Source organism: Nonomuraea sp. NPDC049129, from assembly GCF_040648495.1.
In the GTDB taxonomy this organism is placed as follows: domain Bacteria; phylum Actinomycetota; class Actinomycetes; order Streptosporangiales; family Streptosporangiaceae; genus Nonomuraea.
This window is the reverse complement of record NZ_JBEZDU010000002.1, coordinates 745021-859887: the sequence shown is the minus strand read 5'-3', so window position 1 is coordinate 859887 and position 114867 is coordinate 745021. Positions and strand designations below refer to the sequence as shown.

General features: G+C 70.1%; 101 protein-coding genes (2 of these 101 cut by a window edge). 59 read left to right on the top strand and 42 right to left on the bottom strand.

The genetic code is table 11. The features are described from left to right. From AB0B64_RS08925 to AB0B64_RS08915, 3 genes are all read right to left on the bottom strand, one after another. Nucleotides 1-701: the 5' portion of an SDR family oxidoreductase gene (locus AB0B64_RS08925; protein ID WP_357950933.1), read on the bottom strand. It extends 148 nt beyond the left edge of the window; the window shows 701 of its 849 coding nt (coding positions 1-701); the start codon lies at nt 699-701; its stop codon lies beyond the left edge, outside the window. Between the two features lie 34 nt (nt 702-735). Further along, nucleotides 736-1641 carry an NAD-dependent epimerase/dehydratase family protein gene (locus tag AB0B64_RS08920; protein WP_357950930.1) on the bottom strand — a complete coding sequence of 302 codons (906 nt, stop codon included), beginning with the start codon at nt 1639-1641 and terminating at the stop codon, nt 736-738. A gap of 67 nt (nt 1642-1708) precedes the next feature. After that, nucleotides 1709-2599, bottom strand: coding sequence for a LysR substrate-binding domain-containing protein (locus AB0B64_RS08915; RefSeq protein ID WP_357950927.1), 891 nt, complete (start codon nt 2597-2599; stop codon nt 1709-1711). 70 nt (nt 2600-2669) lie between these two features. Here AB0B64_RS08915 and AB0B64_RS08910 point away from each other — a divergent pair, with 70 nt between their 5' ends. The 4 genes from AB0B64_RS08910 (at nt 2670) to AB0B64_RS08895 (ending at nt 8566) form a co-directional block, all read left to right on the top strand. Next, on the top strand, nt 2670-3683 hold the full coding sequence (locus tag AB0B64_RS08910; RefSeq protein ID WP_357950924.1) for a putative sulfate exporter family transporter: 1014 nt from the start codon (nt 2670-2672) through the stop codon (nt 3681-3683). Between the two features lie 100 nt (nt 3684-3783). Next, the gene (locus tag AB0B64_RS08905; RefSeq protein WP_358175846.1) at nt 3784-4710 is read left to right on the top strand and encodes a pseudouridine-5'-phosphate glycosidase; all 927 of its coding nucleotides are present in this window, start codon (nt 3784-3786) and stop codon (nt 4708-4710) included. After that, entirely contained in the window at nt 4707-5636 is a 930-nt protein-coding gene (locus tag AB0B64_RS08900; RefSeq protein ID WP_357950918.1) for a sugar kinase, read from the top strand. The genes AB0B64_RS08905 and AB0B64_RS08900 overlap by 4 nt, the downstream gene beginning before the upstream one ends. 83 nt (nt 5637-5719) lie before the next feature. After that, complete coding sequence (locus AB0B64_RS08895; protein ID WP_358175843.1) at nt 5720-8566, top strand: hypothetical protein; 2847 nt, start codon at nt 5720-5722, stop codon at nt 8564-8566. 117 nt (nt 8567-8683) lie between these two features. Here AB0B64_RS08895 and AB0B64_RS08890 read toward each other — a convergent pair whose 3' ends face one another. The 4 genes from AB0B64_RS08890 to AB0B64_RS08875 all read right to left on the bottom strand — a co-directional run bounded on the left by AB0B64_RS08890 (nt 8684) and on the right by AB0B64_RS08875 (nt 15042). Beyond that, the gene (locus AB0B64_RS08890; protein ID WP_358175840.1) at nt 8684-11665 is read right to left on the bottom strand and encodes an AAA family ATPase; all 2982 of its coding nucleotides are present in this window, start codon (nt 11663-11665) and stop codon (nt 8684-8686) included. 69 nt (nt 11666-11734) lie between these two features. Beyond that, the gene (locus tag AB0B64_RS08885; protein ID WP_358175837.1) at nt 11735-13375 is read right to left on the bottom strand and encodes a carboxylesterase family protein; all 1641 of its coding nucleotides are present in this window, start codon (nt 13373-13375) and stop codon (nt 11735-11737) included. Nucleotides 13376-13580: 205 nt separating this feature from the next. Then, nucleotides 13581-14015, bottom strand: a complete 435-nt coding sequence (locus AB0B64_RS08880) for a GNAT family N-acetyltransferase (protein ID WP_225289643.1) — start codon at nt 14013-14015, stop codon at nt 13581-13583. 109 nt (nt 14016-14124) lie between these two features. After that, on the bottom strand, nt 14125-15042 hold the full coding sequence (locus AB0B64_RS08875; RefSeq protein ID WP_358175834.1) for a hypothetical protein: 918 nt from the start codon (nt 15040-15042) through the stop codon (nt 14125-14127). A gap of 36 nt (nt 15043-15078) precedes the next feature. On the opposite strand from AB0B64_RS08875, the gene AB0B64_RS08870 reads away from it, so the two are divergent. Genes AB0B64_RS08870 through AB0B64_RS08855 form a run of 4 tightly spaced genes read left to right on the top strand, consistent with a single transcriptional unit; the run spans nt 15079 to nt 20651 of the window. Then, nucleotides 15079-16713, top strand: a complete 1635-nt coding sequence (locus AB0B64_RS08870) for a serine/threonine-protein kinase (protein WP_358175831.1) — start codon at nt 15079-15081, stop codon at nt 16711-16713. Nucleotides 16714-16717: 4 nt separating this feature from the next. Further along, complete coding sequence (locus AB0B64_RS08865) at nt 16718-18319, top strand: serine/threonine-protein kinase (protein ID WP_357950900.1); 1602 nt, start codon at nt 16718-16720, stop codon at nt 18317-18319. A gap of 2 nt (nt 18320-18321) precedes the next feature. After that, nucleotides 18322-19890 (top strand): serine/threonine-protein kinase, encoded by a 1569-nt coding sequence (locus AB0B64_RS08860; protein WP_357950897.1) that lies wholly within the window; start codon nt 18322-18324, stop codon nt 19888-19890. Next, the gene (locus AB0B64_RS08855; protein ID WP_358175829.1) at nt 19887-20651 is read left to right on the top strand and encodes a hypothetical protein; all 765 of its coding nucleotides are present in this window, start codon (nt 19887-19889) and stop codon (nt 20649-20651) included. The genes AB0B64_RS08860 and AB0B64_RS08855 overlap by 4 nt, the downstream gene beginning before the upstream one ends. A 5-nt stretch (nt 20652-20656) precedes the next feature. Here the strand turns inward: AB0B64_RS08855 and AB0B64_RS08850 are convergent, their stop codons facing one another. From AB0B64_RS08850 to AB0B64_RS08835, 4 genes are read right to left on the bottom strand one after another with little or no spacing between them, the layout of a single operon-like run. Beyond that, nucleotides 20657-21793, bottom strand: a complete 1137-nt coding sequence (locus tag AB0B64_RS08850) for an acyl-CoA dehydrogenase family protein (RefSeq protein WP_358175826.1) — start codon at nt 21791-21793, stop codon at nt 20657-20659. 6 nt (nt 21794-21799) lie between these two features. Then, nucleotides 21800-22711, bottom strand: coding sequence for a hydroxymethylglutaryl-CoA lyase (locus tag AB0B64_RS08845; protein WP_358175823.1), 912 nt, complete (start codon nt 22709-22711; stop codon nt 21800-21802). Then, the gene (locus AB0B64_RS08840) at nt 22711-24810 is read right to left on the bottom strand and encodes a biotin carboxylase N-terminal domain-containing protein (protein ID WP_358175991.1); all 2100 of its coding nucleotides are present in this window, start codon (nt 24808-24810) and stop codon (nt 22711-22713) included. The genes AB0B64_RS08845 and AB0B64_RS08840 overlap by 1 nt, the downstream gene beginning before the upstream one ends. Nucleotides 24811-24830: 20 nt before the next feature. Further along, a complete protein-coding gene (locus AB0B64_RS08835; protein WP_358175820.1) occupies nt 24831-26399 on the bottom strand; it encodes a carboxyl transferase domain-containing protein in 1569 nt (522 codons plus the stop codon). A 64-nt stretch (nt 26400-26463) separates the two neighbouring features. Here AB0B64_RS08835 and AB0B64_RS08830 point away from each other — a divergent pair, with 64 nt between their 5' ends. The 5 genes from AB0B64_RS08830 (at nt 26464) to AB0B64_RS08810 (ending at nt 30235) form a co-directional block, all read left to right on the top strand. Beyond that, nucleotides 26464-27048: a TetR/AcrR family transcriptional regulator gene (locus tag AB0B64_RS08830; protein ID WP_225289634.1), complete on the top strand. Its 585-nt coding sequence runs from the start codon at nt 26464-26466 to the stop codon at nt 27046-27048. Between the two features lie 223 nt (nt 27049-27271). Continuing rightward, nucleotides 27272-27754, top strand: coding sequence for a PadR family transcriptional regulator (locus AB0B64_RS08825; protein ID WP_357950880.1), 483 nt, complete (start codon nt 27272-27274; stop codon nt 27752-27754). Between the two features lie 3 nt (nt 27755-27757). Next, nucleotides 27758-28738 (top strand): ATP-binding cassette domain-containing protein, encoded by a 981-nt coding sequence (locus tag AB0B64_RS08820; RefSeq protein WP_357950877.1) that lies wholly within the window; start codon nt 27758-27760, stop codon nt 28736-28738. 37 nt (nt 28739-28775) lie between these two features. Next, the gene (locus AB0B64_RS08815; protein WP_358175817.1) at nt 28776-29630 is read left to right on the top strand and encodes an ABC transporter permease; all 855 of its coding nucleotides are present in this window, start codon (nt 28776-28778) and stop codon (nt 29628-29630) included. Between the two features lie 176 nt (nt 29631-29806). Then, nucleotides 29807-30235, top strand: coding sequence for a hypothetical protein (locus AB0B64_RS08810; RefSeq protein WP_357950870.1), 429 nt, complete (start codon nt 29807-29809; stop codon nt 30233-30235). 60 nt (nt 30236-30295) lie between these two features. Here the strand turns inward: AB0B64_RS08810 and AB0B64_RS08805 are convergent, their stop codons facing one another. Next, on the bottom strand, nt 30296-31645 hold the full coding sequence (locus tag AB0B64_RS08805) for a hypothetical protein (RefSeq protein WP_357950868.1): 1350 nt from the start codon (nt 31643-31645) through the stop codon (nt 30296-30298). Nucleotides 31646-31843: 198 nt separating this feature from the next. Here AB0B64_RS08805 and AB0B64_RS08800 point away from each other — a divergent pair, with 198 nt between their 5' ends. After that, on the top strand, nt 31844-34063 hold the full coding sequence (locus tag AB0B64_RS08800; RefSeq protein ID WP_357950865.1) for a thiamine pyrophosphate-dependent enzyme: 2220 nt from the start codon (nt 31844-31846) through the stop codon (nt 34061-34063). Nucleotide 34064: 1 nt separating this feature from the next. On the opposite strand, the gene AB0B64_RS08795 is transcribed toward AB0B64_RS08800, so the two are convergent. Then, nucleotides 34065-35726, bottom strand: a complete 1662-nt coding sequence (locus tag AB0B64_RS08795) for an LLM class flavin-dependent oxidoreductase (RefSeq protein WP_358175814.1) — start codon at nt 35724-35726, stop codon at nt 34065-34067. A 119-nt stretch (nt 35727-35845) separates the two neighbouring features. Here AB0B64_RS08795 and AB0B64_RS08790 point away from each other — a divergent pair, with 119 nt between their 5' ends. From AB0B64_RS08790 to AB0B64_RS08750, 9 genes are all read left to right on the top strand, one after another. After that, a complete protein-coding gene (locus AB0B64_RS08790; RefSeq protein WP_358175811.1) occupies nt 35846-37018 on the top strand; it encodes a DUF5937 family protein in 1173 nt (390 codons plus the stop codon). A 79-nt stretch (nt 37019-37097) separates the two neighbouring features. Beyond that, a complete protein-coding gene (locus AB0B64_RS08785) occupies nt 37098-37259 on the top strand; it encodes a hypothetical protein (RefSeq protein ID WP_357950853.1) in 162 nt (53 codons plus the stop codon). A 637-nt stretch (nt 37260-37896) separates the two neighbouring features. Then, complete coding sequence (locus tag AB0B64_RS08780) at nt 37897-39870, top strand: serine protease (RefSeq protein ID WP_357950850.1); 1974 nt, start codon at nt 37897-37899, stop codon at nt 39868-39870. Beyond that, complete coding sequence (locus AB0B64_RS08775) at nt 39828-40880, top strand: endonuclease/exonuclease/phosphatase family protein (RefSeq protein WP_357950848.1); 1053 nt, start codon at nt 39828-39830, stop codon at nt 40878-40880. Before AB0B64_RS08780 ends, AB0B64_RS08775 begins: the two co-directional genes overlap by 43 nt. 178 nt (nt 40881-41058) lie before the next feature. Beyond that, nucleotides 41059-41700, top strand: a complete 642-nt coding sequence (locus tag AB0B64_RS08770; protein WP_357950846.1) for an RNA polymerase sigma factor — start codon at nt 41059-41061, stop codon at nt 41698-41700. Continuing rightward, on the top strand, nt 41693-42550 hold the full coding sequence (locus tag AB0B64_RS08765; RefSeq protein ID WP_358175808.1) for a CU044_5270 family protein: 858 nt from the start codon (nt 41693-41695) through the stop codon (nt 42548-42550). The genes AB0B64_RS08770 and AB0B64_RS08765 overlap by 8 nt, the downstream gene beginning before the upstream one ends. 178 nt (nt 42551-42728) lie before the next feature. Continuing rightward, entirely contained in the window at nt 42729-44312 is a 1584-nt protein-coding gene (locus tag AB0B64_RS08760; RefSeq protein WP_358175805.1) for a heparinase II/III family protein, read from the top strand. 132 nt (nt 44313-44444) lie between these two features. After that, on the top strand, nt 44445-45236 hold the full coding sequence (locus tag AB0B64_RS08755; protein WP_358175802.1) for an SDR family NAD(P)-dependent oxidoreductase: 792 nt from the start codon (nt 44445-44447) through the stop codon (nt 45234-45236). A 5-nt stretch (nt 45237-45241) separates the two neighbouring features. Further along, the gene (locus AB0B64_RS08750) at nt 45242-46438 is read left to right on the top strand and encodes a GDSL-type esterase/lipase family protein (protein ID WP_358175799.1); all 1197 of its coding nucleotides are present in this window, start codon (nt 45242-45244) and stop codon (nt 46436-46438) included. Here the strand turns inward: AB0B64_RS08750 and AB0B64_RS08745 are convergent. From AB0B64_RS08745 to AB0B64_RS08730, 4 genes are all read right to left on the bottom strand, one after another. Then, a complete protein-coding gene (locus tag AB0B64_RS08745) occupies nt 46399-46491 on the bottom strand; it encodes a fumarylacetoacetate hydrolase family protein (protein ID WP_357950832.1) in 93 nt (30 codons plus the stop codon). The genes AB0B64_RS08750 and AB0B64_RS08745 overlap by 40 nt on opposite strands. Before the next feature lie 94 nt (nt 46492-46585). After that, nucleotides 46586-47833 (bottom strand): erythromycin esterase family protein, encoded by a 1248-nt coding sequence (locus AB0B64_RS08740; RefSeq protein ID WP_358175796.1) that lies wholly within the window; start codon nt 47831-47833, stop codon nt 46586-46588. 1 nt (nt 47834) lies between these two features. Further along, entirely contained in the window at nt 47835-48569 is a 735-nt protein-coding gene (locus tag AB0B64_RS08735; protein ID WP_357950827.1) for an ABC transporter permease, read from the bottom strand. Beyond that, nucleotides 48566-49279 (bottom strand): ATP-binding cassette domain-containing protein, encoded by a 714-nt coding sequence (locus AB0B64_RS08730; protein ID WP_357950824.1) that lies wholly within the window; start codon nt 49277-49279, stop codon nt 48566-48568. Before AB0B64_RS08730 ends, AB0B64_RS08735 begins: the two co-directional genes overlap by 4 nt. Before the next feature lie 130 nt (nt 49280-49409). On the opposite strand from AB0B64_RS08730, the gene AB0B64_RS08725 reads away from it, so the two are divergent. From AB0B64_RS08725 to AB0B64_RS08715, 3 genes are read left to right on the top strand one after another with little or no spacing between them, the layout of a single operon-like run. Further along, complete coding sequence (locus AB0B64_RS08725; RefSeq protein ID WP_357950821.1) at nt 49410-50588, top strand: histidine kinase; 1179 nt, start codon at nt 49410-49412, stop codon at nt 50586-50588. Then, entirely contained in the window at nt 50563-51210 is a 648-nt protein-coding gene (locus AB0B64_RS08720; protein WP_357950818.1) for a response regulator transcription factor, read from the top strand. Before AB0B64_RS08725 ends, AB0B64_RS08720 begins: the two co-directional genes overlap by 26 nt. 59 nt (nt 51211-51269) lie before the next feature. Next, entirely contained in the window at nt 51270-51740 is a 471-nt protein-coding gene (locus tag AB0B64_RS08715) for a nuclear transport factor 2 family protein (protein ID WP_357950815.1), read from the top strand. On the opposite strand, the gene AB0B64_RS08710 is transcribed toward AB0B64_RS08715, so the two are convergent. Then, entirely contained in the window at nt 51685-52314 is a 630-nt protein-coding gene (locus tag AB0B64_RS08710) for a MarR family transcriptional regulator (protein ID WP_358175793.1), read from the bottom strand. The genes AB0B64_RS08715 and AB0B64_RS08710 overlap by 56 nt on opposite strands. A 47-nt stretch (nt 52315-52361) precedes the next feature. Here AB0B64_RS08710 and gap point away from each other — a divergent pair, with 47 nt between their 5' ends. After that, nucleotides 52362-53357 (top strand): type I glyceraldehyde-3-phosphate dehydrogenase, encoded by a 996-nt coding sequence (gap, locus tag AB0B64_RS08705; RefSeq protein WP_357950810.1) that lies wholly within the window; start codon nt 52362-52364, stop codon nt 53355-53357. Nucleotides 53358-53612: 255 nt separating this feature from the next. Here gap and AB0B64_RS08700 read toward each other — a convergent pair whose 3' ends face one another. Further along, a complete protein-coding gene (locus AB0B64_RS08700) occupies nt 53613-54176 on the bottom strand; it encodes an ATP-binding protein (protein WP_357950807.1) in 564 nt (187 codons plus the stop codon). Between the two features lie 67 nt (nt 54177-54243). On the opposite strand from AB0B64_RS08700, the gene AB0B64_RS08695 reads away from it, so the two are divergent. From AB0B64_RS08695 to AB0B64_RS08680, 4 genes are all read left to right on the top strand, one after another. Then, entirely contained in the window at nt 54244-54375 is a 132-nt protein-coding gene (locus AB0B64_RS08695) for a hypothetical protein (protein WP_357950804.1), read from the top strand. Nucleotides 54376-54797: 422 nt separating this feature from the next. Then, nucleotides 54798-55391 carry a hypothetical protein gene (locus AB0B64_RS08690; protein WP_358175790.1) on the top strand — a complete coding sequence of 198 codons (594 nt, stop codon included), beginning with the start codon at nt 54798-54800 and terminating at the stop codon, nt 55389-55391. 10 nt (nt 55392-55401) lie between these two features. After that, on the top strand, nt 55402-56988 hold the full coding sequence (locus AB0B64_RS08685) for a hypothetical protein (protein WP_358175787.1): 1587 nt from the start codon (nt 55402-55404) through the stop codon (nt 56986-56988). 280 nt (nt 56989-57268) lie between these two features. Beyond that, nucleotides 57269-57808, top strand: coding sequence for a hypothetical protein (locus AB0B64_RS08680; RefSeq protein ID WP_358175784.1), 540 nt, complete (start codon nt 57269-57271; stop codon nt 57806-57808). Nucleotides 57809-57855: 47 nt separating this feature from the next. On the opposite strand, the gene corA is transcribed toward AB0B64_RS08680, so the two are convergent. Together corA and AB0B64_RS08670 are read right to left on the bottom strand one after the other, a co-directional pair. After that, nucleotides 57856-58977, bottom strand: a complete 1122-nt coding sequence (corA, locus tag AB0B64_RS08675; protein WP_357950795.1) for a magnesium/cobalt transporter CorA — start codon at nt 58975-58977, stop codon at nt 57856-57858. A 22-nt stretch (nt 58978-58999) separates the two neighbouring features. Beyond that, on the bottom strand, nt 59000-59476 hold the full coding sequence (locus AB0B64_RS08670) for a nuclear transport factor 2 family protein (RefSeq protein ID WP_358175781.1): 477 nt from the start codon (nt 59474-59476) through the stop codon (nt 59000-59002). A gap of 241 nt (nt 59477-59717) precedes the next feature. Between AB0B64_RS08670 and AB0B64_RS08665 the strand changes: the two genes are divergently transcribed. Both AB0B64_RS08665 and AB0B64_RS08660 read left to right on the top strand, forming a co-directional pair. Continuing rightward, nucleotides 59718-60416, top strand: coding sequence for a M50 family metallopeptidase (locus AB0B64_RS08665; RefSeq protein ID WP_357950789.1), 699 nt, complete (start codon nt 59718-59720; stop codon nt 60414-60416). Nucleotides 60417-60461: 45 nt separating this feature from the next. Beyond that, the gene (locus tag AB0B64_RS08660; RefSeq protein ID WP_358175778.1) at nt 60462-62423 is read left to right on the top strand and encodes a protein kinase; all 1962 of its coding nucleotides are present in this window, start codon (nt 60462-60464) and stop codon (nt 62421-62423) included. On the opposite strand, the gene AB0B64_RS08655 is transcribed toward AB0B64_RS08660, so the two are convergent. Next, nucleotides 62395-62601, bottom strand: a complete 207-nt coding sequence (locus AB0B64_RS08655; protein WP_357950783.1) for a hypothetical protein — start codon at nt 62599-62601, stop codon at nt 62395-62397. The two genes, AB0B64_RS08660 and AB0B64_RS08655, sit on opposite strands and share 29 nt — an antisense overlap. Before the next feature lie 52 nt (nt 62602-62653). After that, on the bottom strand, nt 62654-63217 hold the full coding sequence (locus tag AB0B64_RS08650; RefSeq protein ID WP_357950780.1) for a 3'-5' exonuclease: 564 nt from the start codon (nt 63215-63217) through the stop codon (nt 62654-62656). Between the two features lie 265 nt (nt 63218-63482). Here AB0B64_RS08650 and AB0B64_RS08645 point away from each other — a divergent pair, with 265 nt between their 5' ends. From AB0B64_RS08645 to AB0B64_RS08635, 3 genes are all read left to right on the top strand, one after another. Continuing rightward, on the top strand, nt 63483-63731 hold the full coding sequence (locus tag AB0B64_RS08645; RefSeq protein WP_357960150.1) for a hypothetical protein: 249 nt from the start codon (nt 63483-63485) through the stop codon (nt 63729-63731). A gap of 156 nt (nt 63732-63887) precedes the next feature. Next, a complete protein-coding gene (locus tag AB0B64_RS08640) occupies nt 63888-64463 on the top strand; it encodes an RNA polymerase sigma factor (protein ID WP_358175775.1) in 576 nt (191 codons plus the stop codon). Next, a complete protein-coding gene (locus AB0B64_RS08635) occupies nt 64460-65347 on the top strand; it encodes a hypothetical protein (protein ID WP_358175773.1) in 888 nt (295 codons plus the stop codon). Before AB0B64_RS08640 ends, AB0B64_RS08635 begins: the two co-directional genes overlap by 4 nt. A gap of 31 nt (nt 65348-65378) precedes the next feature. Here AB0B64_RS08635 and AB0B64_RS08630 read toward each other — a convergent pair whose 3' ends face one another. The 4 genes from AB0B64_RS08630 to AB0B64_RS08615 are packed head-to-tail and all read right to left on the bottom strand — an operon-like array spanning nt 65379 to nt 71647. Next, a complete protein-coding gene (locus AB0B64_RS08630; protein WP_358175771.1) occupies nt 65379-67427 on the bottom strand; it encodes a DUF3488 and transglutaminase-like domain-containing protein in 2049 nt (682 codons plus the stop codon). Next, on the bottom strand, nt 67424-68500 hold the full coding sequence (locus AB0B64_RS08625; protein ID WP_358175768.1) for a DUF58 domain-containing protein: 1077 nt from the start codon (nt 68498-68500) through the stop codon (nt 67424-67426). The genes AB0B64_RS08630 and AB0B64_RS08625 overlap by 4 nt, the downstream gene beginning before the upstream one ends. After that, complete coding sequence (locus AB0B64_RS08620; RefSeq protein ID WP_225289611.1) at nt 68501-69478, bottom strand: MoxR family ATPase; 978 nt, start codon at nt 69476-69478, stop codon at nt 68501-68503. A 15-nt stretch (nt 69479-69493) separates the two neighbouring features. Then, entirely contained in the window at nt 69494-71647 is a 2154-nt protein-coding gene (locus AB0B64_RS08615; RefSeq protein WP_358175765.1) for a hypothetical protein, read from the bottom strand. Nucleotides 71648-71840: 193 nt separating this feature from the next. Between AB0B64_RS08615 and AB0B64_RS08610 the strand changes: the two genes are divergently transcribed. From AB0B64_RS08610 to AB0B64_RS08600, 3 genes are all read left to right on the top strand, one after another. Beyond that, the gene (locus tag AB0B64_RS08610) at nt 71841-73040 is read left to right on the top strand and encodes a hypothetical protein (protein ID WP_357960167.1); all 1200 of its coding nucleotides are present in this window, start codon (nt 71841-71843) and stop codon (nt 73038-73040) included. A 200-nt stretch (nt 73041-73240) separates the two neighbouring features. Beyond that, entirely contained in the window at nt 73241-74731 is a 1491-nt protein-coding gene (locus AB0B64_RS08605) for a hypothetical protein (protein ID WP_358175762.1), read from the top strand. 299 nt (nt 74732-75030) lie between these two features. Continuing rightward, entirely contained in the window at nt 75031-78282 is a 3252-nt protein-coding gene (locus AB0B64_RS08600) for a chromosome partitioning protein ParA (protein ID WP_358175760.1), read from the top strand. Between the two features lie 89 nt (nt 78283-78371). On the opposite strand, the gene AB0B64_RS08595 is transcribed toward AB0B64_RS08600, so the two are convergent. Beyond that, the gene (locus AB0B64_RS08595) at nt 78372-79613 is read right to left on the bottom strand and encodes a citrate synthase (protein ID WP_358175757.1); all 1242 of its coding nucleotides are present in this window, start codon (nt 79611-79613) and stop codon (nt 78372-78374) included. A gap of 68 nt (nt 79614-79681) precedes the next feature. Between AB0B64_RS08595 and AB0B64_RS08590 the strand changes: the two genes are divergently transcribed. From AB0B64_RS08590 to AB0B64_RS08560, 7 genes are all read left to right on the top strand, one after another. Beyond that, nucleotides 79682-80896 (top strand): hypothetical protein, encoded by a 1215-nt coding sequence (locus tag AB0B64_RS08590; RefSeq protein ID WP_358175754.1) that lies wholly within the window; start codon nt 79682-79684, stop codon nt 80894-80896. Nucleotides 80897-80951: 55 nt separating this feature from the next. After that, entirely contained in the window at nt 80952-81392 is a 441-nt protein-coding gene (locus tag AB0B64_RS08585) for a GNAT family N-acetyltransferase (protein WP_358175752.1), read from the top strand. Between the two features lie 81 nt (nt 81393-81473). After that, entirely contained in the window at nt 81474-82307 is an 834-nt protein-coding gene (locus tag AB0B64_RS08580; RefSeq protein WP_358175749.1) for a TauD/TfdA family dioxygenase, read from the top strand. A gap of 53 nt (nt 82308-82360) precedes the next feature. Beyond that, a complete protein-coding gene (locus AB0B64_RS08575) occupies nt 82361-83239 on the top strand; it encodes a hypothetical protein (protein ID WP_357960188.1) in 879 nt (292 codons plus the stop codon). A 139-nt stretch (nt 83240-83378) separates the two neighbouring features. Beyond that, nucleotides 83379-84380, top strand: coding sequence for an SIS domain-containing protein (locus tag AB0B64_RS08570; protein WP_358175746.1), 1002 nt, complete (start codon nt 83379-83381; stop codon nt 84378-84380). A 348-nt stretch (nt 84381-84728) separates the two neighbouring features. Continuing rightward, nucleotides 84729-86162, top strand: a complete 1434-nt coding sequence (locus tag AB0B64_RS08565) for a vanadium-dependent haloperoxidase (protein WP_358175743.1) — start codon at nt 84729-84731, stop codon at nt 86160-86162. After that, nucleotides 86123-86311 (top strand): hypothetical protein, encoded by a 189-nt coding sequence (locus AB0B64_RS08560; RefSeq protein WP_357960199.1) that lies wholly within the window; start codon nt 86123-86125, stop codon nt 86309-86311. The genes AB0B64_RS08565 and AB0B64_RS08560 overlap by 40 nt, the downstream gene beginning before the upstream one ends. Here AB0B64_RS08560 and AB0B64_RS08555 read toward each other — a convergent pair whose 3' ends face one another. Continuing rightward, the gene (locus AB0B64_RS08555; protein ID WP_357960202.1) at nt 86312-87415 is read right to left on the bottom strand and encodes a LacI family DNA-binding transcriptional regulator; all 1104 of its coding nucleotides are present in this window, start codon (nt 87413-87415) and stop codon (nt 86312-86314) included. A gap of 161 nt (nt 87416-87576) precedes the next feature. Between AB0B64_RS08555 and AB0B64_RS08550 the strand changes: the two genes are divergently transcribed. The 6 genes from AB0B64_RS08550 to AB0B64_RS08525 all read left to right on the top strand — a co-directional run bounded on the left by AB0B64_RS08550 (nt 87577) and on the right by AB0B64_RS08525 (nt 93211). Beyond that, complete coding sequence (locus tag AB0B64_RS08550) at nt 87577-88470, top strand: PfkB family carbohydrate kinase (protein ID WP_357960204.1); 894 nt, start codon at nt 87577-87579, stop codon at nt 88468-88470. Beyond that, the gene (locus tag AB0B64_RS08545; RefSeq protein WP_358175740.1) at nt 88467-89771 is read left to right on the top strand and encodes an extracellular solute-binding protein; all 1305 of its coding nucleotides are present in this window, start codon (nt 88467-88469) and stop codon (nt 89769-89771) included. Before AB0B64_RS08550 ends, AB0B64_RS08545 begins: the two co-directional genes overlap by 4 nt. Then, nucleotides 89768-90652, top strand: a complete 885-nt coding sequence (locus tag AB0B64_RS08540; RefSeq protein ID WP_358175737.1) for a sugar ABC transporter permease — start codon at nt 89768-89770, stop codon at nt 90650-90652. The genes AB0B64_RS08545 and AB0B64_RS08540 overlap by 4 nt, the downstream gene beginning before the upstream one ends. After that, nucleotides 90649-91524: a carbohydrate ABC transporter permease gene (locus AB0B64_RS08535; RefSeq protein ID WP_357960213.1), complete on the top strand. Its 876-nt coding sequence runs from the start codon at nt 90649-90651 to the stop codon at nt 91522-91524. Before AB0B64_RS08540 ends, AB0B64_RS08535 begins: the two co-directional genes overlap by 4 nt. 92 nt (nt 91525-91616) lie before the next feature. Then, a complete protein-coding gene (locus AB0B64_RS08530) occupies nt 91617-92144 on the top strand; it encodes a SigE family RNA polymerase sigma factor (RefSeq protein ID WP_358175735.1) in 528 nt (175 codons plus the stop codon). After that, nucleotides 92141-93211, top strand: a complete 1071-nt coding sequence (locus AB0B64_RS08525; protein WP_358175732.1) for an ABC transporter substrate-binding protein — start codon at nt 92141-92143, stop codon at nt 93209-93211. Before AB0B64_RS08530 ends, AB0B64_RS08525 begins: the two co-directional genes overlap by 4 nt. A gap of 113 nt (nt 93212-93324) precedes the next feature. Here the strand turns inward: AB0B64_RS08525 and AB0B64_RS08520 are convergent, their stop codons facing one another. From AB0B64_RS08520 to AB0B64_RS08505, 4 genes are read right to left on the bottom strand one after another with little or no spacing between them, the layout of a single operon-like run. Continuing rightward, on the bottom strand, nt 93325-94254 hold the full coding sequence (locus AB0B64_RS08520; protein ID WP_358175729.1) for a dihydrodipicolinate synthase family protein: 930 nt from the start codon (nt 94252-94254) through the stop codon (nt 93325-93327). Nucleotides 94255-94312: 58 nt separating this feature from the next. Further along, nucleotides 94313-95164, bottom strand: a complete 852-nt coding sequence (locus AB0B64_RS08515; RefSeq protein WP_358175726.1) for a helix-turn-helix transcriptional regulator — start codon at nt 95162-95164, stop codon at nt 94313-94315. 11 nt (nt 95165-95175) lie between these two features. After that, nucleotides 95176-95694: a DUF6879 family protein gene (locus AB0B64_RS08510; protein WP_357960228.1), complete on the bottom strand. Its 519-nt coding sequence runs from the start codon at nt 95692-95694 to the stop codon at nt 95176-95178. Beyond that, nucleotides 95691-95903 (bottom strand): hypothetical protein, encoded by a 213-nt coding sequence (locus tag AB0B64_RS08505; protein WP_357960231.1) that lies wholly within the window; start codon nt 95901-95903, stop codon nt 95691-95693. Before AB0B64_RS08505 ends, AB0B64_RS08510 begins: the two co-directional genes overlap by 4 nt. 234 nt (nt 95904-96137) lie before the next feature. Here AB0B64_RS08505 and AB0B64_RS08500 point away from each other — a divergent pair, with 234 nt between their 5' ends. The 3 genes from AB0B64_RS08500 (at nt 96138) to AB0B64_RS08490 (ending at nt 98926) form a co-directional block, all read left to right on the top strand. Then, entirely contained in the window at nt 96138-96266 is a 129-nt protein-coding gene (locus AB0B64_RS08500) for a hypothetical protein (RefSeq protein ID WP_357960234.1), read from the top strand. Nucleotides 96267-96351: 85 nt separating this feature from the next. Then, nucleotides 96352-97422, top strand: coding sequence for a methyltransferase domain-containing protein (locus AB0B64_RS08495; RefSeq protein ID WP_358175723.1), 1071 nt, complete (start codon nt 96352-96354; stop codon nt 97420-97422). A gap of 454 nt (nt 97423-97876) precedes the next feature. Next, entirely contained in the window at nt 97877-98926 is a 1050-nt protein-coding gene (locus AB0B64_RS08490; protein ID WP_358175720.1) for a hypothetical protein, read from the top strand. A 43-nt stretch (nt 98927-98969) separates the two neighbouring features. Here the strand turns inward: AB0B64_RS08490 and AB0B64_RS08485 are convergent, their stop codons facing one another. Together AB0B64_RS08485 and AB0B64_RS08480 are read right to left on the bottom strand one after the other, a co-directional pair. Beyond that, a complete protein-coding gene (locus AB0B64_RS08485) occupies nt 98970-102779 on the bottom strand; it encodes an SMC family ATPase (RefSeq protein WP_358175718.1) in 3810 nt (1269 codons plus the stop codon). Continuing rightward, nucleotides 102780-103892 (bottom strand): exonuclease SbcCD subunit D, encoded by a 1113-nt coding sequence (locus tag AB0B64_RS08480; protein ID WP_358175715.1) that lies wholly within the window; start codon nt 103890-103892, stop codon nt 102780-102782. A 106-nt stretch (nt 103893-103998) separates the two neighbouring features. Between AB0B64_RS08480 and AB0B64_RS08475 the strand changes: the two genes are divergently transcribed. Next, nucleotides 103999-105492, top strand: coding sequence for a prolyl oligopeptidase family serine peptidase (locus AB0B64_RS08475; RefSeq protein ID WP_357960248.1), 1494 nt, complete (start codon nt 103999-104001; stop codon nt 105490-105492). Nucleotides 105493-105502: 10 nt separating this feature from the next. Here AB0B64_RS08475 and AB0B64_RS08470 read toward each other — a convergent pair whose 3' ends face one another. Both AB0B64_RS08470 and AB0B64_RS08465 read right to left on the bottom strand, forming a co-directional pair. Beyond that, nucleotides 105503-106417, bottom strand: coding sequence for an alpha/beta hydrolase (locus AB0B64_RS08470; protein WP_357960251.1), 915 nt, complete (start codon nt 106415-106417; stop codon nt 105503-105505). Nucleotide 106418: 1 nt separating this feature from the next. Then, nucleotides 106419-107279: an enoyl-CoA hydratase-related protein gene (locus AB0B64_RS08465; protein WP_357960254.1), complete on the bottom strand. Its 861-nt coding sequence runs from the start codon at nt 107277-107279 to the stop codon at nt 106419-106421. Nucleotides 107280-107420: 141 nt separating this feature from the next. Between AB0B64_RS08465 and AB0B64_RS08460 the strand changes: the two genes are divergently transcribed. Beyond that, entirely contained in the window at nt 107421-108848 is a 1428-nt protein-coding gene (locus AB0B64_RS08460) for an LCP family protein (RefSeq protein ID WP_358175712.1), read from the top strand. On the opposite strand, the gene AB0B64_RS08455 is transcribed toward AB0B64_RS08460, so the two are convergent. Genes AB0B64_RS08455 through AB0B64_RS08440 form a run of 4 tightly spaced genes read right to left on the bottom strand, consistent with a single transcriptional unit; the run spans nt 108823 to nt 112213 of the window. Next, nucleotides 108823-109779 carry an asparaginase gene (locus AB0B64_RS08455; protein ID WP_358175709.1) on the bottom strand — a complete coding sequence of 319 codons (957 nt, stop codon included), beginning with the start codon at nt 109777-109779 and terminating at the stop codon, nt 108823-108825. The two genes, AB0B64_RS08460 and AB0B64_RS08455, sit on opposite strands and share 26 nt — an antisense overlap. Further along, nucleotides 109772-110605: an amino acid ABC transporter permease gene (locus AB0B64_RS08450; protein WP_358175706.1), complete on the bottom strand. Its 834-nt coding sequence runs from the start codon at nt 110603-110605 to the stop codon at nt 109772-109774. The genes AB0B64_RS08455 and AB0B64_RS08450 overlap by 8 nt, the downstream gene beginning before the upstream one ends. A 58-nt stretch (nt 110606-110663) precedes the next feature. Then, complete coding sequence (locus tag AB0B64_RS08445) at nt 110664-111308, bottom strand: amino acid ABC transporter permease (protein WP_357960264.1); 645 nt, start codon at nt 111306-111308, stop codon at nt 110664-110666. Then, entirely contained in the window at nt 111308-112213 is a 906-nt protein-coding gene (locus AB0B64_RS08440) for a glutamate ABC transporter substrate-binding protein (RefSeq protein ID WP_357960267.1), read from the bottom strand. The genes AB0B64_RS08445 and AB0B64_RS08440 overlap by 1 nt, the downstream gene beginning before the upstream one ends. 107 nt (nt 112214-112320) lie before the next feature. On the opposite strand from AB0B64_RS08440, the gene AB0B64_RS08435 reads away from it, so the two are divergent. Both AB0B64_RS08435 and AB0B64_RS08430 read left to right on the top strand, forming a co-directional pair. Further along, the gene (locus AB0B64_RS08435; protein ID WP_358175704.1) at nt 112321-113457 is read left to right on the top strand and encodes an ROK family protein; all 1137 of its coding nucleotides are present in this window, start codon (nt 112321-112323) and stop codon (nt 113455-113457) included. A 163-nt stretch (nt 113458-113620) separates the two neighbouring features. Further along, the gene (locus AB0B64_RS08430; RefSeq protein ID WP_357960274.1) at nt 113621-114394 is read left to right on the top strand and encodes a hypothetical protein; all 774 of its coding nucleotides are present in this window, start codon (nt 113621-113623) and stop codon (nt 114392-114394) included. Nucleotides 114395-114446: 52 nt separating this feature from the next. Here the strand turns inward: AB0B64_RS08430 and AB0B64_RS08425 are convergent, their stop codons facing one another. Beyond that, a protein-coding gene (locus tag AB0B64_RS08425) for a cysteine hydrolase (RefSeq protein WP_358175701.1) crosses the window boundary here: on the bottom strand, nt 114447-114867 show its 3' portion. Its footprint extends 152 nt past the window's final position; 421 of the gene's 573 nt are visible here — the last part of the coding sequence; its start codon lies beyond the right edge, outside the window; the stop codon is at nt 114447-114449.

The window sequence follows — 114867 nt, the reverse complement described above, 5'->3', positions numbered from 1 at the left end:
TAGGAGGCGCGGGACCGGTAGGCCTCTTCCACGCCCTCAGGGTGGTAGGTGATGGCGCGCCCCGTGGTCCGCGACAGGATCGCGGCGACTTCGGCGAGCGTGAGCGATTCTGGTCCGGTCAGGTCGTAGGTGGCTCCGGCGTGCTCGGGAGCGTGGAGCAGTACGCCGGTGGCGGCGTCGGCGATGTCGTCCTGCGCGACGACCGCGGCTCGCCCCTGCCCGCCGGGACCGCGGATGACGCCGTCGTCGCCGACCAGGGCCGGCGTGAAGTCGGCGTAGAGGTTGTCGCGCAGGAAGGTGAAGGCCAGGCCGCTGGCGCGGATGTGCTGTTCGGTGGCCCAGTGGTCGCGGGCCAGCGTGAACGTGGCGTCGGGGGCGGCGCCGTAGAAGGAGATGTACACCAGGTGGTCGACTCCGGCCTCGGCGGCGGCGTCGACGAAGGTGCGGTGCTGCTGGAGGCGGTCGGGGGTTTCCGAGGCCGACACCATCAGGACCCGATCGACGCCGTCCAGGGCCCGCAGGACGGCGTCACGGTCACCGAAACCGCCGCGGACCGCGGTGGCGCCGGTCAGCTGAGGGGCGCGGTCCAGGTCGCGTACCACCATGGTCTGCGGGATACCGGCGGCGGCGAGCCGCCGGACAACGCGCCCGCCGAGGCGGCCGGTGGCGCCGGTCACGGCGATCCTCGCTTGGCTGATCATGGATGCCCTTTCCTGTCGAGGGCTCTCTATGGTGTCAAAGATCGGTGAGCCAGTCGGTGATCGACCGGTGCAGCGGGCGCCAACCGAGGAGATCACGGGTACGGGTGCCGCGCACGCGGCTGTTGGAGCCCAGCGCGTGGCGGGCGAACTGGGGATCCCAGACGTTGTCCGGCGAGCCAGGGTCCCAGGGCCGCGGGCCGGGCAGACCGAGGGAGCGGGCGATGGCGCCGGTCATCGCGGCGAAGGACTCCTCGCCGTTCTCCACGAAATAGAACGTGCCAGGGGGCGTCTTCTCCAGGGCGAGGAGATAGAGGTCGGCCATGTCGTCGATGTGGACGTTGGACCAGATGTTGCCGCCGCTCCCGACATGGCGGACCACGCCGCCGGAGCGCGCCTGGTGGACCAGCGCCGCGATCAGGACGCTGTCGCGGCCCAGACCCCGTCCAGGTCCGTAGATCAGGCTGTTGCACAGGACCGCGGAGCGCACGCCCTTCTCCGCGGCGCTCAGGACCAAGCGGTCGATGGCGAGGCGTGCTTTGCGGATGGGATGGTCGGGCTCCCATGCGGAGTCGGCGTCGAGGATGTCCTCGCCGAAGATCTTCCCGGATGCCTCGCCTTCGGTGCCGACGCCCACGATGCTGGAGCCACTGGTGTGGATCAGCGGCTTGCCGGACCCGGCCAGCGCGGCGACGAGAGCTTCGACGGCCCCGCGATGGTCGCTGCTGGCGGCGTTGACGACACCGTCGGCGCGGTGGGCCTGCTCGGTGAGCAGCGCCGCGTCGTCAAGGGTGCCCACCACCGGCCGGCAGCCGAGCCGGGCGAGGTCCTCGGCTTTGGCCTGGTCGCGGATCAGGCCGGTGACGGTATGGCCTGCCTGAATGAGGCGGGCGGCGACGGAGCCGCCGATGTAGCCGCTCGCGCCGGTGACGAAGACATGCATGGCGGAAAGGATCAGCCTGCGCTGGATGGAATCGCAAGCTGCTTTGCCGAAGCGGCAAAACCATCGGTCAGGGTCGGCTGGCGATCGCCAGGAGGGTGGCGGCGGGAGCGGCGAGTGAGCGGCCGCGGCGCCACACCGCGCGCAGGCTCCTGACCAGGTTGATCCCGGCCAGCGGCACCTCCACCAGCCGGCCTGTGGCCACCTCCGCCTCCACGGCGTACCCGCTGAGCACCGCGGGCGCCGCCCCGGCCTGGGCGGCGCCCTTGACGGCCGAGTTCGAGCCCAGCTCCAGTCGCGGGCTGGCCCGGTGCAGGCTCTTGAACGCCACGTCCAGCGTCTCGCGGGTGCCCGAGCCGGGTTCGCGGACGACGAGCGGCGTGGCGGCCAGCTCCGCCCCCATCAGCGCGGTACGGCGCCGCGCCCAGGCGTGCCCCGGCGCCACCACGACCACCAGCCGGTCGGTGCCCACCACCCGGCTGGCCAGCCCCTCGGGCACGCTCGGCCCCTCGACGAAGCCCAGCTCCACCTCCTCGGCCAGGACCCGGGCGGCGACGTCGGCGGAGTTCACCACGTCGAGGCCGACCTGCACGTCAGGCTCGCGGTTCTGCAGCTCGCCCAGCCAGCGCGGCACCAGGTACTCGGCCACCGTCATGCTCGACGCCACCCGCAGATGAGCCGCCTCGCTGCGCCGTACCGCCTGGGCGGCGCGCATCAGCTCCTGGGCGGCGGCCAGCACCTGCGCGGCCCAGCCCGCCACCATCTTGCCCTCGGCGGTCAGCGTGGACCCGCGCGGCGTACGCTCCAGCAGCGGCAGGCCCAGGCGGCGCTCCAGGTGGGCGATCCGCTTGCTGGCCGACGGCTGGGCGATGCCCGCGACCTTGGCCGCCTGCCCGAGGCTGCCCAGCTCGCCCACGTCGACCAGGAGTTTGAGCGAGTCGAGATCCGGCAGCGTACTCATAGCCCAAGGCTATGACCTCCCAGGCAACGCGTGGCTACCGAGCCCTCCAGGCGCTCAGAACACTGGGATCATGTACTCCACCGCGCGTGTGCCGCACGATCGTCCGCCTGGTGATCGTCTGCGCGACGATCGCCTGCCTGGTGTCGGCGCGGCGGCGCTGGCGGTGGTGTTCGCGCTGGTGGTGAACCGGTTCGTGCCGGTGCTCAGTCCCGCGGCCATAGCCGTGGTGTCGGGCGCGGCGCTGGCGAACCTGGTGGGCGTCGGCGAGCGGCTCAAGCCCGGTCTGCGGTTCGTCGCCAAGCGGGTGCTGCGTATCGCGATCGTGCTGCTCGGCCTGCAGATCGCGGTGCCGCAGGTGCTGGCGCTGGGGTGGCGGACGGTGGCCGTCGTGGTGGTGGCGACCGGCGTCACGTTCACGCTCACTCCGCTGATCGGCCGCCGCCTGGGCCTCACACCGGGCGCGTCACTGCTGGTCGCCACCGGCGTCTCGATCTGCGGCGCCGCCGCGATCGCGGCCATGCGCGAAAGTACCGACGGCTCCTCCGACGAGGACGCGGCCGGCGCGCTCAGCGTGGTGGTCCTGTACGGCACCGCCGCCATCGCCGTGGTGCCGCTGGCGGCGTCCTGGCTCGGTCTGTCGGCGACGCAGCTGGGAGTGTGGGCCGGGGCGGCGGTGCACGAGGTGGCCCAGGTGGCCGCGATCGGGGCCGCCTCGGGCGTGCTGGCCACCGCCGTCACGGTCAAGCTGGGCCGCGTCATCCTGCTCGCCCCGATCGTCGCCCTGACCTCATACCGTCACCGCGTTGACTCCCCCGGCCGGCTCAAGCGCCCGCCGGTCATCCCGCTCTTTGTGGCCGGATTCCTGGCCATGGTCGCGCTCCGCAGCAGCGGCCTGGTCCCCGCCGCCGTGACCACCGTGATCCCCCAGGTCACGAACGTTCTCATGGCCGCCGCCCTGTTCGGCCTCGGTACGGGGATCGACGCCCGCGCGCTGATCAAGGACGGGCGCACACTGCTGCTCGGCGCCGTGGCCACCGGCTTGATCGGGACCATCTCGCTCGCGGGTGTCATGCTTCTCGTGTGATCACCGGCGGACGTCCTCCTCCGTAACGTGCTTGTCCGGAACAAACTTCGTAAAATAGACCGTTCCACCAAGCCGTCCTACGAAGGAGCACGAAACCCACATGCGCAGCGCCGCCGACCCCATCCTCCGGCCGTCCGACGAGGTCGCCGAAGCCCTTGCCACCGGCGCTCCGGTCGTGGCCCTGGAGTCCACGATCATCTCGCACGGCCTGCCGCAGCCGCGCAATCTGGCGGTCGCCCGGGAGCTGGAGGACATCGTCAGGGCGGCGGGTGCCGTACCGGCCACGATCGCGGTGCTCGACGGCGTCGCCCGCGTCGGCCTGGACGAGGTGGAACTCGAGCGCATCGCGACCGAGTCGGGCCTGCGCAAGCTGGGCCAGCGTGACCTGCCGGTGGCGGCGGCGCTGAAGGCGAGCGGCGCGACGACCGTGTCGGCCACGTCGTTCCTGGCCGCCCGCGCGGGCATCCGGATCTTCGCCACGGGCGGGCTCGGCGGCGTGCACCGGGGCTGGACCCAGGCGCAGGACGAGTCGGCCGACCTCGACACGCTGGCGCGTACCCGCATCACCGTCGTGTGCGCCGGGGTCAAGTCGATCCTGGACGTGCCCGCGACCCTCCAGCGCCTGGAGACCCGCGGCGTGACCGTGGCGGGATACCGTACGGACACCTTCCCGGGCTTCTACCTGCACTCCTCCGGCGAGCCGATCGACTGGCGGATCGAGTCGGCCGACGAGGCCGCGGCCATCATGCGCGGACAGGACGGGTTCGGCGGCCAGGAGACCGCGCTGATCGTCGCCAACCCCATCCCGGTGGACCGGCAGCTCGATCCGGCGCTGCACGACCGCGTGCTGGGCGAGGCTCTGGCCGCCGCCGACCGCGAGGGCGTGACCGGGCAGAAGATCACCCCGTTCCTCCTCGACTACCTGGTACGCGGCACCGGCGGCGCCTCCCTGGAGGCGAACCTGGCCGCGGTCCGCGGCAACGTCGCCCTCGCGGCGCAGATCGCGCTCGCCTGGTCCCGAGCGTGAGCGCAGGCGGCCTCCTCGTCATCGGCGACGTCGTCACCGATGTGGTGGCCCTGCACGACACTCCGGTCATGTCGGGTACCGACACGGCCGCCGACATCGCGCTCCGCCCCGGCGGCTCGGGCGCGAACACCGCCTCCTGGGCCGCCCACCTGGGCGCCGACGTACGGCTGCTGGCCCGGCTCGGCTACGACAGCAGCGAGTGGCACACCGCCGAACTGCGCAAGACCGGGGTACGTCCGCACGTACGCGTCGATCCCCACCATCCGACGGCGATCGTGATCGCCATGGTGGACCGGACCGGCGAACGCTCGTTCCTCACCAACCGGGGCGCGGGCGGCCGGATCTCCGCCGAGGACTGGGACGGCTCGCTGCTCGACGGCGTGGGCCGCCTGCACCTGTCCGGCTACACGCTCTTCGCGGAGGCGGGGCTGGCGCTGGCCAGGCTCGCCATGGCCGAGGCCCGCGCCGCCGGGGTGACCGTCAGCATGGATCCCGCCTCGACCGGCTTCCTGCGCGAGTTCGGCGTCGCCCGGTTCCTGCGCGAATCCGCCCCCGCCCACCTCATCATCCCCAACCGGGACGAGGCCCTCCTGCTCGCCGGCGCGCAGACGCCCGAGCGGGCCGCCGAACTCCTCAGCGAGAGGTACGGCACCGCGATCGTCAAGCTGGGACCCCAGGGAGCTCTGGCGGCCACGGAGGGCACTGTGACGGAGGCGGCAGCGGGGGTTCCAGCCGAGGTCGTCGACTCGACGGGAGCGGGCGATGCGTTCGCTGCGGGATATCTCACAGCGAGGTTGAACGGCGCCGGTGAAGGGCAGTCTTTGGACGCCGGATGCCGGGCCGGAGCGGAGTGCGTGGCCCTGGTGGGCGGTCGGCCACGGTACGGTTTGGAGCTGAACCTTCTTTACCCTATTCACACCGATTGATAGCTTGCCGCGTAGGCTGCACCAAGAACCACATGCGTATTGAGTGGCATCACGCGGCTCACTGGGGAGGATAAGGTCCGCCGATGGAAGTCGAGTCATCGATCTGCCTGAGCGACCTGGTCCCTGCCTTGCGCTGGAGCCGTCCCCAGCAAGTCGCGGAGGCGCTGGGCGATCCGCGCCTGCCCGCCGGGTGGTGGTCGTCCGTCGCCCTGTCGAGGGCGCTCGGCACGACCGGACTCGACTGGATCTGCGACCGGCTCGCCCTGCTGGCCTCGGCCCGCTGGGACCACCTCGCCCTCTCGGACGTGCTGCCCGCGCTGACCGTGCACCCCATCGACCCGGCGCTGCCCGGCTGGCCGGAGGCCACCAGGACGGCGATCACCGGCCTGGGGGGCTGGCAGCGGTTGCGCCGCCTGTCGCCCGGCGACCTGAGCACGCCGTCGGCCACGCCTGAAGTGGTGATCGGCTCGGTGTTCCGCGAGGTGCTCAGCCGCATCCCGGTTCAACGCGAACCCGGCCAGCCCGCCGCCCAGCCCGCACTGACCGCACAGCAGGGCCACCCGGCACAGACCCGGCCGGGCCAGCCCGCCGCCCATCCGGGACAGGGCCACCCAGAGGTGACCCGCCCGCTTCAGCGCGGCACGGTCCCCGGCCAACGCGACGGAGGCCCCGGCCAGCGTGACGGGGGTCCGGGCCAGAGCCCGGCGCACACCGGCCCGCAGCCCGCCGTGGCCCAGGACAACGGCGGCTCACCCCGCCAGACCGGCTCCTTTCCCGTCCAGGGGGCCCCGCGGTCGGGTTCCTTCCCCGACCAAGGTGGGCCGCAGACCGGCTCCTTCGCCGCTCTGGGCGGGGCCGCCCGCCAGACCGGCTCGTTCCCGGCGCAGAACGAAGGCGCCCCGTCGCCCACGGCCGGTCGGCAGCCCTTGTCCGCCCCGCAACCTCAGTCCAGCCCCCAGGCCGCCCGCCAGGACACGAACTCCCCCGGCGCCAATCCCCCCGGCACCGCCCAGCAGGGCGGCCTCTTCCCCGGCACCAACGCCCCGGGCACTGGCCAGCAGAGCGGCGGGTTCCCGAACACCGGCCTCCCGGCCGCCAACGGTCCAGGCACCGGCTCCTTCCCAGCGGTCGGGTCCGTCTCGGGCACCGGGCTTCCGGGTGCCAACGTCCCCGGCAGCGCGGACCCCGAGCGCACTGGCCCGCACACCGGTCCCCATCCCACCGCCAATCCGCACACGGGCCCGCACCCCACTGCCACCGGTCCGCACACGGGTCCGCACTCGACCGTCGGCCCGAACACCGGTCCGCACCCCACCAGCGGCCCTCAGGCCGGTACGTCGCCCGCCGGCGGCCAGCTGCCGCCCAGTGGCCCGCGCACCGACCCCCGGTCCGGTGCCGACCGTCCTGGCGGTACAGCCCAACCGGGCGCCCAGCCGAGTGCCCTCCCGGGCGCCGACCGCCTCCCCGGCGGAACACCCCACACCGGACCACGCCCCGCCACCGGACCGCTCGCGGGCAACGGAACGCCCGCGGGCAACGGATCCGTCAGCGGCACCGGCTCCTTCCCCGCGGTCGGGTCCGTCGGCGGCACCGGCTCGTTCCCGGCCGTCGGGTCCGTCACAGGCACCGGCTCGTTCCCCGCTGTCGGGCCACTCGCCGGCACCGGAACACCCGCAGGCAACGGATCATCCACCGGAGCCGGCACGGGATCGCGCCCCGGAGGCGCCTTCCCAGGCGACCTGGGCACCACGCCCCGCACCCCGAACGCGGACCCCTCCACCCACACCGGCGACGTCTCTCTCCCGCCGACAAGCGTTCCGGGCCTCGGCGGCGCGTACGACACACCAGCACCGGCGGCGACGCCCGCGCCCTCCGAGACCGATCACGCCATGGTCCGGGTCGTCGACAGCCTGTTCCGCAGCCTGGACAAGCTGGCGCTCGCGGTGGCCGTACACCGCCTGTTCGCCGAAGACCCCGTCAGCCTGCGTACGCTCGCCCACAAGATGCTCGTCGACCGTGACGCGCTCTCCCAGGCGCAGCGGACGGCCGAGGAGCGCGTGCTGCACTGGCTGCGTTCGTCGGAGTCGGCGCCGGTCACCGGGCACATGTTCCGGCTGACGGAGTGGCTCGGCGCGGCCGCCACGCAGGACCAGCTCATCGGCGCCGACCCGGCGCACCCGGTGATGGTGCCGTCGTTGCGCACTCCGCTCTGGCGGGTACTCGTGACGCTCATGCCCGACCGCCGTCTCCAGGACGGCTGGCTGGTGGTGGGCGACCTCCACGGCCTGCAGGCCCGTACCAGGCAGTTGCTGGCCGGTCAGCCCGCCGACGCCGACGTGGTGGAGCTGCTCAGCGAGCTGGGCATCCGCGCGCACTCGGCCAAGGCGTGGCTTGACGCGCTGCCGGACACGTCGGACCCTGTGGCCTCCGCCCCCTCCCCGGCCCAGCCGCTCCCCCGCCGTACCCCCGGAGCCAACGGCCACCACCACAGGGGCGGCCAGCCCATCCCCTCGGCCGAGAGCAACGCCATCGACCCTTCGGCGGCCCTCGCCACGCTCTCCGCCTTGTCGGGCGGCCGGTCCGGCATGCTGCCCCCCACGCTCGCGGGCACTCCGGCCACCCCACCGCCGCCGCTGCCGAGCCCTTCCTCGGACCCGCGCCGCTGGCAGCGCATCGAGGTCACCAACGAACACCTCCGGGGCGGCCCGGTCCCGGTGCCCGAGGGGTACGCCACGCAGCTCGGCATGCGCCCCGGCACCCTCCTGTCGGTGACCGGCCCGGGCGACAACGCGATCGTCCTGGTCTGGCAGGGCCACCAGCCGGTCTTCGACTCGCTCCAGCCGGTCCTCATGCGCCTCAACGCCCGCCCCGGCGATCAGGTGTACGTCACGGTCGACGGCTACCGCCTGGAAGCCCAGCTCACCGGCTGACCACAGCCGCCCGGGACACCGCTTGGCACCAGAGGCCAAGCAGCAACCGGCGTCTTGGCGTCGAAGGCCAGCAGCGGCCGTACCCTTGTGCCGTGGTCAAGCGGTGGACGAGGCCGGTCAGTCGTCGGCGAAGAGGCGGATCCGATGGGCCACCGCGGATGCCTCGCCGCGGGAGGCGACGCCCAGTTTGGCCAGGATGTTGGAGACGTGCACGCTCACGGTCTTGACCGAGATGAACAGCTCCCCCGCGATCTCCCGATTGCTGTGCCCCTCGGCCACGTGCCGCAGCACCTCCATCTCGCGCGCCGTCAGCCCCAACGGCAACCCGTCGGGCGCCGGCTCGTCGGCCACGGCGACACGGCCCCGCCGCGCGAGCGCGTCCAGCCGCTCGACCAACGGCGCCGCACCGAGGCGCTCGGCCAGCTCACGGGCTCTCGCCAGTCTGACCCCCGCCCCCTGCCGATCACCGGCCTCCAGCGCCGCACGGGCGGCACCTTCCAGGGTGCAAGCTTCGGAGTAGGGCTCCCGCAGCCCCGCCCAAGCCGCCACCGCCGCGTCCCACATCTTTAGCCGCCAGGCCGCGTCATCGAGACCGACCACGGAATCAGACTCGGATCCGACACCCGAGCCAACACCAGACCCGGAGCCCCGCTCCGATCCGGCACCCGACTCAGGACCAGACCTTAAACCCAGCTCGGACTCGGACAGCCCCGTCAAGGCCATGAACGTGAGCCGGTGCGCCTCCTGGCTGTCGCCCTCAGCCTCGAGCCGCCCCGCGACCGACCGCAGCTCCCCCACAAGATCCCCGCCCAGCTGCGCGATCACCACCAGCAGCGGCCAGGCGTAACGCGGGCTGGCCACCAGATCCTGCTCACGCAGTGTCCGGGCAGCCGCCTCCCGCGCCTCGTCGAGGCGTCCCCGCGCCACCAGAAGCTCGACCTCCCTGCAGGCGTGCGGCAGCACGCTCTGGTCGCGGAAGCGCCCGCGCGCCAGCACGCTGCGTGAGGCCGCGAACAGCTCCTCGGCCCGATCGACCCGCCCGCGCGCGAGCGCGATGTCGGAGGCCAACCCCTGCAGGCTGGCCCGGTAGGGCGGCGGCGGCATGAGCTCCAGGGCGTGCTCGATCACCTTCAGCGCCTCGTCCCAGCGCCCGAGCGACCACAGCGGCTCCGCCAGGTTGATCGACAGGAACGTGCCCGACGTGCGCGCCACGCCGTAGCGTTCGGCCTCGGCGATCCCGTCGCGGGCGACCTGCGCGGCGCGTTCGTGGCGGCCGGCGCCCTCCAGCACGTCGGATTCGGAGATGGCGCCGCGCAGCATCGCGTTGTGGGCATCGGCCGTGGCCGCGATGCGGCGCGCTTCGGCGAACCCGTCCAGGTAGGCGTCGATGTCGGAGAACTGGCAGCGCGCCCAGGTCAGGCTGATCAGCGCGTGCGCCTCGGTGTTGGCGTCGCCCACCTCGTGGCCGAGCTCCATGGCCAGCCGGGCCGTCGAGATCTTCTCCTGCCAGTCGTCGTAGAGCATGCGCGCCAGGCTCTCCAGCACCTGGGCCCGCAGCTTGCTGGGCTTGTCGGCGGGCACCAGCGACGCCGCCCGGCGCAGGTCGTCGACATGGCCGGGGCGGCTGAGGTCGTAGCCGGTGAGACCGCGCTGGCGCAGCAGCCTGGCGGCCCTGGCCGGCTCGGCCGGCTCGTCGATCTCGGCGAGCCCGGCGGTGGCCAGGGCGATCGAACGTTCGTACTCGCCCGCCAGGTGGGCGACCGTGGCCGTCTGCCTGAGCACCTCGACGTGGTCGGCGCCGATGCGCTCCGCGGCGTCGGGCACCTGATCCCACAGCTCCAGCACCCGGGACAGCATCCTGAGCTGCTCGTCGTAGGCGGCGGAGCGGCGGGCGGCGGCCGCGGCGTGCCAGGCGCTGATCAACGCCCACGTGGTGTCGTGGGCGGCGTGCCAGTGGTGGGCCAGCTCGATCGCGCCGCGCGGGACGGGCAGGATCGACAGGTCGCGCTCCAGCGCCTCGGCGAAGCGCGTGTGCAGGCGGGTGTGCTCGCCCGGCAGCAGGTCGTCGTGGAGCGCCTCGCGGATCAGCGCGTGCCTGAAGGAGTAGCCCTCGCCGTCGACGACCAGCACGTTGCCGGCCACGGCGGGGCGCAACGCGTTGGACAGCGCCACGTCGTCCCGCCCGGCGACGGCGGACAGCAGGTCGTGCTCGATGCGCTGGCCGCCCGCGCTGGCCACGCGGAGCAGCTCCTGGGTGTCGTCGGGCAGCCGTTCGACGCCGGCGAGCAGCAGGTCGCGCAGCGACTCGGGCAGCGACTCACCGACACCGGACTCGCTGAGCAGCGCCTCGACGAACAGCGGGTTGCCCTCGCTGCGCGCGTAGATCAGGTCCATGTCAGGGCCGGACGGCTCGCGCTCCAGGATGCTCGCCGCCTGCTCGACGACCTCCCTGCGGGTGAGCCTGCGCAGCTCCAGCCTGGCCACCCAGTCGACGCGGCCCAGCTCGGCCAGCAGCGGGCGCAGCGGGTGGGTGCGGTGCAGCTCGTCGGCACGGTAGGTGACGACGATCAGCAGCCGTACGCCGGAGCGCTGGTAGCGGACCAGGAACGAGAGCAGGTCGCGGGTGGATCGGTCGGCCCAGTGGGCGTCCTCGACGACCAGGACGACCGGCCGGTCCTCCGCCAGCCGCTCCAGCAGGCCGAGCAGCTGCTCGAAGAGCCGGGCGCGGGCCTCGGAGCCGTCACCGTCGGGCTCGCCGAACTCGGGCAGCAGCCGGGCCAGCCCGCGCGTGGTGCCGCCGGGCACGAGCGCCGCGACGCCGTCGCGGCCGAGCTCGCGCACCAGCCCGCGCAGCACCGCGGTGAAGGGGGCGAACGGCAGGCCCTCGGTGCCGAGCTCCATGCAGCCGCCGACGAGCACCATCGCCTCGCCCGCCCGGTCGGCGAACTCCCTGACCAGGCGCGTCTTGCCGACGCCCGCCTCGCCGCCGACCAGCACGGTGGACGCCGCGCCGGTCCGGACGCCGGCCAGCGCCCGCTCGAGCGCGCTCAGCTCGCCGGCGCGGCCGACGAAGCGCGGGCTCACCGCGTGGATGCTCACGCCCCAAGAATGCCATCAGGCGGCGACAGAAACGGCCCCGGGCCTGATCACCAGTACAGGTGACGCACCTCAGGCGCGGTTCTCCCAGAACAACCTCTCGTCCTTGTCCGGATCGGTGACGATCTCGCACTCGGCGTCGAGCCACATCGTGGCACGGTCTTTCAGCGTGTACGCGGGCCATCTCGGCACGTCCACGGCGGTGGGACGGCCCGTGCGGGCGAAGCCCGCCCACAGTCCGCTCATATGCCGGGCGGTCGCCAGCCGCCCCGGCGATTGATCGGCGTAGAGGAAGAAGTCGAGGTTCTTGTCGGGGTTGGCGAACTTGAGGTTGATGTCCGAGGCGTGCGGCGAGCCGATGGGGAAATCGGTGCCCGGCACCACGGTCGGGTTCTTGTAGGCGAGCTGGTACATGAACACGGGCGCGGCGCGCTGCGCCACCTTGGCCTCTGCGATCTTGATCGCGTCGCGCCAGATGGGCGAGGCCGTGATCGCGAAGTAGAGCTGCGCGGGCGTCGCGTCGGGCCGCGACGCGTGGAAGGTCCTGATGATCTGGTCGAGCTCGGCACCCTGGTACGTGCGACTCAGCTCCCTGCGCAGGCCGGCCTCGTCGATGCGGAAGATGTCGGGCGGCCCGAAGAGACTGAAGAACACCGTTTCATCGCGGCATGTGCCGCACATCAGCGGCTTGCCGGCCGAGAAGGACGCGACTCCGTCGGCGAAGGGGTGCCGCGGGATGACGGTGCCATCGACGAAGGCGCCGAAGCCGGGGAGCGAGCCGGGGTCGCCCCAGGGTGCGACGCCGTTCGCGGCTTCGGACTGCTGGATCTCGAGCAGCCTTCCGGCCGGAATCTCATGCAGCTGGGGAATGTCCGACGTGGTCAGTCCCAAGAGCTCCAGCGTGCGCTCGGCCCGCGCGGTGGCGCCTTCGCGGGTGGGGAAGCGCAGCGGTGCGGCGCTTTCGATCGAGGCCTTGTGGAACAGCGACGCGGCATCCGGCATGGTGTAGACGGCCGCGGTCTTGGCGCCGCCACCGCTCTCGCCCCAGACCATGATGTTGTCGGGGTCGCCGCCGAAATTCTCGATGTTCTCCCTGGTCCAGCGCAGCGCCGCGAGAATGTCCAGCATCCCCTGGTTGGCGGCGTAGTCGCCACCGGCGAGATCGCCCAGGAACAGATAGCCCAGCAGGCCCAGCCGGTGGTTGGACTCGACCACCACCACGTCATAGAGCCGCGCCAGATGGGTGCCGTCCTGCCCCGTGGCGGAACCGGAGCCGATCATGTAGCCGCCGCCGTGGTTGTAGAACATCACCGGCCGCCGCTCGCAGTCGGCGGCCGGGGTCCAGATATTGAGGTAGAGGCAGTCTTCGGAGGGTGCCGGCATCCGGCCATTGCCGTTGGGGCCCATCTCGTTGCCCGCTGCCTGGAATGCCGGGTTGGGAAAGTCCACCGCGTCGCGCACGCCGGTCCAGCGCGTGGGCGGCTTCGGGGCCTTGAACCGGAGCTTGCCGAGCGGCGGCGTGGCATAGGGCACGCCGAGAAACTTGACGATGCCGTCCTCGCGTCTGCCGCGCACCCTGCCATAACGGGTTGCCGCCTCGTCCGTTCGCCCAGTTCCCTGCGCGAGTGCCGGGGAGCCCTCACCCGTCACGGCGGCGACCACGGATAACGACGTGCCGATCATCGCCCTGCGGCTCATTCCCGACCCCACCATCAGGCTCCTCTCTTGGAGAGCGCACGCGCATGCAGGACTAGCCCGAATGAGTAACGTTTTTCACATTTTCCCGACCATAGACGTCGATGTCGTCACTGGTCAAGGCACAACGAAGCAGGAGAGCAGGCCAATAGCTCATCGCAAATGTGGGTAACGTTACCCATTCACATGCCAAGGCGCCGGGGACGGTGCGACGCCGCCGGCGCTAGCGGAGGATCTTCCTGAACATCGTCGCCGACGCCTCGTAGCCCAGCGCGTGGTAGAACTCGGGCGCTCGCCGCGTGGCCATGGCCACGTAACCGGCCTGCCGCGAACGGGCCCACGCCTCGAATTCCACCAGCAGCGCCCGCCCGATGCCCTGCCGGCGCGACCCGCTCTGCACCATCGCCTCCTCGACCCAGGCGACAGGCCCGTTGGCGAAGAGCGTCAGGTGGACGAACCCCAGCAGATAACCGTGCACCCGGCCGCCCACCACGGCCGCGATCAGCATGACGTCGTCATCGCGCAGCAGTTGCGGCAGCGCCGCGTCGAAGGCCTCCCGTTCGGGCCTGAAGGTCAGCCCGAACTCCATCGCCAAGGCGAACAGCTCGTCCGCGTCGGCCTTCTCCGCTCTCCTGATGTGGAGATCGTCTGACGTCATGTCGTACGACCTTAAGTCGTGGCGTGGCCGCCGTCCACTCAGGTCAGCCCGTCAGCCCGGTCATGTCGGCTCGTCAGCCCGCTCAGGACAGCGGGCCGGCGCGGTCAGGTCAGCTCGTCAGCGCCTTGACGGCCTGTTCGGCGACCTCCTGGGCGCCCTTCATGAGCACGTCCTCGGCGACCGGCTCGGTGTCCTTGCCTTGGGCGAGGATGTCACCGTTCTTGTTGTCGGTGCCGAAGTAGCGGACGTTGATCGTCGTGTTGCCCATCACGATGTAGGCCCAGACGTTCGTGGTGCCTTTGAGGTTCTGGGTGTACATGGCGTGGGTCTCGTCGCCGACGCCGTCGAAGTCCTTCATCTCACCGTACGTGCTCAGGAACCGCAGGCCGGGGTTGTCCTCCTTGGTGCCCGCCATGTCCTTCATCGAGCCGAAGTTGAACTCGGCGTCGTCCCTCGCGGCCGCGACGCTGGGCCAGACGTTGACGGCCAGGTGGATGGTCCGCGATTCCAGGGTGCCGTTCTTGATGTTCTTGGCCGTCTGGGTCCACTCGCAGCCCTTGCGCAGCGCTCCGTACCCGTCCTTCTGGACGCCGGGCGCGGACTGCGATTTGGGCGCGAGCCGCCTGGTCAGGCTCGCGGGCAGCAGGTCGCACACCTCCGGCACCGCCTTCAGCGGCGGGAAGGTGGAGGTGGCCGCGGGCGTCTCGGCCGGATCCGACGAAGCCGCCTCCGACGGCAGCCCGGACGACGAGGGCAGCGACGAGGGGAGAGTGGACGGCAGGTCGGAGGGCAGCGTGGACGGCAGGTCGAACGAGGGCGACGGCAGCGCGACCGGAGGCGCCTCCTGGCCGACGTTGCGTACCGCGATGAGCGCCCCGCCCAGCACCGCCACCGCCGCGGCCCCCGCCAGCACGCCCTTGGCCCAGCCGGGCGCCTTCGGCGAGACGGGCCGCTCGCCGCCGCCGTCCGGCCAGTACGAGGCCGGCGGAACGGGCGGCGCCTGCGGTGCCTGTGGGCCCTGGATCATGGCCACCCCTCATCGCGGCGGATCATTACGAATGGGATGCTGTTGACGCGTCCGGGATGGAAATATAGCGAACCGAAAGTCTTGCACACTATGGTCTCCAACGTGCCTGGTCTGGGGGATTCCAAAATCGCAGGCCGCTATCGGGTGCTACGGGCGCTCGGTCAGGGTGGCATGGGCACCATCTGGCTGGCTCACGACGAGCTGCTCGACCGCCAGGTCGCCATCAAGGAAGTACTGCTCCCGCAGTCCCTCGCCCCGGCCGAGCGGGCGGAGGCGCTTCAGCGGGCCATGCGCGAGGCGATGGCGGCCGCCCAGCTGCGGCATCCGGGCATCATCACCATTCACGACGTACTGTCCGAGGACGGGCGGCCGTGGATCGTCATGGAACTGCTCCGCGGCCGTGACCTCAAGGACGCGGTGGCCGCCGAGGGCCCGTGGTCGCCGGAGCGCACGGCGGCGATCGGGTTACGGGTGCTGGAGGCGCTGTCCGTCGCTCACGCGCACGGCATCCAACATCGCGACGTCAAGCCCGCCAACGTGTTCCTGACCGACGACGGCCGGGTGGTGCTGACCGACTTCGGCATCGCCAGGCTGGAGGACCAGGCGACGATCACCGAGTCCGGGCTGCTGATCGGGTCGCCCGGGTTCATCGCCCCCGAGCGGCTGCGCGGCGAGCGCGGCGGGCCCGAGTCGGACCTGTGGTCGCTGGCCGCCACGCTGTACGCGGCCGTGGAGGGCCAGGCTCCGTACGTCGGCACCTCCCCCATGTCGGTGCTGCGTGACGCCCTGACCCTGCCGCCCCGGCCGCCCCAGCGCGCCGGGAATCTGGGGCCGGTGCTGGTGATGATGCTGGCCCGCGACCCGTACCAGAGACCCGCCCCGCAGGCGGCCGAGCAGCTGCTGCGGCGGGTCGCGGAGGGCGGCCCGGCAATGGCGGTCACGCAGCCGATGGCCGGGCGCGCGAACCGGCTGCCGATCGTCGTCGGCGGCGCGGTGGTCGCGGCGGCGGTGCTGGCGGGTACGGTGGCGTTCGTGGCCCTGCGGCCCGCGGACACCCCCGCGACACCCGTGGCGGAGACCGTGAAGCAGCAGCCGCACACCACGTCCCCCACTCCCACCCCCAGCAAGGAACCCGAGCCGGCGAAGACCCCCAAGTTCACCGCCGCCGTGAACCTGTGCACGCTGCTCACCCCCGCGCAGGTCGCCAAGCTCGTGCCCGGCGCGGGCAAGGGCAAGCGCGACGGCGACAGGTGCGAGTGGACCACCCGCGGCAAGGGGCTATCCGCCGAGGTACTGACCAACATCGGCGGGCCCGACAAATGGAGCGCGGTCCCGGAAGACGCGGAGGAGGAGTACATCGGCCGGCGCAACGGCGCAAGCGAGGGCTCGGAGTTCACCTGGACATGGCCGGAGGTCGGCCTCACCAAGGGGATCAAACAGCAGCGCCGCCACGTCGAGGACATCGACGGCATCGGCGATGAGGCGTACGGCTACGAGTTCGTCAGCCCGAAGGGCAACGCCGAGAACATCACCGTGGTCTTCCGGCTCAGCAACGTGAACGTCCAGATCGGCTACGTCAACGTCAACAAGATCGGCGACAACGCCGCCCTGCGCAAGGGGGCGCGTGACGCCGCGCGATGGCTGGCCGAGGCATTGAACCGCCAGGAGTGAGGCAATGAACCAACCGCGACTCGTGGGCGGCCGCTACCAGCTGCTCGAACAGCTCGGCCGCGGCGGCATGGGCATCGTCTGGCGCGCGCACGACACCATGATCGGCCGCGAGGTGGCGGTGAAGCAGGTGCTGCTCCCGCCGAACCTCTCCCCCGCCGACCAGGCCGCGCTGCGCCACCGTACGCTGCACGAGGCCCGCGCGGCGGCCGGGATCCGGCACCCCGCGGTGGTCGGCATCCACGACGTGATCGACGACGGCGGCCAGCTGTGGATCATCATGGAGCTGGTCCGCGGGCGCTCGCTCGACCAGGTCGTCAAGACCGGCGGGCCGATGGGGGCGCCGTGGGCGGCCTCGATCGGGCTGTTCGTGCTGTCGGCGCTGGCCTCGGCGCACACGCGCGGCCTGCTCCACCGCGACGTCAAGCCGGGCAACGTGCTACTCGCCGATGACGGCCGCATCCTGCTGTCCGACTTCGGCATCGCCGCCCCGACGGGTGCGGCCCAAGCGGGTCCCCAGCAGGGCGGAGTGCCGGTGGGCACAGCGGGGTTCACCGCGCCCGAATGCCTCACCGAGAGCGTCGCGCCGGGGCCGCCGTCCGACCTGTTCTCGCTCGGCGCGACGATCTACACGGCGGTGGAGGGCGTACCGCCGTTCCAGCGCAACACCGCGATCGCCACGCTCGGCGCGGTGATGACCGAGCCGCCCAGGCCGGCGCAGCGGGCCGGCACGCTCACCCCGCTCCTGCTCGGCCTGCTGGCCAAGGACCCCGCCCACCGGCCCGACGTACGCACGCTGCGGCGGGGACTGGAGCAGGTGGCGGGCCACGCGGTGCCCACCGTCAGGACGCCCGCGCCCGCGTGGGTGGTCTCGCGCACGGCCGCGTACGGCTCGGCGGCCGCCGTGGTCGTGGCGTTCGTCGTCGCGGTCACGCTCATCCTGACCATGGGGTCGTCCGCCGCCCCGCCGCAGGCCACACCGTCGGCGGCGGCACGGACCACGAAGCCGGCGCCGAGCAAGGCCGCCCCGACGAGCGCGGCGCCCACGGCCTCGGTTTCCGCCAGTCCCTCGCCCGCGGTCACGCTGCCGGCCGGCAAGTTCTCCAAGGTCCCCCGGCCCTGCCAGCTGCTCACCAGGGCGCAGGCCACCCAGCTCGTCGGCGCGTTCATCACGTCCTCGACCGACCCGACGTTCAGATGCGCGTGGTCCACCACGGGCCTCCCCCCGGCGGGCAAGGAGCTGAGCGTCTTCCTGACGCTCTGGCTCTACGCGCCGCAGGGCGACGGCTACGAGACCACGCTCGCGCAGGAGCACATCGCCGGGGCGCGGAAGGAAGCCGAGGACAAGGCGGGCAGGGGCGGCTCGGGCGAGAAGCAGGGCGAGGTCTTCGAGATCCCCGGCGCGGGCGAGGAGGCCATCGCGTACGAGATCTCCCGGGTGAAGTTCAACGACAAGGCGGAGGCCGAGGTACACGTACTCTTCCGCACCGGCAACATGGTGGGCGAGTTCCGCTTCGTGCACGACGTGGCCAAGGACGCCACGCTGCGGGACAAGGCCGCGCGGGCGGCCAAGTTCCTGGCCGCGAACCTCGACGCCAAGGCCTCCTGACCATGCGCGTGATCGCCGGACGCTACCAGCTGCTCGCCCCGCTCGGGGCGGGCGGCGCGGGCACGGTGTGGCGGGCGCGTGACGAGCTGCTGCACCGCGAGGTCGCGGTCAAGGAGGTACGGCTGCCGCCCGGCCAGGACCAGCAGCGGGCCCTGATCGACACGCTGCGCGAGGCCAGGGCGGCGGCGGCGCTGAACCACCCGTCGATCATCACCGTGCACGACGTGATCTCCGAGGGCGGCCAGCCCTGGATCATCATGGACCTGCTCGCGGGCACCTCGCTGGGCGATCTGGTCAAGACGCGCGGCCCGCTGCCGCCCGGCCACGTCGCCACGATCGGCCTGCGCGTACTCGACGCGCTGGAGGCCGCCCACCACCGCGGCATCCTGCACAGGGACGTGAAGCCCGGCAACGTGATGATCACCGATGTCGGTGAGGTCGTGCTGACCGACTTCGGCATCGCCGCGCACACGGGCGACGCCCCCGGCGCGGGTACGGCCGCCGCCGCGGCGCACGCCGGCGACGTCGCGGGCTCCCCCGGCTACATCGCGCCCGAACACCTGCGCGGCGAGCCCGCGGGCCCGATGGCCGACCTGTGGTCGCTCGGCGCCACCCTGTACCTGGCCGCGGAGGGCCGGGCGCCGTTCGAGCGCGACTCGGCGATGGCGATCGTCGCGGCCGTGCTCACGCTGCCACCACCGCCGCCCGTCAACGCGGGCCCGCTCGGCGGCCTGCTCCTGGCGATGCTCGACCGCAACCCCGCCGCCCGGCCGCACCCTCGGGCCATCAGGGCGCACCTGGAGTCACTGGCGATCCCGCTGCCCGTCCGGCCGCGCGAGACCGCGCCTGCCACGATTCCGATCCGGGCGGGGTCGCGCCGCCGTACACCGCTCGTGCTGGGCGGTCTCGCGGCGGGTACGGCCATCGCGGTCACGGCGGTCGTACTCGTCAACAGCTCCGGAGGCTCTCCAACCGTCACGACGTCGGCCACCCCCGTCGCCCAGCCCGCCTCGACCACGGCGCCCCCGACCCCGGCGCCCTCTCCCACCACGGCGCCCCCGACCGCACCGGCCAGGGGCGACGGCCAGTTCGGCCAGCCGCCGAAGGCGTGCTCCCTGCTCACCGACGACCAGGCGCAGACCGTCCTGCCCGGCTCCCATTCCAAGCAGCCCGCCCTCTACGACGAGAGCGAATGCTACTGGTCGGTCGGCACGCTCGGGCTTCTCGACCGCACGTCCATCAACCTCAAGGTCAAGTACTCCGGCACGGTCAAGGCCGCCGAACGTGCCTTCACCCAGACCGTACGGTCCCACGACACCAAGGCGGGCAGCCAGCAGACGGTGACGACCTCGCGCACCAGGACGGTGCGCGCGGGCGACGAGGCGGCCGCCCAGGACAACGAGGCCGGCATCACCCACACCTCGACGACCACCATATGGATGCGGGTCAGCAATGTGATCATCCAGGTGGAGGCCAGCCATCCGAAGCGAACGAAGGTGACCCCCCAACTCCGGGACACCGCTCTCAAGACCGCCCGCGCGGTGGCCGACACCCTCCAGAAGGCGCGATGAACCAGCAAAATGACTTCCCGACCGCGGCCGTGCCGCGCACCGCTCCCACCCAGCAGTCCCGCCCCGGGCTGCGGGTGACGCCGGCGATCCTGAGCGTGGCGGCGGCCGTGGTCGTGCTCATGCTGTTCACCGTCCTGTTCCTGCTGACCCGGCAGCCCGACAAGTCGGCGGCCGTGGCCGTACCCGTCAAGACCACGCGGACGGCCGAGCCCTCAGTCAGCCAGCCTTCGCCCAGCGAGCAGGCCGGCACGAGCGAGCCCGCGCCGACCGGCGCCGCCACGTTCACCAAGACCGTCGACCCATGCACGGTCACGAACGAGGACCTGGTCAAGAAGCTGACGTTGTTCCCGGACAAGTCGCAGATCAAGGCCGAGGAGTGCGAGTGGTCGACGCTCGCGCCCGGCTCGGGGATGCCGGGCAACATGCAGTTCCGGCTCCAGGTGTACGTGAAGGTCTTCCCGGGTGACGTGGCGGCGGCGCACGAGCAGTTCGTCGCGCAGCGGCAGGAGGCCGTCCTTCTGGCCAAGACCTCCACCCCCGCCGAGCCGCCCATCGGCGACGCCTCCTGGACCACCCTCTACACGCTGCCCGGCGACACGGGCAAGGGGCCGACCATCGCGACCGCCGGCGTCCGGGTCAGCAACGCGGTGATCCAGGTGACCTACCAGCGGCACGTCACCGAGGACCCGACGGGCAGGCTGACCAAGGGCGCCCTGGACGTGGCCAGATCGGTCGCCGAGAAGCTCGGCACGTCGAACTGATCGGTTTACAGGTCGCCCAGCCCCAGCTGACGGGCGATCAGCATGCGCTGGACCTCGCTGGTGCCCTCGCCGATCTCCAGGATCTTGGCGTCGCGGTAGAAGCGGCCCACCGGGAACTCGTTCATGAACCCGTAGCCGCCGAAGACCTGCGTCGCCTCGCGGGAGTTGTCCATGGCGGCGTTGGAGGAGACGAGCTTGGCGATCGCCGCCTCCTTCTTGAACGGCACGCCGGCCAGCATCTTCTCGGCCGCGTGGTAGTAGGCCAGGCGGGCGGTGTGGGCGCGGGCCTCCATGTCGGCGATCTTGAACTGGATGGCCTGGTAGTGGCCGATCGGGTGGCCGAACGCGCGTCTGTCCCTGACGTAGCGCAGGCATTCGTCCACGCAGCCCTGCGCCAGGCCGACGCCGACGGCGGCGATGGCGATGCGGCCCTCGTCGAGCGTCTGCAGGAACTGGGCGTAGCCGCGGCCGCGCTCGCCGAGCAGGTTCGCGGCGGGGACGCGGCAGTCGGAAAAGGACAGCTCCCTGGTGTCGGAGGCGTTCCAGCCGACCTTGGAGTACTTCTTCGAGACCGTGAATCCGGGCGTCCCGGACGGCACGAGGATGGTGGAGATCTCCCGCTCGCCGGTCAGCGCGGCGACGCCGACCACGCCGGTGATGTCGGTGCCCGAATTGGTGATGAACGCCTTGGTGCCGTTGATCACCCACTCGGCGCCGTCGAGCGTGGCCGTGGTACGCATGCCGCCGGGCACGTCGGAGCCGCCGCCGGGCTCCGTCAGGCCGAACGCGCCGAGGGTCTCCCCCGCCGCCATCCCCGGCAGCCAGGTCGCCCGCTGCTCGGGCGTACCGAATCGGTAGATCGGCATGGCGCCCAGCGACACCGCGGCCTCCAGCGTGATCGCCACGCTGGAGTCGGCGCGCGCCAGCTCCTCCAGGGCCAGGCAGAGCGCGAAGTAGTCGCCGCCCATGCCGCCGTACTCCTCGGGGAAGGGCAGGCCGAACAGGCCCATGGCGCCCATCCGGCGCACGATGTCGTACGGGAACTCCTCCCGCTCGTAATAGTCGCCGATCACCGGCGCCACCACGTCGCGGGCGAACGCCTCGACGGTCTTGCGCAGCTCTTCGTACTCGTCGGTCAGCATGGCGGGTCAGCCTTTCGCGAGGGCCTGGACGACGCGGGACGGGCTGGGGCGGCCGAGCCGCTCGGCCAGCCAGGTGCTCGTGGACACGAGCTTGTCGAGATCGAGGCCGGTGTCGATGCCGAGCCCGTGCAGCATCCACACGAGGTCCTCGGTGGCGAGGTTGCCCGTGGCCGACTCGGCGTAGGGGCAGCCGCCGATGCCGCCGGTGGAGGCGTCGACGACGGTCACGCCCGACCGGAGCGCGGCCAGCGTGTTGGCCAGGGCCTGGCCGTAGGTGTCGTGGAAGTGCACGGCCAGCCGGTCGGGATCGCGGAACGACTCGATCAGCGCGGTCACATGCCCGGGGGTGCCGACGCCGATGGTGTCGCCGAGCGACAGTTCGTGGCAGCCGAGGCCGAGCAGCCGCTCGCCGACCGCGACGACCTGCGCGATGGGCGTCGGGCCCTCCCATGGGTCGCCGAAGCACATCGAGACGTACGCGCGGACCTTGACGCCGTTGTCGATCGCCCTGGCCACGACCGGCTCGAACATGTCGAACTGGCTCTCCAGGCTCCGGTTCAGGTTCTTGGCGGCGAAGGTCTCGGTGGCGCTGGCGAAGACGGCGATCTCCTCGACGTCGTGGGCCAGCGCCCGGTCCAGGCCGCGCGCGTTCGGGACGAGCACCGGGTAGCGGACGCCCGGCCGCCGGTCGAGCCTGGTGAGCAGCTCTTCCGCGTCGGCGAGCTGCGGCACCCAGCTGGGGTGGACGAAGCTGGTGGCCTCGATCACCCGGTGGCCCGCGTCGGCGAGCCGGTCGATGAACTCGGCCTTCACCTCGACCGGGACGATCGCGGACTCGTTCTGCAGGCCGTCGCGCGGGCCCACCTCGTAGACGGTGACCTGGTGCGGCAGGCCCTCCATCGGGTAAGGCCTGCGCATCAGGACTCCCCGGCGGTGACGACGGCCAGGACGGCGTCCATGTCGACCGGCTGGCCCACCTGCACGGGCAGCTCGGTGACCCGTCCGTCGCAGGGGGCGGTGACGGTGTGTTCCATCTTCATGGCCTCCACGATGAGGAGCGGCTGGCCCGCGCTCACCTGGTCGCCCGGCTGGGCCTTGACGACCAGGACGGTGCCGGGCATGGGGCTTCTGACCACGCCGTCGCCCGCGTGCGCGGCGCCCGGGCGGTCGCCGGGGTCGCCGATGCGGTGACGGGTCAGGGACCAGGACTGTCCGTCCCTGCCCAGCCAGAGGGTGTCGTCGTGGCGGGCGTGGGTGTAGTGGTGGGTACGGCCGGCCAGGGTGACGGTCAGCTTGGCGCCGTCGACCAGAAGCCTTGCCGGAACGGCCACCCCGGGCACGACCCCGCCGACCGCGCCAGCCGCACCGGTCGCACCGGTCGCACCGGTCGCACCGGTCGCACCGGTCGCACCGGTCGCTGGGACGGTGGCGGTGGTGGCGGCGGTCTCTTGGGTTGCGGCCTCTGGGGGATTTATGCGGATTTCTGCTGATTTTTCGGGCAGGCCGCGTACCTGGACCGTGTGGACGCCGTCCCGCGACTCCAGCCGCCAGGCCGTCCACGCGCGCTCGCCGACCCGCCAGCCGTCCGCGACCTCCCACGGGTCCGTACCCTGAGGCACGGTGTGGAAGGCCAGCGCGGCGGCGGCCAGCACCTCCTTGGGCGGCCCGGCGGCCGGGACCAGCGCGGGCAGGACCCGCTCGACCAGCCCGGTGTCGAGCTCGCCCGCCCGCACCTGCGGGTGCGCCGCGAGCGCCCGCAGGAACGGGACGTTCGTGATCACCCCGAGCACGACCGTCTCGGCGAGCGCCTGGTCGAGCCGCCGGAAGGCCGCCTCCCGCGTGGGCGCCCACGCGATGACCTTGGCCAGCATCGGGTCGAACTCGCTGCCCACGACGCCGCCCTCGACCAGCCCCGAGTCGACCCGGACGCCGCTCTCGGCGAGCCCCGAGTCCGCCCGGACGCCACCCGGCTCCGCCAGCCGCAGGACCCGGCCGCCCGTGGGCAGGAAGCCGCGCGACGGGTCCTCGGCGTAGACCCGGGCCTCGACGGCGTGGCCGCGAAGCCGTACCTCGTCCTGGGTGAAGGGCAGCGGCTCGCCCGCCGCGACCCGGAGCTGGAGCTCCACCAGGTCGAGGTCCGTGACCAGCTCGGTGACCGGGTGCTCCACCTGGAGGCGGGTGTTCATCTCCATGAAGTGGTATTCGCCGGTCGTGCCGTCGACGATGAACTCGACCGTGCCCGCGCTCACATAGCCCACCGCGCGGGCCGCCTCCACCGCCGCGGCGCCCATTCGCTCGCGCATCGCGGCGTCGACGAAGGGGGACGGCGCCTCCTCGATGATCTTCTGGTGGCGGCGTTGCAGGCTGCACTCGCGTTCGCCCAGATGGACGACGTTGCCGTGGGTGTCGGCCAGCACCTGGATCTCGATGTGGCGGGGGTTCTCGACGTAGCGCTCGATCAGCAGGGTCTCGTCGCCGAACGCGGAGCGGGCCGTACGGCGGGCCGACTCCAGCGCGTCGGGCAGCTCGGCGGCCGAACGGACCAGCACCATGCCCTTGCCGCCCCCGCCCGCCGACGGCTTGATCAGGGCGGGGAAGTCCGTCCAGGACAGCAGCGAGTCGCCGGGTTCGGCGCCGCCCGGCACCACGGGGACCCCGGCGGCCGAGACGGTGGCCTTGGCGCGGATCTTGTCCCCCATGGCGTCGATGGCCGCGGGCGGCGGGCCGACGAAGACCAGCCCCGCCTCGGCGCACCGGCGGGCGAACTCGGCGTTCTCCGCGAGGAACCCGTATCCGGGATGTACGGCCTGCGCCCCGGACGCCTCGGCCGCCGCCACCATCGCCCCCATGTCCAGATATTTCGGGATCTGGAGGGCGGTGTCGGCTTCGCGGACGTGCCGAGCGTCCGCGTCCGAGGCCGTGTGGACGGCCACCGACATGATGCCGAGCGCACGCAGCGTGCGGATGACCCGGACGGCGATCTCGCCCCGGTTGGCGACGAGGACACGGGTGAACATGGGCAGCGTGGTCAACGTGGTCACATCCGGAAGACGCCGTAGCCGACGGGGTCGAGCGGGGCGTTGGCCGCCGCGGAGAGTGCCAGGCCGAGGACCGTACGGGTGTCGAGCGGGTCGATCACGCCGTCGTCCCACAGCCGGGCCGTGGAGTAGTAGGGGTTGCCCTGGTGCTCGTACTGCGCCCTGATGGCCTCCGCGTCGGCGTTGCCGACGGTGGTGAGCACATTCGCGGCCTGCTCGCCGCCCATGACCGAGATGCGGGCGTTCGGCCACATCCACAGGAACCTGGGAGAGTACGCCCGCCCGGCCATCGCGTAGTTGCCCGCGCCGAACGACCCGCCGATCACCACGGTGAACTTCGGCACCCTGGCGCAGGAGACCGCGGTGACCATCTTGGCGCCGTGCTTGGCGATGCCGCCCGCCTCGTACGCCTTGCCGACCATGAAACCGCTGATGTTCTGCAGGAACACCAGCGGGATGCGCCTGCGGTCGCACAGCTCGATGAAGTGCGCCCCCTTCAGGGCGGACTCGCTGAACAGGATGCCGTTGTTCGCGATGATCCCGACCGGGTGCCCGTGCAGGTGAGCGAAGCCGGTGACCAGCGTCGCGCCGTACTCGGCCTTGAACTCCAGGAACCGCGAGCCGTCGACGAGCCGCGCGATGATCTCCCGCACCTCGTACGGCCGGCGGGTGTCGGCGGGCACGATGCCGTAGAGGTCGCGCGGGTCGTGGCGGGGCTCCTCGGGCTCGACCCGGTCCCAGGGCCGCTCGGCTCTCGGGGCCAGCGTGGAGACGATGTCGCGGACGATGGCCAGCGCGTGCGCGTCGTCGTCGGCCAGGTGGTCGGTGACGCCGCTGACGCGGGCGTGCAGGTCGCCGCCGCCCAGCTCCTCGGCCGTGACCTCCTCGCCGGTGGCCGCCTTCACCAGCGGCGGGCCGCCGAGGAAGATGGTGCCCTGGTCGCGCACGATGACGGCCTCGTCGCTCATGGCCGGGACGTACGCGCCGCCCGCCGTACACGATCCCAGCACGGCGGCGATCTGCGGGATGCCGCGCGCGGACATCGTGGCCTGGTTGTAGAAGATGCGGCCGAAGTGCTCCCGGTCGGGGAAGACCTCGTCCTGCTTGGGGAGGAACGCGCCGCCCGAGTCGACCAGGTACACGCACGGCAGGTGGTTGTGCAGCGCCACCTCCTGCGCGCGCAGGTGCTTCTTGACGGTGATCGGGTAGTACGTGCCGCCCTTCACGGTGGCGTCGTTGGCCACGACCACGCACTCGCGCCCGGCGATCCGGCCGACGCCGGTGATGATCCCGGCGGCCGGCGCCTGGTCGTCGTAGAGGCCGTTGGCGGCCAGCGGCGACAGCTCCAGGAAGCGGGAGCCGGGGTCGAGCAGGCCGTCGACGCGGTCGCGCGGCAGCAGCTTGCCGCGTTCGACGTGGCGCTGCCGCGACCGCTCGGGACCGCCCGCGGCGGCCACGGCGAGGCGCTCCAGCAGGTCGGCGGCGAGCCGCTCGTTGAGCTCGGCGTTGTGCTTGTACGCCTCGCTGCCGGGGTCCGCGGCCGAGTTCAGCACCGGCCAGTCGCTCATGTATCCCCCTCCGTTATGAGGCAGATGTTAGTCATCATTAACGTAACCGTCTACCATGTGAGACGTGACGACGACGCGGAGCCGGGGCAGCCGGCGCCTGGAGATCCTCGGCGCGGCCGCGAACCTGTTCGCCGCGCGCGGCTTCCACGGCGTCTCGATCGAGGACATCGGCGGCGCCGTCGGCGTCTCGGGCCCGGCGCTCTATCGCCACTTCAGCGGCAAGGAGGCGCTGCTCGCCGAGATGCTGCTGGGCATCAGCTCGCGGCTGCGCGAATCGGCCGCCGCGGCGGTCACCTCGCCCGGCGGGCCCGAGGAGACGCTCGACGCGCTCCTGAACGTGCAGATCACCTTCGCGCTCGAACAGCCCGCGCTGATCACCGTGCACGACCGGGAGCTGGGCAACGTGCCCGAGCCGGAGCGGCGGCAGATCAGGCGGCTGCAGCGGCTGTACGTCGAGGAATGGGTCACCGTGCTGGCCGAGCTGCATCCGTCGTGCCCGCCCCCGCGCCTGCGGGCCGCCACGCACGCCGTCTTCGGGCTGCTCAACTCCACGCCGCACAGCGCCGGCGAGCTGCCCGCGCGCGCCATGCGCCTCCTTCTGCACGCGATGGCCCGGGCCGCCATCGCGGCCTCGGTTAACGCTCACTAACACAGCGCCACAACACCCAAAAATGGGGCTATTCATGCCAACTATCTAGATATATCGTCACGCTATCTCGATAGTTGGAGGCGTGATGCGTGATCCACACATGTGGGAAGGGCCGCCCGGCGCCCCACCGCCACCGCACCCCCCGCTTCCCCCGGGCCCGCCTGGTCCGCCGGTCTTTTCGGGCGGCGGGCCGGGAATGGGAGGTGCGCCGGGGATGGGCGGCATGCCCGATGTGCCGCCGATGGGCTGGGAGGGCGGCGCTCCGCGCGTACGGCGGGGAGACGTCAGGGCCGCGCTGCTGAGCCTGCTCGCCGAAGGGCCGAAGAACGGCTACCAGATGATCCAGGACATAGAGGAGCGCAGCCGCGGAGTGTGGCGGCCCAGTCCCGGCTCGGTCTATCCGGCACTCCAGCAACTGGAGGACGAGGGCCTGGTCACCGGTGACGACACCGGCGGTTCCCGGCTCTACAGCCTGACCGAGCAGGGCCGTGAGCGGGCCGTACGTCATCTCGACGGCGAGCCGCCCTGGGACGAGGTGGCGCGCTCCGTGCCCGAGGACCGGCACGAGCTGCGACTGCTGTGGGCCCAGCTCAACGAGGCGTTCAGCCACCTGGCGCGGACGGCCAACGACCAGCAGGTCGTCCGGGCCAAGAAGCTGCTCAGGCAGACGCGCAAGTCCGTTTTCCAGATCCTCGCGGAGGACTGAGCGATGACAGACGCGGCGGTGGCCGTACACGGCTTAAGGAAGGACTACGGGAAGATCGAGGCCGTCAAAGGCGTCGACTTCGACGTGGCCCCCGGCGAGGTCTTCGGCTTCCTCGGCCCGAACGGAGCCGGGAAGACCACCACGATCAGCATGCTCTGCACACTCGTCAACCCGACCGGCGGCAGCGCGACGGTCGCCGGGTACGACGTGGTGCGCCAGCGCGACGAGGTACGCCGGAACATCGGCCTGGTCTTCCAGGACCCGACGCTCGACAGCTACCTGAGCGCCGAGCAGAACCTGCGCTTCCACGCCGAGCTGTACGGTGTGCCGAAGAGCGTCGTCGGCGACCGGATCCGGCAGGTCATGGAGATGGTCGCGCTCTGGGACCGCAAGGACGCCAAGGTCATGACGTTCTCCGGCGGCATGAAGCGGCGGCTGGAGATCGCCCGCGGGCTCCTGCACTCACCCCGGGTGCTGTTCCTGGACGAGCCCACGGTCGGCCTCGACCCGCAGACCCGCTCGGCCATCTGGGGCTACATCAACCAGCTCCGGCGCCTGGAGGACATCACCATCTTCATGACCACCCACTACATGGACGAGGCCGAGTACTGCGACCGGATCGCGATCATCGACCACGGTGAGGTCGTCGTCATCGACTCGCCGGAGGCGCTGAAGGCCAGCGTCGGCAAGGATCGGGTACAGATCCACACCGGCGACGACGCCGCCGCGATCCGGGCGCTGCGCGAGGAGTTCGGCCTGGAGGCGGCCGTACACGAGGGCGCGGTGACGTTCGCCGTGGCGTCGGGCGAGGAGTTCGTGCCCCGGCTGTTCGCCGAGTTGGGCATGCCGATCAGGTCGGTGAGCGTCTCACGGCCCTCACTCGACGACGTGTTCATGAACTACACGGGTTCCACGATCCGCGACGCCGAGGAAGGCGGCGAGTCGGGCGGCCGGACGTGGATGAGAGCGATGGCGAGGCGGTAGTCATGGCCTGGATCAACGCGATGGCGGGGTGGTAGGGATGGCGACAGAGGCGATCGGCGTCCGGGTGCCGGTGCAAGGCGCCGGGCACGACCTCCGGGCGGTCAAGGTGGTGCTGCACCGGGAGCTGCTGCGGTTCGTCAACGACCGCACCCGCATGCTGTCGATGCTGCTGCAGCCGGTGCTGTGGCTGTTCGTGATGGGCACCGGGCTCGGCTCACTGGTGCGCGGCGCCATCCCGGGCATCGACTACCGCACCTTCATGTATCCCGGCATGATCTCGATGACCGTGATCATGACCGGCATGTTCTCGGCCGGGTCCATCGTGTGGGACCGCGAGTTCGGCTTCCTGCGCGAGATGCTCGTCGCCCCGGTCTCACGCGGGGCGATCGTGGTCGGCAAGTGCCTGGGCGGGGCCGTGGTGGCCACCGGGCAGGGCGTCATCATCCTGGCGATGGCCGGGCTGGTCGGCGTACCGTACTCGCCGGCACTGATCGTGACGATGCTGGCGGAGATGTTCCTCGCGGCGTTCACGATCACGGCGTTCGGGGTGATGCTGGCGGCCCGGATGCGGAACATGCAGACCTTCTTCGGTCTCATGCAGATGGCGATCATGCCGATGCTGTTCCTGTCGGGGGCCATGTTTCCGCTGGCCAACCTGCCGTCGTGGCTGCACCTGCTGACGGTGATCAACCCGATGACGTACGCGGTGGACCCGATGCGGCACGCGGTGTTCTCCCACCTCGACGTGCCCGCACAGGTGAACGCGGTGCTCAATCCCGGGGTCCGGTGGTTCGACTTCCAGGTGCCGGTGGGGGTGGAGCTCGGGGTTGTGGCCTTGCTGGGGGCCGTTCTGCTTGGGGTTGGGATCGCGCAGTTCAGGCGGGCGGAGTAGGTCGTACAGGTTTTCGTATCTGGTTGCGACGCTCCGGTCACGGAGGGTAACTTCTGCGATGCAAGCGCAATCCCCCCTTCAAAGGAGCGCCAGAGTTGGACTTGCACGCGGCAGTGATTGAGCTCGAGGGCCGGGTCTCCGTACTCGAGAGACGTACAGTTAGCGGTGTGCCTGACATGACGGTCGCCGAACGGTTCAACACCCACCATGAGCGCGCGGACGCCATGGGCAAGAACATCCTCGACAAGATCGACAAGCGGACCAAAGAGCTCAACCAGAAGATCGACAGCCGGGCGAACCAGCTCGACGAGAAGATCTACACGCTCAATAGCGACACATTGGATGGCTTCGACCGGGTCAACCAAGACATTGCAAAGGTCAATCATCGCCTCGATCAGCAGAACACCAGGCTCGACAACCTCGAGTTGTCCATGGCCCGTCGATTCGAGGCCGTCGACAAGGACATAGCCGAACTCAAGACCGATGTCAGTGAGCTCAAGACGGGAGTCGGTGAGCTCAAGACCGATGTGGGTGAGCTCAAGACCGGGTTCGGTGAGCTCAAGTCGATGCTCATCAGCCTCGGCGCGAAAGCCCCCGAGTCCTAGCAAAGACGCATGAGGCCCGGAGCAACCTGCCCCGGGCCTCAAACCAGCGATTCCGACGTGTTACCGCTTCACGCGGACATAGTCACTACGGCTGCTGTCTCCGTAGAAATCGTCGTCCCCGCCGAACACGAACTTCCACGAGCCCGACTTCCACGCCTTGACCCTGACGTACAGCTTGCCGCTGTCACCGGACCGCGTGGTCTTCACGTACTGCCACTTGTGCGAGCCGACCGGCTTGAAGTACAGCGCGACCTTGCCCGCGTACCCCTCCCAGGATCCGCTGTCGTCGATCTGCAGCACGCCCCTGGCCTTCAGGTACCTGCCGCGCTTGACCGGCTCCGGGTAGGCGTTGAACTTGATCACCCGGCTGGCCGACTTGTCGGCCGTCGGCGGCGGGGTGGGCTCGAGGACCTTGACCCAGGCGGCGTCGGAGACCGAGCCCTTGACGCCCCTGGTCCCCGCGAACGCGGCCCGCCACCAGCCCGAGGACTGCGCGGTCGCGGTGGCCCAGAAGCGGCCGTCGCGGTTCGTCACGTCGCTGGTGACGTACTCCCAGCGGCGTGAGCCGTCCTGCCTGAAGTAGATCGAGACCCGCTGGCCGGGCAGGGCCTGCCAGCGCTCGACTTGCAGGGTGCCGGTGAAGTTCAGCCGGGCGCCCTTGTCGGCGGGCGCGGGGGTGACGTCGAAGCCGACGATCCTGCTGTCGGAATTGTGCCTGATCCGGACGTCGACCCGGTCGCTGTCGCTGACCGATGCCCTGGCTTCCTTGTTCCCGCCGAACTCGGCCCGCCACCAGCCGGTGGCATCGGCGCGCACCCTGGTGCTGAACCAGCCGTCGCGGCCGCTCGTGACCGTGGCGACCCGGCGGTAGGCGTCGGCACTCCGCTCACGGAAAGTAATCGCCACGACCCCGGTGTATCCCTTGCCGTCGGCCAGGAGTCGGCCGGAGACCCTGATCATGTCGCCGCGGTGCACCTGGCCGGGGCTGGCGCCGAAGTCCACGATCTTGGTGACGAGGGCCTTCTGGACGTCGAAGGTGCCGCTGGCGGACTTGTCGCCGTCACCGTGGGCGATGGCGAGGAAGCTCCACTTTCCGGCGTCCTTCGCCTCGAAGCTCTTCGTACCGGTCCACTTCGTCCACACGCCGAACGGCGCCGACTTGAGGTCGATGGGCGTGCCGACGCTCAGGCCGGGCGGCTTGAGCTGGAGTTCGGCCTTTCCGGCGTCCTTGGTGGTGAACGTGAACGTCACCGTGACCGGCTTGTCGAAGACCACGGCCGGGGAGCCCGGACTGAGGTCCACATTGGAGATGGCGGGGGCCTTGGCCGCGGCCGACGCCGATGGTGCCAGGGCGAGAAGCCCGGCGGCCGTCGCGAGCGCGACGGCGGCGACACGGATGCGTTGTAACATGCGGGTTCCTTTCTGGATCCCCTGGTGCTCAACGCGGCATTGAGGGTGCCACGCTTATCTTTCCCAGTAGACATTCAGGTTGGCCAGAAAGTTGCGAAATCTGACAACTTGTTATAGATCGGGGTCAATCGGACCGGTCCACAACATGTCACTCCCGACGGGCAGACGAACCCGGGATCGGGGCGACATAATCGCCTTGTGGCGCGCGACACTGTTGAGACTCATTTCACCCAAGCCATTGCGACGCTGAAGGGGGGCGCGGCCCGTGATCCCGGCCGGCCCGTCCGCGAGGGCGCGTCGCTGACCGGTGAGCAGTGCCGCACCCTCTTCCAGCGCCAGCTCGACAGCCGCCTGCTCGACATCGCGGCCCGCTGGCTGCGCGCGCAGGAGCAGTCCTTCTACACGATCGGCTCGGCCGGGCACGAGGGCAACGCGGCGGTCGCCGCCGCGCTGCGGCCCGGCGACCCCGCGCTGCTGCACTACCGCTCCGGCGCCTTCTACCTGACCCGGTCCGAGCAGGCCGGACGGCTGCCCGAGCAGGGCATCCGCGACGTGCTCATGGGGCTGGCCGCCGCGGCCGACGAGCCGATCGCGGGCGGCCGGCACAAGGTGTTCGGCCATCCCGACCTGGCGATCATCCCGCAGACCTCGACGATCGCCAGCCACCTGCCGCGCGCGGTGGGCGTCGCCTTCGCCATCGAGCGGGGCCGCGCGCTGGGCGTTCCCACGCCGTGGGCGGACGACGCGATCACCGTGTGCAGCTTCGGCGACGCCTCGGTAAACCACGCCACGGCGCTGACCGGGTTCAACACCGCCGCCTACGCCACGCATCAGGGGCAGGCGCTGCCGATCCTGTTCGTGTGCGAGGACAACGGCATCGGCATCAGCGTCCGCACGCCCAAGGGCTGGGTGGCGGCGAGCGCGCGGCGTCCCGGCATCGAATACTTCGCCGCCGACGGCTGCGACCTGGCCGACGCCTACGACACGGCCGTCCGGGCGGTCCAGCACGTACGCGACAACCGCTCCCCCGCGTTCCTGCACCTGAGCACGGTCCGGCTCATGGGCCACGCCGGCTCCGACGTCGAGTCCGCCTACCGCACCCAGCGGGAGATCCGCGCCGACATGGAGCGCGACCCGCTCCTGGCCACCGCCCGGCTGCTGGTCGAAGCGGGGCTGGTCACGCCCGACGAGCTGCTCATGCAGTACGAGTCGTCGCGCGAGCACATACTGCGGATCGCCCTGGAGACCACCCGCAGTCCGCGCCTCGGCTCGGCCAAGGAGATCATGGAGCCGCTCGCGCCCCGCCGGCCCGAGATGATCGCCAGGATCAGCCCGGTGGCGGCCGAGGCGTCGGTCAGAGAACGCGCCTTCGCCGGTTCCCTGCCCGAGGCCGAGAAGCAACTGACCCTCTCCCAGGCCATCAACCGCACCCTGACCGACGCGCTCGCCGTCTACCCGGAGATGATGGTCTTCGGCGAGGACGTCGCCAAGAAGGGCGGCGTCTACGGCGTCACCCGGGGGCTGCAGAAGCGGTTCGGTGGCGGGCGGGTGTTCGACACGCACCTCGACGAGCAGTCCATCCTGGGGCTCGCGCTCGGGTCGGGGGTGTCGAAGCTGCTGCCCGTGCCGGAGATCCAGTATCTGGCGTACCTGCACAACGCGCTCGACCAGCTCAGGGGCGAGGCGTCGACACTGTCGTTCTTCTCGCAGGGGGCCTATCTCAATCCGCTGGTGGTGCGGGTGGCGAGTTACGCCTACCAGAAGGGGTTCGGCGGCCACTTCCACAACGACAACGCGGTCGGGGCCCTGCGCGACATCCCCGGCCTGGTCATCGCCTCGCCGTCGCGGCCCGACGACGCGGCGGCCATGCTGCGTACCTGTCTGGCGGCGGCCCGCACGGAGGGTTCCGTGTGCGTGTTCCTGGAGCCGATCGCGCTCTATCACACGCGCGACCTGTTCGAGGAGGGCGACGCGGGCTGGCTGGCGCCCTACGCGCCGCCGTCGCGCTGGCCGGAGACGCACGTCCCGATCGGGCGGGCGCGGTCCTATGGCGACGGGCGCGACCTCACGATCGTCACCTTCGGCAACGGGCTGCGGATGAGCCTGCGCGCCGCCGTACGCCTGACGCAGGAGGGCTACGGCTGCCGGGTGCTAGACCTGCGCTGGCTGGCGCCGCTGCCGGTGGAGGACCTGGTGCGGGCGGCGGAGCTGACGGGCAAGGTGCTGATCGCCGACGAGACCCGCCACACGGGCGGGGTGTCGGAGGGGATCGTGGCCGAGCTGATGGACGCGGGGTTCTCCGGGCAGGTGGGGCGGGTGACGTCGGCGGACAGCTTCATCCCGCTGGGCGAGGCGGCCGCTCACGTCCTGATGTCCGAGGAGGAGATCGAGCAAGCGGCGCGGAAGTTGCTTGGATGACTTAGTACGGCGAAGCGCCGCCGAACATCTCTCCCACCCGGGAGGCCAGCGTCACGTCGCCCGTTATCTGGAGGCGGCCCGACATCAGCAGGGCGGCCGGGTTCGCCGTACCTGCGACGATGCGGAGCAGGTCGGCGGCCGGGAGGGTGAGCGTGATGGACGGGGCGCGGGCCGGGCCGGGGAAAGCGCGGGCCCGGCGGCCTCGGATGGCGATGGTCCAGGTGGCACGGGGTTGGAGACGGAACTCGAGGGCGCCCTGGAAGCCGAAAGCCCTGTCCGGTCTGAAGGAGCGGGCCATGAGGGCGAACAGGAGTCGCTGACGGCCGGGGCTCAGCCAGCGGGTCAGGTCCTCGTCGGAGCGGCCCGCGACGAAGCGGGACAGAAGGTGCTGGCCCGTGAGGCGGGCTCGCTTGCGGGCCGCGGCGAAGACGTCCGCCGGGGTGGGCGGCGGGCGGTGGGTGACGCGGGACAGCTCCGCGTCCTCGTCGATCACGTACGGCTGGGAGAGCTTTCTGGCCGGAGAACGCCTGGACAGGGCGGCTTCGATGACCGGAGCGAGCCGGGCGGACTTGGCGCGCTCGCGCTCTTCACGGCCTTCGGTGAATGCGGGCAGGACCTTTTTCCCGAACAATTCAAGACTTTCGCAAATGTGCTCATGGCGATTCGGACCGGCCTGGAGCACGAAGATCATTTGATCCACGCCCGCCACCTCGTAGCGGCTGATGAGGTCGATGAGTTGCTGCGGACTCCCCAATGCGCCCGCGAGCGGATCCCTCCCCTGCGCCCCCACCTTTGGCTGCTCTTTCGTGAAATTTCCCCAAATGCTGCTGTGGCCGGGAGTGTGTTTCGACGGCCCGTAATAATGCGCCAGGGCATAGGCGAAGAAGGCCGCCCCCTGAGCGCCCCGATGCCGAGCCTCGGCGGGATCCTCGTGGCACATCATCGGCAGCACGACCGCCAGGTTGGCGTTGACCGCGAACCCCGCCGGCACGCACTCCGCCGACTCCAGCAGCTGGTAGTAGTCCCGCGACCACTTCCCCGCGTCCTCCGGATGCACGAACGCGAACGACAGCGCCCCGATCCCGTTCCGCGCCGCCAGATGGATCGTCTCCCGCCGCGAGCAGGCCACCCACAGGGGCGGGTGCGGCTTCTGCACGGTCTTCGGGATCACGTTGCGCGGCGGCATCCGCAGGTACGGCGAGTGCCACCCGGCGAACGGCTCCTCCACGAACATCCGGGTGATCGCGTCCAGCGAGTCCTGCCACATGGCCCGCTTCCGCTCCCGATCCACGCCGAACCCGCCCAGCTCGGCCGCCGAACTGGCCTCCCCGGTGCCGAAGTCGACCCGGCCACCCGAGACGAGGTCGAGCGTGGCGACGCGTTCGGCGACCCTGGCAGGGTGGTTGACCGGCGGCGGCACCTGCACGATGCCGTGGCCGAGCCGGATGTTCCTGGTGCGCTGGGAGGCGGCGGCGAGGAACACCTCCGGGGCGGACGAGTGTGAGTACTCCTCCAGATAGTGGTGCTCGACCTCCCACACATAGTCGAACCCGACCCGGTCGGCGATCTCGACCTGCTCCAGCGCGTCGGCGTACAGGCGCTGCTCGCTGTCCGGCTCCCAGGGGCGGGGCAGCTGATGCTCGTAGAAGATTCCGAACCGCACCTCAAGCCTCCGGTCTCAGAGACGATGCTTCCCACCATACGGCGGCGACATCACCGAGTCCCGGCTCAGATCTCGCGGCGCAGTGGGCTGAGCCAGATCGGTATCCAGCTGCACGCCCCATGATCGACGCACCTGCCCACATCGCCGCCCCCGTACCCCAGAGCTCGCCGAGGAGGCCCGCCAGCAGGCCGCCGACACCGACCGCGCCCATCAGGATCAGGCGCATGGTGGCGTTCATCCGGCCGAGCATCGAGTCGGGCGTGACGCGCTGCCGGAAGCTGACGAGCAGCACGTTGTTCAACCCGGGGCTTGAGCTGACATTCACCGCGCAGGATGCGGCCCATGTCCGTTTCGCCGTTTCTCCTCTGTGGGAGGTCGTCGCCAGCGTCCGGGTGGTGAAGAACCCGGCCGCCCATGCCGTACTCAAGCCCTGGGCCGAGCGGGTACGCCGGCGGCTCGCCGATGTCGACTGGCGGTTGCTGTCCGACCTGGTGCCGGTGCCCACGACCTCGATCGTCGGCTTCGTCAGCCCGCCACCCTCGACCTCCGTGCCCAACCTGGAGGTGGAGCTGGCCACGATGGTGGCGATGGCGCCCCTGGTCCGGGAGGGTCTCGACATCTGGGACGGTCCACCCACCAGAGCGCTCCAGGCGCTCCATGCCGACCCCGCGGGCGGTCTCGAACGGCTGGCCGAGGAGATCCGCGGCTACTGGGACGCGGCCATCGCGCCTTACTGGCCCCGGATCAGCAGCCTGCTCGACGGCGACGTGCTCTATCGCGCCAGGTCGCTGGCCGAGGGTGGCCTGCGGCACATGCTCAGCGACCTCGACACGGCCGTGACGTGGGAGGGAGAGACCCTGCGCCTGCCGAAGACGGCCTGCGAAGGAGTGCGTCCGCTGGACGGGCTGGGGCTGTTGCTCGTGCCGTCGGTGTTCACCTGGCCGCGGGTCTTCTCCATCACGACCCCGCCCTGGCAGCCCACGATCCGCTACCCGCCGCGGGGCGTCGCGACGCTCTGGGAGCACCGCGAGAGCGACCCGCCACAGGCGCTGGCCGCCGTGCTCGGCCGGACCCGCGCCCGGCTCTTGGCCGAACTCGACCAGCCCGCCTCGACCAGGGAACTGGCCACCCGCCTCGACCTGTCGGAACCGGGCGCGAACCAGCATCTCACCGCGCTCCGCAAGGCCGGACTGACCAGCGCGCACCGTACTGGGAGATATGTGCTCTATGCCCGTACGGCCGTCGCCGAGGCACTGCTGGCCGGAGAACGGCAGGATGGGAGCTCGTCCTGAGCGGGCGTGAAAGCGATCGGGCGGATCGGGGGATAAGAGATATCCGCTGATCGCCGACGAGACCCGCCACACGGGCGGGGTGTCGGAGGGGATCGTGGCCGAGCTGATGGACGCGGAGTTCTCCGGGCAGGTGGGGCGGGTGACGTCGGCGGACAGCTTCATCCCGCTGGGCGAGGCGGCCGCTCACGTGCTGATGTCCGAGGAGGAGAACGAGAAGGCGGCGCGGAAAGCTGATTTCTAGTCCGCCTTCGGTGAATGCGGGCAGAACCTTTTCCCCGAACAATTCACGGCTTTTGAAAATGTGCTCATGGCGATGGGGACCGACCTGGAGCACGAAGATCATTTGATCTACGCCCGTCGCCTCGCAGCGGGCGATGAGGTCGGCAGACTACCAAATGCGCCCGTGAGCGGATCACTACCCTGCACCCCGACCTTTGGCTGATCTTTCGTGAAATTTCCCCAAATGCCGCCGTGGCCGGGAGCGTGTTTCGACAGTCCGCCGCCGATGCCACGGCCAAGGGCTCCAGGTGGCCGTGGAGCTACTCCGACTGACCAAACCGACATGACATCCACCTTTCCGCAAAGGTCTCTCATCGAAATATCGCCGAATGTAGAAAACAAGATAGTGAGCGGTCAATTAACCCACCGCCATCTGGACTCCAGTCCTCCGCGACATGCATATTTAAATGATGTGCACCTTTTAGTGAAATCGTTGGAGCTCAGAGCGGCGGACCGCTATGGATATATCAACAGCAGTGCAGGAAAATAAAGTCAGGCATACCAAAGCCGCCGCCAAACGGTATCGCTGGAGCGGCTCCGATCGTTATGAAGCCTCGCGAAGGCAAGAGCAGGGTGAGGCGTTCCCCGACTCGCCAGAGATGCTCGCAGCCCGCACCGCCCGCCTCATCCAGCGTAACGGGGTCCCGGTCGAGGCAGCGATCGAGGCCACCCGGGGCGAGAGCCTGGACCGGACCAGGATGTACGAACGCATCCTCGGGGTGGCCAAAGAGCTGCAAGCCTGGAGCTTCCTGCCTCGGGGCGCACGGGCCGCGCGGACCGTCGCACGGATCTCGGTCAGCGAGAACGGCCGCGAGGTCCCGATCGGCACCGGCTTCCTGGTCTCACCACGGCTGCTGTTGACCAATCACCACGTGTTTCCCAGCGTCACGGCGGCGCGGTCGGCCTTTGTGGAATTCGACGCCCAAGTCACCGTCGACAATCTCCCTGACGTGTCCAGGCGGTTCGCCCTCGTCCCGGACACCTTCTTCATCGCCGACTACGATCTCGACTTCGCCCTGGTCCTGGTGAGCCCTGATGCCGACGGCCAGCCCCTGGGAGAGACGTTCGGGTGGAACAGGCTCAGTGTTCAGACGGGCAAACTGGTCATCGGAGAGCCGGTCAACATCATCGGCCATCCCAGCGGCCGGCTGAAGGAGATCTCCATCCGTGAAAACCGGCTGGAGGCACGGCTGGACAACTTCATCCAGTACCAGACCGACACCGAGCCGGGCAGTTCCGGCTCCCCGGTGTTCAACGACCAGTGGGAGGTGACGGCACTCCACCACAGTGGCGTGCCCAAGACCGACGACCAGGGACGGATCCTGCGGCGCGACGGGCAGATCTGGCACGAGGGAGACGGCGACGACGCCATCGACTGGGTCTCCAACGAGGGCGTGCGCATCAGCGTCATCCTCAAGCATCTGGCAAAGCTGACGCTCGACGACGCTCATCTGGCGCTCTTGGCCGAGATGGGGCCGGAGGCCGGGCTCCAGGACAGGACCGCCGTGCGGACGGCCGTCACCGGCACAGTCTCGCCTCCCGCCCCTTCGGTCGACGGGCTACCCGTCGAATCAGCCGTACGGGTCGGCGTCGGCCTGGCCGCCGGCCCGGGCGCGTTCGGCGGGTCCAGGCATCTGGTCTTCCTGCACGGCCGTGCCCAGCAGGACCATGACCCGGAGCAACTGCGCCGGTACTGGACCGCTGGGTTGAACGGCGGGCTCACCCGAGCGGGGCTGGCCACGATCGCACCGGCCGACGTCTGGTTCCCCTTCTACGCACAACAGCTCGTCCAGGCCATGCGAACACGGGGAGAAGCCCTTCCCCGCTCACCGCGGGAGATGGTCGACGATCCGGTCGATGCGGCCGCGCCGGGATCCGGCGCCACGCGTCAGCTGTACGAGCAGATGATCATTGAGGCGGCGGACCGGGCAGGTATGCCCGCCGAGCGGCTGGTCCGGAGGGAAGGGCTGGGCGATGCCGTACACCAGGGCTTGAGCTGGCTGGCCAACACCACCAACCTGGATCGGCTGCTCATAGCCGCGATCTTCGCGGATGTGGCCGCCTACCTCGACGACCAGCGAATCCGGGAGGCGGTTCTGGACTGCGTGCTCCAGACGATGCCGCAGACCGGCCGGTTGGTGCTGGTCAGCCACAGCCTGGGCACGGTGGTCGCCGTGGACCTGCTCACCCGGCTCGACCCGAGGGTCGAGGTCGAACTACTTCTCACCGCCGGCAGCCCGCTCGGTATGGACAGCGTCTACCAGCGCCTGCTCACCGGCGGGGCCCAGCGTCCAGACCGAGTGGCCCACTGGGTCAATGTCTGGTGCCCCATCGATCCGGTCGCCATCGGCTGCCCGCTGCGCGACCGCTGGCAGGGTGAGCTGACCGAAGTCCCCGTCGCCAACCCCGCAAGCCGGGCCCACGACATCGAGGAGTATCTCGCTCACCCCGAGGTCGCCCGTGTGATCGGGACTCCGCTCACGTCACCGGCCCCGGTCATCATGCGTTCGATGAATGGAGGGACAAAGCCATGGCCACACTCAAGGTCGCGACGGTCAACGGCGAGTGGATGAACGACTGGTTCACCCTCGACGCGCAACCGGCGGCGTTCAAGCCGACATTCTCCCGCGATGGCGAGCAGGGAGTCACCGCGGAGGCCGCCGGCCGCTTGGGCGGGCTGATCTCCGCCGTCGACGCGGACATCGTCGCGCTGGTGGAGGCGCCAAGCCGAGCAGCGGAACTGGCGCTGTTCATCCACGACTATCTGACCGTTGGCGGAACCGCCACGTACGACTTCGTGCTGGGCGATTCCGGTGGAAGTCAGAAGCTGGCCCTGTTGTTCAAACCCGATCGTGTCGCGGTCACTCTCACTCCTTCGACGGAGGCGGCGCCGTTCATCGAGCCGTGGCTGGCCGACGTCGACGGCGACGCGGTGCTCGACGAGTACGCGTTCACCAGGAACCCGCTGTGCTGCACCGCCGATGTCTCCGGTACCCGATTGGAGGTAGTGGTCGCGCATCTGAAGTCGAACTTCATCAACCAGGGCCGTGCGTTGTGGCAGGACCCTGCCCGGCGCCCGGATTTCATTCGCGCCTCGTTGCGGAACCGGCGACGGATCGCCACTGAGGCGATGCGGATCCGCGGAGCCATGGAGCGGCGCTTGGACGCCGATCCGGCCTCGGCGTTCATCGTGCTCGGAGACCTGAACGACGGCCCTGGCCAGGACTACTTCGAGGAGTTGTACCTCGCGCACAACGTCACCGACATCCTCGTCGGCTCACCGTATCGGCCCGAGCGACTGTTCGGCCATGCCCAGGCCGATGTGGCTGAGGACAAGCGCTACAGCGCCGTGTTCGACGATTTCGTCACCGACGAGCCGCACCGGCACATGCTGCTGGACCACATCCTCCTCTCACCCGCCCTGACGAACGGCGGGGCAGGCGGGGCATCGCTGACCAAGGTGCCGGGGTCCGGTCGCATCGAACATGACGCCTGGGAAGCCCAGATCTCCGGCGACGGATCCGCACGGGACCACCGCGCGACCGATCACCGCCCGGCCAGCGTCACTCTCACTCATCCCTGAGACGCTCTTCCGGCGCCGGCTCAGGGCGGCGGGGGCGTACGGAAGGAGCTCGTCCGGGCGGGATGGGTATCTGCCCTGAGCGAGCGTGAAAGCGATCGGGCGGATCGGGGGATAAGAGATATCCGCTGATCGTTCGAAGGGTGGCACATGACGGGGCAAGCATTGTGAAGGGGCGACCGTGGTGACGGCACTGTCCTGGATCTCCGGCCACGCCGCCCAGGGCTCGGTCGAGCGGGAGCCGGAGTCCCTCGACCGGGCCGGGGGCGCGCCCGGGTCGCTCGTGGACGCCGAGGTGTTCGGGGCGGTGTTCGACGCCTGTTTCAGCGACATCCACGGCTATGTCGCCCAGCGCCTCGGTGCGGACCATGCTGAGGACGTCGTCTCCGACACGTTCCTCATCGCGTTCAGGAAGCGCGCGCAGTACGACCCGGCGCGCGCGACCGTGCGGGCCTGGCTGTTCGGCATCGCGACGAAGCTCATCGGCAAGCACCGCCGCCTGGAGGCGCGGACGCTGCGCGCGCTGGGACGGTACGGTCCCGACCGCGACGCGCCGGGACACGAGGACCGGGTGACCGCGCGGGTCAGCGCCCAGAGCCTGCAGCCGAACCTGGCCTCCGCCCTGGCGGCGCTGGATCAGCGCGATCGCGACGTCATCCTGCTCGTCGCACTGGCCGGGCTGAGCCATGAGGAGATCGCCACGGCGCTCGGCATCCCGTACGGCACGGTCGGCTCCCGGCTGAGCCGGGCCAGGAAGAAGCTGCGCGGCTCCCTGGGCGACACCAATCCGCTGCTCGCCCCCGAGGAGGCCGACCATGGATGAGCTGTCGTCGATCCGCGAGCTGTACGGCGAGCCCTCGGCCGACCCGGCGCTCAAGGCCAGGGTCCGCGAGCGGCTGGACGCCGAGCGCTCCTCGCGTACGTCGTGGCTCTCCTGGAGAGGGGTCGTGGGCAGTCTCGCCGCGGCGGCGGTCGCCGTGACGGCCGTGGTGGCGCTCGCTTCGCCCCGTACGCCCGGCTCGGCGGTCTCCGGGCGGTCGATCCTGCTGGCCGCGGCGACCACGGCGGCGTCGGGTCCCGCCGACAAGGGGACGTACTGGCACATCGAGAAACTCCACGACGGCACGAAGGTCACCGACCTCTGGGCGACCCCCGACGGGAAGGCGTGGATGGGCGAGCGGGTGACGGGCCGGCCCTCGAAGGTCGTCGCGGTCTCGGGACGGGCGCCGTTCAGCATGGCGGGGAAGGATCTGACGGTCGAGCAGATCCAGCGGCTGCCGTCCGACCCGGCCGCGCTGAAGGAGTGGGTGATCGGGATGCTGCCCGCCGGGTCCGGCGACGATGTCCTGGCGGACGCGCTCAGCGGGCTGCTGTGGAGCAAGCCGTCACCACCGGCCGTCCGGGCGGCGGCCTATCGGCTGCTCGGTGACCTGCCGAACGTCCGGTACCTGGGCCGGAAGACGGACCAGCGGGGACGTACCGGTGACGCGTTCACCTTCAGCCTGGCCGGCGATCCGCCGGTCCAGCGGACGCTGATCATCGATGTGACCAGTTCGCAGGTGCTGGCCAGCTCCAACACCACGGGGACGAGCGGCCCGCAGACGTCCGAGGTGGTCCTGGGCGCCGGTTGGACCGACAAGGGTCCGGCGGAATCCGCAAGCACCCGTCCATAACCCCATAGGTCAGGGCACACCCGTGCCCTGATCTCACCGCCGCGCGGGCGTCTGTGCCACGCGCTCGCACCGCCGCGCTCGGTTCTCGCGCGCCGCGGCCCTCCCCCGCATGTGAAGCTCGCGCGCCGCCGTTCGCGCCGCGTGTGGGTTTCGCGCGCCCGAAATCAGGAGTCGCCACGTGTTCTGGCGTGCCCGTACGACGCCCGGCCGGGCCATCTGCCTGGCCCACCAGTTCCCCAAGATCAAGCTGCCGGAGGTGATGGCCGGGCGGGTGACCTTCGTCGGCCTGCCCCCGGTGGACCTCGGCCAGGACATCGACTGGCGGCTGAACCCGCACGGCAACCGCTCCTGGGCGCTGAACCTGCACACCCTGCGCTGGATGGGCGGCCTGGTCGCCGAGTACGAGGGTTCGGGCGAGCGGGCCTACCTCGACCGGGCCGAGACCCTGGCCGACGACTGGATCCGCAAGAACCCGCGCGACCATGCCGACATCAGCCCTTGGGCCTGGGCCGAGCACGCCGTCGCGCTGCGCGCCCCCGTGCTGGTGTGCCTCAGCGCCCACGTCGACAGCCGCCGCCTGCTGGACAGCCTCGCCGAGCACGGCGAGATCCTGTCCGACCCGGCGCTCTACCGGCAGGGCCACAACCACGGCCTGGACCAGGACATCGCGCTGCTGGTGGTGGGCTGCCGCCTGGGCCGGAACGAGTGGCGTGACCTGGCGATCCGCCGGATGCTCGCCTCGGCCGAACTCGCCATCGACGAGCAGGGCGTCCTGCACGAACAGGCGCCGAGATATGGGCTGTACGTGCACCGGCGGCTCGGGGTGGCATTACGGGCGATCGAGGAGAGCGGCGCCAAGATTCCGAACCGGCTGACGGCGCGCCGGACCGCCCTCGAAGCGTACGTGGCCCATGCCACGCAGCCCGACGGCTTCCTGGCACCCCTCGGGGACAGCCCGGCGGACACGCGGGCGGCCGGGTTCGCGCACGACGGGGCGACGGTGCGGGTCTTCGACGGCGGGTACGTCTTCGGCCGGACCGCATGGGACGATCCGGGCTCGGCGTTCTACTCGATCAGGTTCGGGCCGGGGCGGCGGCTGCACGGGCACGAGGACCATCTGGGCGTCACCTATCACGCGCAGGGTCGCCCGGTGCTGGTCGAGGCCGGTTTCCACTCCTACGAGAAGACGGACTACGTGGAGTGGACCAAGTCGCCCGACGCGCACAACGTACCCTCCGTGGTGGGCGCGGGCTTCCGAGCGGGTACGGCCACGCGCCTGGACGCGTCGGACATCGGCCCGTCGCGGCAGTCGTACCGGCTCAGCGACGAGGCGTATGGCGTGCGCCGTACGCGCGAGGTCCTGGTCAGTCACGGAGCGGACCTGATGGCCGTACTGGACTCGGTGCCGGAGGGGCACGCGGTGCGCGACCTGTGGCACTTCGACCCGTCGCTGCGGCTGATCGACCAGCGCGACGGCGTCGTGGTGCTGGGCGACGACGCCCGCCGCGTAACGCTCCTGCAGCTCACGACCGACGGCAGGCCGGTGGGCGGTCAGACGGTACGGCCGGGCACGGTCTCACCGGGATACCTCCGGACGGCGGAGACCGTGACGGTGACGTCCCCGGAGGCTTCCCGGCTGCTCACCGTGATCGTGCCGGGCACCGAGGACCCGGCGGTCTCGGCTGAGGGCCACCTGATCACGGTGCGTACGCCCGGCGGCCCGGTCACCTTCGGCGGGTCGACACTGTGCCCACTGCGGTGATCAGGCGATCGGTTGCCACTGTTGAAGAGCGACCTGCGCCGCCTCCTGTGCATGCGCTCACTATACCCATGGGTTCAAAAACCTGAACCACATGGTTTGCATATGAACAGTCCGGATAACTATGTTGAACCCATGAGTTCAACTCGGAAGACCTTGGTCATCACAGGTGGCACCGACGGGATGGGCAAGGAGCTCGCCCGCACCTACCTGCGCCGCGGCGACACCGTCGTCATCGTTGGCCGCGACAAGGACAAAGCCCTCCCCGGCGCCCGTCTCATCGCCGCGGACCTGAGCCTGGTCAGCGAGAACAGGCGGGTCATCGACGAGATCAACGCCGCCTATCCGGCCGTTGACGCACTCGTGCTGTGCGCCAGGTACTTCCGCTCCACCCGGTTCGTCACCGCCGAGGGAATCGAGGCCACCTTCGCGCTGGAGTACCTGAGCCGCCACCTCCTCAGCCACGGCCTGACCGATCCCGGAGTCATCATCAACGTGTCCGGCCCGGGCGTCCCCATGGGCCGCGTCCACTGGGACGACCTGATGCTGGAGCGCGGCTATGACGGGGTGGCGGCCCAGATGCAGGCCGGCCGTGCCAACGACCTGCTCGGTACCGCCTTCGCGGCCGAGCGGCCGAGCGGCCGTACCCGGTATGTCCTGATCAACCCTGGGTCCGTGTCCACCGCCTTCCGCGGCGAGTACGACGCCGCGACCGCCGCCCACGTCGAGCAGCTCAAAAGGCACGGCGCGCCGGTCGCCGAAGGCGTCAAACCCGTCATCGCCCGCGTCGATGCCCCGCCCGCCGCCCCGCTCAGCGCCTTCATGCGGAGCAAGCCGATCAGCCTGGACCACCCGTCATTCTCGGCTGAGGCCGCCGCGAGGCTCAGCGACGTCACCCGCCACCTGCTGCGCTCCCTGGAGGGCTGAACAACATGACCACATGGACGGCGGCCTTCAGGTCAGCCCCGGTCAGCGCGTACGAGTCGATGACGCTCATCCACCCCTCGCGGGCCTTTCATGACCAGACCCTGCGTCAGATCGTGCGCGTCCGCGGGGCCGGTGATCGTCTACGGATCCGTCTCAGCAACCAGTACGGCAAGCAACCCCTGACCATCGCCCGGACCAGCGTGGCCGCGCACGACACCCGATCCTCGATCATCGCGGGCACCGACACAGCGGTCACCTTCGGGGGAACGGCGCATGTGACGATCGACGCCGGGGCCGAAGCCGTGAGCGATCCCATCGGCTTCGTCACAGCAGGCGACAGCGACCTGGCGGTCAGCACGTATCACGCCTCAGACGCCGGTCTGGCCACCTACCATCCCTTCGCCCTGCAGACCGGTTACGTGGTAGCGGGCGACGCCGTCTCGCGGACGCGCCTGACGGCTGCCGAAGAGGTGGAATCCCGGTTTCACCTGGGCGGCATCGACATCGGGGGGCCCGAGGGACGCCGGGTGATCGCGGCCTTCGGCGACTCACTCACCGACGGAGTGGGCACCGCCCACGGCACCCACCGTCGCTATCCCGACCTGTTGGCCGGCAGACTCGCCGACACCTCTGTGCTCAACCTCGGCATCGCCGGCAACAGGCTGCTCAGTGACGTCTTCGGCGAACGCGGCGTCGCCCGATTCGAGCGCGACGTGCTCGCCGCGCCAGGGGTGACGCACGTCGTCCTGGAGCTGGGCCTCAACGACATCGGCATGCCGGGCATGCTGGGTCTGCCCGCCGTACCGGCGGACGACCTCATCGACGGGCTCGGCTCGATCATCCGGCAAGCCGCGCGAGCGGGGCTGACGACGGTCGTCGCGACCATGACCCCCTTCGGCGGAGCGAACGGTGTCAGCCCCGGATTCGACACCCCCGAGGGGGAACGGACACGGCAACGCGTCAACGAGTGGATCCGCGCCCACTCGGACGTCGTCGCAGACTTGGATCACGTGCTGCGTGACCCGGCCGCGCCGGCTGTCCTGCGGTCCGAATACGACAGCGGCGATCACATCCATCCCAACGACGCGGGAGCCGAGGCCATAGCCGACATCGTCGCCGGAGCGGTCCTTAGAGCCGGCGGCCGAGCGCGGGCGCCGCACGGTCAGCAGTCGCGTGCCGTGACGTCGTTGAACACCGAGTAGCCCGCGACGGCGGCCCGCGCCTGTTCGGGCGAGTCGATCGCGGAGCCCTCCACCCGGTTCGGCGGGGATCAGGTGGAGGTGTTCGCGAGGGAGCTGAGACGCGCGGTCGCCGAGGTCGAGCAGGCCCTGACCGACTTTCCCGACTGATCACAGTGGGGTGACCGGGCTGGCATGCGGCACGTACACCAGGGCGTCGTAAGCCAGGGCTGGCACCGTCTTCACCGTGTACGTCCAGCTCAGGGAGCTGTAGATCGACCGGAAGCCGTCACCGACGTTACCCATCGGGACCTCCGAGGTGAGCACCTCACGGTTGCCGGGTTGCGACGAGGCCTGCGCGAGGTTCACGTAGCCCAGCGGCTGGTCGCCGAACAGCTTGGCCAAAGGCGAGGTGTGGCTCACGGTGAACCGCTTGCGTTCGCCGGAGCCGTCGTCCCTGCTGACGAAGGTGCTCGTGCCGAACTCGGTGCCGATCGTGAAGTAGTCCTTGCCGTACGCCTTGGCCAGCCGCCGCCCCATCGACTCGTAGGAGAACGCCGCACCGCTCTTGTCGATGTGGCCGTTGTGACCGCCCACTATGACCTTCTTCCGTCCTTGGGCGGCCTCCGCGTCGGCGATCCACCTGACGTTCTCGGCCATCCAGGCGTCCCGCTTGCTGTTGTAGTCATTGCCGGAATTCTGTAACTGCGCACCGCGCTGGATCGTCTCGGCGTGGTGCACCGCGAGGGCGAACGACTCCTGGGAGCTGAGGCTGACGTACTTCTCCCGATTCGCCGTCATCTGGGCGACGAGCCGCCCAGCGGCGGTGGCGGCGGCGGCGACCTTCTCCTTCTCCTGTTCGGACCTCGTGGCATCGGTGAGAGCGGCCAGCGACTCCTGGACCGGGCGGACCCGAGCGGGGTCGACCGTGGCGAGATAACGCAGCAGCCGCTCCTTGTTCCGGTCGTAACGCTGCATGTCGAAGCCGTACAGACGCACCTTGTCCGCGTCGGGGACGGCGGCGTTGTGGTCATGGATCCACTTGAGCAGATCCGCCATCTCGCGGGTCCGGTAGATGTCGAAGCCGAGCGCCCTAGCCGCGTCCTCCGCGCTGCCCCGGTCCTTCATGAGATAGTCGTTGGCCGTGGCCGTGCCGCCGAAATCGGCCTCCAGGGCGACGGTGCGGAAGCCGTACTCTCCTACCAGCTTCTGGATGATCAACGCGCGGCTCTGGACGAACTCCTTGTTGCCGTGCGTGGCCTCGCCGATCCCGACCACCCGTTTGCCGGCGGCGTCGGCGAGCGGGGCCTGGTCGAGAGGGACCACGGCGTCGGACGTCACTCGCGAGGTGTCCACCCCCGCGCACCCGGCCGCCGCCAGGCCGATCAGGGCGATGCTCAGGACGAGCTTGCGCCTCATGTCAGTTCACTTCCTTGCGGAGCACGCGCATGACGCCGAGCGTCATCGGGATGACGATCCAGAAGATCATTGACGCGGCCAGCCGAGCGGCGTCGCCCCCTGTCATGTCGCCGACCATCAGAGGGGTGGCGGTGCTGCCCAGGTCGAGCCACTCGGTCAGGGCCGCGCCGGTGGCACCGAGCCGGGCGACGACGCTCCACAGCATCGGGGTCGCCAGGCAGATCACGATCGCGGCCGGCGCGTTCAGGAGCAGCATGCCGACGGACAGTCCCATCGCGACCACCAAGACGTTCGTCGCGGTCCAGCCCAGCAGGGCGAGAGGGGTGATCTCCCAGCCCGCCGGGACGTCCTGGGCGCTGGCGACGGCCGCCGTCACCGGCACCGCGACCAGCATCGCGAACAGGGAGGCCGCCATGGCGGTGATCAACGGAGGCAGGCACTTGGCCGCCAGCACCCGCAGGCGCCGAGGTTCGAGCGCGAAGGTGGTCAGGGCGGTGCGGTGGCTCCATTCGCCGGTCAGCGTGAGAATGCCGATGACGGGGAGCAAGGTGCTGAATCCGATTCCGGCGGTCCCGATCAAGGTGCCCAGCTGCGGACCATCGATGACGCTGCGCGCCGTAATGGACATCAGGGTCAAAACGATCAGGATCACCGTCATGATCTTGCCACTGCGGGTGTCGAAGAGCTTGCGAGCCTCGACCGACAGCAGCCGGTAGAAGGGAATCGATGTGGTCATGCCGCACTCCGGTCCGCGTTCGCCGTCAGTTCGAGGAAGGTCTGTTCGAGGTCCCGGCCCCGGCCGAGCTCGTCGACGGTCCCCTGGGCGAGGACACGGCCGCGGCCGATCATCACGATGTGGTCGGCGACCCGCTCCACCTCGTGCAACAGGTGCGAGCTGAGCAACACCGTACGGCCCGAGTCGGCGAGGTTGCGCAGCAGCCCGCGTATCCATTGGATGCCTTGAGGGTCTAGACCGTTGGCGGGTTCGTCCAGGATGAGCACCTTGGGCCGGCCGAGGAGCGCGTGAGCGATGCCGAGCCGCTGCCGCATACCGAGTGAGTAGCCACCGACCGTCCGCCGGCTCTCTCTGGCGGCCAGTCCGACCAGGTCGAGGACCTCGCCGACCCGCGACTTCGGCAGTCCGAGCAGCATCGCGCTCAGGGTCAGGATCTCCCGGCCGGTCCGGCCGGGATGCTGGGCAGCGGCGTCGAGAAGCACACCCACCTGGGAACCCGGGCAATCCAACTCGGCGTACGGCCGGCCCAGCACGGTGGCCGAGCCCGAGGTGGGACGGGACAGCCCGGCCAGGATACGCATGGCCGTGGACTTTCCGGCGCCGTTGGGCCCGAGGAAGCCGGTGACGCTGCCCGCTTCGGCGGTGAAGGACACGTCGTCCAGTGCCTTCACGTTCTTGTAGAACTTGCTGACGTGGTCGAACTCGATCATGGATCAAGTTCACCGGATGCGACGCCGCCGGTCATCGAACCCAGGTCGAGTCCGGTTCTAGACCTTTGGCCACCTGGATGTGGACCTGGGTCGCTAAGGCTTCGGCCAGGAGATCTCTAGGCTGTAGGACGTGCACGACCTGAAGGAGAGCCGGGCGGCCCTGGACCCGCAAAGCATCACACTGCGCTATGTGTGCGCCCTGCTGCCGATGCTGTTCCATGGAGCCACCTTGATCGCGGTCGTTTCCCGCGACCCTTACCGGCTTCCGTCGGCACTGGTCGATGTGGGGCTCGGCGTGATCGCTCTGGTCCTGATGGGCTGGCGGCGTCGCTGGCCGTGGCAGATCGCCCTGGTCACCGCCCTGCTGAGCGCGTTCTCCAGCACGGCGAGCGGCCCGGCATACGTCACGTATGTCTCCTTGTGCATGCATCGTCGGTGGCGTCAGATCGTCCCCGTCGCGGTCGTGTCCTGGCTGAGCGTGGTGGCGTTCGCCGCCCTGCCGGCCATCACCGAGGCGACCGATGTGTCCATCATGACCGGAACCGCCATCCTCGGCGGACTGACCCTCTTCGGCCTCTACTTCCGCGGTCGCCAGGACCTGGCCGCCTCACAGCAAGAGACGGCCCTGCTCGCCGAACGTCAACAGCTGCAGCTGATCGAGCAGGCCAAGCTGGCGGAACGGCTCAAGATCGCCCACGAGATGCACGACGTCCTGGCTCATCGGATCTCCCTGCTGTCCATGCTCGCCGGCGGCCTGGCGTACCGGAAGGACCTCAGCGCCGAGGAGACCCGCGAGGCCGCACTGGCCATCCAGGAGAACGCGCACCAGTCACTGAACGAGCTGCGCACCGTGCTCGGCACGCTCCGGCACGACGAATCCCTGGAAGCCCCGCAACCGAACCTGACCCATCTCGATGCCCTCTTCGACGAGGTGCGCACCGCCGGTCAGCAGGTCGAGGTGGACGACACCATCGGTGACCGGGAACTGCTGCCGACGCCGACCGGGCGGCACGCGTACCGGATCGTGCAGGAGGCTCTTACCAATGCGCGCAAGCATGCGCCGGGCAGCCGGGTGATGGCCGAACTCGGCGGGCGGCCGGGCGACGGCCTGCGCATCCGGGTGAGCAACCCGGCGCTGTTCGCGACGGCCGCGGGACCGGGCTCGAGGCTGGGGCTGGTCGGCTTGGCAGAACGCATCCGGATGGCCGGCGGCACTCTCAGCCACGCCGTACGGGACGGACGCTTCATCCTCGACGCCACCTTGCCATGGGAGACTTCACGCCGTGACTCGACTGGTGATCGTGGATGACGACCCGATGGTACGCACCGGCCTGCGCCTGATTCTCGGCGGCGAGCCCGACCTGGACCTGGTCGGCGAGGCCGGGGACGGCCGGCAGGCCATGGACGTGATCCGCGACCTGCGGCCCGATGTCGTGCTGATGGACATCCGGATGCCCAACCAGGACGGGCTGACCACCACCGAGCTGCTGCTGGCCCAGCCGGACCCGCCCCGGATCCTCGTACTCACCACCTTCGACGCCGACGACATGGTGCTGCGCGCTCTGCGGCTCGGTGCCGACGGCTTTCTGCTGAAGGACACGCCCCCACCGAAGATGATCGAGGCGGTCCGCACCGTGGCCAGGGGTGAGCCGGTACTGTCGCCGAGCATCGCCCGGCAGGTGATCGCCGCAGCGACCGGCGCGGGCGAACCGCAGCGCGCGGAGGCGCCGCGGGAGCTGGCCAGACTCACCGACCGCGAGCGAGAGGTCGCGATCGAGGTGGCCCGAGGCAGATCGAACGCCGAAATCGCCGGGCAGCTCCACATGAGCGTCGCGACCGTGAAGGCGAACATCACCCGGATCTTCGCGAAACTGGGCAGCGACAGCCGCGTCCAGGTCGCCATGAAGGTACGCGACGCCGGCCTCCTCTAGGAATCCGCTTATCTGGCAGGTAATCGACAGGCCGCACCAGGCTCGGACAGGCTTGCGGCATGACCCATAACGCCAATGCCACCCGTGACATCGTGGAAGCGCTGATGCGGCGTATCGCCGAGGGCGATCACGACCGTGTCGCCGAGTTGTTCGCCGAGCCGATCGACTGGCAGCTCGACTGGCCCGCTGAGGGGCATCCGGCGGTGCCGTGGATCCGGCCGCGATCGAGCCGAGCCGACGTGGCCGACCATTTCCGGACACTGGAGGCCCATCACGTGCCCGAGCTGAACGGCACGTCGGTGGCGCGAATCCTGGTCGACGGGGCGGACGCCGTCGTCTTCGGGGAGATCGTGCAGACGGTACGGAGCAGCGGCACCGCTTACAGCTCACCGTTCGCGCTGCACCTCACCGTCGAGGACGGACTCATCACCCGTTACCACATTTACGAGGACAGTCTCACGGTCGCGCGCGCCCTCAGCGCTCAGGCAACGGAGAGCCCGGTGCGCGCTCCGGCGTCCGCGAGCCGCTAAGAACTGATTCGGCGCTCGCCTGTCCGAGTTCGGCCAAGCGGGTCAGGGCCGGGAGGGCGTCGGTGATCGCCTGGCGCTGCTCGGGGGTCAGCTGGGCGATGAGCGGGACCAGGTGGCGGGTGCGGTCGTCGTGGCGGGAGCGCCCGATCTGGCGTCCGGCCTCGGTGATGTGGACCAGGACGGCGCGCCGGTCGCTGGGGTCGGGGCGGCGTTCCACGAGTCCGTCGCGCTCCAGCCGGGTGACGAGCTGGGTGATGCCGGGCTGGCTGACCTGCTCTGTCTTGGTGAGGTCGGTCAGCCGCATGGGGGCGCCGCGGGTGGCGAGGGTGTCGAGCACCGACAGCGTCGTGAACGACAGCTTCTCCAGCATGGGGAGGCGGATGTAGAAGCGGTTGAAGTTCTCGATCGCGGTGGCGAAGGCATTCACGTCCAGGTCGCCGTCGCGGTCAGCGTCCAGGTCGCCGTCGCGGTCAGCGCCCTGGGCGGGGTCGCGGTCCGAGTCGCGGTCCGAGTCGCGGTCGCCCAGCGCCTCGTCCGGCATCTCGCCCGGCGTCTCGTCCGGCGTGGTGTTCACGCCGGAAATATATCGCAAACTTATTTAAGTTGCTTATGATGTCCGGCATGACACTTCGATTGGGCATCAACGGGTTCGGGCGGATCGGCCGGAACGTTTTCCGCGCGGTGGCCGCTCGCGCCGACGCCGACATCGAGATCGTCGCGGTCAACGACCTCGGCGACGTGGCGACCATGGCGCATCTGCTGGCGTACGACTCGATCATGGGCCGCTTCCCCGGCGAGGTCGCCGCAGAGCCGGGCGCGATCCGGGCCGGGGACGCGACCATCAAGGTTCTGGCCGAGCGTGACCCCGCAGACCTGCCGTGGGGTGATCTGGGCGTGGACGTGGTGATCGAGTCCACCGGGATCTTCACCAAGGCCGAGCAGGCCCGCGCGCACGTGGACGGCGGCGCGAAGAAGGTCGTCATCGCCGCACCGGCCAGCGGGGAGGACGTCACGATCGTGCTCGGCGTGAACCACGACGTCTACGACCCAGCGCGCCACACGATCATCTCCAACGCCTCGTGCACCACCAACTGCCTGGGTGTGCTGGCCAAGGTGCTGCACGACGCGGTCGGCATCGAGTCGGGCATGATGACCACCGTCCACGCCTACACGCAGGACCAGAACCTCCAGGACGCGCCCCACAAGGACCTGCGGCGGGCCCGGGCGGCGGCGCTCAGCATCGTGCCCACCTCCAGCGGGGCGGCCAAGGCGATCGGCCTGGTGCTGCCGGAGCTGCGGGGCCGGCTGGACGCGTTCGCGCTGCGAGTGCCCGTGTCCAACGGCTCGGTCACCGACCTGACCGTCACCACCAGCCGCGCCACCACCGTGCAGGAGGTGAAGGACGCCTACGCCGAGGCCGCGGCCGGTCCGTACAAGGGCCTGCTGACCTACACCGACGCGCCCATCGTGAGCAGCGACATCGTCGGCGACCCGGCCTCGTGCGTCTTCGACGCCGAACTGACCCGCGTGATGGGCTCGCAGGTCAAGGTCGTCGGCTGGTACGACAACGAGTGGGGGTACTCCAACCGCCTCATCGACCTGGCCCTCATGCTTTGACGCGCTCCCCGGCGTTCACGCCGGGGATTCAGCCTGTGCCGTGTGGTGTCACGCGGCACTTCTGTGGCTTCCTGTTTCATCGACCGTGCGCCCGTGCTCGCCCCGAGGAGCGGGCGGAGGGGTCTTACCGGTCTCCGCAGGCGTTCTCCGTCTCCGCTTCCCGCCCATCTCAGGCACGGGTTTCCGTCCTTGCGGGACCGGAAACGGGGCGGCCCCAGCCTGGGCCCCTTGCGGGTCTGGGCCAAAAAGAGACCTCTAGTAGAAGAGGAGCGGACCAGGACCGGATCTATGGGCAGGGGTGGTGTGGATCTTCGCCCACACCCTGTGGCCCACCTCCTTCTCGCCCTCACACCCCACCTGGTCGGCGATCGCGGCGACGAGGGCCAGCCCCCGGCCACGCTCCGCATCGGTCCGGAAGGCCGCGCCGAAGTGAGGGCGTCCACCCCAACCGCAGTCATAAACCGCGACAGTGATCATGGCGGTCGTGCGGGTGATCTCGACGATGAAGGTCCCGCGAGGGCTGCCGCTGCTGGTGTGCTGGAGCGCATTGGCGGCCAGTTCGGCGACGATCTGCTCGGCATCGTCCCGGCATGGGGCGTCGGCCAGGAGGTATCGCGCGAAGTGGCGGGCGTGCGGGATCTGGTCGGGGGTGCCAGGGAAGGTACGCCGCCAGTTCAGGCCGCCGGGGTGCAGGTCGATCATCGCGTCGATGTGTTCGCGCAGGACCGGGTGGGATGGCCCGGCGCTCGGGTCCTGGTCGCGTTGCCGGGGAATGAGCAGGTGAGCAGGTGCGTCCACCGTTTCGGCGGTGTCGGGCATTGGGATCCTCCGTGGACACGTGAGCCGTTCGACTCGTACCCAAACGGTGCCCCATCGGATGCGCTGTGTGGACCCCCAACGCATCCTCATGGACAACCCGCGCTACGCGCGCGCTGACCTGCACGCATCTGTCGGCGTCGAGGATCGGCACCCCGATGCGATCTCGATCTACCTCCACGATCGCCAGTACGGACTGTGATCAAAGCTTTACAATAAGCGGTAATTCCAGTCTGGAGGTGGTACGGATGGCCGGCGAGAGGTACCAGGCGTTGCCTCAGGCCCGCTCCTCACATCCCGCAACCCGCGGCTGTACGACTTCGAGTCCTAACCGGAGGCCGGGCGTCGACCGCCCGTACTTCTACCCGCCGTGGGCCCGTTGCATGAACATGACCCCGCGAGTGGGCAGTTCTTCCACGACCTTGTACGTGATCGGGACCATAGCACTCCAAATTCACCCGCAGCCTCTCCCGTACGACACAACAAGGCTGGAGACCTGGCGCGAAGGCGACCACATGTCGCCTGAAAAGAGCTTGCCCCGGGTCGCATGCAGAGCAGTGGCGATATCCCGGGGCCTACAGAAGCATCGTAGCTCACTCTCCGCGGCTAAGGGAGGTAGGCGCCGTGAATCCGATTGAGAACAAGATCATCGCAGATGCCATCTCGCCTGCCCGCCTTGCACCCTACCTGCGCGCGTGTGGAGGCGATCTGGAAGTGGCGCTCCGCCTCTATACGTGGAACAAGGAGATCGTCGGGGCGTTCTCCGGCTCGCTGTCCGAGCTTGAGGTCGTCCTGCGCAACGCTATGGACCGTCGGCTCACATCGCACTTCGGCGGGCGTGATTGGTGGGCGTCTCCGCGGATCAGACTGGCACCTCATGCCCGTGACAAGATCACGGCCGTTGCGATGCCGAAAGCCGGAGCCATACCTACGGCGGATGATGTTGTCGCAGGCCTGACCTTCGGATTCTGGGAGTCCCTCCTGGGCCGCAAACACAATTACGAGAGTCACCTGTGGTGGCCAGCACTCAGGGACGCGTTCCCCGGCTACTCCGGCGTCCGGGGCCCGCAAGTGACCATGACTGAGATCGCTGAGTTCGCAGCCCTGGCCCATGCGGACGTTCGCAACCGTCGACCCGCTTCGACCTCGATCCATCTACCATCCACCCGTGCTGAACGTAACCGTAGCTTTACAATAAGTATGCGATCTCAAGCTTGAGGGGGTGCCGATGTCCGGCGAAGGCTATCGAGCGTTGCTCCAGGCCCGCTCTTGGAGTAAGCGTCTCAGGGAGAAGGGCTTCACGTGGGATCAGATCGCTGACGTGCTCGCGCTCACCCATCAGGTGAGCCCGTTGCGGCTCTACCGGCTGGCACACGGCCGCACCGCGGCCGACGTGGTGGCGATGGTCAACGACGCCGACCCGGCGGGCACGGCCGCTCTGCGTGAGACGCGGCTGTACGACTACGAGTCCTGGCCGGAGGCGGGACGTCGGCCGCCCGCGCGTCTGCTCACCGTACTCGCCAAGATCTACCAGACCGCCGCGCGCAACCTGGCGCGAGGAGAAGACCTAGTGGCGTACGGGGTCGCTGATCGTGAGCTGATCGATGGTGCGGATTTCCGCGACCTGGACGCCAATCGGCCCGCTGGAGCGCGTGTCACCATGGAGATGAGCGCGGCAGCCCCACCCGCTGACACGTCGCCCCTGGACGCCTCAGCGTGCGTGCGGTTGCTGCATGCCACCGGCGCCGAGGAGGCCGATGTGAAGCGACGGGAACTGCTCTTCGAACTAGCCCTGGTGCTCGGCGGCACTCGGGCGCTCGACCTGCTGCGGATCCTCACATCGGAAGAGGAGGAACGCCTGGCCGGGGTGCTGCGCAGCACGTGGCGGGTGGATGAGGCAGCAGTGCAGACGTTTGAGAAGCTGACGATGCACGCGCGGCGGGCCGACGACATGTCCGGGCCTGCGGCGCTGCTACCCGTGGTGAACGGGCAGCGGGCAGCGGTCGGGCGGCTTCTCGTACGTGAGTCAATGCCGCCGGGCCTGCGCGACCGGCTCCTCGGGACGTATGCGCAGCTGTCACAGTTGGCGGGGTTCCTCGCCTGCGACCTCCGCGATTACGCAGCGGCCGAGCAACCCCTGAACGACGGGCTGCGGGCGGCACTCGACCTGGGCGATCCGACATTGATCGGCTACGTGCACTACTGGCTGGGCAGGGCAGCCGCTGAGCAGAACCGGACTGCCTCGGTCTTTGACCATGCCTTCGCGGCTCGGGAATGGGCCGTCCGGTCCCCCAGCAAATTGCTGGCGTCCATACACGAAGGATTGCTCTCGCTCGCCTACGCCGCTGAGGGTAATGCCGCGGCGAGTACCCGCGCGTATGAACGCGCACTCGCGTTGGCTGGGCCCTCGGAGGGCGACGAACCACCGTTCCTGTACTGGGTCTCACCCTCCTCAGAGGAGACCAGGAGGGCCTGGTCTTTGATCCGGCTCAACCAGCCTGAGCCCGCCCTGGCGGCGGCCGAGCAATCTCTGGCCGGACTCGATCCCCGGCGTGCGAGACCGAGGCTATATGGGCTGGCACTTGCCCGGTATGCCATTGCCTTGACCTTGGCCAAGGCAATCCCCGAGGCAGCAGCCAAGCTGGCGGAGGCCGCCGATGTCACCAAGCAGCACAACTCGGCTCGGCTGATCGACGAGGTCGGCCAGGCGCGGGCCCGGCTGGGGCCATGGGCGGACACCAGTTACGTTCGCCAACTGGATGACACCCTGCGATCTTGCGGCCTCACTTCGGCTTGTCCAGCAGGAGGGGCTTGAGCTGGCGGAAGAATTCGGTCGTTGGCCTGATCTCGCCCGATCTCGTGGAGGCGGGGTCGATTGGATGGTAACCAGGGAGAAGAAGATGTTGAAGCGGAATGCGGCAATTAAGCGGAATGGCTATGTATGCGCGGGGATTCCGGGTGAATGGCCTAGGCCTGTACGGAGTTGAGATCAGCGGATCCGCCCGCGTTCTGGTGTGAGGTCCTGGTTGGCCATCGCCATGGCGCGCGGGAACCTTTGGGAGGTTCTTCACGTCCTACGCATCATGCATAAGATCGTGACCGCAGCCATCACCGGGGTCGGCATCCTCATCTTTTCGTCCGCCTGTACCACTTCAGCCGTGACTGCTTCCCAGGAGTCATGCACGTTCACCTGGTCCAACATCGACGACCGTGACGTCCTCACCGCGGTCTCCGAAGCGAGAACGTTGGCAAAGGGCGAGAAGTGGGTCCCGTCCATGCATGTGCTGCGGTCGGGCGTCGCGCAGGTGACCGGGGTGAAGCTCGACAACCCGCAGACAGCGATCACGTCGTTGGGCAAGCGGGTCGGCCAGTCGTTGGCACCGATCGGCCAGATGTATCCGTCCAAGGGCCGTCACGGTGAAAACTCTTTCGGTGCCGCGGGACGGTATGTCGTCTACCAGGTGGCGCGTCACCTGGTAGACGCTGACTTCGTCGTGGAGTGCGGCGGGAAGCGGCTCGGCTCGGGACACGCCACCTCCTGGCAGTCCGGCGACTCCGGCGGGACGGCGGAGTGCGGCGTCAAGACGGGGGACGAGAACCGCATTGCCCGCATGGCGCTCGAACTGGCCTGCTAGCGCCGGTGGCGGAGTCGACACTGACCAGTCTCAACTCCGTACAGACTTTAGAGCCAGTCGCGGCGCTTGAAGACCGTATAGAGGACCAGGCAGACCAGGGCCATCAGCAGCATCGCGAACGGGTAGCCGAACACCCAGTGCGTCTCGGGCATGAAGTCGAAGTTCATCCCGTAAATGGTGCCGACCAATGTCGGGGCGAACAGGATGGCCGCCCACGCGGAGATCTTCTTGACCTCCTCACCCTGCCGGATGCTGGCCTCCGTCATCCTGGCGATCTCCTCGTTCTGCGCCTGGGTCACCAGCGTCGAGTTGACCAGCAGGATGTCCTGGAGCATCTGCCGGAAGGAGGCCACGCGTTCGTTGACCGTGATGGCGTGGTCGGCCACGTCACGCAGGTAGCTCTGCAGCTCCTCGTTGACGCCGTACTTGGTCGCCCCGGCGATGAACCCGTCGATCATCCGTACCAGTGGCGTGGTGGCCCGCTGGAACTCGATGACCTCGCCCGACAGCTCGTAGACGCGCCGGGAGACGGACGGGTCGCCGCCGAACACCTGGGCCTCGATCTCCTCGATGTCCTTCTGCAGCCCGGCGACCACCGGGGCGTAGCCGTCGACCACGGCGTCGAGGATGGCGTACAGCACCGCCTGCGGGCCCTGGCGGAGCAGGTCGGGGTCCGATTCCATGCGCTTGCGTACGGCCTGCAGGTCAGGCGCCTCCGCGTGCCGTACGGTGATCACGAAGTTGGCCCCGACGAAGACGTGCAGCTCGCCGAACGCGACCTCCTCGACGTCGTCGAGGTAGCGGGCGGCGCGCAGGACGACGAACAGCATGTCGCCGTAGCGGTCGGCCTTGGGCCGCTGGGAGCCCACGATGGCGTCCTCGATGGCCAGCGGGTGCAGCTGGAACTCCTCGGCCAGCTTGGCCAGCTCCCAGTCCTTCGGCCGGTAGAGGCCGATCCAGGCGAGACTGTCGGGCAGTTCCTTGAGGCGTTCGAAGGCGTCGGCCAGCGAGGCGGGGTTGTCGACCCGCTTGCCGTCCTGATAGATCGCGTTGTCGATGACAGTGGGCTGGTAGGGGGCCTCTTCGCCGGGGCGCGGGTCCATCGAGTGCTCAGGCGCCGGCTCGCGGGCGCTGCCGCCTCCGCGTCCGAAACCCTTCATCCGTGCCATTGCCCGCCCCTTACCCAAATCTCTACTCGAGTTCGTCGAGTGCCCGCGTCGCCCGGTCCCTGATCGACTTGCGCCACATGGGCGTCCAGCCGAACAGCAGGCCGTGCGGCCTGCCCAGCGCCATCCGGGACCAGCGTTTGAAGTCGAAGTCGTCGTGGTGCCTGACGATCAGGCCGTCCTCGAACCTGAACAGCGCGTCGATCTCGTTGACCACTTCGCGACCCGTACGGGAGAAGGTGTAGCGGGAGGTCCAGCGCGCCGTACCGGTGAAGTCGTCGGCCGTCACGTCCCTGAACTCCGACTTCAGCCCGTCGCTCACGCCCAGCTGCAGCCGCCACATCGCCATCACCCGCCGCCGCCCCTCCACTTCCAGGAAGACGGGGTCGCCGAAGCTCACCTCCGGGTGGTAGCAACTCTCCATCGCCGCGTAGTCGGTGCGGCCGAGTGCCTCGTAGAAGGCGCGGATCAGCGCCACGTGCTGGTCGTTCACCTTGCCCATCAGATCATGGTTGTACCGTTATGCCAGCATACGGCCCCCGGTCAGTCGCCTCCCAGATCGAACGAGTGAAGAGCGGCCAGCCGGTGCGCGTACGAGTGGGGAATTGTCGGGAAATCTGTGCCGAGCACCACCTTCCCCACAGGAACCAGATCAAGCGGCGACTTGGCGGAAAAGACGCGCGGCATCAGAATCTTGTTCTGTGAGCACGAGCGGGTCTTTACCTGGATAGGGTCATACCTCGATGGACAAGCTCTGGGCCCACCTGATCGAGGTTCAGCCTGCCCCCGACCCGTGGGTCGTGGTGGTCTCGGCACTCGTCGCGCTCGCGATCGTCAGTTTCGGCATGTCCTGGCAACTGTCCAGGGGCCTGATCACGATCGCCCACGAAGGCGGCCACGCGCTGATGGCGCTGGTCACCCGCCGGAAGCTCGAAGGCATTCGCCTGCATTCCGACACCTCCGGCGTAACGCTGACCAGAGGCCGGCCCACCGGCCCCGGCATGGTGCTGACCGCGCTGGCGGGCTATCTGGCGCCGTCGTTGCTCGGACTGGCCGCCGCGTGGCTAACCGAGCAGGGACGCATCACGTTGCTGATGTGGACCGTGCTGCTGTTCCTGGTCTGCATGCTGCTACTGATCCGCAACCTGTACGGCGCGCTGATCCTGCTCGCGACGGGTGGCGCGGTGTTCGCCCTGTCGATGTACGCGCCGGACAACGTGCAGCAGGTCGTGGCCCTGGTGGCGGTCTGGTTCCTGCTGTTCGGCGGGGTGCGGCCGATCATCGAGTTACAGCGCAAGCGGCGCAGGCGGCAGGCGCGTGACTCCGACGCCGACCAGCTCGCCAGGCTGACCATCCTGCCCGGCGGCTTCTATGTGTTCTTCTTCCTGGTCGTGGCGGGCGCCTCCGTGGTGGCCGGCGCCTATCTCATGAATCCGCTCTAGTCCGGAAAAATCACATTAAACTCGCCCGTGACAGGGGGGAGTACTGTGCTGCCAGTCGAGGACGCGCCCGGCTACCGGGTACTCGATCAGGCCGGCCAGGGCGGGTTCGCCATCGTCTACCGCGCCTACCAGGAGCGCCTCGATCGGATCGTGGCGCTGAAAGTCCTGTCCGTGGACCGGGTCGACCAGCGGACCATGCGCAGGTTCCAGCGCGAACTCCAGCTCACCGGCCGGCTCACCGGCCATCCGAACGTGGTCACCGTGTTCGACACCGGCGTGACGCGCTCCGGCAAGCCGTACATCGCCATGGACTTCTTCGAGAACGGCTCGCTGCGCGACAAGGTCCGCAAGGAGGGGCCGCTGCAGGTGCCCGACGTGCTGCGCACCGGCGTGAAGCTGGCCGGGGCGCTGGCCGCCGTACACGAGGCGGGGGTCCTGCACGGCGATATCAAACCGCAGAACATCCTCATCTCCCGGTACGGCGAGCCGGCCGTGGCCGACTTCGGCGTGGCCAGGGTCGTCGACTCGGCGGAGATCTCGGCCACGGCGCAGGCGTTCACGCCGCTGCACGCGGCGCCGGAGGTGCTGACCGGGCAGCCGCACTCCGCCTCATCCGACATCTATTCGCTCGGCTCGACGCTCTACCATCTGCTCGCCGGGCAGCCCGCCTTCCACAGCCCGACGGACCCGTCGATCGCGCCGCTGATGTACCGGGTGCTGAGCGCGGATCCGCCGCCGATCAACCGCGCCGACATGCCACCGGTGGTGTTCGAGACGGTGCTGCGGGCGATGGCGAAGCAGCCGGAGGTACGGTACGGCTCGGCGCGCGAGTTGGCGCAGCGGCTGCGGCAGGTGCAGGCGGAGCTGGGACTATCGGTGACGGACCTGGTCGGGCAAGATGCCGGGCCCGTGCCTTCGACGACTCCCCGGCGAGCCGACAGCGGCGAGCCCCCGGCGCCCGGCCCCTCTACGGGCGCGCACTTGGCTGGGCCTTCGACCGGCGCGCACCTGGCCGGGCCGGTGACCGGTGCCGGCGCGCACTTCCCCGGGCACGAGACCGGTGCCCACGCACCCAACCCGGCGGGCCGGGCGAGCGGCCCGCAGCCGACCGGCTACAGCGCTTTCGCGCCCCAGCCCTCGGGACCTCAGCAGCCCGACCAGAGCCCTTTCGCGCCACCGCCCTCGGGACCTCAGCAGCCTGCTCAGAGCCCTTTCGCGCCGCAACCATCCGGCTACCACCCCGCTGGGCTCCAACCGTCGGGCCCGCAGTTCGGCGGGCCGCCAGCGACCGGTTCCCAGCTCAGCGCGGACGGGTCGAGCGCTCCCGCCACGATCCCACCGGCGCACCCAGCGCAGACCGGCTCCTCATTCGGCGCCGCATATCCGTCGCAACCCACCTATCCACCCAGCGCCTATCCCGCCCCGCAGAGCCAACCGGCCGAGGGTTATCAGGCACCGCACGGTCCCCAACCGGGTGGCCCGTCACCAGCCGGTCCTATGCACGCGTCGAGCGGGCTTCCGTCTGGCGGTACGACGACGCGGGTGATGGCGATCGGAGCCGCCGCCACGATCGTGGCACTCGCGGGCGCCGGGTTCGCCGTCTATCTGTCGAGGCAGAACGAAGCCACCCAGGCCGACCCGCAGCAGTCCCAACCTCCGACGAGCGCCGCCAAGCCGTCCGAGAACGTCGGCAAGGAAGCCCTGGCCGCACTGGCCCCGCGCCGGGTACGCGTGGTAGCCGACCGCAGCACACTGGTGGAGCTGCGGTGGGCGCTGCCGAAGGAGTCCGCCCGCTACCCGGTCGTGGTCCAGCGCTCCCCGGCCAAGCAGGGCGAGCAGGCGATCACCGCCCTCCAGCCCGGCACCACCTCGGCCCGTGTGAGCGGCCTGGACCCGGACACCGGCTACTGCTTCCTGGTGGGCGTCCCACTGCAGATCTCGAAGACGAGCAAGGTCGCCTGGTCCAAGCCCGTCTGCGTCAGAGGCGCGGTGGCCAAGAACGGCTAGCGCCGGCGATGGCGTAGCGGGCCAGCGCCGTACTCCAGTCCTGGCTGCGGGCGGTGTCGGCCCCGGAGTCGCGCAGGAGCCGCGTGGTCAGGCCGTCGCCGTTGGCCAGGGCGAGATCGGCGAAGCACTGCTTCAGCAGGGGGAGATCGAACAACACCCGGCCCCGATCGTGGACCACCTGACGTCCCCGCATCCGCAACGCGGCCGCCAGCCGCCGTGAATCGGGGAAGCTAGCTGACAGGCCAGTCTCCGCGCCTCGCCAGATGTAGCACGAGGGCAGCGATGTTCCACGCGTCGTCGTCGCCTCGGTGGTGGCGGCCCTCCAGCGGGAGGCCGGCCATCATCAAGGCCTGGGCCATTCCAGGGCGTCGTCGCAGGCCGTTAGAGACGGTGAAGGCGACCTTCGCGTTGGTGTGACGCTGGCAGAAGGGGTACTCCGTACCCGTCTGGCGGCACTGGCGGGTGAACTGGTTACGATCGTAGTCACCCCAACTGGCCCAGGGCAGCAAGCCCGTCTGATGCTGGGCCGCCAGCGCTCGGCACGCCTCAGCAAAGGGAAGACCCCCGTCTACCTCGGTCTGCGTCAGCCCCGTCAGCTCCGTACAGAATGGGCTCACCCTCGATCGGGCTGGGCGTACAAGCAGCCGGTGCTTGGCGAGGCGCTCGCCCGCGCGCAGATCAACGACAGTGAGCCCGATTTCGATGATTTCGCTCACCTGGCCGGGCGGCGGCTGTCCCTCCCAGCATGTCGCTTCGACATCGACCACGTTCAGCAGGTGCTCGTTAGCGTCCATGAGGAGTGAGCGTAGAAGCAGCCTTGCCCCAGGTCATCAGGATTTCGCCTGATCACCCCCGCGCAGAGTTTCTGACACACCCGGTTGTGGTCCGGCGTTCCCGGTCAGGAGGGCGGGGCCCGAGATGAAGCTTTCATCGCGTCCGCGTTGTTCGCGCTGGTCGTCGGGGCCGAGCGGGGGCGGATCTTGCGGCGGTGCGGTGCTTGTCGTCCAATTCACGGTGATCGCTCTTCGCGATTTCCGGCCCTTCATGAGGGGAGAACTGGTGCGTCGCCGAATCACCGCCTTGTCGCTTCTCGCGGTCACCGCTCTGACGCCGATCCTGGCCACGAGCACGCCAGCGCACGCCTCGTCCACACTCCAAGTCGTCTACAGCAACCTGCCCTATGACGTCTGCATCAGCTTCGGCCGGTCAGGACAGGAGACCGGACGCTGGCAGACCTGGTGGTGCAGCACCCACCAGCCCGAGAACCCGATGTTCTACACCTACGACCTGTGGGCGTACGTGAACTGAGGCAGTTCCCCCGGCACGGGTGCTGCCGTCGTCCCCATGAAGCAGCACCCGCGTCCTCATGTGATCCCGTCTTGAAGAAATCTGACCGGGATGTAATGTTCTGCGCCCTTGCTCGCCAATAAGGGGAAAGCCCCGAGCAAGCGGAAGGCGCACTGGATGGCAGACACATCATCGGAGGGCCTCCTGCGGACGATGCGGGATCCTGAGGCCTTCGAGGTCTTCTACCGAAGACACGCCGAACGCGTGAGCCGCTTCGTGGCCCGCCGGGTGACCGATCCGCACACGGTGGACGACCTCACCACCGAGATCTTCCTGGCCGCCATCGACGCCGCGGGCACGTACAAGGCCGAGCGGGGCGGCGAGGTGGCGTGGCTGTTCGGCATCGCGCGCAACGTGGTGGCGTCCGAGCTGCGCAGAGCGGCCAGAGAGTTGCACAAGAGCGGCAGGGCGGCGGGACGGCGCACGCTGGACGCCGACGACATCGCCCGCTTGGAGGAGCGCATCGACGCCGAGCGGGCCGCCCGCCCGCTGCTGTCGGCCATCGCGAAGTTGCCCAAGAGCCTGAGGGCCGTGGCCGAACTGGTGGACATCGACGGCCTGTCGGTCGCCGACGCCGCCATGGCCCTGCGCATCCGCGTCGGCACCGCCCGGGTGCGGCTGCATCGCGCGCACCGCCGGCTGATGATCGAATCCGGCCACCGCCCGGAAGCCATCTTGAAAGGATCGTCATGAACGGGTCTCTCGCCGGTTTCGAAGAGCGCCGGCTGACCGAGCTGAAGGAGCACGTGGCGGCGCGGGCGGCGGCCGAGCGGGCCGGACGGCCGCACGCGGTGGCCGAGCGGGCCGGATGGCCACGCCGCCGGATGGTCCTGGCCGTCGCGGCGGGGGCGGCGATCGCCGCCGTGGCGAGCGTGATCACGGTCTCGTCCATGGGCGGGGCCGACCGCGCCTACGCCGTTACCAAGGACTCCGACGGCATCGTGTACGTCACCGTACGCGACTTCCGGGACGCGGCGGGACTGACCAGGCAGCTCAAGAGCCTCAACGTGCCCGCCATCGTGGACTTCGTCCCGGCGGGCCAGAAATGCAAGGAGCCGCGCGCCGAACCCGTGACGGACATCCCCCGCGGCCTGTATTACGCGCCCAGGAACATCCCCGGCGACGACGCCGGCTCGGGCTGGCAGATGCAGATCAACACCAAGCTGTTCAAGCCCGGCCAGACCTTCGTCTGGACCCTTGCGGTCGATCCCGTCTACGGAGGGAGCGACACCAGCACGATCCTCATGCGGGACCCGGTGGCGCCCTGCGAGCTGGTCCCCGACGACGTACAGCACGTCGTGCCGAAGATGCCCTTCCCGGAGGTCACGTCGCTGGGCGGGTACCGGGTGGAGGGCAAGACCGTGGGCGAGGTCCTGCCGGAGATCGAGAAGCGCGGCCTCAAGGTCACCTACCTGATCACCGAACCCCCTCCCGAGCGCTATCCGGGCGACCCGTACCTGATGTACCCCACCAAGCAGGGCACTCCGGTGGGTGCGGACTGGTTCGTCTGGCAGGCGGACGAGCCGGAGAAGGGAGTGATCCGCCTGATGGTCACGCAGAAACTCCAGAAGCCTTAGCGATCAGCCCGTCATGGTTCGCTCCGGCGGGTCAACGTAGGAGCAGTCGCTTGCGGAGGCGGGTTTTGAGGGGTGTTCTGGCGCGTACGGCCTGGCGGACGGCGTCGCTGTGGCGCCAGGCCGCGTCAGCGGCCTCGTGGGCGACGTCGTCGGGGGCGTAGCGGACGAAGTTGGAAATATCGGCGAGTGGTCGGAGATGGGTGGATATGTCGGCTGGGTGCCGGGCCACCACGTCCTCGGCGGTCAGTGCCCGCTCCCCCTTCAGGCCGAGGTCGTCACAGGTCTGCGACCACGCGCCGAGCACCCGCCGCTCCGCGCCCGTCACGCTCCTGCGGGCCCGCCTGCGCCACCACGGCAGCACCATCGCCGCTCCCACGTACACCACCAGGATCCCCGCCCCCACCGCCGGGACGATCACCCACAGCGGCGGCCCGGCCGAGGTCTCGCGGCCGCCGCCCGCCGTGGGCTTCTGACCGGCCTTCGGCTTGTTCACCGTGCCCTGGGTGAACTCGCCCTCCAGTTCCTCGCTCTCCTTGAGGGCGGAGGACACCACCTCGTGGTCGTCCTTCGCGCCGCCGCGGCCGGGCGTGGGGTAGAACGGCCGCCAGCCGAGCTTGTCGAACTTGATCTCCGCCCACGCCATGACATGACCAGATTTAACGTGGTAAATCCCGTCGGACGCCTGCCCCGGCCGGAACCCCACCACGACCCTCGACGGCAGCCCGAGCGTCCTGGCCATGAGCGCGAACGTCGACGCGAACTGCTCCGAGGTCCCCCTGTGCGTGGTCTCCAGGAAGAACTCCAGGCCCTTGAGCGAGTGCCCCGGCGGCGCGGTGACGTCGTAGATGGCGCTGGTGCGCAGGTAGCTCTGCAGCCGGTACGCCTGCTTGATCGGCACGTCCGCGCCTTTGGTGGCCTGCTGGGCGAGCTTGTGGAACAGCGCCTCCTGAGGCCCGGCCGGGAACGCGGTCAGCGCCCGATCGTCGACCGGCGTGGCCGCGAGCAGGTCGGCCTTCGACGGCTCCGCCACCCGCGAGGTCACCTCGTACGTGAACCCCTTGGCCGGCCGGCTCGCGGCCAGCAGCGCGCCGCTCCCGGGGTCGACGGCCAGGCCGCGTACGCCGTCCACCTCGACGGGACGTTCGGCGCCGGGCAGCCAGGTGCCGGGCAGGCCGCTGAACGTGATCGTCTGGCGTACGGTCTGCGCCTTGCCCGTCCAGTCCCCCGCGGGCACCCGCCCGCCCGTCGGCTGGAAGCGGGCGCCGGACGTCCAGCGGACGCCGTCATAGCGGTCCAGTACGGCCAGCCGCCAGTTGAGGGGCTTGGCCGCCTTGACGGTGAACAGGTCACGGTCAGGGATCTGCAGCCAGGCGGACACGCGGTCGAGCGGGCTGACGCTGTCGACGCGTACCGGGGGCGGGAGTTCGGCGTCGTCGCGCGGGTTGTACGGCTCGGCGGCGATGGGCAGCAGCGGCCCGGCGACCAGGGCGACGGCGGCCAGCGCGGCGGCGGCCGGGATGCCGGCGAGCAGCCACAGCGCCGGCCGGTCGTCCCGGAGCAGGGCCAGTGCCGCGATGAGCACCACGAGGGCCGCGGCGACGGGCAGGTTCGAGCCCTCCCCGTCCACCCCGAACAGCAGCGCCACCCCGTACACCACGAGTCCGGGCACCGCGGCGGCCACGCGGGTCCTGGTGCGGGTCAGCGTCTCGGCGCCGACCACGGCGGCGGCCCAGACCAGCGTGTGCACGAGGACCAGCAGCCGCGGCTCCGGCTGGGCGGGCAGGAGCGTGGTGAGCAGCGCCCGCCACGAGTCGGCCAGGTCGCCGAGCAGGCCGGGAGCGATGCCCTTGTACAACGGCACGGTCCCGGCGAACCACAGGACCAGGTCGAGCACCAGCGCCAGCCAGAGGGGCCGCCGCCGGCAGAGCGCGGCCACCAGGGCGGGGACGGTCGCGGCGGGCACGACGGCCAGGAGCAGCTCGGTGCCGGGGAAGACGCGATGGAACCCCCACCCACCGGCCCCGGTGACGGCCGCCACCAGCGCCAATCCCCCTAACCACCGCCACACCGGCTGCTTCATCGCCTGCTCCAGGCCAGCGGCAGCGCGGCCAGGTCCGCGATGGGGACGACCGTCACGCCGGGCGCGCTGAGCGGACCTGTCCCTATATATACGCAGATGATGCGGTCGAACCGTCGTCGTGCCCCCGCCACTCGGGCGGCCTCGGCGGGGTCCCCGGTGATCACGACCAGCGAGCCGCCGCGGGCCAGCCGGACCGCCTCGCCGACGCCGGACGTACCGGATCCAACCAGGGCGAGGCGATCCAGCAGCAGCTCGGGGTCGGTCTTGGTCTCGGCGAGCGGCCCGTCGCCCGTGAGCACCCGCACGGGGAAGCCGGACCGTGCGGCGGCGACGGCGGCCGAGGCGGCGGCGTCCACGGCCAGTTCGGTGAGGTGACGGGTGTCGAGGACGACCGTCGTGGTGGGCAGGCTGGCATCGATGAGCTGGCGCACCATGAGCGTGCCGGTGCGCGCGCTGGACTTCCAGTGGACGTGGCGCAGGTCGTCGCCGACGACGTACTCGCGCAGGGTGTGGAAGGTGACCGTGCCGCTGGGGGCGTTGTCGCTGGTGGGGCCCTCCAGGTGGTGGGCCTTGCCCGACGCGGGCACCGGCAGCGCGACCGTGCGAGGGCGGACCAGGAGCGTGGCCGTCTGGCCGTACCGCCTGATCCTGCGTGTCAGGCCGAACGGGTCGGCGCGGACGAGCAGGAGCGGGCCGACGGGGATCTCGCCGCGCACGCCGGTGGGCAGCGGGTACGACACCGTCCTGGTGGCGTTCCGGGGCAGGCGGGGCAGGTCCACCGTGTGCTCGGCCGCACCGATCCGGTCCTGCGCGCGCAGCCCTGACAGGCCCCGGCGGCCGAGATTGCGTACGTGAAGGACCGCGACGGCCGCGTCCCCGCGCGGCACCTTGAGCGGAGTGACCTCGCGGTGCACCTCCAGCCTCGGTCTGGGGGCGGTCCAGGCGAGGGCGGCGGCGAGCGCGAGCAGCCCGCCGGTGGCCAGCACGACGGGCTCCGGGTAGCCGAGCGCGAACCCGGCCGCGTACAGGATCACGGAGCCGGCGAGCGTGCCCCACCCCAGCGGTGTCAGCACCTAGGCCGCCTGCGGCACCGGCATCCCGGCGAGGAGCTCGCCGAGCACGTGCGCCGCGGTGACCTCGCGTAGTTCGGCCTCCGGGGTGAGGATCAGCCGGTGCGCGATGACCGGGACGGCCAGGGCCTTGACGTCCTCCGGCACGACGTAGTGGCGGCCGGCGGCGGCGGCCTTGACGCGGGCGGCCCGCAGCAGCGCGAGACTGCCGCGCGGTGAGGCGCCGAGCCGCAGGTGCGGGTTGGTGCGCGTGGCGCCGCAGAGGGCGACGATGTAGTCGTAGACGGGGTCGGCGACGTGGATGCGGGTCGCGAACTCGATCATCCCGGCCACGTCCGACGCGCGGGCCACCACGGGCAACCGCTCGACCTGCGGCCCGGTCGGCATGCCCTTGAGCACCTCGACCTCCGAGACGTGGTCGGGGTAGCCGACGGAGATCCGCATGAGGAAGCGGTCGAGCTGGGCCTCCGGCAGCGGGTAGGTGCCATCCATGTCGACGGGGTTCTGCGTGGCGACCACCAGGAACGGCCTGGGTACGGGATGCGGCTCGGCGTCGACCGTGACCCGGCGCTCCTCCATGACCTCCAGCAGCGCCGACTGGGTCTTCGGGGAGGCGCGGTTGATCTCGTCGGCGAGCACGATGTTGGCGAACACCGGCCCCTGGTGGAACTCGAACTTCTGGTGCGCCTGGTTGAAGATCGACACACCGGTGATGTCGCTGGGCAGTAGGTCGGGCGTGAACTGGATGCGCCGCCACTCGGCGTCCACACTGGCGGCGATGGACCTGGCCAGCGTGGTCTTGCCGGTGCCGGGCACGTCCTCGATCAGCAGGTGTCCTTCGGAGAACAGGCAGATCAGGGCCAGCTCGATGGCTTCGTGCTTGCCGCGGATGATGCGCTCGATGTTCTGGGCCAGCATCTGGAAGCGCTGGGCGAACTGTGCCGCAAGCTGCTGCGGTTGCTGCGTCTGCTCGTTGTACAACTGAGGTCCCCTATCTCAGTCGGTGCATTCGAAGAGCGGAGCCTCCGGGAAGCCGCCCCCGTCCGGTGTGGCCACCAGCGTGTCGTTGAGGTAGCCGTTGCCCGCCGACGACTCGATCCGGTTCCAGATGTCACTGGACTTTCCGGTGGACTTGTCGGTGTAGGACGAGCCCTTGACCTGGCAGATCACTGTCAGCGTGATGTACTGGCCCTGTGGGATCCTTCCGGCCTCGCCATCGGCGGACGGGCCCGGCCGGATGAGCGTGTTGGTGTCGTTGTTGCTGGCGTTCTGGTACTGCTGTTTCGGATAGGCCAGGTCCACGTCCGCTGTGGCGGCGTCCTGGCTCTCCCCCGCGTCGTTCTTGGCCTTGAGCTTGAACTCGTGCTTCTGGTTGTTCTTGAGCCCTTCGGCGGTGAACGACGTGCCCTTGACGCTGTCGTTGCTCACCGCGCCGGAGAGCACGTACGTGATGCCTTCGCCGCCGCTCTCCGGGGCGTCCCAGGTCAGCTCGGCGCCGCGGTTCTTGGGCTTGGCCGCGAAGTTGGCCGGTCTGCCGGGGGCCACGCAGGGCTTGACCCCGGCGCTGGGCTCCGACTCGACCTGGCCGCCCGACCAGTGGGCGACGACCGTGAAGGTGTACTCGGCGCCGCAGCTCCCGCCCGAGAACTCGAACTGGAACGGCCCGCCGGCGTCCACCGACTGCGGCGTGGTCCTGCCGTCGCCGCCGGACACCTTGAGCGTGTAGCGGTCGACCTTGCCGCCGCTGGACGGGCTGAAGTTCACGCTGACGTGGCCGGGGCCCGACTTGGCGCTGACGGCGCCCGGTTTGGTGGGCGCGCTGGGCGTGGGGGTGGGAGTGGGGCTGCGGGTGGCCGAGGAGGGAGTCGGGGTCGACGTCGGGGTCTTGGTGGGCTTGCGCGACGGCTCCGGGGCGTCCGTCCGCGTCGGCGCCGGGTCGTCCGTCCTGGTCGGGTCGGGCCTGGGGTCGGTGTTCGTCGGCTCGGGCCGTGGCGTCTGCTTGGGCTTGGGGGTGTTGGTGGGTCCCGGTACGTCCGAGTCGTCCTTGTCGACGTCGTGCTTGCGGCCTTCGGTGTCGACGACGACGGCCTTGTCGCCGTTCTCGTCGTTCGCCCAGAGCAGGCCGTCCTTGACGAACACGTCGACCGGGCCGGGCCCCTGCGCCACCTGGAGCTTGGTGGGCTGACCGCCCGCCGCGCTGTCCCACACGATCAGGCCGCCCGTGCTGCGGTCCGGGACGTACACCTTCGAGCCGAGTATCTGCGGCACACCGAGCGCGGCCGGGTCCTTCACCGCGAACTTGGTGTTGAGCACCGAGTTCGACTCCGTGTCGACCACCACGAGGAGCCCGGAGTCGCCGGGCGTGAGCAGCGGCACCAGCGAACCCTCGGTCGAGGCCGGCGCCAGCACGCCGCCTTTGGCGGCCTGGGCGACCTCCTTGGGCAGCGTGATCTCGCCCACGCCGCCGTCCGCGCCGACGATCGTGGCGGTCGCGGCGCGGGTGTTGACGATCATCGGCAGGCCGCCCGCGATCGTGACGGCCAGTTCCTCGCCCGGCTCGCCGACCTTGACGGCGCTCGCGGCGACGCCCTTGGTCACGGGTACGACCTCGCCTTTGGCGGTCACCGGCACCCAGAGCCGCCCGCCACCGTCGATGCGGGCCGAGCCGAGCGGGCCCGGCAGCGACAGCGGCGTGCCGACCGAGTTGAGCGTGGCCGGGTCGATCTGCTGAACCTTGCCCTCCGGGTCCACCGCGTAGCCGGCGGCGCCCGAGACGACGATCTGCAGACCGGCCGTGCCGAAGTTACGGGTCTGCGCGACGCTGAGCTGGCCGGGCTCGATCCGGCTGACGTAGCCGCTGCCGTCGTCGACGAGCAGGACGTTCGAGCCGTCCTGGACGATGCGCAGCCGCTGGGCCGACTTCTTGTCGAGGTAGCCGTCGACCTCGCCGGACAGGCCGTTGACGTGCACGATCTTGCCTCGGGCCTGGGTCCAGAGCCAGGCGCCGACGTCGGCCAGTTTGGGTGTGGCGCTGGAGACGCCCACGCCGAAGACGGCCGCCAAGGCGACCAGGATCACGGCCACCGCGCCGGCGATCACGGCTGTGGCACGGTCTCCGCGAAGTACGCGGATACGCAAGGCGTCACTCACCCCGTACGTATGATTACTTAACGTTTGCCCCCGTATTACCCTGGATCACCCTAGCGTGCGGCGCGACTACTCGCAGGTAGGCACGTGAGGTTGGGCACTACTCGCAGGTAAGCCCGTCAGGTTGGGCACTACTCGCAGGTAAGCCCGTCAGGTCGGGCCGAGATTGTCGGCGCGAAGCCGTACCTTAGTCCCCGTGTCCGAACAGCCCTTGACCCTCGACGCCGCCCTCTCGGAGGAGGCGGTGCTGTCGACCTACCGCCGGATGTTCGCGGCGCTGGCTCGCGACAGCGGCGCGGTCGTCGACGACCCGGCCCTGGTCGACATCGCCGAGACGCTGTTCGCGGCGTTCGCCGAGGCGGGCGAGGAGTGGCTGACGCACGAGCAGATGCGCTTCGCCTGCCGCGCCTATCCCGGCGACCAGTTCGACAACCGGCTGCGCGTGCTCAAGGGGCTGGGCGCGATCCGCGAGGTGTTCCCCAAGCCCAACCAGCTGCGCTATCGGGCGTCGTTCACCAGCGTGGTCGGGCTGATGTTCATCAGGCGGATGATGGACGACGGCGGCCAGTCGGAGATGCACCGGCTGCTCGCGCTCGAAGACCTCAACGTCGCCGACCCGCGCACCACGATGGAGGAGGCCAGGCAGAGCGCCGCCAACCTGGCCAGGGCGTTCCGGCTGTGGGCGCTGGAGCTGATCACGCTCACCATGGGCACGATCGAGGAGCTGCGCGAGCAGGCGCCCAAGCTGTGGGGCACCGAGGAGATCGCGCGCCGGGCGCAGAGCCTGCACGGCACGATCCTGACCCGCTGGCCCGCGCTCGACCGGGTCTGCACCGATCTGCGGGCGGCCATCTACGCCTACAGCGACGCCTCCCGGCGGGCGGCGGGGCGCCTGGCCGACTCGGCGGGCACGACCCGCAACCTGACGCTGCTGCCCACCGAGACATGGCGCACGTTCTCGCAGACCGCTTCGCGTGAGCGGCTCGCGGCGGTGCTCGACGGCTTCGTGTTCGACGCTCCGGCGCCCTGGCACGACCCGGCGGCTATCGCCCGCGCGGTCGACGAGGCGCCCCGCCCGGCTCCGGCCCAGCCCACTCCCCCGCGCTCCAACCTCGCCGACGCGGGCCCCGAAGGCTCGCTCGGCTCCGCGCCCAACGCGGCGATCGAGCGGCTGACCGAGGTGGCGGAGTCGCTGCTGGGGGCGTCGTCGCGGGTGGCACTGGCCGACGTACTCCGGTCCGACTGGCCATCGGCCCGCCGGCTGCTGGCCGACCTGACGACGGTCGATCTGCGGCCTGAGCTGCCTTATCGGCTCGTGTGGGCCGACGACCTCACGATCTCGCCAGGAGGCGAACCGGCCTGGCTGTCCCACGGCTACCTGGAGCGCACCGCATGACCCGACTCTCATCAGAGGCCGCGGGCCCGGACCTTCCCTCCTCGGAGGTCGCTGGTACTCGCGGCTCCTCAGGGGGCCCGGCTGCGGGTCGCACTTCAGCGGGCGTCGGTGGGGGTCGCTCTTCGGCGGGTACCGGTGGAGGTCACACTTCGGGAGGCGTTGGTGCGCGGCGCGCGCTCGGGGACGACGCGGTCGCTCACGTGCGGGCGCGGTCGGGCGGGCCGCTGCGGCTGGGGGCCGGTGTCGCGGCGCCACCCGGGATGCTACGGCTCACGCGCCCCGACTCCACCGGCCAAGCCCTGCCGGTGTGGCCTGATGCGGCCACCCCGTCGCTCCTCGACGAATACCAGGTGCCCCCGGTCCCGGTCGAACGCTCGGGCGAGACCAGGCGGGTGCTGGCGGCGACGCTCAAGTGCTGCTGGAGCGACCTGTCCGTCGACCCGTGGCCGGGCACGCCGGCACCGGTCGAGCTGATCCTCGACACCTACCGGGCACTGATCGGCCGGGCCGACGACCTGATGCGCAACTGGGCCATCGGGGCACTGCGCCGGCTGCACGACTCGGCGTGGATCGTCATGTCCGACGGCGTGGTCTCGCTGGGCCCGCGCTGCGCCCTGTGGCCGGTCGAGTCGCACGCCCAGCTGAAGGAGCTGGTCCGGCGCATTCCCACACCGGAGCAACGGGACCTCACGGTGGTCGCGGACGCCGACATCGTGGCGGCCGCCACGCAGGAATCCCACGGACTGCAGGAACCACCCGCTGCGGAACAACCTTCGGCCGCGCAAGGGCCGCTGGACATTCAGCAATCCCCCGCTGGGCCAGGATCGCCGGTCGTACAGCAACCCGCCGCCGCGCAAGAACCACCCACCGCAGAACAGCCCCCTACGGAACAAGGACTGGGCGTTCAGCAGCCCTCCGCCGTGGAAGGACCGCTCACCGCACAGCAGCCACCCGAGGCGCGGGTGCGGGCGCAGGATCCCGCAACCGCGACCGCGATGACAGTGGCGGCGGGCCGGGTCGAGGGCGGTGCGGCGGAGTTCGACGAACTGCTGGGCGGCTATGACGAGCGGCGGCGGGCCGAGTTGGTGGCGGCGTTCATGGCGGTGGAGCATGGCGCCGAGCCGGTGCTGGAGGCCCGGTTCGGTGGGCTCCGCGATCCCGCGCTCCGCCACACTCTGGGCGAGATGCTCGCCCGACGAGGCCGGACGCTGATCCAGCACCGCGAGCGATGGACCTCGGGCTACGACGACGCCTACCGCGCCGAGCCGACGCCCGCGACCACGCCCGCGGCCGCCGGGTCCGGGTTCGGGGCCGGGGCAGCGGCGGGGCTTGGTGAGAGTGAGCGGGCGGTGTTGACGCTGGTGCTGGTGCATTCGGTGGCGGTTCCGAGGGCGGAGGGGCTGCTGCCCGATGACACCTGGCTCTCGCCGCATCCGACTCCCGTCGACGAGCTGCGCCGCCACACCCAGTTGCCGATCGGCGAGCTGGAGGCGGCGCTGCGGATGCTGCGGCACGCCGGGCTGCTGACCCAGGTCAAGGCGGGCGAGGAGGCCGGCGGTTACGCGCCGGGACCGCAGTTCCACCGGCTCACCCCGGCGGCGCGGCGACGGCTGCAGGAGGAGCTGATCCTGGCGGCCGGACCACACAGCCCGCTGGCCGCGGCCGTACGCGCGCGGAGATCGACAGGGTAGGCACCCGGACCTGCCGGGCCCGGATTGCCACCCGGGCCTGGCAGGCGCCAAGCGTCAGACGCGGTCGGGGTAGCGCGGTGAACAGGAACTAAGCGTCCTCGGCCGGGCGGCGCGGCGAAGAGACAGCAACAGCCCACGCGGCGCGGCAAACAGACAGCGAGCGTGCTCGGGTCGGCGCGGTGAAGAAGCAGCAAGCGTCCGCCCTCACCCGGGCGGCACGGTGAACAGACAGCAAGCGTCAGCCCCGCCCGGGTCGGCGCGGTGGAACGGAAGGACTACGGGGGTCACAGGTGTCGCAGGTGGAGAACGTCGTCGGGGACCGGGTGCTGATCGCCATGCAGGCGGTCAACATCTCACGGCTCTCGACCCATCCGGTGCCGACCGTCCCCGGCACGCTCATCGTCGTCGCCGGGGCCGGGCCCAAGGACTCCAACGGCGCGGGCAAGTCGTCGTTCATCGCGTCGATCACGGCGTTGCTGGGTGACGAGCAGTGGCGTTTCGCCTCGGGCGCGAAGGCGGTGTCGGAGCTGCTGTTCAACGCCGAGCTGGCCAGTGGCGCGGGCGCCCGCCAGTGGGCCAGCGCCGACCACGGCTACATCGTCGGCGTGTTCGGGCGGCCCGGCGCGTCCTACGACCTGCCGCTACGCGCCACCGGCCCAGTTCCCGGCGCCGCCGCCTCAGAAGAGACCGCAGGACCGGAGCATGGCACCCCAAATGCGGACCAAACCGCCAAAAATGGGCATGGCACCTCCATCGCTGACCAAGTCACCGAACCGGAGCAGATCAGCGTGGGCGTGGAGCCGGCCGTACCGGATGACGGTGAGTTGTTCTCCGTGCCCGACACGTCCGGCGGGGCCGTCACCGTGTGGCTCAAGGTCAATCAGGAGGCTCCCCACCTGGAGATCCGCTGGCGCGAGGGCGTGCACCTGGCCTCCGCCGCGTCCGAAGCCGAGCGCGTGGTGCGCGCCGACGAGATGTGGGCGACGCTGCCCAAGTCCGCCGGGCGCCGCGACGTGGTGGCCCGCGACCTGACCAAGGTGCTCTACGGCGACCGCATCCGCTGCGTGTCGTTCCTGTCGACCTCGGTCCGGAGCAAGGTCGCCACCAACCTGCTCTCCCAGCCGCTCAACGAGATCTCGCCGGAGCGCGTGTTCGAGGCCATCGCGGCTCTGACCGGCCTCGACGCCGAGCTCGAGCAGGAGCGCGAGGCTCGCCGGGACGAGCACGCCAAACGCGTACGGGCGGCGCAGGCGGCCGATCGGCTGGCCGAGTTCGAGGCGGAGTCGCGGGCGTTGCTGACCACGTTCGACCGGCGCGATCAGGCCCGGATCCGGCTGGCCGACGCGCTGCGGTGCTGGCGAGGGCGCCAGGCTCGCAAGCTGGACGACGCGGCGGCCAAGGACGAGCTGCTGGTCGCCGAGCTCGAACGGCACCGGGCCGCGGGCGAGACGGCGGCCGAGGCGCTCTCCATGGTGAAGGCCGAGATCGCCACCCTGAAGGACGACACGCTCGACCGGAGGGTGGCTGAGGCGCGCAAGGAGCTGGCCGCGATGCAGGCGCGGGCCGCCAAGCTCGACGCCGACCGGGCCGTGGCGGAGAACTCCGCCGACGAGTTGCGCGGTCTGATCCCGGCGCTGGAGGAGACGCGCCGGTTCTCGGACGGCCGTGATGTGCCCACGGCCGAGCGGGAGCTGCGGGAGGCGCGGCTGCGGCTGAACGAGGCGCTTAAGGCGCTGGGCGTGGCCGATCGCGAGGTGGCCTCTGCCCAGGCCGCGCTGGACGACGCCGAGGGCGGCCCGGCCGCTGCCCAGCTCAACGCACTGGCCGCGGCGGGCGTCGTGGCGACGGGTCTCCTGGACGCACTGGACGTGGCCGAACAAGCTCGCGACTACTCCCACGCCCATGGTGATTCCGCCGGCCGACCATCCCCCAAGGCAGCCGGGAGAGCGGCCGGTCAAGCAGCCGCTGGGGCGGCCGGCGGAGCAGTCGCGAACGCTGGTGGGGCCGGGCTCGGGTTGGAGGAGTTGCGGGGGTGGCCGCACGAGCATGCCGTGATCGTCGACGCCGGCCAGCTCGAAGCGGCCGCCGCGGCCTTGGTCGAGCTGCCCGGTTCGGTCCTGGTGAGTGCCGCCGGGGTGAGCGTGGTGGGGGCGTTCGACGGGGAGGCGACCGGCCGGGAGGCGCGGATCAAGGCCGCCGAACACCGGCTCAACCGGGCCAAGGACACCCAGGAGACCGCGGCGCAGACCGTACGCGATGGGGAGGAAGGTGTCGCGGAGGGACAGCGGCGGCTGGAGGGGGCGCAAGCGGGAGTACAGCTCGCCGAGCTGGAGACGAAGCTGGCCGGGCGGCGGGCGCGGCTGGGCGAGCTGACGACGGCGCTGGAGGAGCTGGCGCCCGCGGTGGCGGAGGCCGAGCGGCAGGCGGCCGCGCTCGACTTCCGGGCCCGCACGAAGGACATGGAGATCGAACGCCTGGAGGGGCGGCGGCAGCGGCACGAGGGCGAGCGGGCCCGGTCGCGTCAGGACGAGACGAGGGTGAGCGGCGAACGGGAGGCGCTCAAGGTCGAGGCGCTGGCCGCCGACTGGGGCGGCACCGCCGAGGGAGCGCGGGAGTGGCTCAATGCGCTGCCCGAGGGCGAACGAGCGCGCACCGCCGAGGAATGGTGGCGCGTCGCCGAACGGCATTTCGACCAGGCGTTGCGCGACACGTTCCCGGAGGAGGACGCGGAGATCCCGGAGGAGCTGCGGTTCCTGCTGTCCGAGCGTGGGGGGAGCACGGCGCGGGAGCAGGCGACGTTCGCGGCGGTGTGCGGCTCGCTGGCCTCCTACCTGCGCGGGCAGGAAGAATACGAGAAGCACCAGCGGCGTCAGATCGAGGCGCAGGTCGTGTCGAGGCAGCGTGACCTGGCCGCGGCCGACAAGGGGGCGGAGGAGGCGGCCAGTTCGACGGCCGTGCACCGGGCGGCGCTGACGGCGGCGATCAAGTCCCGGCTCACGCGGGTCGCCGAGGAGTTCGAGCAGCTCGACACGTCCTACGGAGGTTACGGGGCGACGCTGGAGTTCCCGGTGCCACCGGCGCCCGCGGATCCGGAGCAGCGCTGGCAATGGCGCGTCACGCCCAAGTGGCGGCGCGGCGAGGGCCAGGGCTTCGTCCCGTACAACCGGCGGGCCAACACCGCGCTCATGGACGAGAAGGCGGTCAAACTGGTGTGCGCGGCGGCGATCGCGTCATCCGGGGGCGGGCATCTGTGCCTGGTGCTCGACGAACTGGGCCGCAACCTGGGCAAGGAGCACCGGCGGGAGGCCGTGGCGCTGTTCCGGCGGATCGGCGAGACGTACGGGATCACGGTGATCGGGGCGCTCCAGGACGACATGGAGCCGTACGCGATCGACGCCTGCGGGCAGTACATCAAGCTCAGGCGATCGTCGGACGCGATGCCGTACAACGAGCCACCGGTGATCGTCGGGCACGACGAGCACGCGGAGCGCGTGCGGGCATTGGCCGCCTATATGGACAGGAGCGGGCACTCCCCTGTGGCTGCCACCTGATCACCGGGTCCCCTCCATCCGTGCGGACCCGACGTGATCACGTGCGGACCCGACGTGATCAGCGGACGCGGCCCCATACGCGGGGGCTGTCATCTGATCGGCGGGCCGACGTACGAGGCGCGGAGGCGGAGGAGGGAGCCCTTGGCGTATTCCTCCATCGCGTGGGCCAGCCACCCGGCGGTCCTGGCCACCGCGAAGATCGCCTCGCCGGAGCCGGGCACCATCCCGGCGACTGCGGCGAGGGTGGCGAGCGCGAAGTCGACGTTCTGTTCGGGCAGGCGTCGCCGACGGACTTCAGCCAGTACGGCCTGGACCACGGCGATGCGTTCGTGGTCCGGCGCGGCCTCCTTCACCAGGTCGAGCAGGAGGCCGCCGCGGGCGTCGCCGTTCTTGTAGACGCTGTGGCCGAAGCCGGGGATGCGCTCGCCCCGACGTACCCGATCGGTGATCACGCGCGGGGCCTGGCCGGGTTCGGTCACCTCGGCCAGCAGCCGTTCGGCCGCGTGGGACGCGCCGCCGTGCAGGGGGCCGCCGAGCACGCCGAGGCCGGTCAGCACCACGGCGTACGGGTCGGCGCGGGCGGAGGCGGCGACCCGGGCGGCCAGCGTGGAGGCGGCCAGCTCATGGTCGGCGAGCAGCACGAGCGCGCCCCGCAGGGCGGCCAGGAGGGCGGGGGTTGCGGGCCCCGGGCACAGGCGGGACCAGAGCCGCTCGGCGATCGACTCGCCGCCGGGAGCCTGGAGCGCCGGCAGGGCGTCGACGAGGCCGGAGATGAGGCGACGGCCGGTGGCGGCGACGGAGGCGGGATCGAGCTGGTAGCGGAGGGAGTCGGCGGCGCCGAGGACCGTGGTGATCACCTGGAGGCGGTCCAGAAGCGGCAGACCCTCGGGAAGGCCGCGCTGAGCCGGCATTGCGACCTGCGACGTGTCCGGATCGCGCGCCCAACCCCTCGCCCCGCTGTCGGACATCTCTGGACCACGTACCCGATCCCGCGTCGCGCGGTCCGAGGCGAAGGCGTCGGGGTCGCCTGTCCACAGCCACTCGGCCACCGTTTCGAAGTCGGCGGTTCGGGCCAGGGTGAGGGCGTCGCGGCCGCGGTAGTACGGGCGGTCCAGACCGAGCGCGGTGATGCCGGACTCGATGACCAGCTCCGGCGGCTGGCCGCGTGGCCGCCCGCGCCGGGCCAGCTGCTCGATCTCCGCCGCGTCGAACAGGCTGCGCCGGTCCTCACTGTGACGTCGCTTGAGCACGCCCCGGCTCACGTACGCGTAGAGAGTGGCGGGCTTCACGCCGAGCCGCTCGGCTGCCGTCGCCGCGTCGATCCACTCCACGCCCAAGCCTCCCATATTGATGAAAATCAATATTGATACACATTGAGCAAGCGTGTCAACGTGTGCACATGCCCAAAGTTCACTTCCTTGACGTGACCAACCGAGACGGCGTGCAGACCGCGCGCACCGGCCTGTCGAAGTTCGGCAAGACCATGGTCAACTTCTATCTGGCCAAGCTCGGGGTGGCTCAGTCCGAGATCGGTTTTCCCTTCCTGTTCCACGAGGTGCCCTACGTACGGGCGCAGACGGCGCTGGCCGAGGCGGGCGCGTTCGGCGAGCTGCGGCTGTCGGGCTGGTGCCGTGGTGTGCCGCAGGACGTGGAGAAGGCGGCGCCACTCGGGCTGAAGCACTACAACCTGTCCATCTCCACATCGGACTACATGATCCAGAACAAGTTCCGCGGCCGCCTCGACCGCGGCGCGATCATGCGGGAGATGACGGCGGCCGTGCGGGCGGCCAAGGCGGCGGGCGCGCTGACCGTGGGCGTCAACGCGGAGGACGGGTCGCGGACGGATGACGGGTTCTTGCTGGAGTTCGCGCTGGCGGCCAAGGAGGCGGGCGCCGACCGGGTCCGCTACTGCGACACGATCGGCGGCGACACCCCCGACCGGATCCGCGAACGCTTCGCCAAGCTGGCCTCGGCCGTCGGGATGCCCGTCGAGACGCACTGCCACAACGACCTCGGCCTGGCCGTGGCCAACTCCATCTCGGGCGCGCTCGGCGACCTGGAGGCCGGGCAGGACGCGTGGATCAACACCTGCGTGAACGGCATCGGCGAGCGTTCCGGCAACGCCGACCTGCTGTCCACGATCCTCGCCTTCGAGCACGGCTTCGGGCTCCAGGCGGAGATCGGTGACGCCATCGACCTGTCATGGGCGCGCAGGTTCGGGCTGTGGGCGAGTTACGCCTTCGGGCAGCCCTTGCCGTACAACCAGGTGGGGGTGGGACGCAACGCGTTCGCGCACGAGTCGGGCATCCACGCCGACGGGGCGCTGAAGGATCATGGCAACTACGAGCTGTACGACGAGGCGACCCTCGGGCCGTTCCCCGAGGATTGGCACGCGCGCGGCGGGCGGGTCGTGCTGACCGGCGAGTACGGCGGGAAGGCCGGATTCCGGCACGTCATGGACGGGCTCGGCGTGGACGTACAGGAGGAGGACCTGGCGTTCCGGCTGGTGCAGCTCTGCAACGCGATGACCGGCCGACCGCTCACGGACGACGAACTGCGGCTGATCGCGGCGTATCCGCGGGAGCTGGCACTGCTGTTCCCGGAGTACGAGTGAGGCCCCGGGCGCTCCGCCCGGATCCGGCAGGAGTGGCGGCTCATAGCATGAGCGCATGCAGATCGAGGAACGGACCGTCGCCGACGCCGACCTGACCGCCCTGCTCGCCGCCGCCTTCGACGAGCTGGTGAAGCGCTACGGGCCCGAAGGGCGTTCCGTCGTCAAGGCGCAGGCCCGCTACCTCGTCGCCTACGCCGGGGAGCACGCCGCCGGATGTGGTGCCATCCAGCCGGTGGGTCCGGATATGGGGGAGCTCAAGCGGATGTACGTGGATCCCGCGTTCCGAGGCCAGGGGATCGCCAGGCGGCTCTTGGCGGCCTTGGAGGATCTGGCTCGGGACATGGGCTACGAGACGGTGCGCTTGGCGACCGGGGTCAAGCAGCCTGAGGCCATAGCTTTGTACGAGAGCAGCGGGTACGTGCTTGGCGAGTCGTACGGCATGTACGTGGATCAGCCGCTGACCCGCTGCTACCGCAAGAAGCTGGGCTCGGTCTGAACGACGCGGGCGAGCGCGTGGACGCGTGCCCCGGGCGGGTAGGCCGTAAAACAGGCGGCACGACCACCGGGAGAGACCACGATGCGGACCAACGCGACACCGGTAGGCGGGCCCACCGCATGGACCCGGTCCACTCTGCGCGAACAGGACTGGCTGCGCCACATCGACCAACCACTCAGCCGGACCCAACCCGAGTTCCACGTCCCGGCATTGACGCTCCTGGCCGAAAAAGCCAAGGCCGCGCTCGAAGCGGGTCCCGGCCTGGTGGTGATCCGGGGATGGCCGATCGCGGACTGGCCCGAGGAGCAGATCGATCTTCTGTGCTACACGTTCGGCTCGCTCATCGGCACCCCGCGTACCCAGAAGGCCGGTCTGGTGACCACCGGCGAGAACTCCCGCAGGGGCATGGACGACCAAGGGCTGGCCCTCCACACCGACCGGGCCGGGCCGCCCGGACCGCCGCACCTGCTGGGCCTGCTCTGCCTCCGCGCGGCCGTGCGCGGCGGGGAATCCCTGCTGGTGAGCGGCCACGCCGTACACGACCGGCTGCTGGAGGAGCGGCCCGACCTGCTGGCCGAGCTCTATGAGAACTTCCATTTCGGCGCGGGCACGGTCTCGAACTTCGACCGCGTCTACCCCGTCTTCGAGTGGCGCGCGGGGCGGCTTCGCGTCCAGTACAACCGCCACTGGATCGAACGCGGCCAGGAAGCGGCCGGGAAGCCGCTGACCTCCGGCGCCGTGGCCGCCCTGGATGCCTTCGACGGGATCCTCGCCGACCGGGACATGGTCCTGCGCTTCCCGCTGCGCCCCTGTGATCTGCTGCTCGTCAACAATGACGTGGTGCTGCACGGCCGTACGGCGTTCACCGAAGACCCGCGCGCCCGTCGCCGCCTGGCCCGGATCTGGCTGGACTGAGCACTCTGAAGACGGATTGACCATATTTCGTTTAACGGAGTATGGTCTCCCGCATGCTCAAGAGATCAACTCTTGCCGTGACCATGCTGTGCGCTGTCACGCTCGCCGGCTGCGCCTCCAGCCCTGAGGCTCAGCCCGCCCAGACGACGACCGCAAGCGGCAAGTCGGACAAGCCGCAGAGGATTCAGTCGGCCATCGCCGACTGCATGAAGCAGAAGGGCTTCCGTTACGTCGCCTGGGTCCCGCAGCCCAAGCCGGAGACGGACACCGAAAAGGCCGTCAGCGGCGACTACGAGGTCATGAAGCGGGTGCGCTCGAAGCAGGGCTTCAATGTCTTCTACCCGGTCGCCGACCCCGCCTCCTTCAAAAAGCAGGCCGCCTACAGCCGCGACGACGATCCCAACTCCCCGATCAGGGACTTGCTGTCGAAGGCACAGTTGGTCAGCTACAGCAAGGTCCTCGACAGCTGCAACGTCAAGGCTCTCAAGGATGTGACCGGCAAGGTCGTCAAGAGCATGGACGACGAGTACGAGCAGTACGAGAAAGCCTACAAAGCCGCCAGCGACCGTGAGCTGAACGGCGACCCCAAGCTGATCGAGCTGGCCGCGACCATGGCTGACTGCGTCAAGGGCAAGGGCTACCGCGTGGACTCCGTCAGCCCGACGAGCATGGCCGATCGCGGCTGGCGAGAGTTCTCGGCGCAGATGAACGCCATCGCCAAGAAGCAGGGCCAGGCCGAGGAAGACGCCGACGAGAACACCGTCTACCAGCCAAAGCTGTCGCAGGCGGCCGCGAATCAGTACCTCGCCAAGGAGATCAAGGCCGCGCTCGACGACCTCGAGTGCGGCAAGGACTTCTACCCCGCTTTCTACCCCAAGGCCGGGCGCATCGGCGACCGCCTCGACTCCGAGTTCGGCCGCTGGAAGCTCTGATCACCCAGCACGATTCGCGTCTTGCGGGGTGATACGCAGACGCTGTCAGCTGGGCTGCCATGCGACCTCTTGACTCATTCTCGCTCCGAGTGAGAACGTTATCAACGTCTGACTGAGAACGTTCTCAAAGGAGTCCTCTGTGACCGACCTGCTGCCGCTCAAACCGATCGAGTCCGACCTGGCCGACAAGATCCGCGCGACGCTCGACCAGCGACCCCAGTTGGCGGAGCTCGTCTCGGACGTCATCGACAAGGGTCTGCGCAATGTGTTCTTCGTGGGCGCCGGCGGCTCGCTCATCGCCGCCTACCCGGCCCACTACCTGCTCGAACGCGAAGGCACCTGGCCCGTCTACAAGCTGCAGAGCGACGAGCTCAACACCGCCCGCCCCCGGCGCATGGGCGAGGGCTCCCTGGTCTTCCTGGCCTCGTACACCGGCAAGACCAAGGAGACCGTCGCCGCCGCGCAGTACGCCAGGAGCACCGGCGCGACCGTGGTCGTGGTGACCCAGGAGGGCGGCCCGCTGGCCGATGCGGCCGACGTGGCCTTCACCGGCAAGAGTGATCTGTTCATGCAACTGGCGGCCTATGCCCTGCTGCGCAGGTCCGGGGTGGAACGCGACTGGGCGCTGCTCGACCAGGCACTCGACGCGCTGCCGGACGCCCTGGTGTCCGCCGCGCACGAGGGTGAGGAGCGGGCGCGGGTCATCGCCGAGACGCTGAAGGACGAGCCGATCACGTACGTGCTCGGCTCGGGTCCCAGCTACGCGTGGGCGTACGGGCTGGCCATGTGCTTCCTGCAGGAGATGCAGTGGAAGCACGCGGCGGGCTTCAACTCGGGCGAGTTCTTCCAGGGCGCGTTCGAGGTGGTCAACGACGACGTGGCGGTGATCAACCTGCTGGGCGAGGACCCGTCGCGGGCCATGGCCGAACGGGCCAGGCGCTTCCTCGACACGTACGCGACCAAGAAGACCTTCCACATCGACACGGCGGACCTCACGCTGCCCGGCATCCCGAAGGCGTTGCGCGGCGAGGTGTCCCCGCTGGCGATCGCCGTGCTCATGGACCGGCTGGCCCGCCACTACGAGGCGGTGCGCGGTCACGACCTCGACAAGCGCAACTACATGTTCCAGGTGGACTACTGATCTACCCGTTCCAGGAGCGTCGCCGGGCGGCACTCCGCCGCCCGGCGGCACCGACCTTCTGCCTGAGCGCCGCTCTCTGTTTCCTGCCTAAGACCTCCTCTTTGTACGGCAAGCATGGGCCGGCCCCACCCACCGCACGCGGCTGAGGGCCTCCAGGAATACGCCCGCTGAACCCGCACGGGGCGGGCCGCCGCTACGTGCGCCCCCTGACCCGGCAACCAGGAGGCGCATCGGGGGGACCTATCAGGAAGGCAGCTCTTACCCGCTGGATAGATCGAAACTGAGTTCGAGCATGGAAGCCTCTCCATACCCGGGCGCACGGGGGCCCACGACGCGAGGAGACTTGCCATGCCCGTTTTGATGTCCTTACGCGCGGCAGCGCTCACTTTGGTGACCGCCGCCGCGCTCGTCTTACCCGTCACACCCGCCCACCCGGCGGCGACGGCGCAGCCCAACGTGGTGGTCAGGTGGAACACGGCGCTGCTGGCGGCGGTGCGCGGCGGCACCCTGGGGCCGCCGCTGGTGGCCAGGGCGCTGGCCACCGTGCACACCTGTGCCTATGATGCCTGGGCCGCCTACGATCCGGTCGCCGTCGGCACCCGTCTGGGTGGCACACTGCGGCGGCCCGCCGCCGAACGCACGGACGCCAACCGGGCCCAGGCGATCAGCTACGCGGCCCACCAGGCGGCCGTGGACCTCTATCCGGCGCAGCGGGCGGTGTTCGACGGGTTGATGACCGAGCTGGGCTATGACCCGGCCGACCAGTCCAGCCAGCCGGCCCAGACCGGTCTGGCCGCCTGCACGGCCGTGCTCGAATACCGGCACGCCGACGGCTCCAACCAGCTCGGCGGCTACGCCGACACCACCGGCTATGCGCCGGTCAACGCTCCGATGGTGGTCGCCGATCCGCTGACCACGGTCAACGACCCGAGCCGCTGGCAGCCGCTCACCTTCCGCAACAAGGCAGGCGTGGTGGTCACGCCGCCGTTCCTCGCGCCGCACTGGGGCGGGGTCGCCTCCTTCAGCGGTCACGCGCGCGACCTGGCCGACAAGGTACCCGCGCCGGCGACGTACGGCTCGGCCGCCTACCGTACCCAGGCCGCCGAGATCGTGTCGGGCACCGCCGCGCTGACCGACCGCCAGAAGGCGATCGCGGAATACTGGGCCGACGGGCCCAACAGCGAGACGCCACCCGGCCACTGGTGCCTGTTCGCCCAGCAGGTGTCGGCGCGTGACCATCATGGCCTGGACCAGGACGTGAAGATGTTCTTCGCGCTGGCCAACTCGGTGCAGGACGCCGGGATCGCCTCGTGGGAGGTCAAGCGCGTCTTCGACTCCGTACGCCCGATCACCGCGGTCCGCTTCCTGTACCAGGGGCAGCAGATCGCGACCTGGGGCGGCCGGGTGATCGACGGCGCGACGTGGGTGCCCTATCAGGTGCCGACGTTCCCGACGCCGCCGTTCGCCGAGTACGTCTCGGGCCACAGCACGTTCAGCGCGGCGGCGGCCGAGGTGCTGCGGCGCTTCACCGGCGGCGACACGTTCGGCGGCGAGGCGCTGATCGCCAAGGGTTCGTCGCAGGTGGAGCCGGGGGTGAGCCCCGCCAACGACCTGACGCTGCGCTGGCGCACCTTCAGCGACGCCGCCGACGAGGCCGGGATGTCGCGGAGATATGGTGGCATCCACTTCCGGGCCGGCGACCTGCAAGGCCGTGCCCTCGGCCGGGCGGTGGGCGGCGCGGCATGGCAGCGCGCGGCGGCCTACTGGTCGGGACGCGGCTGAGAGAGCACCACACGTACGTGGTGTGGCACGCCACACCACGTACGACGTGGAAAGCTGCAAATCCCGCCGTGGCCTTCCTCGCCTCCGCCGACAGCAGCTTCATGCTCGGCACCACCCTGTACGTCGACGGCGGCGAGAACCAGTTCTGACTATGGGGCCGTCTCGGCGGGCGGCCGAACGGATCTGGCCGACTCGCGCTCGACGAAGCGGGTGGGCAGGCGGCGGTGTACGAGGCGGCGGTCGGCGCCCTGGACACGGTCCAGGAGCAGGCGGCCCGCCTCCGCCCCCAGCTCGTACACCGGCTGGGCCACCACGCTGAGCGGCGGGGAGATCGCCTCCGCCCAGTCGGCGTCGTCGAAGCCCACCAGCGACACGTCAGCGGGACAGCGCAGCCCCAGCCGCCGCAGCGCCTGGAGCACCCCCAGCGCGAGCAGGCTGTCGAGGGCGAGGATCGCGGTCGGCGGGTCGGGCAGTCCGAGCAGCCGGGTCGTGGCCGCGGCGGCGTCCTCCCTGCGGAAACCCTCGGCGCTGACCAGCTCGGGCCGGGGCTCGATGCCGCTTTCGACCAGGGCGTCGCGGTATCCGGCCGCGCGGGCGCCGACCGTGGTGGCGCCCAGGCGTTCAACGCCGCGCAGCCCCGGGCGGGCCAGCCGGGGCCGCAGCTTCTCATCGCCGCCGGTCAGTAAGGCGATGTTGCGGTGTCCCAGCGCGAGCAGGCGTTCGGTGGCGTCCTTGGCGGCGGCGCGGTTGTCAATGCCGACCGTGTCGGCCTCGAGCCCGGGAACCCGCCGGTCGAGCAGGACGACGGGAATCCCGGCGTCGATGACGTCCTTCAAGGCGTCGCGGTCGGCGGTGTCAGTGGGCGCGACGACCAGACCGTCGACGCGCCGCTCGGCGAGCACGCCGAGCGCCTTGCGTTCGAGCGACAGGTCCTCGTCGGTGTTGACCAGCAGCACCTCCCAGCCGCGCTCGTGCGCCACGTCCGCGATGCCGCGCAGGGCGCGGGAGAAGAACGGGTTCTCAATGTCGGGTACGAGCACGCCGAGCGTGTGGGTCAGCCCGGTGATCATGCTGCGCGCCAGGCTGTTGGCCCGGTAGCCGAGGCGTTCGGCCGCGGCCAGCACCGCCTCGCGGCTCTTGCCGCTCACCGAGCCGTAGCCGCCGAGTGCCCGCCCGGCCGTCGCGGTGGAGACCCCTGCCTCCTTGGCGACGACCTCGATCGACGGCATGCTCCGCCGAGCGCTGCCGCTCATCCGCACCCCCGGTGCTGCTAGATCGTGTCCACACCATCATGCTCCCACTGACGGGAGGCGATCACCGTAGCGGATTTACCGAGGGCTATTGACATGCGTCTCAGCGATTGAGAACGTTCTCACTCAAGCGAGTGAGAACCTTCCCATTCTCAGGAGAACGTGTGCAGCCACGCTTGATTCGCCTGGTGGCCGTCGGGGACAACGTCGTCGACCGCTATCCCGATCTCGGTGTCATGTATCCGGGCGGCAACGCCGTGAACGTCGCCGTGCACGCCCGCCGTACCGGCGCCGAGTCAGGCTACCTGGGCGCGGTCGGCACCGACGAGGCCGGGCGCGTGGTGCGCGACGCGCTGGCCGCCGAGGGCGTGGACCTGTCACTGCTGCGGACGGTGGACGGGCCGAACGCCTTCGCCACCGTCCGTCTCGTCGCGGGCGAGCGCAAGTTCACCGGCGGGCGCGAGGGCGTCTCGCGCTTCCGCCTCTCCCCCGCGGATCTGGTACGGCTGGCGGCGGCCGACATCGTGCACACCGGCGAGTGCTCGTTCCTGGAGGGCCAGCTCGACCAGCTGGCCGCGCACGCCAGGCGGCTGTCGTTCGACTTCTCCGAACGCCCGTGGGACTACGTCGAGGAGCATGCCCGGCACGCCGGGATCGCGATCCTGTCCAGCCCGTCCGGCTCGCGCGACGAGGCGCTCGCGCTGGCGCGGCGGGTACGCGCGCTGGGCCCGGCCACGGTGGCGGTCACCCTCGGTGCCCACGGCGCCGTCCTGGTCTCGGGAGCCGCCGGAGCGGACGAAGCCGCGGGCGACAGCGCCGCTGAAGCCTTAGCGGACTCCAGAGACGTGGTCGCCTGGGGTGCCGCCGAGCCCGTCGCCGTGGTGGACACGCTCGGCGCCGGTGACGCGTTCATCGCCCGCCTGCTGGTCGGCCTGGCCCGCGGCGAGGACCTGCCCGCGCTGGCCGTCGCGGCCACCGCCTACGCCTCCCACGCCTGCACCTCCTACGGCGCCTTCGGACACGAAGCCCCCCTGCCAAGCACCAAGGAGAGCCCATGAACACGCATCGCTGGACCGCCCTACTGCTGGGCACGGCGCTGGTCACCGCCGGTTGCGGCGGCGGCTCGGCCGGCGCGCCCGCCAAGGCCGACCTGTCCGCGCCCAAGGACAAGTTGGGCACGCTGACGATGGTCACCAAGTTCGCCGATCCGAAGTACGCGCCTTACTTCGAGAAGGTCGTGGCGGCGTACAAGGCGGCCAATCCGAAGGTCGACATCAAGCTCGAGCAGGTCGGCGACCAGCCGTACAAGGACAAGATCCGGGTGCTCACGGCGTCGAAGGACCTGCCGGACATCTACTTCTCCTGGGCCGGCGACTTCGCCAACAAGTTCGTCCGGGCCGGGCTCGCCGCCGACCTGACCGGTGTCATCGGGCCCGACACCCCGTGGGGTTCGACGTTCGCGCCGGCCGCGCTGAAGGCGTTCCAGTACAACGGCAAGTACTACGGCATGCCGGTCGACCTCGACGGCAAGTACCTCGCCTACAACAAGGCGGTCTTCACCAAGGCGGGCGTCCAGGTGCCCAAGACGTTCGAGGAGTTGCTGACCGCCTGCGACACGCTCAAGTCCGGAGGCGTGCAGCCGATCGCCTTCGGCAACCAGTACGGCTGGGCGGCCATCCACTTCATCACCCAGCTGAACGCCTACGACGTGTCCCCCAAGACGCTGGAGACCGACTACGCCCCGGCGACGGGCGCCTTCACCGATCCCGGTTATGTCACGGCGCTCAAGCAGTTCGGCGAGCTGGTGTCCCGCTGCGGCACCAAGGACGCCAACGGGCTGTCGCACGAGACCGCGCAGGCGCAGTTCCTGTCCGGGAAGGCGGCCATGCACTATCTGGAGTCGGTCGAGTTCGACGTGCTCGACAAGTCGGAGCTCGACTGGAGCTTCCTGCGCCTGCCCGCCCCGGCGAGCGCCCCCGGCGACACGAACGCGCTGACCGGCGCCCCCGACGGCTTCCTGGTCAACGGTCAGAGCAAGAACGCGGGCCTGGCCGTGGACTTCCTGAAGTTCCTGTCCAGCAAGGAGAACGCGGCCACGATGACCAAAGACATCGGCTGGCTCAGCCCGGTCAAGGACTCGGCCACCTCCGCGAACTCCTACCCGCAGCTCACCGACGCCCTGGAGGACATCGGCAAGGCCGGCAGCTTCGCCATCTGGCTGGACACGATCACCAACGCCGAGGTCGCCAGTGCGTACCTGTCCGGGGTCGAGGGCATGCTGTCCGGCTCCCGTACCCCCGAGCAGGTCATGGCCGGCGTCCAGAAGGCGGCGGCCAAGGCCAAGAAGGAAGTCGGGTGACCGTGCTGAGGCGGTGGCGGGCCTGGGCCTGGGTGCTGCCCGCCGTCGTCCTCCTGCTGGTGTTCGTCTACTACCCGATCGCCGACAACCTGCGGCTGAGCCTGTTCTCCTGGAACGCCTTCTCGCCCGAGCCCCGGTTCGTTGGCCTGGACAACTACGCCGAGGCATTCGGCGACCCGGTGTTCTGGCGGGCGCTGGGCAACAACGCCGCCTACGCCGTGGTCTCGCTGATCTTCCAGGGCGGACTGTCGCTGGTGCTGGCCGCGCTGCTGGAGGAGCTCGTCGGGCGGCGGACGCGCGGCCTGCTGCGCACGCTCTACTTCATCCCGGCCGCGATGTCGATCACGGTCGTGGGCGTGCTGTTCTCCTTCCTGTACAACCCTCGGTACGGCCTGCTGAACGAGGCGCTCAACGGCCTCGGCCTCGGCCACCTGGCCAGGGCCTGGCTGGGCGAGGAGAGCTCGGCCATCTGGAGCGTCATCGCGATGAGCCAGTGGCAGTCGGTCGGCTACACCGCCGTGCTGTTCGTGGTGGCCATCCAGCGCATCCCCCGCGAGTACTACGAGGCCGCCAAGGTCGACGGCGGCGGCCCGGTCCGTACGTTCTTCTCCATCACGCTGCCGATGGTCAGGGAGATGACGACGCTGGTGGTCATCCTCACGATCTCGGGCGCCTTCCTGGTGTTCAACGAGGTCATGGTGATGACGGCCGGCGGTCCCGACAACTCCAGCCAGGTGCTCGGCACGTGGCTGTACCGCAAGGCGTTCATGGAGGACGACATGGGCTACGCGGCCACCGTCGCCACGGTGATCTTCGTCATCACGTTCGCCATCGCGGCCGGGCAACTGGCCGTGTCCCGCCGCCGGAGGTACGACTCGTGATCTCGACCAGCCTGACCCGCCCGGCCGTGGTACGCGCGCAGGCCCCCATACGGCTGCGGGCGGTGGTGGGGCGGCTGCTGGGGTGGAGCCTGCTGGCCGGGTTCGGGATCGCCGTGCTCTATCCGGTGCTGTGGATGGTGCTCAGCGGGTTCAAGGACAACCAGGAGATCTTCAACCAGCCGTGGGGGCTGCCCGGCGAGCTGCGCTGGGACAACTGGGCGCGGGCCTGGGACCTGGGTGTCGTCCGCTACTTCACCAACAGCGTGATCGTCACCTCGGCGTCGATCGTGGCCACGACGCTGATCAGCGCGTGGGCGGCTTACGGGATGTGCCGGTTGCGGCTGCCGTTCGGGAACGGGGTGGCGTTGCTGGTGCTGGGCGGGCTGCTGCTGTCGCCGACGGTGGCGCTGATCCCGCTCTTCCGCCTGCTGACGTCGATCGGGCTCTTCGACACGTACTGGGCATTGATCGTGCTTTATACCGCTTTTCGGGTGCCTTTCACGATTTTCCTGATCCGGGCGTACATGATCGAGCTGCCGCGCTCCGTGGACGAGGCGGCCACCATCGACGGCGCGTCCACCACGCAGATCTTCTGGCGGATCATCCTGCCGATGTCGCGGCCCATCCTGGTGTCGGCGGCGCTGCTGCAGGCGCTGTTCGCGTGGAACGAGTTCGCGTTCGCGCTGGTGTTCGTCAGCGACGACGCGCTGAAGACGCTGCCGGTCGGGCTGATGGCCATGCAGAGCCGCCTGCTCACGGACTGGCCGGTGATGATGGCGGGGCTGACCATGGCCGCGCTGCCGACGATCGTGCTGTTCCTGATCGGCCAGCGCCAGTTCCTGCGCGGCCTCACGGAAGGCGTCGGCAAGTGACCGCACGGCCCTGACGTCTCCATCCCTCCTCAGGAGTGCCAACCTTTCGCCGCGCCCACAGCGTCTGGAGGTTATCGACTTGAGGAGAGACGTTGGATCGCGATGCCAGTTTCCAGGCGTTCGTGGACGCTCACCAACGCCCGTTGATGCGCCTGGCCTATCTGCTCACCGGAGAGGTCCACCTCGCGGAGGACCTCGTGCAGAGCGTGCTGGTCCGCATGATCGGGCGGTGGGCGAAGTTAGGCCACATCGACAACCTCGACGCGTACGCGCGCAAGACCATGGTGAACCAGTACATCTCGTGGCGGCGGCGCCGCGGCTCCGACGAGGTGCCGAGCGCGGAGCCGCCCGACCGCGCCTACTCGCCCGAGGACTCCGCCGTCCTGCGGATCGTCCTGCGTCAGGCACTCATGCGGCTGACGCCCAAGCAGCGCGCGGTACTCGTCCTGCGCTTCTACGAGGATCGGACCGAACGTGACGTCGCCGACCTGCTGGGCTGCTCCGTCGGCACCGTGAAGAGCCAGGCGCACCACGCCCTGGCCCGCCTGCGCGCGCTGGCACCCGAGCTGGCGCCGAGACTGCCCGTTCTGGACGACCACAGTGCGGAGGCACGCCGATGACCTGGCTCGGAGAGCAACTCGGCCGCATCGCGGACGACATGCCGGAGCGCGATCTGGCCGCCAGGGCGCTCGAGATCCACCAGCGCCGGCGGCGTAACTTCATGGCGCTCACCGCCGCCGCGGTGGTCGTGGTCACCGTGCTCGCCGCCACCGTCGCGGTACGGGCGCTGCCCGCGGAGCCGCGCGCCGCCGCTCCCCCGCCCGAGCAGTCCACCATCACGGTCGGCATGATGACGACCCTGGAGTCGGTGCCCGTTGTCGTGGCCCTGAACAAGGGCTATTTCAAGGAGGAAGGGCTGACGGTGGAGTGGAGGAGCATCCCCGGCGTGGCGGCCGCGGTGTCCCTGGCCGAAAGCGGCATCGCGGATCTGGCGCAGACCGACTACGCCACGGTCTTCACGGCGAATGAGGCGGGCAAGAAGTTCAAGATCGTTTCCAGTCTGCACCAGGCCGCGCCAGGAAGCTTCGCGATCGCCGTGGACACCAAGTCCAAGATCAGGACGGTGACCGACCTCAAACGCAAGAGGGTCGCGATCTCGGGCCTCTCGGGGCTCGGGCAGTTGACGCTGACCGCCGTGCTGAAGCGGGCCGGACTGACCTTGGGGGACGTCCGGCTGGCCGTGGTGCCCGATTCCGATATGCTCCGCGTGCTGGGCAAGGGGCAGGTTGACGCTGCCCTGCTGGCCGAACCCCTCATCAACGTAGGCCGCGAGGTCAAGCGCGTGCGGATTGTGGCTGACCCGATGACCCAGGAGTTCGCGAACCTGTACACCGGAGGCATGATGGCCACCGACGAGTGGGTTCGCGAACACCCTCGCACGGTGGCGGCCTTCCAACGCGCGCTGGTCAAGGCGCAGCGCCTAATCGCGACCGACCCCCAGCAGATGCGCGACGCTCTGTATAGATTCGCCAGGGTCCCCCAGAAATGGGCGGCAGGCGTCGCATTCGGCTCCTATCCCGCCCATCTGGACCTGACAGAACTCCAGCGGGTCGCCGATCTGGCCCGCGCCTACAAGTTGATCAAACACCCGGTAGACGTCAGGAACACCGTTGTGAAGGGCGGGTGAGCCCGGCTGAGCGCCGGGCTCAGGCGGCGTCGGCTCTCGGCGCTCGACTCCCGCCCGGCTCCCGGCTTTCGACCTCGGCGCTCGGCCTCCGCCCGCCTTCCGGCTTTCGGCTGCTACGGCGCCGGGAACAGCTCCGGCAGGGCCGTCATGGCGATCGGGCGGAGCCGCTCAGCGTGCTCCTGCTCCACCGACCGGTACGGCCAGCGGACCCGGGTACCGATCTCCGCCCAGCCACCGACATGGGCGAGGAACTTGTCGAGCGCCGGATTGGCGTACCCACCGGACGCCAGCGGTTGGACGTGCTCGGCGAAGAACAGCCCGATCCGGCGCTCCACATCGCGCGCCGCCGCCTGGTCGGCGCGCATGAGGTGCTGCCACGCCATGGCGCCGGCCGGACTGAACGCCGCGATGTTGGAGTACGACCCAGCCGCGCCCAGCTCCATACCGGTGGCAAGGGTGTGCCCCGCCACGAACACCGGCAGATCGGCCGCCTCGGTTCGCATCTCGCGATACCAGCCCGCATCGCCCCCCGCGACCTTCACCCCGACCAGCGCGGGAACCCGTGCGGCCAGCATGCCGAAGTCGGCGGGCGTGAGACGGGTCTTGGCGTGCGGCGGGTTGTACAGAACCAGCGGCACGGGGTCGGCAACCTCGGCGACCCGCTCAAGGAAGGCCACCACCTCGGCCAAGGACGGCGGCGCCCAGTCCGGCAGGATCACCTGGATGGCGCCGGGGTGGAGCGCACAGGCGAGCTTCACTCGTCGCAGGCAGGTGGTTGCGCTCATATGACTGGCGCCTATCTGGTACGGCAGACCGGCGCAACGCTCCGCGAGCAGCTCGTTGACCTGCTGGTATTCCTCATCGGTTATGGCGTGGAACTCCCCCGCCGTGCCGTGGGCGTACACGCCGTCCAGGCCCGCCACGGCCAGCCGGTCCAGCTCGTCGGCCAGCCGGGCGAAGTCGATGGAGTCGTCGGGGCGGAGCGGCAGCAGGACGGTGCCCCACGTACCACCGAGCGTCTTTCGCGTAAGAAGTGTCGTCATACGCCGAAATATCATCAGACACCGGTGCGGCCTGGGTAGACGCGACGGCTCATGGGGACTACTCGTCGAGGGCAGCCACCGCAGACGTGATGATGCTGCGGGCCGCTTTGCCGTACACCGCAAGCCTTGCCAGCTTCGTGAACACGTCGGCGTACATCACAAGCTCGTGGGGCTGCGTGATCGTCAGATGGCCGGAGACGAGTTCGACGGTCACCTCGGCCTCGTCGAACATGAAGAAGCCCTCTGTCGGCCAGATCGTGGACCGGTCGGCTCCCAGAGGGATGATTCCCAGGGAGATCGACGGCAAGATGCTCACGCTCAGGAGATGGCCGAGCTGCGCGGCCATGACGTCGACGCCGCCTATGGGCTGGCGGAGCACGCTCTCTTCCAGGATGACCGCGATACGCCGGCCACCGTCGTGGACGACGTTCTGCTTGTTCACGCGGACCTGGACGGCCTCCTCAATGTCGTCAGGCAGCCCTCGGCGATGCATGAGGGATGTCAGTAACACCGCAATGTAGGCAGCGGTTTGCAGCGGGCCAGGGATGAGCTGGGAGGAGTAGATACGGAAGTGCCGGGTCCGTTCCCAGGTGGGGATGACGGACTCCTGCGCGGCTTTCAGGCCCGTGCGTTCCATCTCCCTCCACTCCACGAACATGCCCTCGATGGCCTCCAGAGAGGCAATCAGGTCTCCTGCCTGATCGGGCACGTCGCAGCGCCCGCACCACACGCGGATGTCGGCGGTTGAGGGGGTTCGGCGGGCGTTCTCAATCCGGCTGACCTTGGAGGGGTGCCAACCGGCCAGTTCCGCGAGGTCTCGGCCGCTCATTCCGGCGTCGGTCCGGAGCTTGCGGAGCTTGGCCGCTAACACAGTCGCTGCGTGCTGGGCGCTGGAGGACGAGAGGGACATGGTCGACTTGATCAGGCAGGCCGGTACTGGTCGTGCGGTATGGCGCGTCGCCACACGGTCTCGAACGCCTCGGCACTGAATTTGATCACGTCAATGTCGGTGACATGCTCGACGTCCAGCCAATCCCCCTCGCCAGTGAAGTGGTTGATCAGCAGCACCTCCCCGTCGAACAGCCAGAAGTCATTGCCGGGGAGGGCCAGGTCAGAGGTTTTTCGGCGTGGCAGCCACCGGACCTCCTCACCGGCCCGGACATTGGGGAAGGTGACGTCGTACTCGTAGCGGATGTAGTTGCTGATTGGCTCGGACACGATGCGCGCTCGTCGTACCTCGACACCACGGGCGATGACGTCGGCGATTTTCTGCAGCCAAGGCCGCCACCACGATGATCGATCCTCTGGATCGAGTCGGTGACCGGCTTGCCAGGCGTGGTAATCGGGGTCGTCGAGCATGTAGCCGTCGCGCATCTCCAGGTGAAGTGCGGAGCGGCGGCATTGCCGGAGGGCTTCGTCGACACGTTCGGCTGGGGTCACTGCTCGGCCTTCGGCAGGAATTGGAGCATTCGCAGGGGGATCCGGATGACGGCCTCCCCCGGGGGGATGTCTCCGACCTCCCCAACGGCTACGAGGTCTGTGAGGGTGTAGCCCTGCACGATGAGGTCGCCGGTGTTCTGATCTTGCCACAGAGTGGGCGACCCGCCGCTTGGACTGTCGGGATCCTTGCCAAGGAACCGGAGCGTCATGGAAGTCCCCTTCCTAGGAGATCGAGTACCCGCGTGCCGTAGCTTGCGTCCTGCCGCGCCCCCGCCTCAACACGATTGCCAGAAGTTGCCAAAGTGAATCAGCGCTGTCCTCCCCCCAAGATGGACGCGCGCAATGAGCGGCAATGGCATTGAGCCTGGTCAACCCGTCTTCATAGCTTCCCATCATCAGCCCGCAGGCAGGACCCCACGCACCCCCACGAAAGGGAAGACAGCATGGGCGGAAAGCACGAAGACCCCAACAGCCCCAAGGATAAGGAGGTCACCGGTAAGGAGGGCGGCACCGGCAGCACCAACGACCACCACCAGGAACCCCAGGGCGACCACGCCAAGGGCAAGAAGTGACCGCGACCCCCGAACGCCTCGACCGGCTCATCGCAGCCCTCGACCCTGAAGAGGCGGCGACATCGGCGAGCCCATCAAGGACGCGGTGCGCGCTGTGCCGCGCCACCTGTTCATCCCCCCGGTCGGTCTGGTCGTCGAAGAGGGGGAGCCGTACCTGATAGACCGGGAAGCCGATCCCGGCACCTGGTGGGACACCGTCTACTCGCGCAGCATCATCGTCACGCAACTCGACGACGGCGCCACCGAACTGAGCGAACTGCGGGGCGACTCCACCTCGTCGGCCTCCGCACCGTCCACGGTCGCCGACCTGCTCAACCACTTGCGGCCGGAGCCGGGTCACCGAGTTCTCGAAGTCGGCACCGGCACGGGATACACCGCCGCGCTGCTGTCCCATCTCGTCGGAGATCAGGGGGAGGTGACCTCCATCGAGGTGGACCCACGGGTGGCCGAGCGGGCGGCGAAGAACCTCGCCGCGTCCGGGACCCATCCGCGGCTGCTCATCGGCGACGGCGCGCTCGGCTGCCCGGATGGGGAGCCGTACGACCGGGTGCACGTCACCTGCGGCATCCGTACGATTCCGTACGCCTGGGTGAAGCAGACCCGCCCCGGCGGCGTGATCGTGCTGCCGTGGCATCCCGGGTACGGCACCAGCCACGCGCTACGCCTGGAGGTGCGGGACAACGGGACCGCCGTCGGGCGGGTGGTCGGGTATGCCGGCTACATGATGATGCGGTCGCAGCGTCTGAGGCTGGGCGAGGACCCGCCGCCGGGCAAAGGGCGTCGGCATTACCGGACGGCGCTCGACCCGCGAGCGCTCGACCGGCTGGGCGCGGGCGCGGATCTGGCCATCGGCGCGCTGACGGGTCTGCGGTCGCACACCACCGAGAGTGCCGATGAGGACGGCGAATACGTGCGCACGTGGGTCTACGATCCGGACGACGTCCGCTCGTGGGCGGTGGCCACGTGGCGGCCCGGGAGTGTGGATCACGGGGTTCAGCAGGTGGGCGACCGGCCTGTGTGGGATGAGGTCGTCCAGGCGTACGCGCGGTGGGTGAGCTGGGGCGAGCCGCACTGGCGCCGCTACGGCCTCACCGTCGCGCCGGAGGGCCAGTCGATCTGGCTGGATACGCCGGGACGGGTGCTGAGTAGCACCTGAGTCCTGAGCGGGCGCGCGGCGGCGCGCGTCTTCTTTGACGGGTTCCGCCGCCGCGCCGCCAATTCGTGCACGAGTCGACGCATAACGGCCGAAGCGCCTGCGTACCTCTCCCTCCTGCCGCGCAGGTCGAAAGCGGCGCGCTGGATCTGGCGCAGCCCGACTACGCCACGGTCTTCCCTCATCGGACATGGCGTGGAGTTCCCCCGCCGTGCCGTGGGCGTACACGCCGCCCAAGCCCACCACCCCCAGCCGGTCCGGCCCATGTCGATGGAGTCGTCAGGGCGGAGCGGCAACAGGACGGTGCCCCACGTACCACCGAGGGACTTTTGCATAAGAAGTGGCGGCATAAGCCGAAATATCGTCAGATGCCGGTGTGACTTGGATAGGTGATCCAGGATGTGAAGGGTGACTGCGGCGGCGGGCGCTGATGAGTCCTGAGGCGCTGAGGCGATGGATGGACGACGCCGGGCGCGTCGCGACGCGTCATGGGCACGGTGCTGCGGGCGAGGTCGGGCACGGTGCTGCAGGCGTGGTCGAGCGCGGTGCTGTGGGCGGGGTCGAGCGCGGCGCGACGCGTGCTGCGGATGAGCCTGCGGCCCCGCCGACCGGCTTGACCGTCGAGGACTGCCTGGGCGCGGGCTTCCGGCCGTACGGCAACTGCCTGAGGCGCTCCCGTGCGGGCGTCACGGTACGCGTCTACTTCTCCTATGACGCACGACACCACGCCGTGCTGCTCGAAGCGCGCCGAGGCAGGCGCGGGACGTTCGTGTGGATCGACGGCCGCCGGGCGCCGGCGCCGGTCGGTCTCGACGGCGGCGTCAGGAGTGCGTCGTTGGCGCATTGGCTGGAGCATCGCTTCACCATGAGGGTCCTGGGCGACGGAGAGGACCCGGCGCTCGCCCTGTCGATGTGGGGCTGGATGACCGAAGTCGGGCGCATCGCGGCGCGCGGCCGGCGCGGATGGGCGCAGGAATACCCGGCTCCGCCCGCGGGCGTGACGCCTGCCGACTACCGGGAGCTGGGCTCCGAGTTCGAGGACGAGCGGTGCGCGTTCAACTACCTCGACGAGACGGGGAAGAGCACAATCCGTGTCTTCTTCTCCGCCGATCTTCGGCATCAAGCCATGTTGATCGGGGGGCCGGACTGGTTCGGTACGCTGCTCTGGGTCGACGGCGAGCCGGTGCCGGTGCCGTGTGACCAGGGCTTTGGTCCGTTGTGCGAGCAGTTCGCCGAATGGCTGGACGCTCGCTTCGTCTGTACCGAGATCGGCGGCCTTTGGGATCATCCGCTCTACGATCCGGCCAAGATCAATTTGCTCGGTGAGATTCGCGGGCTGCTGATCTGGGACGCGTTGCGGCGTGTCCGGCACATCGTGCTTCCCCGCCCGACCGAGGCGTGGCGGAGCCCGATGCTGCGGGTGTCGGGCGACTCGTGGCGTATATACCCGGATGGCCAGGCGTACCAGCAGGACCGGCCCGACCGCGTGCTGCCGATTCCCCGCTGAGACAGGACCTTCTGAGACAGCGAACGCAGGCCTGGGCCGGCCGTCAGCTCACCCCGACCGCCGACAGCGTGGATCCGGTGCGCGACTTGGAGACCCTGAGCTGGGCCGGGATCCTCGAACGCAGCTCGGCGACGTGGCTGATGATGCCGACCGCCCGTCCTCCGTCGCGCAGTCCGTCGAGGATGTCGAGCACGCCGTCGAGCGTGTCCTCGTCGAGCGTGCCGAAGCCCTCGTCCACGAACAGCGTGCCGATCTCGGCGCCACCCGCTTCGGCGGTCACCACGTCGGCCAGGCCGAGCGCGAGGGCCAGCGAGGTGATGAAGCTCTCCCCACCCGACAGCGTGGCCGGGTCGCGGTCGACGCCCGTCCACCCGTCGGCCACGCGCAACCCCAGCCCGCCACCCGAACGTCCTCTGGCTCCGGCCGTCTTCCGCAGGTCGTGCCGCAGCAGGTAGCGCCCTCCCGACATGTGGTCGAGGCGCTCGTTGGCAGCGTCGACCACCTGCCGGAGCCGTTCACCGAGCACGAACGACGACAGGCTCATGTTCCACTGATTGTCGCTCGACGTACCACTGGCCAGTGCCGCCAGCCGCTCGGCCAGCCGGTGCCGGTCGGCGGCGGGCTGCCACCGCTCTATGCATGCGGCCAGCTCCGCGCCCAGCTCGGCCACCCGCTGCTCCCGCTGCTCGGCCCGGTCCCTGGCCGACGCCAGCGCTGTGTGGGCCTGTTCGGCCTCGTCGCGCGCCGCCTCGGCTGCGGCCAGATCGGGTACGTCCTGCCGCGCGGCGGCCACCAGCTCGGGATCGGCCAGCGTACTGGTCACGGCCGCGTGCTGCGCGTCGAGCCGCCGCAGCAGCTCGGCCTTGCCGTCCCGCTCGTACTCGCTCCTGGCGGCGGCCTCCACGTCGGCCACGTCGCCGAACCCCGCCTCCAGAGCCGCCCGTACGGCCGCCTCCACCGCACTGGCCCGCTCAGCCTCGGTGGCGACGGCAGCCTGCGTGGCTTCCAGGGCCTCCCGTAGTAGTTCGGCCTCGTCGTTCAGCCTGGACAGGCGGGCGGTGAGCGTGGGGTCGTCGCCGCGCGCGCTGTCGAGCCGCGCGGTGAGCCGCCCCGCGTCACCACTGAGCTCCTCTTGCCTGGTACGGCAGGCGGCCAGGCGGGCGGTGACCCGGCGAGCCCGCTCTTCCAGCGCCACCCGCTCCTGACTGAGCGCGGCGGCCTCCCGCGCCAGCCCGGCCTCCCGCCCGGCCGACTCCCGAAGCCGCATCACTGCCTCCTCGGCCACAGCCAGAACGGAGGGCGCCGACTCGGGACCGATCGTCGCTCCATGGTCATCTACTGGAGCCGCTCCGTCGGGGGCCGCGCCCCGATCAGCCAGAGCGAGCGGCCGCTCGTCGTCCCCGTCCTCAGCCCTGACGTGCGCCTCGGGATCGGTCTGGACGGACTGAGCGGACCGTGTATGGCGGCGGATGTCGGAGTCAGGAAACAGGGTATCGAGGTGCCCGGTGTCAGGGACGTGGGTTTCGAGGAGGCCGCTTTGAAGGAGGCGGGTGACGAGGCGGGCGCGTTCGGCCTGGTAGTGGGTGTGGTGGGTGCGGTGGGCCGTGAGGAGTTCGCCGAGCTCGCGGGCCTGGTCCCGGACGCGGTCGCGTTCCGTCTCGATGCGGTCCAGCTCGGCGGCCAGTGCAGGCTCGCGTTCGGCGATTGTCTCCAGGCGGGTCAGCTCCTCCTGGGCCTGAAGCGCCGTGGTCTCCGCGGTGCCGGTGTCGAGGCCGCCCGCCGCCGACACGGCGTCGGCGTGGCGGGACTCCAGGGAGGCGAGTGTGCGTTCGGCCGCCTCGCGTTCGGAGAGGGCCGCCTCGTGGGCTTGCTCCGCCGCCAGTTCGTCGTCGGCGGACGGGGCGCTGGGGGCGGGCGAGGCCGGGTGGGGGTGGTGGTCGGAGCCGCACACGGCACACGGGCTGCCGTCGGACAGGTCGCGTGCCAGCTCGGCGGCCATGCCGTCGATGCGTGCCTGCCGTACGTCCAGCCAGTGCTCGCGCAGGCCCTGCGCTCGGTCCACAAGCGATTGGTGGTCGGCGGTGGCGGACTCCAGCTCGGCGGCCAGCGTCTCGGCCCGGTGGGCGGCATCTCGTACGGCCCTGGCCGCGTCGAGTGTCGCGACGGCGGCGGGGATGGCGGCCGTCTCGGCCCGTACCTCCGCAAGGCGGGCATTGACCTCAGCCAGCCGTACGGGCAGCTCCGCGTCGGCGGCGGCCACCTCGGCCTCGCGCTGGGTGAGCCGGTCTAGCTCCACGGTCAGGCCGGCCAGCTCCCGGTCGACGGCGATCAGTTCGGCCGCCGCGGTCCGTACGGCCTCGGCCGCCGGGATCCTGGCGGCGTCCAGGCGGGCCCGCGCCAGCTTGCGTTCGGCCTCCTCGACGAGCGCGGGCAGGGCGGCGAGCCGGGTGGCGGCGGTCTCGTCCTCGGCGGCCAGCCCGGTCAGCTCCTGCTCGACGCGCTGAAGGTCTCGGCGGACGACGAGCAGCCTGGCTTCCTCGGTGAGCAGCTCGGACAGGCGGGCGATCTCCGCCTGGCGGGCTCGCTCCATGGTGTGCAGCCGCTCGGGCTCGACCCAGCCGACCAGACTCCCCACCCGAGCCGCCGCACCGCCGTGCCGGGACCCGCCACCGTCGTCGGAGAAGTCGGACAAGTGGTGGGAGGGCTCGATAAGCGGCCAGTCAGCGGGGTAGGCCGCAGGCGCGTCGGTGGGAGTGGGAAGTCCGGTGGGGGTGGCTTTCAGGAGGGGGTAGGCGCGGGCGACGGCGTCCGTGGCCAGGGAGTGGGCCTTGGCCGCGGCTTCGGCGCGCTGGCGGGCGGCGCGGATGAGCGGAAGCACGCGGTCGGCGCGGGCGGCGTCGTCGAGGATGGCCTGGAGTTCGGCGCGTTCCTCGGCTCGCTCGTCGAGGGTGCGGCGCAACGTCAGGGCCTCGGCGTGGCGGCGCTGGCGGTCGGCCAGCGACGTCGCCTGCTCGAAGCGGGAACGTGCCGAGCGCAGGGCCCGCCCGGCCGCCGCGTGTTGCTCGGCGGTCCGGACGACGACGGCGCGGGCGGCGGCGAGCAGCGCTCCGGCCCACCCCAGCGGGTCGGTGTCCGAATCCCGGGCGGCTGTAGCAGTGGCGGGCCCGAGGGCGGCGGGAGTGAGGTCGCCTGCCGCCTCCTCCAGACGTTTGATCGCGAAGTCCACCTGCTGCCGCAGCTCCTGCTGGTCCCGCCAAGCCGCCTTGCGGTGCTCGGCCAGCCAGGCCTCCGTCTGGGTGAACACCTTCACGGTGAACAGCCGCTCCAGCAGCCGCCGCCGGTCATCCCCATCGGCGCGCAGGAACCTGGCGAAATCCCCCTGTGGCAGCATCGCGACCTGGCAGAACTGGTGGGCGTTCATGCCGAGCAGCCCGCCCACGAGGTCACCGGCCTCGTCGGAGCGGGTCGTCAGGCCGTGCCAGGCGGAGCCGACCCGTTCCTCGACGATGACCTTGGCCTTCTCCTCGGTGAACCCGGACCCGCGCAACTTGGGCCGCTGCCACACCGGAGAACGCTGGATGCGCAGTAACCGGCCCCGCAGCGACACCTCGAGCGAGACCGAAGGCCCGACCGAGGGCGGGGCGTGGTCGCAGCGCAGCGCGCGGGCGCTGTTGCGCTGGCCCGGGACCTGGCCGTAAAGGGCGAAACAGAGGGCGTCGAGGATCGTGGTCTTGCCCGCGCCCGTCGGCCCGTGGACGAGGAACAGGCCCGCCTCCGCCAGAGCGTCGAAGTCGACCGTCTCCGAACCGGGGAAGGACCCGAAAGCCGTGAGCGTGAGCCGGTGCGGCCGCATCTACGCCATCGTCTCCTTCACCCTGGACGCCTCGATCGCCTGTCTTAGCAGGTCTTCCTCGTCAGGTCCGGCAGGCTCGCCGCGTACTTCCCGAATGAAGTCGAGCGCCACCTCCGCCTCCGGCCGGCCGCTGAGGCGGGCGGGCTGGGCGACGGGAGCGCCGCCGGAAGGCTCGAAGGACAGCGCCAGCGTGTGGGGGAAGCGGGCGCGCAGCCGGTCCATGGCTGATTTGGGGCGGATCGGGTCGGTCAGTACGACCTGCAGCCAATGGTCTTCCACGTCGTCATATGCGGAGGAGGTCAGCAGGTCCTCCAGCGGACCGCGTAGGCGGCCGATCGGCCGGGGCACCGGGGCGGGTACGAAGTCGACCTCCGAAGAGCCGAGTGTGACCAGCCACGACCCCTTCTTCTGGTTGACCTCCGAGAAGGAGTAGGCCAGGGGGGAGCCGGAGTAGCGGACCGTCTCCGACATCCGCTGGCGGCCGTGCAGGTGGCCGAGCGCGACGTAGTCGACCCCCTCGAAGGCCGACAGCGGCACGTGCGCCACCCCGCCCACGCTGATGTCGCGCTCGCTGTCGCTGGCCTCTCCCCCGGTGACGAAGGCGTGGGCCAGGACCACCGAGTGGCGGTGTCGCGGGGCGTCGGCGCGGATGTGCGCCATGGCGTGGGACAGCGCGGCGGTGTGGCTGCGGTCGGGCAGCTCCCAGGGGCCGCGTACCAGCTCGGGCTCCAGGTAGGGGATGCCGTAGAAGGCGACGTCGTCCACCAGAACCGGCTCCCAGGCGCGGGACGGGTCGGTGCGCAGGTGGACCCCGGCGGCGTCGATCAGGTCGGCGCCGAACCCGAGCCGGCGCGCCGAGTCGTGGTTGCCGCTGATCAGCACGGTGCGGGCGCCGGTGCCCATCAGGCGGCGCAGCGCGTCGCCGCAGAGCGCGACCGCGTCGACCGGTGGCAGGGCGCGGTCGTAGACGTCGCCGGACACCACCACCACGTCGACCCGCTCGGCACGCACCGTCTCGATCAGGTGGTCGATGAACGCGGCCTGGCCTTCGAGCAGGCTCTCGCGATGGAACGAACGCCCCAGGTGCCAGTCGGAGGTGTGCAGGATCCGCATTCGCAGGAAGCTAACAGGTCTCACCGACAAATGCGGTCCCCTGCGTCACACGTCTCAGGAGTAGGCTGAAAGATCAGCGGGCAATTCAACCCACATGGGGAGGCCGATGCGCACTGGCCGTGGCACCGTGAGCGTCGCCGCAGGTTTGGTGCTGGTGGCCCTGGCCGCGGTCGGCTACGTTCTGCCACCCGCGTTCAACCCTCCGCCACTCCAGGCCGATCACGCGATGCAGGCACTCCCGCCCCAGCCCGCGAACGAGCTGCGGCCCGTGGTCGCGGTGACTCCCGTGCACCGCGAGGAGATCTCGCTCCCGGCTGAGGGCCAGACATTGTTCGGAACGGTCCGCGCCCCCATGACGCCGGGACGGCATCCGGCGATGGTGTTCGTGTCGGGGTCGGGCAACGGCTCGCGGACGGAGTTCACGCCGCAGGCGGAGTTCCTGGCCAAGGCGGGCGTGGTGACGCTGGCCTTCGACAAGCGGACGGTCGGCTACAACTTCCGCGACCGGGACTTCGGGCTGCTCGCGGACGACGCGCTGCGCATGGTCGAGTACATGCGCACGCGCCCCGACGTGGACCCCGACCGCACCGGGCTGTGGGGGGTCAGCGAGGGCGGCTGGGTGGTGCCCATCGCGGCGGCCAAGAGCCGCGACGTGGGGTTCGCGGTGCTGGTGTCCTCGCCGAACGTGTCGCCGCTCAGGCAGGTGGCCTGGGCGCTGAACGAGCAGTTGCAGCGCCTGCGCGCGCCGATCGGCGTACGCGACCTGCTCACCAGGGCGATGGGCGGGGTGGGCTTCAACTTCCTCCGCTACGACGCGATGCCCGCGCTCCGGCAGATCAGGCAGCCGGTGCTGGCGTTCTACGGGACGATGGACCCGTCCATCCCGTTCGTGGAGTCGTCCCAGTCCCTGATCACCGCGCTCAAGTCGGCGGGCAACGACCAGTACACGATCCGCTTCATGGACAAGGCCGACCACGCCATGCGGATCAACGGCGGCCCGTTCGCGCACGGCTACCTGGAGACGCTGGCGAACTGGATCATCGGCCTGCCCGGCACGGCGCGGCCCCAGCTGCACGTGGCGGGCACGACGCCGGTGCAGCGCTTCGAGGCCAGCGACGTCCCCGCCGCCCCGTGGTACGCGGGCGGCACGATGCTGGGGCTGACGATCTGCCTGGCCGCCGTCGGCTACGTGGCCGGCCCCGTGGCCGCGATGGTGGTACGCCTGCGCGGCCGCCGGCAGACCCCGGCCGACACGAACGCCAGGCTCTGGCCGCCGATCAGGCGCAGGCTGCGCCGGATGGCGTGGACGGGGCTGGGGCTGCTGGTCTCGGTGCTGGCGTTCATCACGGTGCTGGTGCTGTTCTCGGTGAACCAGGCCGGGGCCTGGCCGGCCGTGCTGGCCGGTTGGCTGGTGGTGCGGGTGCTGGCCGTACTGATGCTGGTGCAGGAGGTCACGGCGGTGGCGGCGGTCGTGGCGGGGCTGCGGGAGGGCATGCGGCCGAGCCGCTGGCAGCACGTGGCGATCGCGGGCGTGCTCGGCGGCACGGGGCTGCTGCTGGTGGCGGCGGCCTACTACGGGTTGTTCGCGTTCCCCTGGTGAAGGAACGCGCTCAGCCTCCGGTCTGGTAGACGAAGGCGTTCAGCCACCGGTCGATCTCGGCGAACACCTGCTTGCGCACCGGCTCGGCCGACAGCACCAGGTCGTGCATGCCGTCGGGGATGCGTACGCAGGTGACGTGCGGGCCCACGCAGGTGGCCCAGCGGGCGATGTGCCGGGGATCGAGTACGGTGTCGGCCGAGCGGGCTTCGGGCACGAAGTCGCGTACCCGCAGGCCCGTGGTCGAGGCGAGCACGAGGACCGGCACGTCCACGGCCAGCCCGGCGTGCAGTCGCCGCTGTGCCCGGCGGATGGCGGCCAGCCAGGTGGCGTGCACGGAGAAGCCGCCGAGCGGCTTGAGCTCCAGGTCGTAGTCCCATTCGCCCTGTTCGGTGCGGTGCAGGCTCTGGCCGTACGCGAAGCTGACGCCCAGCGGCAGCGCCCGGCTGGAGTACGACAGCGGCGTCTTGAGCAGGTCGGCGGCCAGGCGGAGCGGAGCAGGCACGTTCAGGTCGAAGAACGGGCTGTTGAGCACGAGCCCCTGCACCAGGCCCCGGCCGCGGACGCGGTCGGCCCACAGCGGCGCGACCAGGCCGCCGGTCGAGTGCGCGTTGATCGTCAGCTCGTCGTGGTCGCGCCTGATGACGCGTACGGCCTCGTCGATCTCCGGGAAGTACTCCGTGACGCTCCTGACCAGGCCCCTGGTCTGGTGCGGCAGCAGCGACCTGCCGTACTTGCGCAGGTCGAGGGCGTAGAAGTCGATGCCGCGGCCGAGGTAGTGGTCAGCGAGGTGGTCCTGGAAGAAGTAGTCGGTGAACCCGTGAAGGTAGAGCACCGCCCTGCGGGAACCGGCTCGGCGGGAGATCAGCGTCGCTACGACGTCGCCTTCGTAGTCGGGCGGCATGGACAGAACGGTGGTGTCGTACATGCTAGACACGATAAGGATTTACCGGCCATGACGGCACACCGCCCGGCAGGTCCTCACTGATCTTCATCGGGAACTCGGCCGGCCGCTTCTCCAGGAACGCCGTCACCCCCTCCACGGTGTCCGGCGCGGACCCGAGCTCGGCCATCAGCCGGGAGTCGGCCGCGTGCGCCTCCCAGGGCGACGAGGCCGACAGCCCTGACCACATCAGCCTGCGGATCGCGGCGACCGACACGGCGGAGGTGTTGTCGGCGATCTCCCGGGCCAGCGCGTAGGCGGCGGGCAAAAGCTCCTCGGCGGGCAGTACGCGGGACACCAGACGGCCCTCCAGCGCCTCGGAGGCGGGGAAGACGCGCCCGGTGGCCACCCACTCCATGGCCTGCGCGATGCCGACGAGCCGGGGCAGGAACCAGCTCGACGCCGCCTCGGTGACGATCCCCCGGCGGGCGAAGACGAAGCCGAACTTCGCGGTGTCGGCGGCCAGCCGGACGTCCATCGGCAGCGTCATCGTGACGCCCACGCCGACGGCCGGGCCGTTGATGGCGCCGATGACCGGCTTGAGCGACCGGGCGATGCGCAGCGCGACCGTGCCGCCGCCGTCGCGCGGTACGCCATCCACGAGTTCGCCAGGCTCGCGGTGGCTGAAGGTGTCGCCGCCACCGCCCAGATCCGCCCCGGCACAAAAGGCCCGGCCCGCGCCGGTGACCACGATGGCGCGTACGTCGTCATCGGCGTCCGCGAGGTCGAACGCCTCTATCAACTCTCCGCGCATGGCAAAGGTGAAGGCGTTTAGCCTCTCGGGGCGCTTCAATGTGATCGTGGCGACCCGGCTGGTCACGCCGTAGTCGATCTGGGAGAAGGACATAGGCCGAATCTTATTCGGTTACTAATGTTCACTCTCCCCTAAAGACATATTTCGCATTCTGTCCGTAGGCTGCCGCCTCGATTCGGCCTACGGTGAAGTTCGCGGGGAAACGGGGATGGCGTGAAGCAGGCAAGGAAACCGGTGAGCGCCGTGGCGGTTCTCGGCTGGCTGGTGCTGGCCGCGCTCGCGCCGGGAGCTGCGCATCTGCGGGCCGGATGGCGTAAGACGGGTCTGATACTGCTCGGCTGTTACGCGGTGGTGCTGCTCGCACTTCTCGCCGTCAGGCTGAGCACCGACAACCTGCTGGGCGATCTGACCCAGGACAGCTGGCTGACGGGCATCACCGCGGGCGCCGTCGTGCTCGGGGTGGCGTGGTTCGCGCTGATCGTCCACTCGTTCATCGTGCTGCGGCCCGGCAGTCTGCCGCAGGCCGGGCAGGTCGTGGTGGGCACGTTCGCGGGGCTGCTCGCGGTGCTGGTCGTGCTGCCGTTCGGGATGGTCACGAGCTATGTCTGGACGTCCCGGAACGCGCTCAACGACATCTTCGTGAACGAGGGCACCCCCGAGCCCCAGGCCGAAGAGACGACGACCCGCCCCGAGGACCCGTGGGCGGGCCGTACGAGGGTGAACATCCTGCTCATCGGCGGCGACGCCGACGACAACCGGATCGGCGTACGCACCGACAGCATGAACGTGGCCACCGTCGACGTGAAGACCGGCAACACCGTGCTGGTCAGCCTGCCGCGCAACCTGGAGAACGTGCGGTTCCGTCCGGGCACGCCAATGGCCGAGCACTTCCCCAACGGGTTCCGCCTGCCGCCCGACCCGGGCGGCGGCCGCAGCGACCTGCTCAACAGCGTCTGGGAGTACGCCGACGCGCACCCCGAGATCTTCGGCGGCAAGCAGCACCAGGGCCCCAAGGTGCTGATGGACACGATCGGCTACACCCTCGGGCTCAAGGTCGATTGGTACGCCCTGGTCAACATGTGGGGGTTCGCCCGGTTGATTGACGCGATCGGCGGGGTCACGCTCACGGTCGAGCAGGACGTGGTGTTCGGCCGCTACAACGAGGGCCTGGTCAAGGCGGGCACGCGCAAGCTGAAGGGCGCCGACGCGATGTGGTACGCCCGCTCGCGTACCTTCAGCGATGACTTCACCCGGATGCGCCGTCAGCGGTGCGTGATCGGCGCCTTGCTCGACCAGGCCGACCCGGCGACGGTGCTGACCAGGTTCAACGGGATCGCCAGGGCCACCAAGGAGCTGATCAGGACCGACATCCCCCGGCCGATGCTCAAGCACCTGGTGCCGCTGGCGCTGCAGGTCAAGAACGCCAAGGTGACGAGCATCCAGTTCGTGCCGCCGCTGATCAGCACCGTCTCCCCGGACTGGGCGAAGATCCGCTCCATCACCGAGAAGGCCATCCGCGATTCGGCGGGCGACCGGCCCACCGCGGCCACGGCTTCACCGGAGTCTTCTTCGGCGCCGAAGTCCACCAAATCGCCCTCGTCCAAGAAGCAAAAAGAGAGCGACCCCACCAAGACCCTTACCGAGGGCTGCGGCTCGCTGTGACGATCCGGCCGACCGGCGCGCCGCCGCCGAGCACGGCCACGCTCTCGAACGCGGCGGCCGACGACACCTCACAACCCATCTCGCGGAGCACGGACAGGGCGATGACCGTGGTGGCGCGCGGGCTGCCGTCGATGACCTTCACCGCGACCGAGTGCCCGGACTCCATCGCCACGACCAGCACGCCTTCCGCGCCGCCCTTGACCAGGGCGCCAGGCAGGGCGCGCATGAGCTCGGTGTTCTGGTGGCCGGTCCCGCCGACGTACTCGGGGTGCTCGCGCATCGCGTCGGCCACCTGGCGCGGCGCGCTGCCGGGCGCGGCCAGCACGAGCCCCTGTACGGCCCGCGCCAGGCCGGTCAGCGAGAGCCCGAACAGCGGCGCCCCGCAGCCGTCCACGGCCACGTGGGCGGCCTTCTCCCCCGCCAGGTCCTCGGTGACCGAGCGCACCCGGAGCTGCACCGGGTGCTCGGCGGCCAGGTAGGAGTCCACGTACCAGCCGTTGGCCACGGCGGCGGCCAGCATCGCGGCGTGCTTGCCCGAGCAGTTCATCCGCTCGCGGGAGACGCCCTGGTCCTGCCTGATCAGCGCGTGCATGGTGACCTGGTCCTCGGGCCAGGTCGCCGGGCAGCCGAGCGCACCGAAGTCCAGCCCGTAGTCGGCCAGCAGCTCGCCGACCAGCCGTACGTGGAAGTCCTCGCCCGTGTGGCTGCCCGCGGCGATCGCCAGGCTCGGCCCGCTCAGGGCGGCGCCCGCGACCAGGCAGGCCAGCGCCTGGAACGGCTTGGCCGACGAGCGGGGCAGCACCGGAGCCTCCACCCGGCCGAGCTCGACCGCGGCCCGGCCCGACGGGTCGAGGCCGACGGCGCTGCCGTAGTGGACGCTCTCGACGAATCCGGAGCGCACGACCTCGGCGAGGAGGGCGAGTTCAGGCACGAGCGAATCTCCTTCTGGTTCTGGGGATGGCGGGGGTAGCGCGCCGGCGAGCCTCCAGCGTACGGGCCAGTTTGGACAGCGACGCGTTGACCACCAGGTAGACCAGCGCGACGACGAGGTAGGTCTGGATGAGATAGCCGTTGTAGGCGGCCAGGACCTTGCCGCTGTAGAGCAGCTCCGCGTAGCTGACGACGAACCCGAGCGCGGTGTCCTTGAGCAGCCCGACCGACTGGCTGACGATCGACGGCAGCACCCGGCGGGCGGCCTGCGGCAGCACGATCAGGCGCATGGTCTGACCGTGGGTGAGGCCGACCGCCAGGCCCGCCTCGCCCTGGCCGCGCTCGATGGAGCGGATCCCGGCGCGGAAGATCTCGGCGAACGCCGCCGCGTTCGACACCGCCAGCGGCACCACGAGCTTCCAGAACAGCGGCAGGTCCAGCCCGTACTTCGGCAGCGCGAACAGCACCACGTACACCAGCAGCAGCGCCGGGATGGTCCTGACCACCTCGACGTAGACGGCGGCGGGGACGCGCAGGAGGCGGTGGCGCGACAGCCGGCCCAGGGCCAGCACCAGCCCGAGCGCCATCGCCAGCGCGGCCGAGACCACCGCGGCCAGCGCGGTGGACCACAGCCCGGTCAGGAGATAGCGCCACATGGGCCAGGTGGCGTACGGCTGCCAGCGCGCGGCGTCCAGCTGCCCGTTGGCGGCGAACTGCCGGACGGCCAGCGCGAGCAGCGCGAGGGCGGCGAGTACGCCGACGACGGTCGCGATCCGGATGCGCCGCCGCGCCCGGGGGCCCGGCTCGTCGAACAGAGCAGTGCTCATGGCCTTACTCCCAGCGCTCTTTTGAAATCGCCCAGCGCTCTTTTGAAATCGCCAGTGCTCATCGCAGGATCGCCAGTCGTCGTTCGAGCCGGCCGGTGACGAAGCCCGCGCAGGCGGCGATCAGCGCGTACGCCGCGCCCGCGCCGACGAAGATCGGGATGGGCTGGGCCTCGAGGAGGTTCACCCGGTTGGCCGCCGCGGTCAGGTCGACGACGCCGACGGCCGCCGCGAGCGCCGTGTTCATGGTGAGCGCGATGAAGATGTTGCCGATCGGCTGCACCACCGTACGCAGTGCCTGCGGCAGGATGACGTGCCGCAGCGACTGGGCGAACGTCAGCCCGATCGCGCGGGCCGCCTCGCCCTGCCCCTTGGCCACCGAGTTCACCCCGGACCGCAGCGCCTCGCCGATGTAGGCGGCCTCGTACACGGCGATCACCGCGATGGCCGTCACCCGCAGGTCGGCCTTGATGCCGATCTCCGGCAGCCCGAAGAACGCCAGGACGAGCAGCACCAGCAGCGGCAGGTTCTGGAAGGTCTCCACGTACGCGGTGCCGAGGGCGCGCAGCACCCGTACCGGGCTCACCCGCAGGGCGGTCACCAGCACGCCCAGCACCGCCGCGCCGAGGAACGACGCGGCGGTCAGCTGGAACGTCACGAGCAGCCCCTGCCACAGCTCGGGCAGGTGGTCGAGGAGGACGGACATCAGGACCCCGGCACGGAGCCGATCTGGGGCGGCTGCGGAGCGTCGCCCACGACGACCGTGCCGATGGAGTTCTTCCAGATCTTCTGCCAGGCCCCGGCGTCCTGCATCTTCTTCAGCCAGGCGTTGGTGAACGTCTTGAACTGGTCGTCACCGTGCTTGAGCCCGATACCGTAGGGGTCGACGGTGAAGGGCTTGGTGACGATCTGGATCGACGGGTCCTTCTTGGCGTCGGCGATCAGCAGCGTCTCGTCCTGGACGTAGGCGACGCCCCGGTCCTGCTTGAGCGCCTGGAGGCACTCCGGGTCGCTACCGAACGTGATGATCTCCGCCTGCGGCGCGAACTTCTTGATCGCGGGGATGGCGGGCGTGTTGGCGCCGGCGAGGACCTTCTTGCCGTTCAGGTCCTCGGGCTTGGCGATGCCCGTCGCGCCCTTCTTCACCGCGATGGTCAGGCCGGAGGTGTAGTACGGCCCGGCGAACGCCACCTGCTTCGCCCGTTCCGGCGTGATCGTGTACGTCTGGAACACGACGTCCACGGTGCCGTTGGCGAGCAGCGCCTCGCGGGTCTCCGAGGCCGAGTTGACGATCTTCACCTTGGGCTGGCCGATGATGTACTTGGCCAGCGCCTTGCCCAGATCGGCGTCGAAGCCCTCGACCTGGCCGGTGGCCGGGTTCTGCTGGGAGAGCAACGGCGCGTCCAGCGAGCCGCCGACGATCAGCTCGCCGCGCTGCTTGATCTTCTCCATGGTGGAGCCGGGCAGGATGTCCGCGGCGGCCGCGACCGGCGCCTGCGCGAGGACGTCGTCCTTCTTGGTCTCTCCTCCGGGCACGGCGGGGCTGCTCGTCTCGCCGCAGGCCGCCAGGCCTAACAGGGAAACGGCGACGGCAGCGACAAGTCTCTTCATGACCATCCACTTCCTTCGAAATCGAAGATGAAGCGGAACGTAGTGGGAGATTTCGTACGAAGTCAATACGTTGTCGCAGGAAGTCCGGACATGATATTCCTCTCAGCATGAACCAGCGGCTGCCCGTGAGCGGGGCACAGGGAGACCTGCTGCGTCTCGTGGCCACCGGCCGGGCCGAGTCGCGGGCCGACCTCGCCCGCTTATCCGGGCTGGCCGCCTCCAGCGTGTCGCTGCGGGTCGAGGAGCTGATCTCGCTGGGGCTGCTCGGCGAGGAGGGCTCGGGCACCTCGCGGGGCGGGCGGCGACCCAGGCGGCTGCGCCTGTCGCCGTCAGCGGGGGTGCTGGCGGTCGCCGACCTCGGCGCGCACCATGCCCGGCTCGGGCTGCTCGACCTCAGCGGCGCCCCGCTGGTGATCGAGGAGCGGCCCTGCGAGATCGCCCGGGGTCCGGAGGCCACGCTGGACCTCCTGTCGGACGCCTTCGACGAGCTGCTGGCCGTACATGTGCCGAATGACGTGCCGCTGCGCGGGGTCGGGACCGGCATCCCCGGCCCGGTGGACCCGGCCACCAGCCGGGTGGTCACGCCGTCCCGGATGCCCGGCTGGAACGGCTTCCCCGTCGCCGAGCACCTGGGCCTGCGCTACGACCTGCCGATCCTCGTCGAGAACGACGCCAACCTGATGGCCGCCGGCGAGGCCCGGCACTGGCCCGGCTGCGACAACCTCATGGTCCTCAAGGCCGGGACCGGCATCGGCTGCGGTGTGATCGTCAACGGCCACCTGCACCGGGGCCGGGGCGCGGCCGGCGACATCAGCCACGTACGGGTACGTTCCGACTCGTCCGTCCTGTGCGCCTGCGGCCACCCCGATTGCCTGGAGGCGTACGCCAGCGGGGCCGCCCTCATGTCGGCCCTCGCGGACGCCGGGATCACCGTGGCCCGTCCCGCGGACATCGTGAGCCTGGTGGACGACGCGATCCCCGAGGCCACCAGCCTGGTCCGGGGCGCGGGGCGGCGGATCGGCGAGGTGCTCACCGTGCTGGTCAACTTCTTCAATCCGGACGTGATCGCGGTGGGCGGCAGTCTGTCGGCGGCCGAACCGCTGATCACTTCCATCAGGGCGGCGGTGTACGAGCGTTGCCTGCCGTTGGCGACCCGCGACCTGGAGATCGCCCCGGCCAGGGCCGGCCGGGACGCCGCCCTCCTGGGCGCCGGTGCGCTCCTCTTGGAAGCGGCGCTGGTTTAGGCGGCCATTCTCGCTCGCGATGCGACACACCCGAAGCGCCCGTCACCACGGTGGCGGGCGCTTTTACGCTAACGTACCTCTGATAAATCGGGGTCCCTGTCGTCGCACCATGCGAGGTCCTTTGTCGCCCATCCCGTTACGACTCGTTTTCCTCTTCACCTCCGTGCTCCTGATCGCCGGATGCACCACCACTTCGCCACCGGCCGAGCCCGAAACCGCTAATCCGGTCGCCGAACAACCGGTCCCGGAGAATTCGACGTCAGAAGAAAGCGATGACGACGCGGGCTTCGTCGAAATCTGCGTCAACAAGAAGACGCGCCTGCGGATCAACTATCGACCGTGTGACGACGCGCGGCCCGGCGCCGCCTGGTACTTCTTCTCGCTGGACGCGCGGGTGACCGCCACCGGCTCCAAAGCCGAGCACGGCTCGTTCAAACAGCCACGAGGCGACTCGTACCGAGCTCCCGCCAAGGGCGGCAGCGGCTCGGACGCGATGATCGCCGACGTCGACGACCGCGTGAAGGTCTGCGTGCGAAAGGCTACTCGGATCCGGTTCGCGAACATCAGGTGCGACGACGGCGAGAAGGGATACGGCTGGTATTACATTCGCATCGACGGCACCGTACCGGCGATGGGCAAGAAAGCCGACAACGGCTCTTTCCGTGAGCCGTACGCGGAGGCGTACAGCGCGCGCAGCAAAGGCGGCGACGCCGCCAAGGCAGCGATCGGTTACGAGGATCCGGACGCCCCCGAGCCCGAGCCCGATGACGAGGAAGAGTACTGCACCACGACCGTCAACAATGAATGCGTCGCCACCAATGAGTGCACAGAAACGGTGAACGGCGTCTGTACCAGGACCGAGGACGGTTATCTCGGAACGCCATCAAGAAAGTGCCGCAACGTCTGGGCCCGCAAGCACTGGACCCGCCGCTGCTGACACGGCCCGCGGACGGCTTGAAGTCGGCCGGCCCGTCCGCGCAGTGGGCCGTCTACTCCTCGCCCACCAGGTCGAACAGTTCGCGCCATTTGCCGACCGTGGCGAACACCACGGACATCGCGGCCAGCGCCGGGTCGCGCGCCTCTCCGTAGGCGGTCGTGCAGTCGCTGGCCACGTACGGGTCGAAGCCGCGCTGGTCGGCGGAGCGCACCGTGGTCTCCACACAGACGTTGGTCAGGATGCCGGCGACGAGCAGCCGCTTGATCCCCAGGCCGCGGAGTAGTACCTCGAGATCGGTGTACAGGAAGGCGTCGTAGCGGTTCTTGTCGATTACATGGTCGCCCTCTACGGGTGCGAGCTCGTCGATGATGTCGGCGTCCCAGGAGCCCCGTACGAGCGGCTCCGGATCGCGCGGCCACAGGTTCGCGGAGCGGGCCGGCATGTCGATCAGGCCGGGCCGGAAGACATGCCGG

Coding starts and splice junctions, on each gene's coding strand:
- AB0B64_RS08920 (WP_357950930.1), bottom strand. CDS start 1,641: ATGCATGTCTTCGTCACCGGCGCGAGCGGCTACATCGGCGGCTCCGTC.
- AB0B64_RS08915 (WP_357950927.1), bottom strand. CDS start 2,599: ATGAGTACGCTGCCGGATCTCGACTCGCTCAAACTCCTGGTCGACGTG.
- AB0B64_RS08910 (WP_357950924.1), top strand. CDS start 2,670: ATGTACTCCACCGCGCGTGTGCCGCACGATCGTCCGCCTGGTGATCGT.
- AB0B64_RS08905 (WP_358175846.1), top strand. CDS start 3,784: ATGCGCAGCGCCGCCGACCCCATCCTCCGGCCGTCCGACGAGGTCGCC.
- AB0B64_RS08895 (WP_358175843.1), top strand. CDS start 5,720: ATGGAAGTCGAGTCATCGATCTGCCTGAGCGACCTGGTCCCTGCCTTG.
- AB0B64_RS08885 (WP_358175837.1), bottom strand. CDS start 13,375: ATGGTGGGGTCGGGAATGAGCCGCAGGGCGATGATCGGCACGTCGTTA.
- AB0B64_RS08880 (WP_225289643.1), bottom strand. CDS start 14,015: ATGACGTCAGACGATCTCCACATCAGGAGAGCGGAGAAGGCCGACGCG.
- AB0B64_RS08875 (WP_358175834.1), bottom strand. CDS start 15,042: ATGATCCAGGGCCCACAGGCACCGCAGGCGCCGCCCGTTCCGCCGGCC.
- AB0B64_RS08870 (WP_358175831.1), top strand. CDS start 15,079: ATGCTGTTGACGCGTCCGGGATGGAAATATAGCGAACCGAAAGTCTTG.
- AB0B64_RS08865 (WP_357950900.1), top strand. CDS start 16,718: ATGAACCAACCGCGACTCGTGGGCGGCCGCTACCAGCTGCTCGAACAG.
- AB0B64_RS08860 (WP_357950897.1), top strand. CDS start 18,322: ATGCGCGTGATCGCCGGACGCTACCAGCTGCTCGCCCCGCTCGGGGCG.
- AB0B64_RS08855 (WP_358175829.1), top strand. CDS start 19,887: ATGAACCAGCAAAATGACTTCCCGACCGCGGCCGTGCCGCGCACCGCT.
- AB0B64_RS08850 (WP_358175826.1), bottom strand. CDS start 21,793: ATGCTGACCGACGAGTACGAAGAGCTGCGCAAGACCGTCGAGGCGTTC.
- AB0B64_RS08845 (WP_358175823.1), bottom strand. CDS start 22,711: ATGCGCAGGCCTTACCCGATGGAGGGCCTGCCGCACCAGGTCACCGTC.
- AB0B64_RS08840 (WP_358175991.1), bottom strand. CDS start 24,810: ATGTTCACCCGTGTCCTCGTCGCCAACCGGGGCGAGATCGCCGTCCGG.
- AB0B64_RS08835 (WP_358175820.1), bottom strand. CDS start 26,399: ATGAGCGACTGGCCGGTGCTGAACTCGGCCGCGGACCCCGGCAGCGAG.
- AB0B64_RS08825 (WP_357950880.1), top strand. CDS start 27,272: ATGCCCGATGTGCCGCCGATGGGCTGGGAGGGCGGCGCTCCGCGCGTA.
- AB0B64_RS08820 (WP_357950877.1), top strand. CDS start 27,758: ATGACAGACGCGGCGGTGGCCGTACACGGCTTAAGGAAGGACTACGGG.
- AB0B64_RS08815 (WP_358175817.1), top strand. CDS start 28,776: ATGGCGACAGAGGCGATCGGCGTCCGGGTGCCGGTGCAAGGCGCCGGG.
- AB0B64_RS08810 (WP_357950870.1), top strand. CDS start 29,807: ATGACGGTCGCCGAACGGTTCAACACCCACCATGAGCGCGCGGACGCC.
- AB0B64_RS08805 (WP_357950868.1), bottom strand. CDS start 31,645: ATGTTACAACGCATCCGTGTCGCCGCCGTCGCGCTCGCGACGGCCGCC.
- AB0B64_RS08790 (WP_358175811.1), top strand. CDS start 35,846: ATGATCGACGCACCTGCCCACATCGCCGCCCCCGTACCCCAGAGCTCG.
- AB0B64_RS08780 (WP_357950850.1), top strand. CDS start 37,897: ATGCTCGCAGCCCGCACCGCCCGCCTCATCCAGCGTAACGGGGTCCCG.
- AB0B64_RS08775 (WP_357950848.1), top strand. CDS start 39,828: ATGGCCACACTCAAGGTCGCGACGGTCAACGGCGAGTGGATGAACGAC.
- AB0B64_RS08765 (WP_358175808.1), top strand. CDS start 41,693: ATGGATGAGCTGTCGTCGATCCGCGAGCTGTACGGCGAGCCCTCGGCC.
- AB0B64_RS08755 (WP_358175802.1), top strand. CDS start 44,445: ATGAGTTCAACTCGGAAGACCTTGGTCATCACAGGTGGCACCGACGGG.
- AB0B64_RS08750 (WP_358175799.1), top strand. CDS start 45,242: ATGACCACATGGACGGCGGCCTTCAGGTCAGCCCCGGTCAGCGCGTAC.
- AB0B64_RS08740 (WP_358175796.1), bottom strand. CDS start 47,833: ATGAGGCGCAAGCTCGTCCTGAGCATCGCCCTGATCGGCCTGGCGGCG.
- AB0B64_RS08735 (WP_357950827.1), bottom strand. CDS start 48,569: ATGACCACATCGATTCCCTTCTACCGGCTGCTGTCGGTCGAGGCTCGC.
- AB0B64_RS08730 (WP_357950824.1), bottom strand. CDS start 49,279: ATGATCGAGTTCGACCACGTCAGCAAGTTCTACAAGAACGTGAAGGCA.
- AB0B64_RS08715 (WP_357950815.1), top strand. CDS start 51,270: ATGACCCATAACGCCAATGCCACCCGTGACATCGTGGAAGCGCTGATG.
- gap (WP_357950810.1), top strand. CDS start 52,362: ATGACACTTCGATTGGGCATCAACGGGTTCGGGCGGATCGGCCGGAAC.
- AB0B64_RS08700 (WP_357950807.1), bottom strand. CDS start 54,176: ATGCCCGACACCGCCGAAACGGTGGACGCACCTGCTCACCTGCTCATT.
- AB0B64_RS08685 (WP_358175787.1), top strand. CDS start 55,402: ATGTCCGGCGAAGGCTATCGAGCGTTGCTCCAGGCCCGCTCTTGGAGT.
- corA (WP_357950795.1), bottom strand. CDS start 58,977: ATGGCACGGATGAAGGGTTTCGGACGCGGAGGCGGCAGCGCCCGCGAG.
- AB0B64_RS08670 (WP_358175781.1), bottom strand. CDS start 59,476: ATGGGCAAGGTGAACGACCAGCACGTGGCGCTGATCCGCGCCTTCTAC.
- AB0B64_RS08665 (WP_357950789.1), top strand. CDS start 59,718: ATGGACAAGCTCTGGGCCCACCTGATCGAGGTTCAGCCTGCCCCCGAC.
- AB0B64_RS08650 (WP_357950780.1), bottom strand. CDS start 63,217: ATGGACGCTAACGAGCACCTGCTGAACGTGGTCGATGTCGAAGCGACA.
- AB0B64_RS08640 (WP_358175775.1), top strand. CDS start 63,888: ATGGCAGACACATCATCGGAGGGCCTCCTGCGGACGATGCGGGATCCT.
- AB0B64_RS08635 (WP_358175773.1), top strand. CDS start 64,460: ATGAACGGGTCTCTCGCCGGTTTCGAAGAGCGCCGGCTGACCGAGCTG.
- AB0B64_RS08630 (WP_358175771.1), bottom strand. CDS start 67,427: ATGAAGCAGCCGGTGTGGCGGTGGTTAGGGGGATTGGCGCTGGTGGCG.
- AB0B64_RS08590 (WP_358175754.1), top strand. CDS start 79,682: ATGCCCAAAGTTCACTTCCTTGACGTGACCAACCGAGACGGCGTGCAG.
- AB0B64_RS08585 (WP_358175752.1), top strand. CDS start 80,952: ATGCAGATCGAGGAACGGACCGTCGCCGACGCCGACCTGACCGCCCTG.
- AB0B64_RS08580 (WP_358175749.1), top strand. CDS start 81,474: ATGCGGACCAACGCGACACCGGTAGGCGGGCCCACCGCATGGACCCGG.
- AB0B64_RS08575 (WP_357960188.1), top strand. CDS start 82,361: ATGCTCAAGAGATCAACTCTTGCCGTGACCATGCTGTGCGCTGTCACG.
- AB0B64_RS08565 (WP_358175743.1), top strand. CDS start 84,729: ATGCCCGTTTTGATGTCCTTACGCGCGGCAGCGCTCACTTTGGTGACC.
- AB0B64_RS08560 (WP_357960199.1), top strand. CDS start 86,123: ATGGCAGCGCGCGGCGGCCTACTGGTCGGGACGCGGCTGAGAGAGCAC.
- AB0B64_RS08555 (WP_357960202.1), bottom strand. CDS start 87,415: ATGAGCGGCAGCGCTCGGCGGAGCATGCCGTCGATCGAGGTCGTCGCC.
- AB0B64_RS08545 (WP_358175740.1), top strand. CDS start 88,467: ATGAACACGCATCGCTGGACCGCCCTACTGCTGGGCACGGCGCTGGTC.
- AB0B64_RS08525 (WP_358175732.1), top strand. CDS start 92,141: ATGACCTGGCTCGGAGAGCAACTCGGCCGCATCGCGGACGACATGCCG.
- AB0B64_RS08520 (WP_358175729.1), bottom strand. CDS start 94,254: ATGACGACACTTCTTACGCGAAAGACGCTCGGTGGTACGTGGGGCACC.
- AB0B64_RS08515 (WP_358175726.1), bottom strand. CDS start 95,164: ATGTCCCTCTCGTCCTCCAGCGCCCAGCACGCAGCGACTGTGTTAGCG.
- AB0B64_RS08505 (WP_357960231.1), bottom strand. CDS start 95,903: ATGACGCTCCGGTTCCTTGGCAAGGATCCCGACAGTCCAAGCGGCGGG.
- AB0B64_RS08500 (WP_357960234.1), top strand. CDS start 96,138: ATGGGCGGAAAGCACGAAGACCCCAACAGCCCCAAGGATAAGGAGGTC.
- AB0B64_RS08490 (WP_358175720.1), top strand. CDS start 97,877: ATGGACGACGCCGGGCGCGTCGCGACGCGTCATGGGCACGGTGCTGCG.
- AB0B64_RS08485 (WP_358175718.1), bottom strand. CDS start 102,779: ATGCGGCCGCACCGGCTCACGCTCACGGCTTTCGGGTCCTTCCCCGGT.
- AB0B64_RS08480 (WP_358175715.1), bottom strand. CDS start 103,892: ATGCGGATCCTGCACACCTCCGACTGGCACCTGGGGCGTTCGTTCCAT.
- AB0B64_RS08475 (WP_357960248.1), top strand. CDS start 103,999: ATGCGCACTGGCCGTGGCACCGTGAGCGTCGCCGCAGGTTTGGTGCTG.
- AB0B64_RS08470 (WP_357960251.1), bottom strand. CDS start 106,417: ATGTACGACACCACCGTTCTGTCCATGCCGCCCGACTACGAAGGCGAC.
- AB0B64_RS08465 (WP_357960254.1), bottom strand. CDS start 107,279: ATGTCCTTCTCCCAGATCGACTACGGCGTGACCAGCCGGGTCGCCACG.
- AB0B64_RS08450 (WP_358175706.1), bottom strand. CDS start 110,605: ATGAGCACTGCTCTGTTCGACGAGCCGGGCCCCCGGGCGCGGCGGCGC.
- AB0B64_RS08445 (WP_357960264.1), bottom strand. CDS start 111,308: ATGTCCGTCCTCCTCGACCACCTGCCCGAGCTGTGGCAGGGGCTGCTC.
- AB0B64_RS08440 (WP_357960267.1), bottom strand. CDS start 112,213: ATGAAGAGACTTGTCGCTGCCGTCGCCGTTTCCCTGTTAGGCCTGGCG.
- AB0B64_RS08435 (WP_358175704.1), top strand. CDS start 112,321: ATGAACCAGCGGCTGCCCGTGAGCGGGGCACAGGGAGACCTGCTGCGT.